We start from the raw sequence: 111,398 nt of genomic DNA on the forward strand, positions 1-111,398 counted from the left end.
CGTTCCACGCGCCCGAATATTCGGGAAAGCCGTGCAGCATCAGTAGCTTGGGCGCGCCTTCATCGCCCCAGTGGCGGATAAAGAAAGAATTGCCGTTGATCTGGCGGGTTTCGGTCCAATGGGCGGTCATGTCGTCTTCCTTTTCGGTTTGTCCGGGGCGGGGCCGGCGGGCAAATGCTCCAGCCGCAGCCCTGCGGCGGTGCCCGGGGCGAAACCGGGCCAGTCAGTCCCGTCCAGCATCCCTGCGGTGTCGTCACCGCGCAGATGCATCCCCATAAAGGCCGCCGCATAATGTTGCGCGATGTTGTTCATGCGCAGCGTGTCCCAGACCGGATCGGCATAGTGCTGGAACGGTGCCCACCCCAGCAGATCCGAATGCGCCCAGCTTTCCAGCGGGGCAGGGATCGGCGCGGCGGCATTATGGCCCGCGTTGATAAAGCTTAACAAATAGCGGTCGCTGGCGCAGCCGGTGAAAAGGCGGCGCATCGCGGCATAGTCTGATACATCATCGACGGTGCCGGCCATCATGAACAGCGGCGTGTCCATCTGCGCCAGCCCATCGGCATCCCACATCGCCTGCCCGTTGCCCCAAGGGCCGATGGGCATGATCGCGCACAGCCGTGGGTCGCGCAGGGCGGCGTGGGTCTTTGACCCCGCAAGATGCCGCGCAAGGCTGCCGCCCTCGGGCGCGCGGGGATGCTGCAACGCCGTCTCGGCCAGACCCGCCCCGCCAAAGATCATCGCCCCGTAGCCGCCCATGGAATAGCCGATCAGCCCGACGCGGCGACACGCCACCAGGTCGCCCAAGGGGCCCGTCAGCGCCTCCATCGCGTCAATCACCGCGCGCTGGTCCAGCGGACGGTTCAACAACGTCACCCCGAACGCCTGCTGATCCTCATAGGTGCTGCCCGCATGATCCGGTGCCGCCACGACAAAGCCTTGTCCCGCAAGGGATTCCGCCAAATGGCTCAGCAAAAAGCGGTTGCCGGGATACCCGTGCGAGATCACGATCAACGGCGCAGAAAAACCCGTGGCGACAAAAGCCTCGCGGCAGGCCGACCCGTGCAGGACAGTCGGCGTCACCCCGTCGCGCAGCAAAGTGGCATAGGACGTCCCCGCAACCGTGCCTTTGGCCGCCGGATACCAGACCTCTACCGTCAACTGGCGCGTGTCGGAAACAGCGGCGGTCAGGGTGGTCACGCCCACGGGATGGGGGCCGCGCTGCGCCAGCGCAGGCGCGTCGGGGCGCAGCAGATCGATGCGGTTGTGCAAGGCGGTGTCCTCCCAACTTCGGTGTCGCGACTGTGGCGCGGCCAGCCGCAGGGTGCAAGCCCGCCCGACCACGCAAACCGCCGCGCTGCCTTCCCCTAGGTCATCGGCTCTTTCCCTTGCGGGCGGGGCGGCGTAGGAAAGGCGCATGACACAGCAAATGACATATCCGGGCCACGCCCGAGCCATCACCGTGATGGGGCTTCCGCTTGTAGGCGGGCATCTGGGGCAGATCGCGATCGGGGTCTCCGACACGGTCATGGCGGGCTGGTACAGCGTAGAGGCGCTGGCCGCTGTCACCCTCGCCAGTACCTATTTCTTCGTGCTGCTGATCTTTGGATCGGGCTTTGCATGGGGCGTGATGCCATTGGTCGCGGCCTTTGACGCCGAGGGCGACGAGGTCGGCCTGCGTCGCGCCACCCGCATGGGCATGTGGCTGTCGATGGGCTTTGCCGTGCTGGCGCTGCCGCTGATGATCTGGTCGCGGCCGATCATGGCGCTGATGGGGCAGGACCAGGCGCTGGCCGATATGGTCGATGGGTATCTGTTTATTGCCGCTTGGGGCATCTTCCCCGCGCTGATGGTGATGGTGCTCAAAAGCTACCTCGCAGCGCTGGAACGCACACAGGTCGTGCTCTGGATCACGCTGCTGGCGGGCGTCGCGAATGTGCTGGCCAACTATGCGTTCATTTTCGGCAACTGGGGTGCGCCCGAACTGGGCGTGCGCGGTGCGGCCATTGCCTCTGTCACGTCGCACAGCGTGTCGCTGGTCGCCGTGGTGATTTATGTGCTGTGGAAAATGCCGCAACACCAGATGTTTGTCCGCCTCTGGCGCCCCGATTGGGAGATGTTGGCCCGCGTGTTCCGCCTTGGTCTGCCCATCGGGTTCACGGGGCTAAGCGAGGTCGGGCTGTTCGCGGCCAGCGCCGTCATGATGGGCTGGCTGGGCACCGTGGCACTGGCTGCCCACGGCATCGCGCTGCAACTGGCATCAATCACCTTTATGGTGCACCTTGGTATCAGCAACGTGGCTACGATCCGCGCAGGCAATGCCTATGGCCGCCGCGATCCGGCGCATCTGGCGCGTGGCGCGATCACCGCGACGGTGATGTCGGCGCTGGTCGCAGTGTTGACGATCTTTGTCTTCGTGATGTGGCCCGAACCGCTGATCAACCTGTTCATGCAGCGCGACGAACCCGCGCGCGACCAGATCCTTGTGATCGGGGTGGGGCTGCTGGCGATGGCGTCACTGTTCCAGCTTGTCGATGGCGCGCAGGCCGTGGCCCTGGGCATTCTGCGCGGGGTGCAAGACACCACAGTGCCGATGATCCTTGCGGGCTTCAGCTACTGGATCGTGGGCATGCCCGTGTCGTATCTTCTGGGCTTTTTCTTTGACCTAGAAGGCGTGGGGGTCTGGCTCGGGCTGGTCTTTGGCCTTGGCGTGGCGGCGATCCTGCTGAACGCGCGCTTCTGGGGCAGCGTGCTGAAACGTCTGGGGCCAACAGACCCCGCGGCCGCGTAACAACACCTGTTGACCGGCAGCCGCCTAGGGCAGCCGGTCGGCCTTCTTGCGCACCAACGTGCTGCGCAGATCATGCATCGCCAACAGCAGCGCATCCGTGACGGCATCAAGCTGGTCGTCCGTGGCCTTTGACTGCACCCACTGCGTGGTCAGGTTCAGATAATCCACCGCACGGTGGATATCATCGATGTCGCGCTGCGCCAGTACCTGTGCGCGCTCGGTCATCCACTGGCGGATACGCTCCAGATCGCCGTCCGACAGCACGCGATCGCCTTGGGGTTTGATCTCGCCGTTGCGGATGTTCACAACGGCGATCTGGTCCATCTCGATCCGCCGCTGGCGGTTCTCTGCATCCACGCGAAACACCGCCGCGCCATTCTCGCGCACGCGAAAGTAATACTCAGGCAAATCGCTCGACATGGCGGCTCCTTTTGCGTCCGGCTTAGCTTAACGCGGCGCAGAACTTCTGCAAACGCGTGCAGGCTTCTTTCAGTGCTTCATCCGAGGTCGCATAACTGATGCGGAAGTTCGGGCTAAGCCCGAAAGCCGCGCCAAAGACGACAGCAACGCCAGTGTCTTCCAGCAACGCGGTGGCGAAAACCTCGTCATCGGTGATGGTGATGCCCGACGGGGTGGTCTTGCCGATCAACCCTGCGATGGACGGGTAGACATAAAACGCGCCCTCGGGTTTGGGGCAGATCACGCCGTCGATCTCGCTCAGCATATCCACTACCAGATTGCGGCGGCGGGTGAACATCTTGTTGTTCTCTGCAATGTAGTCCTGCGTGCCGTTCAGCGCCTCGACCGCCGCCCACTGGCTGACGGTGCAGGGGTTCGACGTGGATTGCGACTGTACCTTGCGCATCGCGCCGATCAGCTTTTCCGGCCCCGCGGCATAGCCGATGCGCCAGCCGGTCATGGCATAGGCTTTGGACACACCGTTGACCGTCAGCGTACGGTCATAAAGGGCAGGCTCCACCTGCGCGGGGGTGCAGAATTTGAAATCATCATAGGCAAGATGTTCATACATATCATCGGTCATCACCCAGACATGGGGGTGCCGCATCAACACATCCGTCAGCGCCTTCAGCTCATCCCAGCTATAGCCCGCGCCCGTAGGGTTCGACGGGGAGTTGAAGATGAACCATTTGGTATTGGGCGTGATCGCCTCTTCCAGCGCCTCAGGCGTCAGCTTGAAATCATTCTCCAACGTCGCAGGCGCGATCACCGGTGTGCCACCGGCCAGCAGCACCATATCGGGGTAGCTGACCCAATAGGGCGCAGGGATCACGACCTCTTCACCGGGGTTCATCGTCGCCATCAGCGCGTTGTACAGGATTTGCTTGCCACCCGTGCCGACGCTGACCTGAGACGGCGTATAGTCCAGCCCGTTGTCGCGCTTGAACTTGGCGCAAATCGCCTGCTTCAGCTCGGGGATGCCGTCAACGGCGGTGTATTTGGTCTTGCCCGCGGTGATCGCGGCGATACCGGCGTCCTTGATGTTCTGCGGCGTATCGAAATCCGGCTCTCCGGCCCCCAATCCGATCACATCCTTGCCTGCGGCCTTCAGCTCGGCAGCTTTTTGGGTCACGGCGATGGTGGGCGACGGTTTTACGCGCGCAAGGGTCTTGGACAGCAGTTCCATTTCGGCCTCAGTTTGATATGTGTGCAGCACCCTCATAGGGCGCAGCCCCGCACCGATCAAGCCAGATCGGTCCAAACAGGAGAGACGCAATGGCCGAGAACGAAGACTGGTACGCATCCGACGTGGCAACCTTTGGCGACCGGGTCGCCGCCGCGCGCGAGAACGCGGATATGACGCAAGCCGCGCTCGCCAAGCGGTTGGGGATCAAGCAATCCACCCTGCGCGGCTGGGAAGACGACCTGTCCGAACCCCGCGCCAACCGCCTGTCCACGCTCGCCGGGGTTCTGGGCGTGTCGATGATGTGGCTGATCAACGGCGAGGGCGAAGGTATCGACGCCCCCGATGACACAGCCGCCACCGACGCCAATATCAAAGAAGCATTGATCGAACTGCGCGACATGCGCGCCGATCTGTTGAAACGGGCCGAACAAATGGGCCGTCTCGAAAAGAAACTACGCCGGATTTTCAAAGGGAACACCCATGGCTGAGCTGCACGAACACAAGGTCAAACGTCTGCATATGCGCTCCATGCGGCGAGGTATTAAGGAAATGGATCTCATTTTACCTTCTTATGCTGCAACCCGTCTCGCGACGATGGATGACGCGGCATTGTCGCTCTATGACGACATGCTAAGCGAGAATGATCACGATCTTTATCAATGGGTTACGGGGCAAACACCTGCACCCGAACCCTTTGCCGCGCTGATCGCGGACATCCAGACTCATCTGGCTGCAAACCCGCTTTAGGCGCGGTTTCCCCTGCGGATGTCGGCCCCCGCGCGCCGACATCCGTCCGGTTTAACGATATATTTTATTTTTATCTTCAGCTTCCGCCCCAATCGCAATGTCGGAGTTGAATATGAGTATCCAAAACCCCATCCCCATCCCCCCGTCAGAGGCGGGATTCATGCAAAGCTACCTCGATGCGCTCGGGCTGGTGGAACGGTTGCACCGCCTGCTGCTGGACGTGATCAAGGATGAATTCGAACGCGTCGGCGTGCTGGACATCAACGCCGTGCAGGCGCTGCTGCTGTTCAACATCGGCGACAATGAAGTCACCGCCGGAGAGTTGAAAAGCCGTGGCTACTATCAGGGCAGCAACGTCAGCTACAACCTGAAAAAACTGGTGGATATGGGCTATATGCACCACCAGCGCTGCCAGATCGACCGCCGCTCGGTGCGGGTGCGGCTGACCGGCAAGGGGCGTCACATCAGCGGCGTTGTGTCAGACCTGTTTGGTCGCCACGCCAGCGGGCTGATGCACAAGGGCGCGCTGGGCGCATCGGGCATGGATGACATCACCCGCGCGCTCAAACGGATGGAACGCTACTGGACGGACCAGATCCGCTATATCTACTGACCGCGCGCGGCGGGCGGGGCTGCGTCACCCAGTTGCGCCAGCGACAGCACCGCCAGCTCGCGCAGCAGCTTGGTGGTCATGGCGGATTGATAGGCATCAAACCCCGCGGCGGGCAGGGCAAAGGCACCGGGGCCGGTGATCACCTCTGCCGTGAAATACCCCGTCAGCGTGCTGTCCTCCTCCGTCGCTTCGACCACCAGCGCGTTCACCGTCAGATCACGCCCCGCAAGCTGTCGTTTCACGTCACGGGGGCGGGGTCCAAGGTTGGATATCCCGTCGCCCGAGATATCAAGCGTGTGCTTCAAACATGCGGGCCGCTGCGCCAGATAGGCCGCCCCCGCTGCCACCGCCACGCCAAGCGCGGTGCCGGGCGACGCCGCCGCGCGCTCAACCTGTCGCAGCCCGTCAATCAGCTCTTGCAGGGCGGCGGCATCACTGATCGACCGCCACGGGGCAATAACGCGCTGGTCTGTCGGGCCGCTCCACTCATAGACCAACAGGGACACCGGTGCCTCCGGTGCCGACAGGATCGCCGCGCGCACCGCCGGATCGTCCAAGGCCCCGGCAACCCCGTCCAATTGCAAGCGGTACTCCCGCGCATCGACGGACCCCGACACATCCAGCCCCAAGGCCAGGGCCTGCCGACACTCCGCCACGCCAGCCGACGCCCAAAGCGTTGCGCCGACAAGGGCCGCGACCCCGGCGCGGATCATCCCGCGTCCTCGACCACGGGCAGGCTGCCAATCGCAGGGGGCGTCAGCTCGCGTTCCAGCTTGATCCGCATGGCGCGTTCAAAATCCTCGAACCCGTTGGCGATCACCAGAAACGCACCGGGGCCGTGCAAGACTTCGCGTTTGTAAAAGGCGATCAGCCCCGTCTCGGCCTCGAAATCGGCGGCATTCACCACCAACCCGTTGACCGTCACATCGTCAAAATCAAACGACCGATAGGCCAGCGGCGGGCCAAAGCCTTCGTTGTTCTGACCGTCCCCCGCCAGATCAATTGTCTTGTATAAACAACGCGGTGCCCGCGCCATGACCGCCGCACCAAACCCCAGCGCATAGCCCATGGCCGTGGGGAAATCATTATGACTGCGCTGGCTGCCCGCCACCACGCCCGCCGCGCGCGTCAGATCGTCGGGCGAGTCTATCATCTGCCAGTCCAGCACCATCTGCTGGTTATAGCGCCCCGACCATTCATAGACGGCCAGCGCCACCGGCAGATCGCTGGCAAAAAACGCCCGCCGCACCGGGTCTGACAGCAACGCGGCGGCGGTGCCGCCACGCTGCAAACGGTCCTCGACCGCATCAACCGAACTGGACACATCCATCGCCAGCAGCAGCGCCAACCGACACTCCGCCGCCGCAAGGGCCGCGGGTGCGACGCCCAGCGCTGTGGCAAGGAAGGCCGCCCGGATCATCGGCTTACCAATGGCCGGTGTTTTCCATGCTGGCCCAAGGTTCCTGCGGCTCCAGCCGGTCCCCTTCTTGCAGCAATTCGACCGACACATTGTCGGGGGACCGGATGAACGCCATATACCCGTCGCGCGGAGGACGGTTGATCGTGATCCCGTTCTCTTGCAGCATCTTGCAGGTTTCATAAATGTTTTCAACGGTGTAGGCGAGGTGCCCGAAATGACGGCTGTCATCGGGCAGCGCGTCATCGCCGTCCCAGTTATAGGTCAGCTCCACATCCGCATGGCCGTCGTCCTGCCCGGGAGGGCACATGAAAATCAGCGAAAACCGCCCATCCTCATTGTCGATCCGGCGGCGCTCTTTCAGGCCCAGCAGCTCGTAGAAGGCTTGCGATTTCTCCAGATCCTTGACGCGCACCATCGTGTGCAAATATTTGATCGGCATGGGTTGGCTCCTTTGCTTTCGTCTTCGACCTGCAGGGTAGCACGGCTGGCGGCGGTTGCCAGCGGATGTCAGAATTTTGACTGAAATCCCAACGAGACGGAAAACTCGCTCGTTTCGAACCGGCTGACATTGGATCGCGTCCGTCCGGCGCGTAAAGTCACACTGGGCGCAAACCCCGCATAGTCCACATCGGGTAACATGATGTTAACGTCAGCATAGGTTGCGTAGTCTTGCTTGCCACCGGGGACATCGAAAACCGCAAAATAGGTGTCGTAGTCGGTTTTTCCCAAGGTTAAGCCTGCGTTCACAACCGCCGGACCGATTTGATCGGCGAAGCTATAGCTTAACCGTAGGGACGCGGCTTGCGAGGCATAGTTGACGAAGTCGCTGTCGGTCTCGCGTAGATTGACGGAAACGCCGATACCATCACCCCAAGCGAGCCTGTGTTGGGACCCTACAATCAGGGACACGGTGTTACTGTCAAAGTAACTAATTCGGTCACTAAACCGTTTCTCAAGCGTCGCGCCCATGGAAACCGAAGTCGAAGCAGACAGCTGCCAGCGGCGACCGACGCCAACACGCATGAATGAATAGCTGCGGTCGCCTCCCGACCAGTATTCGCCAAGCGATCCGGTTACATCGGCGCTTCCGCCCGCAGCGCCGACCGCGAAGGACTGCCGAAGTGAAACATCTGCATAGGTCGCTCCGAAATCACTGTTACGTGCTTCAGGAGCCAAATCATGCGACCCGCTATCAAGCGCCACACGTTGTACAAACAGGCGACCCGAAAGATCCGTCCGCATCTTTTGCGTGCTCCGCAAACGGTAGCCGACGACCGCGTCGACGGTACCGACGATACCCGATAGGGCCTGCGCCGATCCGCTAAGCCGCCCGGTAAACGGCAAGCCGTCGATCACCTGCTGTGCGGTGTCAGCACCATTGTTGACATTGCTAGAGGGCTTCACCCCGCCTGTAATGGAGAAGCGAAACGGATTTTCACGCCGCACACGGGCATAGTCACGCGCAAGCTGCTCTTCTATCTCCGGGGTCGGGGCGTTTTGAACGGCACGTCTAAGCCAAAGCTGAGTGAGGGTCGGGTGCCCTTCTGCAAAGGTCAGCCGTGCTGCCAGTTCCGCGGCCTGAAACTTCTGTACCCTGTTGTCTGCATAGCGGTAGGCGCGGGCCGCAGACTTTCGCCCATCCGTTCCGTGCCCCATATCTGCATGCGCTGTGGCCAGAACATAGTGCGCATACGCCGAATGCGGGTCCGCGATCAGCAACCCTCGCGCGATTTGCGACGCCAGAGCAGGGCGTTCACCCTTCAGCGCATGGACCGCCAATGATCGGGCCTCTGGCAGGGACAACGCGACCGACTGCTCTGCCGCGACAGGATCACTGTTCAGCAGGCAGAGCCCGGCCACTGCACAGCCGATGGCGCATTTGGCGAAAGACACGATACAGCCGCTCTATCGCTCGGGCTGATCGCAGATCGCGTCTTCACCGGGTTGGCCGCATTGGGTCAGGACAAACGCGCCATACTCGATCGGTGTGCCCGATCCGCCCAGCGCAATGTGGTTCTCGGCATGGATCACACCAGCAACTTCCGTGGCACCCGTGCCCCCGAAAATACCGCCGTATTTGCCGACCGCGTTGTTAGACTGTGACGCGGTCCCGAAGAAAGTGCCGTCTTCCGCGATGCCAGTGCTGTCCAGCGCGATGTTCTGCGCCTCGAAAGGGGTGGCGGAGTTGGGATCGTAGGCACCGTCTGTATCAAAGTCGGTCACCTTGCGATCATAGATGATCCCTGCAACCGCCGCGTCGGTGAAGTCGCCGGTCAGAACCACTTTGCCCGTCACTTCGGCGGCCTGACGCGACAGGGTGTCGGGGTTAGTCCCGTCTGCAACCGGTGCCAGATCTTCCCCGGACCCGGCGCCGTTCAGCAACCCGATGTAATTCCCCGCATAGGTCACCAGCCCGCCCTCGGATTGCGTGCCCGGTGCGACCGGCGCTGAATACGAGGTGTTGGAATATCCAGCGCCCGAAAATACCTGTTCGAATTGCCCGCCCGTCATCACCACAGCGGCGCGGGTGCCATCGATGTCCTTCACATACGCGGTGACGTGGCGGTCCAGCGACCCGTCCTGCGCGGTGTAGGCTTCATATCCGTTGCGGTCCAAGCCGGGGCGGCGGCGATAATTGGCGGTGAACTCGCTATCATCTGCGGTGATACCCGTGATCGACAGCGTCTGGGACGCCGGATCATAGCTAAAGCTCTTGAGGTCGTTCGCCAGTTCTTCGGGAATGGCACTGGCACCCGTGCTCCCGTCGGTACCCGTGCCCGTATCTGCCTCCGTCTCGCCGTTAAACGGCGTGCCACTGCCACATGCTGCCAAAAATACGCACAGCGCCAGCGCTGATGTCCCAAATTTCATAACTGTCTGCCTCGAAAATTTCTTGTTGATTGCCGCGACAGTCGCCAATCGCGCGCCCTGCTGTCAACGCTCCACCTTGCCTCACACGCATTTGCCGCCAAAGTGCTACCCAAAAACAATACCGCATATGGCGGTTCCGGTGGCCTGCTGCCGCAGATATAGTAGACCCCGAATCCACGCCCATATGACAGGACGCCCCCCATGCCGATCAGCCCCGACCAACAAGCCGAAATCGACGCTCTGCGGGCAGAGCCGAAACAGACCCTGCGCGCCGTCTCCGAAGGGATGGAGACCCATCTCTACAAGGCCATTCCCGTGCTCGACCACGGCTTTGTGCGCGTCATCGACTATATGGGCGACGATGCGGCGATCTGTCAGGCGGCCCGCGTCAGCTATGGGCGCGGTACGAAATCGGTGCAGAACGACGAAGGGCTGATCCGCTACCTGATGCGCCACTGGCACTCCACCCCCTTCGAGATGTGCGAGATCAAGCTCCACGTCAAACTGCCCGTCTTCGTCGCGCGCCAGTGGATCCGCCACCGCACCGCCAACGTCAACGAATACTCCGCCCGCTATTCGATCCTGGACCGCGAATTCTACATCCCCGAGCCGTCCCATGTGAACGCCCAAAGCGTGGTGAACAATCAGGGCCGCGGCGGCGTTCTGGAAGGGGCAGAGGCCGCCCGTGTGCTCGAGATCCTCAAGTCCGACAGCAACCGCGCCTATGACAATTACGAGGCGATGATCGCCGAAACCGGCCCCGACGGCGAACCGCAAGACGGTCTGGCACGAGAGCTGGCGCGGATGAACCTGCCGTCGAACATCTACACGCAATGGTACTGGAAGGTGGACCTGCACAACCTGTTCCACTTCCTGCGTCTGCGCGCCGATGCCCACGCCCAATACGAGATCCGCGTTTATGCCGATGCCATCTGCAACGTCGTCGCCGACTGGGTCCCCGCCGCCTACCGCGCCTTCGAGGATTACCGTCTAGGTGGTGCGACTATGTCCAATACAGCTCTTGAGTGTATCCGCCGGATGGTGAAGGGTGAGGAGGTCACGCAGGAGGATAGCGGTATGTCTAAAGGGGAATGGCGGGAGTTTATTGGAGTGATTGATGGGTGAGTGAACGAAATTATACAGGTAAGCCCTACCTAATACAGATGAGTTATACAGGTGGACTTTCTGACGATCATATAATCAGCCTGTATGACTTGTCCCGCGCCATGCTCGGTTTTGAACGAAGCCTTGCCTTAACTACACATTTTGCTCTGAATAGTAGCGAAGTAATTACGCAAGTTCCTTCACTACGCGGCGCACAAATTCTTTGCGCCCCTCCAGAAGCCGGCAGTTACAAGGTAGCGGCAATCATTGCTGCTACCGGCGCAGCAACTTTTTCTCTGGGATCTTTAAAGTCAGACAATCCTTTGGGGCATTTAGTCTATTCACTTTACGAAATTGCAGTTCATGAGGCTACAGGCCAAACTGTCGACTATGATAAGAGCCTTCGGGAGATCTATGAAAAAGGGGTGCGAGAGGGTTCTGAGGGAATCATCATGCCGAAAAAATCGCAAATTGAGTCTCTTGTTGAAAAAATTGAACCTTCAATTTCAGAGCTACATCGACCAATGGTTGGTTCCGAAACCGCAAGCCAGCTGAAAATCTCCCCAGTCAACGGCGAATATCTAGAAGAAGCTGGTTCGGAAATTGTCTTGAACTCTGCTAGCTACGATAGGCTGCGATATAGGGAGTTGGACAACAGAATTACTAGTATTCAAGGTAAAGTTTCAAGTTTCAATATGAATACTTTTAACGGTCGAATTGTTACAAGTAATGATGCGAGACCAATACCATTCTTCTTAACTCCGGCGGGTAGAACCGTTGAAGGTGTGAAACTAATTGCAGAAAGTCTAGCCGCAAATATCACTGATCGGAAATCGAACTCTTCAATCATTGTATTCGACGTACGCAGAGCCTCGACCAGAACTGGTCGTACAGTAAAGTTATCAGTCGTAAAAGTTCGAAAAATTCGATACGATGAGAACGAAATTCTTAGGAACTTTAGCCTATAGATGGGCCTCTTATTTGAGCTGCATTGCCCAATCTCCGATTGGGCAGCGCCCGAACCGCCCCCACGGGGCGGGCGCTTCGCTTCCACCCCTCGGTTCGGGCGCGGCACTTTCAATCTAAGTCACCGCACCCATTCAAAAGCTGCTTTACGGCTTTCCTCCCAACCAAGCCGAACCACGCCTCACACCAGCGAACGCACGCCACCGCACGCCTGTCTAACCAAAAATAAACAAACAATAACAATTACTTAAGTTACCCATGGGTAACCCGAGCCCCGCTCCGCAGCCCGCGCCTCCGCCGCCACACCGCGCCTACAACACACCCCTAGGGGGCAAAAAGGCTAGACTTGGCCGCTGACACTGGGCAAATTAAGGGAAATTGAAAATAACGAGGGATATTATGCGTCTAACAACAGGAATGATGGCCGGATTGGGTCTGATGGGCGCGGTTCTGCTGCCCGCGCAGGTCTCGGCAGAGCCCAAGATCTATGCCTACCCGTCCTCGGCCAACTATTGCCCCGCAGGGCTCCAGCCGATCACCATTTCCGGTGTCATCTGCTGCGGCACGCCGAACACCAGCACCAGCTACCAGCAGATGATGGCGCACCCCGCGCCGAAAAAGCACAAGGTGCGGCACTATACGCCGCGTCCCGTCACCTATTCCTGCGTGCCGGGGGAAAAGGGCTGCCGCTAAGCCGCAGCCCCGCGTGCCTCTGCCCGCAAGACGACCAGAAAACCCGGTGTCCCTTGGGCATCGGGCTTTTTTACAGCAGTTCCAGATCCGTCGCCATCTGACGGCCATCGCGGCCCTCGGACATCTCGAAAGACACTTTCTGCTCGTCCGCCAGCCCGGTCAGCCCCGACCGTTCCACCGCAGAGATATGGACAAACACATCCGATCCGCCGCCCTCCGGCGCGATGAACCCGTATCCTTTGGTGGTGTTAAACCATTTGACTGTACCCGTTGGCATTTCTCAACGCTCCTCATTAATCGCTGTCACAGCGTCGAAAAATTGCTTTCGCCGCCTTACGCGATAAAAGGTTGTTCACCCGCGCCAGAAATCAAGAAATTTTGCGCTGCCCGATTATCTTAGGACATATGAAACCCCAAAAAAGTGAGGTGAGAATGCTGATCTACGGTCTGAAAAACTGCGATACCTGCCGCAAGGCGATCAAGGCGCTGCCCGACGCGCAGCTCGTCGATGTGCGCAAGGACGGTGTCCCCGCCGACGTGCTGGCCCGCGCCCACGCGCAATTCGGCGCAGCACTGGTCAACACCCGGTCGACCACATGGCGCGGTCTGGACGAGGCGGAACGCGGTGCTGATCCGCTGGAATTGCTCGCGGCCCATCCCGCCTTGATGAAACGCCCCCTGATCGCGGTGGGGGAGGATCTGTTCCTCGGCTGGAACGACGCCACAGAGGCAAAGGTCAAAGCCGCGCAGTAACCCTCAGCGGCGGCGCGCCAGCAAGACGCGATCCAGCGCAACCGGCCCGCCGCCCTTGACCACCAGCACCACCAGCAGCAGCACCCAAAGCCCGCGTTGGTCCAGAATGGTCCCGTCCGGCAGGCGGTCAAACCACTGGCCAAGCGCGCTCCACTGCCCGTGGCCGTATAGATCGGTGAGCGATTGCAGCACCACAAAGCCGATCATCCCCAAGGCCGCAAACCGTGTGAACAGCCCCAGCACAATCAACGCGGGCAGCACGAACTCCGCCAGCGTCCCCGCATAGGCCACCAGCCCGTGCCACGCCGACAGCGCGGTCGCGTCATAGCCCGCCGCCTCGAACGCGCGGGGGAAGATCTGGACATAGGCACCGGTGCTCAGCGTAAACAGACCGTCAAGCTTGGTCACGCCAGAGGTAAAGAAATACTGCGTCAGTACCGCGGCGAACAGGAACCGCGCCAATGTGGGCAGCAGCCAGTCTTGCGCGGTGATCCAGCCGGTCGCGCGATCGTAAAGGGTGAGGGTCATCAGCATCTTATCCGCCGTTCTTTGCGCAAAACGCGCCGGTTGCAAAGCACAGGCCCAAAGCCGCGCCAAGGTCGAAATCGGGGTGCGCGGCCAGCGCGGTGTCATGGGCCTGATCAAGCGTGGCACCCCCAGCCAAGGCGGCGAACCATGCGCCGCCGCCGGCGGGCAACAGATGCGGGGCGGGGTCGAAGTCGGGACGGGTGATTAACACGTCCTGCGCCTGCATCTGCGGCTTGGGGGCATCCGCCTGCATGTTGAACCGCCAGATGTCATACAGCGGCCAGTCAGAGCGGAGCAGCACCGTCGAGGGGGCGGGGGGCAGCTGCGCCTGCATCATCGCGTCGGGCGCAATCTGCTGGAAGGCGGCAAGGTCGAAGGGCGCGCTGTCGGCGGCGTGATAGGACCGGCGGAGTGCGAGGTCGAGACGGGCGCAATCGGGCAGGTAACCCATCTTTGACAAAGGCGGTTGCGCGGCAAGAAACTGCGGAAAATCAGCGCCATAGTGCATCATTAACGGAGAGCTCGGCGGATGCGCACGCACAAAGGCGGGGGCGATCTGGTCGAAGTTCTGCGTGCCCAGAATCTTGACCACCAAGGGAAAGGCGCTGTGCAGCGCGCCGATCAGCGAATGGGTGACGTTGTTGCGGTAAACGTCATAGCGCGTGTCAGCGGGCGCGCCAGCGGCACCGCGCAACCCTTCGGGGCGGTCCTGCGTTGGGTCCAGCAGGGGTGTCCGAAACCGGTGCAGCGTGGTCATCGGGCCAGCACATCCGCCGCACGCTCTGCCTCGGCGCGCAGGGTCGGCCAATCGGGCACGTCATTGTCCCATTCCACCAGCACGGGCTTGGGGCCGGTACGGTCCAGCGTATAGGCCAGCAGATCCCAAACGGGGTCGACCACGGGGCGGCTGTGGCTGTCGATCAGCAGCGGCTGGTTGAAACCGACGCTGTCTTCCTCGTGACCGCCGACGTGAAGCTCGCCCACGGCGTCTACCGGATAGGCGTCGATATAGTCGCGCGGGGAGAGGGCGAGGTTTTTCGCCGAAATGAACACATTGTTGACATCCAGCAATAAACCACAGGAGGTCCGGTGGGTTAGCTCGGCCAAAAAGTCAGTTTCAGACAAGGTGGATTCATCAAAGGCGAGATAGCTGGAGGGGTTTTCCAGCAGCATTTGGCGCCCGATCGTGTCTTGCACCTGACTGATGTGATCCGCCACGCGGGACAGGGTGGCTTCGGTATAGGGGAGGGGCAGCAGGTCGTTCAGAAACTCGCTGTCATGGGTAGACCATGCAAGATGTTCAGAGAAACTGGCAGGGTTTGCCCAGTCACACAGCTTTTTCAAACGGGCGAGGTGATCGCGGTCCAGTGGCATTTCGCCACCGATGCTTAGCCCGACGCCATGCACAGACAGGGCGAATTTTTCGGACAGGGCGCGCAGCTGCGCCAGTGGGCGGCCGCCATCGCCCATGTAATTCTCTGCATGGATTTCGATCCATTGAACTGGACCAGGATCGTCCTGCAGGTCTTTGAAATGCTGGGGTTTATAGCCGACGCCCGGGCTTGCGGGCAATGTGTCGAAACGGGTGGCACCGTCTGGCATAAGAGGCTCCCTATCCGAGGGGTCGTGTAAAGGGGCCTGCGCGGCGGCATGGGGCGTGCCGCGCAGGCGAAGGGTTTAGGCCGCTAAGGGCTTAGGCTGGCAGGTCACGGTCCAGCGCTTCGAGGGAGCCCATACGCTCTGACCCGTCTGCCATTGCGGGCAGTTCCATGTCGGCGCAGGTGCCTGCGTCAACCAGTTTCCAGGCGTTGCCCTGGTAGTCGGTGACGGATGTGCCAGCGCATGTGGTGCCCGGGCCTGCGGCGCAGTCATTCTGACCGGCAAGCGCCACGCCGTAGCATTTTTCTTTCGACGCGGCGTTTGCTGCGGTCGAATGTGCGGACATTGCAGCGGCAACTGCGCCTGCAACGGCGAGTGTTTTCATTGTGTTGGACATTGGTGTTTCCTCCTGAGGTTGGTTGCTTGTCGATAAGGACATTAAGCCGCGTGGGGTGCGACAAAGCTACTCACATCGGAGTGTGTCACGGAGGCGTCAGAAAATCGCCGGTTTTTTTGTAACAATTCGCGAGATTCCAGCGTTGGGAGGCGCAATTTTGAAACATAGTGACATGTTCGGGGCGCAAGATCGTTGCGCCCCGAGAGGTTTGTTACAGTTTTCAGCCGCGTAAATCGGGCGGTGTGGCTTCGATGCCCAAGGCGTTCGCCACATCCGACAGCGCCTGAACCGAGGTCTGCTTTTCCCCCAGACGGCGGACGGACACGGTTTTCTCTTCGACTTCGCGCGCGCCGACTGCAAGGATCACCGGCACTTTGCCGACCGAATGTTCACGGACCTTGTAGTTGATCTTTTCGTTGCGGATGTCGGCCTCGGCGCGGACGCCTTGCGCCTTGAGCGTGGCCACGACCTCGTGCACGTAATCATCCGCCTCGGAGGTGATGGAGGCGACGACGACCTGACGCGGGGCGAGCCAGAAGGGCAGCTTGCCCGCGTGTTCTTCGATCAGGATGCCGATAAAGCGTTCGAACGACCCCAAGGTGGCGCGGTGCAGCATGACGGGGCGGTGTTTCGCGCCGTCCGATCCGATATAGGTCGCGTCCAGCCGTTCGGGCAGCACGAAGTCCACCTGATGGGTGCCGCATTGCCAGTCACGGCCGATGGCGTCGGTCAGCACAAATTCCAGTTTCGGGCCGTAGAACGCGCCTTCGCCGGGGTTGAGCGTGGGTTCGATGCCTGCCTTGCGGGTGGCCGAGAGCAACGCCGCCTCGGCCTTGTCCCAGACCTCGTCCGAGCCGGAGCGTTTTTCGGGGCGGTCAGAGAATTTGACGCTGAAGTTTTCGAAGCCGAGGTCTTTGTAGATGCCCGACAGGAATTCGATGAACTTGGCGGTTTCGGCTTCGATCTGGTCTTCGGCGCAGAAAATGTGGCCGTCGTCTTGTGTAAAGCCGCGCACGCGCATGATCCCGTGCAGCGCGCCCGAGGGTTCATAGCGGTTGCACGACCCGAATTCGGCCATGCGCAGGGGCAGGTCGCGGTAGGATTTCAGACCCTGGTTAAAGATCTGCACGTGGCAGGGGCAGTTCATCGGTTTCAGCGCGTTGACCGATTTCTCGCGGGCGTGTTCCTCGTCCACTTCGACGATGAACATGTGGTCTTGGTATTTCTCCCAGTGGCCGGAGGCCTCCCAGAGTTTACGGTCCACGACCTGCGGTGTGTTCACCTCGACATAGCCGCCGGCGCGTTGCTTGCGGCGCATGTAGTCTTGCAGCTGGGTGTAGATCAGCCAGCCGTTGGCGTGCCAGAAGACCTGACCGGGGGCCTCTTCCTGCATGTGATAAAGGTCCATCTCGCGGCCCAGCTTGCGGTGGTCGCGTTTGGCGGCCTCTTCCAGCATGTTCAGGTGGGCTTTCAGCTTTTCCTTGCCGGTGAAGGCCACGCCGTAGATGCGTTGCAGCATCGCGCGGTCGCTGTCGCCGCGCCAGTAGGCCCCCGCGATGGACATCAGTTTGAACGCGTCGCCCGGCACCTGTCCGGTGTGTTGCAGGTGCGGCCCACGGCACAGGTCTTGCCAGTCGCCGTGCCAATACATGCGCAGCGGTTCGTCGCCGGGGATGCTGTTGATCAGCTCGACCTTATAGGGTTCGCCGTTGTCCTCGTAATGCTTGATCGCGCGCTCGCGGTCCCAGACCTCGGTCCGGACGGGGTCACGCTTGTTGATGATTTCCTTCATCTTCTTTTCGATCAGGCCAAGGTCTTCGGGAGTGAAGGATTCCTTGCGGTCGAAGTCATAGTACCAGCCGTCCTTGATGACGGGGCCGATGGTGACTTTTGTGTCGGGCCAAAGCTCTTGCACGGCGCGGGCCATGATGTGGGCGAGGTCGTGGCGCACCAGCTCGTTCGCCTGCGCTTCGTCGGCCATGGTGTGGATCGCGATGCTGGCGTCCGCGTTGATCGGCCATGCCAGATCGTAATGGGCGCCGTCCACGGTGGCGCTGATCGCTTTCTTGCCAAGCGATTTGGAGATGTCGTTCGCCACGTCGCCCGCAGTGATACCTGCGTCGTACTGACGTGCGTTGCCATCGGGAAGGGTGAGGGTGATCTGGGCCATCTGGGCCTCCTCGTCGGTTTGGCGCCTACGAGACGCCCGGTTGCGGGTTATATGCGTCCGGCCTGTTTGGCGTCGGCGGTCTGGCTTGTCAATATCGCGGTGGGGCGCGCGGGCGCGGCGTGTGAAATGGGGCGCTGTCCTTTCCTTGGGGGCGCGGTGCCATAGATAACATCAGATTAACGGGTAGCGACGGGACGCGAAGACATGCAGGATGATGTGGCGCAGCGGGCGTTTGAGACGCTTTCAGGGGCAGAGGGCGACGCGCAGGATCTGTCGCCCCATGCGCAAGAGGCCGAGGCCCCGAACGCCCTGCGCCATATCGCCAGCCTGACTATGACCAAAGTGGCTGACGGGCTGATTGACCCCAAGCTCATGTTGTCGTGGCTGCTGACGGCACTTGGCGCGCCTGCGGTCTATGCCGGGGCGCTGGTGCCGATCCGCGAGGCGGGGGCGCTGTTGCCGCAGATCGTGATGGCGGGCTGGGTGCAGGCGATGGGGCGGCGCAAATGGGCGTGGGTCGCGGGATCTGCGGGGCAGGGCATTTTCGCGGCGCTGATCGTGGGGGCCGCGCTGCTGCTGGACGGATCAGCGGCGGGGCTGGCGATTTGCGCGGCGCTGGCGGGGTTGGCGGTCAGCCGCGCGGCCTGTTCGGTGTCGTATAAGGATATCCTTGGCAAGACCGTGGGCAAGTCGCGGCGCGGGTCGATCACGGGCACGGCGGGGTCTGTCGCCTCTGCCGGGGTGCTGGTGCTGGCGCTTTTGCTGATGTCGGGGCTGGTACAGGATCGCGGCGTGGTGATCGCGGCCATCGCGCTGGCGGCCGCACTATGGGGCGGCGCGGCGCTGTTGTTTTCCACGCTGGACGAGGCCCCAAGCGAGGGCGGCAAGGCGACGCCTGCCAGTTTCTCTATCCTGAAGGAGGACGCGAACCTGCGGCGGTTCATTCTGGTGCGCGGGCTGCTGGTCGCCACATCGCTTGCGCCGCCGTATTTCGTGGTGCTGGCGGGGGGCGAGGATCAATCCGCCCTTGGCCAGCTTGGCGCGCTGGTGCTCGCCTCGGCCTTGGCGTCGCTGTTAAGCTCCTACGTCTGGGGTCGGCTGTCGGACCAGTCGAGCCGCCGTGTGCTGATGTTGACCGGCATTGTCGGGGCCTTGGCGATGGTGGGTGCGGTGGCGCTGGCACTGCTGGGGATGGCGACGCAGATCTGGGCTATGCCGCTGGTGCTGTTCATCCTGATGATCGCCTATCACGGGGTGCGGCAGGGGCGGTCTACCTATCTGGTGGATATGTCGCCCAAGGACCAGCGGTCGGCCTATGCCGCCGTGTCCAACACGGTGATTGGCGGGCTGCTGTTGGTCGCGGGCGTGGCGGGGGGCGGTGCCGCGCTGATCGGGCCGGTGGCAACGCTGGTTCTATTCGCAGTCATGTCCGCAGGGGCCGCGATTGCGGCGCTTGGGCTGCACGAAGTCGAAGCGGCGGATTGATCGTCGGGGCGGCGGGGCGTATGACTGGGGCGCGCATTTGATCCAAAGGGGTTCGCCCATGTCCAAACACAACCGCAACTTCGAGCTGACGATCAGCGATATCGACCTGATCGAGGCAGCGCTACATGTGACCAAACGCGATCTGTCGATGGATGCGCTGAATGACACCGCATCGATGCTGCCCGCCGATGCCGCCAAAGACAGCCTGCGCCGGATCGACGATCTGCTGGGCCGTCTGCACAACCAGAAAATCTTTTATCGCCCCGCCAAGGGCACCTATCTGGGGGGCTGAGGATGACGGCTCCGATGTATCTGGAAACGCCTCAAGGGCGGCGGCTGGCCTATCACAAGACCGAAGGCACAGGCCCCTGCGTGGTGTTTCTGGGCGGTCTGAAATCCGACATGATGGGGACCAAGGCGGTGTTCCTTGAGGACTGGGCCAAACGCGAGGGGCGGGCGTTCTTGCGGTTCGATTATTCGGGTCACGGGGAATCTTCTGGCGCGTTCACGGAGGGCTGCATTGGCGATTGGGCCGAAGACACATTGGCCGCGGTAGAAGCGTTGACCGAGGGGCCGATCCTGCCGGTGGGGTCGTCTATGGGCGGCTGGCAATCGCTGCTGCTGGTGCGCGCGCTGCCCGCGCGGATCGCGGGGCTGGTGACCATCGCCGCGGCCCCTGATTTTACCGAAGACGGCTATTGGGCCAGTTTCACCGAGGCGCAGAAAAAGACTCTGGCCGAGACGGGGCAGGTCGAACTGCCGTCCGATTATATGGAGCCTTACATCATCACGCGCCGGATGATCGAGGACGGGCGCAAGCAGCTGGTGCTGCGCGATCCGCTGCATCTGCCGTTCCCGACGCGCTTTCTGCAAGGCACCGCAGATACCGCCGTCAGCGTCGCCACAGCCGTGCGTCTGCTGGAACATGCGCAGGGGCCGGACATGCAGTTGCAACTGGTCAAGGATGCGGACCACCGCTTTTCCGACGACCGCTGTCTGGAGCTGCTGATCCAAGCGGTAGAAAAGGTCTCTGCCACGGCCTGAGGATAAGGGGCTTTGCCATGCGTAAACCGGCCAGCATGTGGAGCCTTGAAACCTTTGGGCGGGTCCGGCTGTCGCGGCATTTCTTTATGCGCGATTTTATGTACTCCGAGATTTCGGGGTTTCACGGGCAGCCCAATATCCCCGACAATCCCGATCTTGCCATCGAAAACGGACGGGCCTTCTGCACGACCCTGCTGGACCCGCTAGAGGAAACCTTTGGCCGGATCGCCGTGCGGTCGGGGTATCGGTCGGCGGCGCTGAATGCCTATGGCAACCGGCACAAGCTGAATTGCGCGGCCAATGACAACCCGATCGAATGTCACATCTGGGACCGTGGCGCGGGGGCGATTGCGGGGGCGCAGGCGATTGCGGGGGCGACCATCGTGATCCCGTGGTTTGCCGACCAGTATGATCAGGGGCGCGACTGGCGTGATCTGGCGTGGTGGGTGCATGACCATCTGCCCTATTCCGAGATGTGGTTCTTTCCCAAGCTCGCCGCCTTCAACCTGACGTGGAGACCGCAGCCGCTGCGCAGCATCTCCAGCTATATTGCGCCGCGCGGGATGCTGTTGCGCGGCGGGAAGTCGCCGTCGGAGCCCTTGGCGCAGCGCCGTGCGCGTTATGGCGATTTTCCGCCCTTGCGTGGCATCGCCTATCCGTGATGAGGTGCGGCGCAGCAGCAGTGTCCCGAAGTGACGCGAATTTATGACTAGTGACAGGGACATACATGGCTGACCCTCTTGTTCTTCTGCCGGGCCTCATGTCTGACGCGCGGGTGTTCTGGCCGCAGATCGCCGAGCTGTCGGCGAAAACCGCCGTGACTGTCGCCCCGATTACCCAAGGCGAGCGGATCGAGGAAATCGCCTCTGGCCTGCTGGACCAGTTGCCCAAGCGTTTCGCGCTGGCGGGGTTGGGGTTGGGCGGTGCTGTCGCGCTTGAGATTTTGCGCCGTGCGCCGGATCGGTTGACGCGGTTGGCGTTGATCGATGCCAGCCCGCTGGCCGAAACGCCGCAGAGTGCCGCCGCGCGCGAGATGTTGATCGTCAAGGTCAAGTCGGGGCGGCTGGCCGATGCCATGCGCGAAGAGCTGAACCCCATCTGGCTGGCCCCCGGTCCGGACCGCGCGGCGATTTTGGAGATTGCGCTGGATATGGCCGACACGCTGGGGCCGGAAGTCTATGTGCGCCAAGCCCGCGCCTTGCAACGGGCCCGTGACCAGCAGGCGGTATTGCGCAAGTGCAAGGTGCCGACGCTGGTGATGTGTGGCGAGGTGGGCAGGCTCAATCCCGTCAAACGCCATGGTTTCATGGCCGAACTGCTGCCTTATGCGATTTTGCGCGTGATCGAGGGGGCAGGGCATCTGCCTACGCTGGAACAGCCCGAAGCCACGACTGCCGCGATCAAGGAATGGTTGAAGATGCCCCTGACCCCTGCGTGATCTGGGCGGGTCAAGTGCGGGTTAGCGCAGCGCCTCGGTGATCGCCTTGCGCTGGTCACGCGGGACGATGTGCACGGGGCGTTTGGGCGTTGCTGTGTCAGGATCGATAAAGGGGTTCGCCTTCCAGCGGCCTGTCACCTTGGCCCCGGCCGCCCGCGACAGCGCCCCCCAGATCAACCGTGGCAGCCCTTCGTTCCGCAGCTTGCCCGAGGGCGTCGGGATATAGCCGGTGCCGACGATCGGCCCAAGCGGGGCAGGGTCGGACAGGGTGCGGGTCATGATGCTGGCAAAGGCGAGCTTGGGCTTGCGCAGCGTGTTGAACATCGGCGTGCCACAGCAAGAGGCATACCAGCGCAGCAGATTTGTCTCCCCGAAGGAAAACACCGACAACTTGTCGAAACCCTGATCGAAGTGGAATCTGTCGGGGGTGGTCTGGAACAGCTGGATCGCCCGTGGCGCGGGGTCGGGCTGGTCGAGGTAGACCTCGGCCGCGCGGCAATCGATGCAGTGGCATTGGGCGTGGCTGCCGCGCGCGGGTGTCACGCCGCGCAGGGTCCCTTTGACCGTGCCGCAGGCACAGGCAAAGGGCAGGTCACGCGGCGCGGCGGGCATTATGCCGTCGACTTCTGTGCGGGGATCGAGGTTTTACCCGCGCTGGCCGGGGCCGCAGGGGCCTTGGGGGCTGTCGCCTTGGCCGTGCGCTGGTTGTCGTCGATGAACTTCAGCACCAGCGGGCGGATATTCTCGCGCCAGCTTTTGCCCGCAAAGATCCCGTAGTGCCCTGCGCCGTCTTCAAGGTGGCTTGCTTTTTTGTCGTCGGGCAGGCCGGTGCAGAGATTCAGCGCCGCGATACATTGACCGGGGGCCGAGATATCATCCTTTGTGCCCTCGACCGTCTTGACGGCGACGTCGGTGATCTTGCCGATGTCTACGGGCTGGCCCATGATCGAGAAGCTGTTGGTGCCGATTTCGTTGTCTTTGAAGATCCGCTGCACGGTGGAGAGGTAGAATTCAGCGGGCATGTCCATCACGGCGAGGTATTCGTCGTAGAACTTGTTGTGTTTATCGTGGTCGCCCGCCACCCCTTGTGCGACGCGCATGATCTGGTCGCGGAAGGCCTTGGCATGGGTTTCGGCGTTCATCGTGATAAAGGAATTCAACTGCAGCAGACCGGGATAGACCTTGCGGCCCACGCCTTGGTGCTGGAAGCCGACCTGCTGGATCATCATCTCTTGCAGTTGGTTCATGTTCACGCGGTGGCCGAAATCCGTCACCTCTGTCGGGCTGGCGGCGGTGTCAATGGGGCCGCCGATCAATGTGAGCGAGCTTGGCTGCGCTTTGGGATCCTGTTCCGCCAGATAGGCCGTCGCGGCAAGGGTCAGCGGTGCGGGTTGGCACACGGCGATGACATGCACGTCGGGGCCCAGATGGCGCATATAGTCGACGAGCCGCAGGGTATAATCCTCTACGTCGAATTTGCCGGCGCTGACGGGGATGTCGCGGGCGTTGTGCCAGTCGGTGATATAAAGGTCCGCGTCAGGAATCAGGCTGATGACGGTCGACCGCAGCAGCGTCGCATAGTGACCCGACATGGGCGCGATCAGCAGGATCTTGCGCTTGGGCGCATCGCGGCCCTGTACGACGAAATGCACCAGATCGCCAAAGGGACCTTCCAGCTCTTTCTCGATCAGGACGGGATGGTCCGCACCATCGACGCCCACGGCGGGGGGGATATCCCAATCAGGTTTGACCACCATGCGCGAAAAGCTGCGTTCGGTCACTTCGCCCCATGCGGCCATCCAGTTCAGCGCAGGGTTCGGGATGGCTGCAAAAGCGGGATACGATGCCATCGCCAACGCCGTGGCACCCAGCCACTGGTTGGTGTTTCTCACCGTTTCCATTAAATCGTAAGATGCCATATACTTCATGTAAGGGGTCTCCTGTTGGGGGCCTTGTGCCCGGCATCTTGTCAGACCCTCCCCCAAAGGTCGGCGCGATGCTGCAGGTGCAAACATAGGGAGGAACGGTTACTATGACAATAAAAACAACCAAGACCGACGCAGAGAGCTCCAAGGCACAGGAACGTATGGAGGAAAACCTGCGAAAGGTCGAAGCGCTTGGCGCGCGGCTGTCGCAGATCATGGTCGGGCGGGACACGCATCAGGCGAGTTTGGACGGCCCGAATCAAGAGCTGTTTGCAAAGGCCGCCGCGTCCTATTGGACCGAAGCCGTACAGAACCCCGCCAAGATGATCGAACAGCAGGTGTCCTACTGGAGCAAATCCGTCGGCCACTTTATGGAGGCGCAGCAGGCGCTGGCCGAAGGCAAGCTGGCCGCGCCGGAAGATACCTCGCCCGAGGATCGCCGCTTTGCCAACCCGCTGTGGAAATCGCACCCCTATTTCAACTTTGTCAAACAGCAGTACCAGATCAACGCAGAGGCCTTGGGCCAAGCGGTTGATCACGTAGCCGATCTCGCCCCGCATGAAAAGAAACGGCTGCAATACTTTAGCCGCCAGATCATCGACATGATGAGCCCGACCAACTTTCTGGCCACCAACCCCGATGCGCTGGAACGCGCTGTCGCGACCGAGGGCGAAAGCCTGATCCGCGGGCTGGAGAACCTGATTGCCGACCTAGAGGCGAATAACGGCGAGCTGATCGTGCGGCTGGCCGATGAAAGCGCGTTTGAACTGGGCCGCAACATCGCCACATCCCCCGGCAAGGTCGTCTATCGCAACAAGCTGTTCGAGCTGATCCAATACAGTCCCAGCACCGAAGAGGTCGACGCCACGCCGATCGTGATCTTCCCACCCTGGATCAATAAATTCTATATCCTTGATCTCAAGGCTCAGAACAGTCTGGTGAAATGGATCGTGGATCAGGGCTATACGCTGTTCATGGTGTCATGGGTCAATCCGGACCAAAGTCATCGTGACATCGGCATGGGCGACTATATCGAGGACGGGTTCCTGACCGCGATCCGCGAAATCAAAGAGATCACCGCGCAGGAACAGGTGCACGCCGTGGGCTATTGCATCGCGGGGACCACGCTGTCGCTGACGCTGTCTTTGATGAAGCAGCGCGGCGATACATCCGTTAAATCCGCAACCTTTTTTACCGCGCTCACCGATTTCTCCGATCAGGGGGAGTTCCAGCCCTTCTTGACCGATGACTTTATCGACGGGATCGAGGCAGAGACCAAGGATAAGGGGATCCTGCCCTCGGTCATCATGGCGCGGACGTTCTCTTTCTTGCGGTCGAATGATCTGGTCTATGGGCCCGCGATCAAAAGCTACATGCTGGGCGACACGCCTCCGGCTTTTGATCTGCTGTATTGGAACGGCGATGGGGCGAACCTGCCGCAGCGCATGGCGATGGAGTATCTGCGCGGGCTATGCCAGCAGAACAAGCTGGTCGAGGGCGGCTTTGAGCTGTTGGGTCATCGTCTGAAGCTGGAGGATATAGACGTGCCGCTGATCGCCATCGGCTGCGAGACCGACCACATCGCGCCGTGGAAAGACAGCTATCGCGGCGTGCGCATGATGGGCAGCGAGGACAAGACCTTTGTGATGACCCAATCGGGCCATATCGCGGGGATCGTGAACCCGCCGAGCAAAGGCAAATATGGCCACTACACAAACGACAACCTGTCGTTGGATCACGAGGACTGGCTGGAGGGGGCAAAGTTCCACGAAGGGTCGTGGTGGCCCCGCTGGGGCGCGTGGCTGGAGAAGCGCTCTGACGGGAAAGTCGATGCCCGTATTCCGGGTGAAAAGGGCCGTGATACCTTGGGCGACGCGCCGGGGACCTATGTGGTGCGCAAGGCAAGGGGCTGATCTGATTAGTCAATTTTTTATGGGGAGGCGGGCCGGAATGGTCTGATGCTGCATCGCAGAAAAAACTTGCAATGCCGCACCGCAGCATCTATCTATGGGGTAGTCATAACGTAGCGGTAGACGCCGCTTGACCCCAGAAGGAGAGTTTACCATGACGAAGACACCAGATTTCGCCGCGATGATGAAAGACATGATGGGTGCATTCCCAGTTGACACATCCGCAATGAACGACGCGTTCAAAACAACCGCGACACTGAACGAAAAGCTGTCCGGCGTAGCGCTGAACGCTGCCGAGAAATCCGCCGAGATTTCCAGCAAATGGACAAAAGACACTCTGGCAAAAATGTCCGAGATGTCGAAAGCCAAGCAAGAGCCAGCAGATTACGCCAAAGCAATGACCGAGTTCACCTCGGCTTCTGCTGAAGTCGCGTCCGAGCATATGGCCGCTTTCGCTGAAATCGCGAAAAAAGTTCAGATGGACACGGTTGAGCTGATGATGGCTGCGGGCAAAGACATGTCCGAAGAAGCAACAGCTGCTGTGAAAAAAACGACATCCGACGCGACAGCCGCCACAAAGAAAGCTGCTGCGAAGTAATCGCACCGGCCTTTGGTTCAGGTAAAGATTGATGAGGGCAGACTTTGCGGTCTGCCCTTTTTTGTGGCACCTATCTTTTTCATTTAAGCTGCCCTAAGCTGCAATGCAGCATGCTATTTGGGAAGGATCTACCGTGACCGAAACAGTCAAGCCCCTGCTTATCAAACGATATGCCAGCCGCCGCCTGTATAATACCGAAACCAGTGACTATGTGACGCTGGATGATATCTCGGGGTTTATCCGCGACGGGCGCGAGGTGCAGATTGTGGACCTGAAATCAGGCGACGATCTGACCCGCCAATATCTGCTGCAAATCATCGCCGAACACGAAAGCCGTGGTGAATCCGTGCTGCCGGTGGATGTGCTGAACGATCTTGTGCGCAGCTATATGTCCCCCGATGCGAGCGTTGTGCCGCAGTTCCTTAAGACATCGTTTGACATGCTGCGCGACGGTCAGGCGCGGGTGCTTGAGAACATGAACACGATCAACCCGATGGCGAAGATGCCCGGTTTCGAGGTCATGCAGGCCCAGCAAGAGGCGTTCATGAAGGCGATGACCGGCAATATGCCGACACCTTGGAACGGCATGGGCAAGACCGATCAGCGCCCCGCCAGCGCCAAGGGCGATGACGCCGAAAGTCTGGATGCGATCAAACAACAACTCGCCGAGCTGCAGGAAAAACTCTCCAAGCTGAAGTGACGGCGCTTGGTCCCCGTTTGAACGGTTAAGGCCCACCCGCTGACGGGTGGGCTTTGGTGTGTCTGCCGGATGCCTCCGGCGGGAGTTTGTCTGGCAAAATGAAGCCTTAGGCCGCGGCGGATTTCGTCACCGTCGCCAGCGCCCCGAGCAGCACATTCACAATCGCGTCGAGCTCGGCTGGTTGCAGTTGCACGGGCAGGCGCACGTCGCAGGCGGTCATCAACATGGCGCGGGTCCGGGGCAGGTCGGGCATGTCTTTGATGAACTGCCAGTTCCAGAAGGCGCGCGCGTTGTCGGTGCTTTGGCCGAAGACCTGAACCTTGACGCCGGCCTTGGCGCTGGCTTCGGCAAAGGCGCGGATGGCGGCATCGTCCAGCCCGACCAGATTGAACTGGATGGAATCCGGCGCGCGGGTTTCGGGGGGCAGCGGGGCGGGGACGTCGATCTGGGGGGCGGCGTTCAGCTTGGCCGCGACATAGTCATGATTGCGCAGCCCGTCGGCCACACGGCGGGGCAGTTCGGCCAGTTGGGCCCGCACCAGCACCGCTGAAAGGTTGTTAAGACGCAGGTTATAAAGCGGCAGTTTATTCTGCCAGCGCGCGCAGGCGTCCGCGATGCCGGGGTGTTTCTTCCAGTTGTGTTCATAGGCACCGGACATGATGATCGCACGGGCCACCAGATCGGCGTCGTCGGTGATCAGGATGCCGCCTTCGCCCGCGTTGACCATCTTGTAGGACTGGAAGGAAAAGCAGCCGATCTTGCCGATGGTGCCGATCTTGCGGTCGTGCCAGAGGGTGCCGAGCGAATGGGCCGCATCCTCGATCACCGGCACGTTTGCGGCATCGCACAGCTGCATGATCGCATCCATATCCGAGGTATGCCCCCGCATGTGGCTGATGATCACGGCGTCGACACCCGGCAGCTTGGCGGCGAAATCCGCCATATCGATCCGGTAGTTTTCCCCGACCTCGCAGAGCACCGGCGTATAATTGGCGTGGATCACGGCAGAGGGCACGGCCGCGAAGGTAAAGCCGGGGATCAGCACCTTGGCGTTCTGCGGCAGGTCCAGCGCCAGCAGCGACAGAAACAGCGCGGCAGAGCAGGACGACACCGCCAGTGCATAGCGGCTGCCCATCATCTGCGCGAACTCGACCTCCAGCAAGGACACCGGCGCATCGGCGGCAGCGGTGTAGCGAAACAGATCGCCGCTTTGCAACAGCAGCTCTATCTCGGCGCGGGCTGTGTCGGGAATGGCTTCGGCGCTGTGCATGTCGGGCAGGGTCATATTTCAATATCCTGAATGTTTGTTTTCAGAATGGTAAAACAATGCGCCTATGGGACCAAGCCTTTTCCCCGTTCCGCTTCATGAATGTTTTGTGACTATATCCCCAGACGGTCGCGCAGGCTGAACCAGCTCATGGCGAGCGCGAGCAGCGGGCTGCGCAGTGCGCCGCCGCCGGGGAAGGTCGGCGTGGGCAGGGCGCTCATCGTGTCAAAGCCGTCGCCATCGCCCTGGATCGCACGGGCCATCAACTGCCCTGCGTGGATCGCGGTGCCGACGCCGTGGCCGGAATAGCCCGAAGCCGACAGGATGTTCGGGGCCACGCGGGCCAGAAAGGGCAGCCGCTTCATGGTGATCGCCAGCGTGCCGCCCCAGGCGTAGTCGATCTTGACGTCGCGCAGCGCGGGGAAAACCTGGCCCATGGGTTTGCGCGCCTTGGCGGCGAGGTCGCTGGGGAAGCGGTAGCCATAGCTTTCGCCGCCGCCGAACAGCAGCCGCCCATCATGGCTGAGCCGGAAATAGTTCACCACGAATTTGCTATCGGCCACGGCGACATCCCGGGGCAGCACGTCTTTCACGCGGTCGCCCAAGGGTTCGGTGGCGACGATAAAGTTGTTGATCGGCATGACCTTGGCCGCGACCTTGCGGTTCAGCCCGCCCAGATAGCCGTTGCAGGCCAGGATCACATGGTCCGCCGTCACCCGTCCGCCATCGGTCTGCACAGTGGCGGGGCTGCCTTCGGTGACGTGATGCACGGCGCTGCGTTCAAAGATCTCGACCCCTGCCGCCTGCGCCGCCCGTGCCAGCCCAAGGGCGAGGTTGAGAGGATGCAGATGCGCGGCCCCCATATCCAGAATACCGCCGCGATAGGCGGGCGAGGCACAGACAGTGCGCAGCGCGTCGCGGTCCAACACCTCTATCAGCTCGTAGCCATAGCGGTCCTGCAAGAAGCTGGCATAGGCGTGCAGATGCTCCACGTCACCGGCAGAACTGGCGGTCCAGGCGACGCCGGGCTTGAGGTGGCAATCGATGTCATGGGTCTTGATCAGGCTTTTAACAAGCGCTTTGGCGTCCTCGCCCAGATCCCATAGTCGCGTTGCGCCATCGCGTCCGACCATCTTTTCCAGGGCGTCCTGTTCGACGCGCTGACCACTCCCCAATTGCCCGCCATTGCGCCCCGAGGCCCCAAAGCCCACGCGCTGCGCCTCGACCAGCACGACGCGGCGACCGGCCTGTGCCAGATGCAACGCAGCCGACAGGCCAGTATAGCCGCCCCCGACAACGCAGACATCCGCGCGTTGATCGCCCTTGAGCGTGGGGTAGGCATCGGTCGGGGTTGCGGTCGCGGCGTACCAGCTGTCTGGATAGCGCCCCGGCGCGTCGTTTGCGTAAAGCAGGTTCATTGCAGATCGGCCCCCTTGGCCGCTTCCAAATGGTCTTAAATCCTCGCCGAAGGCTCCCGCGGGTGCGGCGGGCCTAGACGTTCATCAACAGGTGCTCGCGTTCCCACGGGGAAATCACATGCAGGAACTCTTCGTATTCCGCGCGTTTGACGATGGCGTAGACGCGGGCGAACTCGGGGCCCAACACCTCGTGCAGGGTCGTGGCTTCTTCAAACAGATCCAGCGCGGATCCCAGCACCTGCGGGATATCCCCGTCGCCGTCATAGGCGTCGCCCTTGAATTCGGCTTTGGGCTTTTTCTGTTCCATCAGGCCCAGATAGCCGCAGGCGAGCGAGGCGGCGATGCCGAGGTAGGGGTTGCAGTCCATCCCGGCGAGGCGGTTCTCGACCCGGCGTGACGCGGGGCCGGACAGGGGCACGCGGATGCCGGTGGTGCGGTTGTCGCGGCCCCATTCCAGATTGATCGGCGCGGCATGGTCTTTGACGTAGCGCCGGTAGCTGTTCACATAGGGCGCAATGACGGCCAGCGCGTCGGGCATGTGGTTCTGCATGCCGGCGATAAAGTGGTAAAACGCGTCCGTCTCGCCGCCTTGCGGGCCGGAGAAGATGTTCTTGCCCGTCGTAGCATCCAGCACCGAATGGTGGATATGCATGGCGCTGCCGGGTTCGTTGGCGATGGGTTTCGCCATGAAGGTGGCATAGCAATCGTGGCGCAGGGCGGCTTCGCGGATCAGACGTTTGAAATAGAACACCTCGTCGGCCAGCCGCACGGGGTCACCGTGGATCAGGTTGATCTCAAGCTGGCCCGCGCCGCCTTCCTGGGTGATACCGTCAATCTCGAATCCCTGTGCCTCGGCAAAGTCGTAGATGTCGTCGATCACGGGGCCGAATTCATCGACGGCGGTCATGGAATAGGCCTGACGCGCGGCAGCAGGGCGGCCGGAGCGACCCATCATCGGCTTGATCTCATGCGCGGGGTCAAGGTTGCGCGCGACCAGAAAGAATTCCATTTCGGGGGCGACAACCGGCTCCCAGCCTTGTACGCGATAAAGATCGACAACGCGTTTCAGCACATTGCGCGGCGAATATTCAACCGGATTGCCGTCGCGGTCAAAGGCGTCGTGGATCACTTGCAATGTCCAGTCGCCGGTCCAGGGGGCGGCGGTCGCGGTCGAGATATCGGGCCGCAGGATCATGTCTTTTTCGATGAACCCGTCGGCACCGGCGGCGTCGCCCCATTCACCGGTGATGGTCTGGTAGAAGATGCTGTCGGGCAGGTGGAAATATTCCTGCCGTGCGAATTTTGTGGCGGGCACCGCTTTGCCGCGTGCGATGCCGGGGAGGTCGGGGATGATACATTCAACTTCGTCGAGCCGCTTGCCCTCCAGATATTCGCGTGCTGCGGGGGGAAGCTCTTCAAGCCAGTCGGACATCATAATCTCTCTTTCTTGAGGAAATCTGCAATATGGTCGGCGATTTTTGCATTGTCGGTGGGGGCGTCCAGCAGGGCGGAAGCCGCCTGAAGCTGGTGATCGGGCACGACGCCCTTGCCGCGGGTGCGGATCAGCCCGTCGATAAAGTCTTGGGTAAATTCGGGGTGGGGCTGGATGGTCCAGATGTGATCATCATACAGCAGGGCCGCGTTGGCGCAGAAGTCGGAAGCGCCGACCACCTTGGCCCCTTCGGGCAGTTGGGTGACCTGATCCTGATGCCAGGCATTCAGGGCCAGGGTCTCTCCGTCGATGGTGTATTCGGTGCGGCCGACGGACCAGCCGCCGGCGAATTTCTCGACCTTGCCGCCAAGGGCCTGTGCAATGATCTGGTGGCCAAAGCAGATGCCGACCAGCGGGCGGCCTGCCTCGCGGATGGCGCGGATCAGCTGCTCCAGCGGGGGGATCCAGTCATGATCCTCGTAGGCACCGTGTTTCGATCCGGTGATCAGCCAGCCGTCCGCATCCACCGCCGAGGCCGGGAAGTCGCCATCGACCACGGACCAGATCTGGAAGTCGAACCCGTGGCCGCCCAGCAGTTTGACAAACATATCGCCATAATCGCCAAGCGCGTCTTTCATATTGTCGGGGGAGTGGCCGGTTTGAAGGATACCGATTTTCATGGGGGGCATCTGATTACACCGTGTCCAGATAGATTTCGACCTGCTCTTGCGGGGTCAGTTCTTGCATATAATGCAGCTCTTGCCGTTTGGTGAGGATAAAGTTGCGCACCATTTCAGGGGCAAAGATACGCTTTACCTCGGCGGAGTTTTCAAAGGCGTCGATCGCGGATTTCCAGTCGCCGGGGATTTGCGGCAGGTCGGCGGCATAGGCGTTGCCGGTGATCGGGGCGGGGGGCTCTGCCCCGTCCTCGATGCCGTTCATCGCAGCACCCAGCACGGCGGCCAGCATCAGATAGGGGTTCACGTCGCCGCCCGACACACGGTGTTCGATCCGCCGCGCCTTGTGGCTGCCGGACGGGATACGGATGGAGGAGGTGCGGTTCTCGTAGGCCCAAGAGATCCCCGTGGGCGCGTGGGCACCGGGCACCATACGGTCGAAGCTGTTGGCGTGGGGCGCAAAGACCAGCGCGCAGCCGGCCATGGCATTCATACAACCCGCCACAGCGTGACGCATGATCGCCGTGCCTTGGGGGCCGCCGTCGTCAAAGACATTGTTACCGTTCTTGTCGAGCACCGAGAAATGCGTGTGCAGGCCCGACCCGGGGTAATCCTCGTAGGGTTTCGCCATGAAGCTTGCGGCAAAGCCGTGGCGGCGGGCGAGGCCCTTGACCAGCATCTTGAAAAGCCAGGCATCATCGGCGGCGCGCAGGGCGTCGTCGCAATGCATGAGGTTGATCTCGAACTGGCCCAGACCCGCTTCGGAAATGGCGGTGTCGGCGGGGATGTCCATCTCTTCGCAGGCGTCATAAAGATCGGTGAAGAATTCATCGAACTGGTCCAGCGCGCGGATCGACAGGGTTTCGGCGGCCTTGCGGCGTTTGCCCGACCGGGGCGACAGCGGCACCTGCAGTTTGCGGCCCGAATCGTCGATCAGGAAGAATTCAAGCTCGACCGCGCAGACCGGCGTCAGCCCGCGATCCTTGTAGCGTTCGACCACCGCGCGCAGGGCATGGCGCGGGTCGCCGCCATAGGGGCGCCCGTCTTCGTGGAACATCCAGATCGGCAGCAGCGCAGAGGGCGCATCAAGCCAGGGCATCGGCAGAAAGCCGCGTTCGGTCGGGTGCAGGATGCCATCGGCATCGCCGCTTTCAAACACCAGCGGGCTGTCGTCGATGTCTTCGCCCCAGATATCGAGGTTCAGCACGGACATGGGAAAGCGCGTGCCGTCCTCTACCACCTTGTCGGCAAAGCGCGTGGGGATACGCTTGCCGCGGGCCTGACCATTCAAGTCGGCGGCGGCCACACGGATTGTGCGGACCTGAGGATGTTTGCGGAGCCAGTTTTTCATATCACACCTTGCAAGCGGCGGGCATGAACGGCGTTCTTACAACGTGAAAACCGGGGGTAGCGCCCACGCGCTAAATAATTTGATCAAAAAACAGATACTACCGGATCAGATTTAGACGCAAGCGAATTTTCCGCACCGCAGCCTGAGGCACATGGCGGTTCAAACGGCGGTTGATCAGCCCGAAGATGGCAATGATCACCAGCGTCAGCAAAATGAAGTAGCCCGCCAGAATGGGGTAGGGGATAAACGGGTTAAACGTCTTATCCGCGAAATAGCTGGCGTAATACAGCGCGTCCCCGCGTTGTTGCAGCGCCGGAAAACCGGTGAAAAACACCAGCGTTGTCGCATGAAACAGGAAGATCGCCTCGTTTGTATAGGCGGGCCATGCCAGCCGCAGCATGGTGGGCCAGATGATGCGCTTGAACCGCGGCCAGCCGGAAATGCCGTAGGCATCGGCGGCTTCGGTGTCGCCCTTGGGGATGGATTGCAGCGCGCCATAGAAAATCTCGGCCGAGTAGGCAGAGGTGTTGAAGAACAGAACAATCAGCGCCCCAAGCCACGCAGAGGTGAACATATCAAAGAACGGGTGCACAGATTTTAGGCTAAGGAACAGGAAGTAGCCAAAGAAGAACTGGATGAACAAGGGCGAGCCGCGGAACAGGAAGATAAACCATTCGGCCGGTTTGCGCAGCCAAGGGCTGGGGTGGGCCTTGGCCACGGCCAGCGCCGTCGCCAGCAGGAAGCCGCTGACCAGCGCGAAAAACCCGTAGTAGACGTTCCAGATCATGCCCGACCCGATCAGGGTGAACTGGTCACACAGCGTAAAGTCGCTGCGCGGCAGCAGCCGTTCGCCATAGCCAAGCGAGCGCAGCCCATAGGATTGGATGGTTTCCCAACAGGTCATGCCGCTGCCTTTCGCTGTGCTTCGCCGCCGGCGGTGGCCTGACCCTTGGTCAGACGGCGCATCAGCCGGTCGAGCACGATTTCAGACACACGGGTAAAGCAGAGGTAGAACACCAGCAGCGCCAGAAAATACCACATGCGCCAGTCGGGGTGGGGGTAATCGGTAAAGCGCGGGGTCTTGGCTCCACCCAGATCACGCGCCCAATAAACGATGTCCTCGACGCCCAGCAGGAACAACAGTGGGGTGGCCTTGATCAGCACCATCCACAGGTTCCCCAGACCGGGCAGCGCATAGACCCACATCTGCGGCACAAGGATACGCCAGAAGGTCTGGCGCGGGGTCATGCCATACGCCTCGCCGGTCTCGATCTGGGCGCGGGGCACAGCGCGCATCGCGCCATAAAGCACATTGGCGGCAAAGGCCCCGAAAACGATGGCAAAGGTCAGTACCGCAAGCGAAAAGCCATAGGCCTCGTGGACCCATTGGGCAGAGTTGCCAAGCGGCATCTTGGCGGCCTGACAGACGATAAAGTCGCTGCCCTGACGGATCGGCTGATCCCAGTCGGGGCATTTCACCTTGTGGCGCAGGTATTCGATGCCCTGATCCAGCGCGATGACGAAGAACAGGAAGAAGGCGATGTCGGGCACGCCCCGTACAATGGCGATATAGGCGCGGCCCAGCCATGACAGCGGCGCTAAGGGCGACCGTGCGGCCATCGCGCCGCCAAAGCCAAAGGCAAGTGCTGCGGGGGCGGTGATGGCGAGCAGCAGCAAGACGGTGCCGAAGGCACCATAAAAGGCCAAATGCTTGCCCGTGGTCAGGTAGCACGTCAGCCACGACAGGCCGGAAAGCGTTTCTGGGTCGGTGCAGGCAAAAATGGCGGAATGTCCCGGTGGTATGCGCCCTTTGGCGGGCGTCTGGATTTGGGTCTTTACTCAGATCGGCAGGCAGAGAAAAGGGGCGGCATCTGCGCCGCCCCGATCAAGATCAGAATGTTTTAGCGTCTTCGCCGAACCATTTGATGATCAGCTTGTTCAGGCTGCCGTCATCCTTCATCGACTGGATCGCGGCGTCGAATTTCGCTTTCAGCTCTGTGTCGCTTTCGCGCAGGCCAAGGCCGATGCCGCCGCCCAGTGGCACGTCGTCACCGACAAAGACCATCTCGCCGCCGGATTCCTCGACCGTGGGGACCAGCGCGTCCTTGTCGGCGAAAACCGCATCCGCTTCGCCATTGTTCACGGCTGCGACGGTTTCATCATAGGTGGCGAATTCCAGCAGGGTGGCACCGGATTCAGCCACGTGACCGGCCTGGATCGTGCTGGTCTGTGCTGCAACAACACCGCCCATCACATCGGCATCCGCCGATTTCGCCGCATAGGCGGAAGCCGCGGGCGGGAAGTAGTTCTGTGTGAAATCAATCACTTCTTCGCGCTCGTCGGTGATGCTCATACCGGCGATGATGGTGTCGTAGTTGCCCGACGTGAGGTTCGGGATGATGCTGTCCCATTCGTTGGTGACCCATTCGCAGGTCAGCTCGGCACGGGCGCAAAGCTCGTCACCGACTTCGCGCTCAAAGCCGTCTACTTCGCCCGCGTCATTCAGGAAGTTATAGGGAGGGTAGGCCCCTTCGGTCCCCATGCGGATGGTCTTGCCGTGGGCGTCTGCCATGGCGAAACCGGTGCTGAGCGCCAGTGCGGCGGTTGCAAGAACGAGTGTTTTCATTTTTGAAGTCTCCCAGTTTATTGTTTTTAGGTGGTTTTACTCTGCGTGAGTGGCCGAGAGGAACCCGCGCAGACGTTCTGATTTAGGGGCACCGAACAGGTCTTCGGGGGCCCCTTGTTCTTCGATCAAACCCTGATGCAGGAACACGACGTGATCCGAGACATCGGCCGCAAGTTTCATATCATGGGTTACGATCATCATGGTCCGCCCTTCGGCGGCCAGATCCTTGATGACTTTGACGACCTCTTGCTCAAGCTCGGGGTCCAGCGCCGAGGTCGGTTCGTCGAATAGCAATGCTTCGGGCTCCATACACAGCCCGCGTGCGATGGCGGCGCGTTGTTGCTGGCCACCCGACAGTTGCGCCGGAAAGACATCGCATTTGTCGCCGATGCCCACCTTGTCGAGATAGGCCCGCGCGGCGGCCTCAACCTCGGCACGGTCGCGGCGCAGGACGGTCAGCGGGGCCTCCATCACGTTTTGCAGGATCGTCATATGGGACCACAGGTTGAACTGTTGGAACACCATCGACAGGTTCGTGCGGATGCGCAGCACCTGTTTTGGATCGGCAGGGCGGCGGTGGTGGCCGGTGCCTTTCCAGGTGACTGCCTCGCCGTTGAAGCGCAGATCGCCCTCTTGGCTGTCTTCCAGCAGGTTACAGCAGCGCAGCAGCGTCGATTTACCGGAGCCGGACGACCCGATCAGCGAGATGACGTGCCCGCGCGGGGCCTTGACCGACACCCCCTTGAGCACCTCCAGAGGGCCATAAGCCTTGTGAAGATTGTTGATCTCAATAACGGGGGGCTGATCTGTCACTGTGCTGCCTTATTGTGCATTCCGCAGCAAGTTAAGGTGATTTTAAGGGGGATTTGCAATCCAGAACTTGGGTTTTGCCCAATAATTCAACGGTTGACCCCGCGTAAATTCACCGCCTGCGCGTAAACTAGTCTTTGTCTTCAATCTGCTTGCGCACGATGGCGCTGTCGGTGTCTGTGACCCCCAGCAAGTTGGCCACCAAACGCAGCAATGCGTTTTCCTCGTCAGAGCGGCTCCCATCGGCCAGCACGACTTCCCACAGGGCTTTGATCACGGCAAGGCGGTCGTCATAGGGGACGGCATCCTTGATCGCGCGGGTAAAGCGGACGGTATCGGGGGCTTCGGCTTCCAGCGCTTCGGCGTCTGCCCGCAGAGAGGCGGTGCCGTCAGCGTCCAGCGCATAGCGTTTCGCGATGATCTGGTCGATGCGCGCGCGCTCGGACGGGGCGTATTCATTATCCGACTTGGCAATGCGCACCAAAAGCGCGGTCAGCGCAAGGCGGGCATCCCCATCGGGAAGCTGGGCGGGATCAGGCTGGGTCAGCCGTTTGATGAATTCTGCAAACATGGGCGTGATATAGAGCGGTTGCGGCGCAAGGCCAAGGTCACAAAGCGTTCAGCGCTTTTTCGCGGGCGGCGGTCATGTCGGCGTCGCTGAGGCCAAGCGCGGTTTCAATCGCCAGCAGCTGGATCTCTTCGTCGTCGTCGCGGGCCCCATCGGCCAGCGCCACAGACCACATCGCATCCCCAAGCGCCTTGCGGTCGTCATAGGCGACTTCCTCGCGCAGGATCTGGGCGAATTCGGGCGTACCGGGGGCGTGGCGTTCCAGCGCTTCGCAGGTGGCGCGCAGTTTCGCGGCCTCGATCGGTTTCAGGCCAAAGGTCTGGGCGAGGATGCGGTCGATCTGCCCCACTTCGGCGGCGCGGTAGGTGCGGTCGGCCAGCGCCACACGCACCAGCAACGCGCCAAGGGCAAGCTGGGGGGTCGGCTGTGGCAGCGGCTTGGGGTCCGGCTTGCGGCGGGGGAATAGACGTTCAAACATGGCAACTCTTTATCCTTGCGGGCACATGAGGCTAACCCGATTCCGCGCGCAGCGTTCCGTTTTTCCCATATTCGCAAAGGGGTGATGTATAAAAAGCGCAATGCCGCAGGGGCAGGCGGAGCGGGGGCGTCGGGGGGGCTGTCGCGGCCTTAGGCGTCATACCCTTCGACGATGACCAGATTTCCATCAGAGACGGAGGACCGGATATCCTTGGCCGCCTGATACCCCTCGCTTTCATAGCAGGCCACCGCATCGGCCAGCGAGGCAAACTCGATCACCACGATGCGCGGGTGCGACGTGCCTTCGCGGATGTCGGGCGCGGCCCCACGCACCAGAAACTTCGCCCCGAAATCGGCAAAGGGCTTGGCGTTGGCGGCGCGGTATTTATCGTAGACTTCGGCATCATGCACGTCGACGTTAGCGATCCAGTAACCTTTGGGCATCGGGGGCTCCTTATCGGGGTAGGGTTTTGAACTTGGCCGCCAGACGGGCCGTTTCTTCTTTCAGCCCAAAGGGCGGGTTCAGCACGAACATGCCAGAACCGACCATCCCGTGACCGGGGCGGGCCGGGGCAAAGCTGACCTCGTGACGCAGGGCCTCGGGGTGGGCCCCCATCAGCGCGCTGAGCATCGGTTGATGCGCTTTACTGGTCAGGATCGGGTACCACAGCGCGATGATGCCGACGTTCCACGCGCGCGCCAGCTTGCCAATGTGGCGCGGGATATCGGCGTAGTCTGTCTTGATCTCGAAGCTGGGGTCAATCAGCATCAGGCCACGGCGCGGCGTGGGCGGGGTCAGGGCAAAGGCCATGTCGAACCCGTCGCGGTGGTGGCATTTGACGTCATAGGGCGACATCGCCAGATCAAGTGCCGCATGTTCGCCGGGGTGCAGTTCGGCCAGATGGATGCTGTCGCTGTCGCGCAGCAGCTTGGCCGCCAGCAGGGGCGAACCGGGGTAGGCGTCTGCGCCATGTTCAGCGGTGATCTGGTCAAGCACCTGTGCGTAAGGATGCGCATCGTCGAACCAGCCGCGCACGCGGCCAATGCCCTGCGCCGCCTCGCCTGTTTTCAGCGCGGGTGTGTCGGACAGGTCATACAGCGCGCGCCCCGCATGGGTTTCCATATAGGACAGCGGTTTGTCCTTGCGGGTCAGATACCCCAACATCCACGCCAGCAGGCTGTGTTTGTGAACATCGGCCAGATTGCCGGCGTGGTAGATATGTTGGTAGCTGAGCATGCCGTTGGCCGCCTTTCGCGAGGGTCAGACCAGCCGCGACATTTCTTTGGCGGCGCGGATGAAATCCTTGAACAAGGGGTGCGGATCAAAGGGCTTGGATTTGAGTTCGGGGTGGAACTGCACGCCGATGAACCACGGGTGATCGGACCATTCCACGATCTCGGGCAGCATGCCGTCGGGCGACATCCCCGAGAAGGTAAGACCCGCTTTTTCAAGCTGCTCGCGGTAGGCGGTATCGACCTCGTAGCGGTGGCGGTGACGTTCGTCGATGGACGTGGTGCCATAGACTTTGGCCACGTTCGACCCTTCTTTCAGCGTCGCGTCATAGGCACCAAGCCGCATGGTGCCGCCTTTGTCGTCGTCGACCTTGCGTTCAACCTTGTGATTGCCCTGCACCCATTCCTTGAGGTGGTAGACCACGGGCTCGAACCGTTTCTTGCCGGTGGATTCGTGGTCGAATTCTTCCGAGCCTGCGGTCGTCAGACCGGCCACGTTGCGCGCGGCTTCGATCACGGCCATCTGCATGCCCAGACAGATCCCCAGATAGGGGACTTTCTGCTCGCGGGCATATTGCGCCGCCTTGATCTTGCCCTCGGTGCCGCGTTCGCCAAAGCCGCCGGGCACGAGGATCGCGTGGAACCCTTCGAGGTGGGCCGATACATCATCGCTTTGATCAAAGACCTCGGCATCGACCCAGTCGATCTTGACCTTGACGCGGTTGGCCATGCCCCCGTGGGTCAGCGCCTCTGCAATCGACTTATAGGCGTCTTCCAGCTGGGTATATTTGCCGACGATGGCGACGTTCACTTCGCCTTCGGGGTTGTGCACGCGGTCAGAGACATCGCGCCAGACCGACAGTTCGGGCTTGGGTGCGGGGGAAATATCGAAAGCATCCAGCACGGCCTGATCCAGACCCTGCGCATGATAGGCCAGCGGCGCGTCATAGATGGTTTTCAGGTCATAGGCCGCGACCACGGCCTCTTTGCGGACGTTACAGAACAGGGCGATTTTCTCGCGCTCTTTCTCGGGGATGGGGTGTTCGGAGCGGCAGACCAGAATATCGGGCGCGATCCCGATGCTTTGCAGTTCCTTGACGGAGTGTTGCGTCGGCTTGGTCTTCAGCTCGCCGCTGGCCGCGAGATAGGGCAGCAGGGTGAGGTGCATGAAGATACACTGGCCGCGCGGCTTGTCGTGGCTGAACTGGCGGATCGCTTCGAAGAAGGGTAGGCCTTCGATATCGCCGACGGTGCCGCCGATTTCGCACAGCATAAAGTCGACCTCGTCATCGCCGACATGCAGGAAATCCTTGATCTCGTTGGTGACGTGGGGAATCACCTGAATGGTCTTGCCCAGATAGTCGCCGCGCCGCTCTTTCTCGAGCACGGTGGAATAGACCCGACCCGAGCTGATCGAATCCGTCTTGCGCGCGGCCACGCCGGTAAAGCGTTCGTAGTGGCCCAGATCCAGATCGGTTTCGGCGCCATCGTCGGTGACGAAAACCTCGCCATGTTCAAAGGGCGACATCGTGCCGGGATCGACGTTCAGATAGGGGTCCAGTTTGCGCAGACGGACGGAGTATCCGCGCGCTTGCAACAAGGCCCCCAAGGCCGCAGAGGCAAGGCCTTTGCCAAGGCTGGAAACCACACCACCGGTGATGAAAATATAGCGTGCCATGTGATGAAGGCCCCCGTGAGTTCAGATTTGATGCGGCAAAAGCCAAGCAATTGAGCTGCGGAAAACCGCAGCATCACGGGACTTAAGCCTAACAGGATTCGGATGGAAAAAGCAAGGCCAAGCCGCAACATCCTGTTGCGTATCTTGGCCCAACCTCAAGCTGTTGTAGTGTCTGGATTAATCCGCAGTCGGCACTTGCGGTGTATTTTCCGCAGGTGTCGGTGGCAGCAGCGCGTCGGCATCGGGCAGCGCTGGTGCGTCACCCTGGTTCAGCGCGGGTGGCGTGCCGCCCAGACGATCGATAACCGAAGACCCGGCGGATTTTTCAGCCGCGATGATGGTCAGCGTGATCGAGGTCACGATAAAGGCCGCGGCCAGAACCCAGGTCAGTTTGCCCATGGCTGTGGCTGCCGAGCGACCGGAAACGGCCCCGCCGCCACCGCCGCCGCCCATGCCAAGGCCGCCCCCTTCGGACCGTTGCAGCAACACGACTGCAATCAGGCCAAGGGCCAGAATGAGATGGACAATCAGGACTACATTTTCCATGGGTACCTACGGCTCTGCGTTTTGGACTTTGGGCGTGTCTAGGCAAGTTTGCCTATGGGGGCAAGGGAGGATTGGCACCCGCGGTGCCGCTTGGGCGGAAAGCCCGTGTGAAAGCCCGTGTCAGGTTTCCACATCGTCCACGTCGGCCTGACCGGATACCGCCCTGCGAAAGATGCTCCAGCTGAGGCCGATGCCCAGCACAAAGCTCAGCGCGACAAGGCCGAGCCAGAGGTTAAAGCTGCGGTTGTCCAGCCTTAGGATGCCCAGATCATAAAGCACCCAAAGGCTTGACCCCACCAGCGCCAGCACCAGCAGCATCCCCAGCCCGCCGATAGAGCGTAGCGTCGCGCGGAGATAGATCACGTAGCCGATGAACAGCAAAAGCCCTAGCAGCACCGCGATGGACAGGTTCATATGCCCGTATCGCTGCGCCCAGGTGACATAGTTATAGGGCGTCGGGTTAAAGGTCGCGGCCAGCAAGACAAAGGCGCAGGCCCAACGTATGATGAATCCCATCTGCGGTACTTCCTTCTTTGATCCGGCATGGAATATCGGGGCAGCCCAGGCAAAGTCTATGGCCCGTTGCGAAGTTTCACGGCCCCAAGCTGATAAATGCCCAGAAAAATGACGCGGCGGCGTTTTGGCTGCATTTTACAGTTTCGGTCCCCGACGGTCGTCGCTATACCTCCACGGGTTTGCACGGTTATTTGAACTGTTAAAGGAATATCTTCATGGCCAACGTCGTAGTCGTAGGCGCCCAATGGGGCGACGAAGGAAAAGGCAAAATCGTGGACTGGCTCAGCGAACGGGCCGATGTCATCGCGCGTTTTCAGGGCGGCCATAACGCGGGCCACACATTGGTCATCGACGGCAAGGTCTACAAGCTGCACGCGCTGCCTTCGGGCGTTGTCCGCGGCGGCAAGCTTTCGGTGATCGGTAACGGTGTTGTGCTTGACCCGTGGCACCTGCTGAAAGAGATCGAGACGATCCGCGCCCAAGGCGTAGAGATCACGCCGGAAACGCTGATGATCGCGGAAAACACACCGCTGATCATGCCCTACCACGGCGAGCTGGACCGCGCCCGTGAAGAGGCCGCATCAAAGGGCACCAAAATCGGCACCACCGGCCGCGGCATCGGCCCGTGCTACGAGGATAAAGTCGGCCGCCGCGCCATCCGCGTCGCCGATCTGGCCGATACAGCCACGCTTGAAGCCCGCGTCGACCGCGCGTTGCAGCACCATGATCCGCTGCGCAAGGGTCTGGGCGTCGAAGCCATCGACCGCGACGGGCTGGTTGAACTGCTGAAAGAGATCGCACCGAAGATCCTTGAATACGCAGCACCTGTCTGGAAGGTGATGAACGAAAAGCGCAAGGCCGGTAAGCGTATCCTGTTCGAAGGGGCGCAAGGCGCGCTGCTGGACATCGACTTTGGCACCTATCCTTTCGTCACCTCGTCGAACGTGATTGCAGGGCAGGCGGCGACCGGCGTCGGCATCGGGCCGGGCGCGATCAACTATGTGCTGGGCATCGTCAAAGCCTATACCACCCGCGTGGGCGAAGGCCCGTTCCCGACCGAACTGCATGATGCGGACGGTCAGCGTTTGGGCGAGCGGGGCCATGAATTCGGCACCACCACCGGGCGTAAGCGTCGCTGTGGCTGGTTCGATGCGGCTTTGGTGCGCCAGACTTGTGCGACCAGCGGCGTCACCGGCATCTCGCTGACCAAGCTTGACGTGCTGGACGGGTTTGAAACGCTCAAGATCTGCACCGGCTACGAGCTGGACGGGGAGCACTTGGATTATCTGCCCACAGCGGCCGACCAGCAAGCCCGCTGCACCCCCATCTACGAGGAAATGCCCGGTTGGTCCGAAAGCACCGAAGGCGCGCGTAGCTGGGCCGATCTGCCCGCGAACGCGATCAAATATGTGCGCCGCGTCGAAGAGCTGATCCAGTGCCCCGTGGCGCTGCTGTCCACCTCGCCAGAGCGGGAAGACACGATTCTGGTCACCGACCCCTTCGCCGATTGATCTGACACGCCGGGGCCCTTCGGGGCTCTTGGCACGTGATGAAAGGACGACATGATGGCCCTTGGATATAAAGCACGTCGCCGGTGGGCGCTGGTCATTCTGCTGATTGGGCTGCCGCTCTATATCATTGCGGCGGTGGTCACCGTGTCGCTGTTTGACCGGCCACCCTTCTGGATCGAACTGGTGATCTATATCGCGCTTGGCGTGGTCTGGGCGATCCCGTTCAAATTTGTGTTCAAGGGGATCGGTCAGGCTGACCCGAACGCGGATCACGACGCAGAATAACCCGTTTCGCCTGCACGTCGTATAGGCTTGCACACCATCATTATCGCATAAAAAAACGGCCCCCTCAGGGGCCGTTTTTCGTTTCGGTTATCCTGTCTTGCCCGCTTAGCCAGCGGCGCGTGCATCCGGCTGGAACCCGATCTGTTCGGAGGCCTTGAAGCGGCCACCTTCCAGCTTTTGCAGCTTGCCGGTGCGCAGCAGCTGACCGAAGGAGCGTAGACCTTCCTCGCGGCTGAAGTCCTCGGCACCGCCTTGGCGTACGGTGTTCATCAACTGCGGACGCGAGAAATCGTCCATGCCTTCGACAAAGGCCATATAGGCCGCGGCCGCCTCCAGCAGGTCGGGAAGCTGGGTCGCGCCCATTTCCTCGGCGAATTCGGCAAAGCCACCGGCTTGCGGCACCGGCGCGGGGGCCACTGCGGCCACGCGGCGGGGGCGTACGGGGGCCACATTGCGCGGCTGGTCCGTGTCGATCCGCTGTGCCGCTACCAGTTTCAGCGGGGCAGGGCGCGGTTCGGCGGGGCGTTCGGTGCGGGCCGTGGTCGACGCGGGGCGGCGTGGTTTGACCACCTCGGCCAGATCGCTGCGGTAGGCGTTGTTTTCGCGTTCAGCGGCATCGGGCGCACCAAGGGCCATATCGGCCTTTTTCGCGGCCACGGCGGCGCGCAGATGGGTGATCGCGTCGCGGCGTGTGGCGGCTTCGGGTTCGTCCATCTGGTTGTCGGTTTCCGCCAGCAGACGGTTCATATCCGGGCCGCTGTCCGCGTCGAGCGTTGGCAGGCTGCGGCGTTGCGGGGCGGCTTTGGGGGCTTCGGCTTCGGGCTCTGCCGCGGTCTCGGCTTGGACCTCGGCTTGTACCTCTTCGGCGTCATCCTCGGAAACATCAGTGTCGACGGTTTCTTCTTGGGCCGTGTCTTCCTGCGAGGCTTCCTCGGCGGTCTCTTCTTCGGGCGCGTCGTCCTCAACGGCGACAGCTTCTTCGGCGTCCTCAGGCGCGTCGGTCAGCGTGTCGGCAGCGGCGGTGGATAATGTTGCCTCAAGCTCGGCCAGCTCGCGGGCCAGATCTTCTTCATCCTCGTCAGAGAGCGTCGATTCGGGGTCGCGCTGGATACGGAGGGCGGGTTTTTCAGGCTGTTCCAGAACCGCAGGCGCGTCTTCTTCGACCTCTTCCAGCTCGCCTTCGGCGATGGCACGGTCGATGTCGGCGCGTTTGACCTTGAGCACACGACCACGGGGCGCTGTGTCTTCTTCGGCTTCACCGGTTTCGTCAGCGTCAACCTGCGCGGCGTCAGCTTCTTCCACTTCATCAGCCGCAACGTCTTCGTGTTGTTCTTCACTCTCTTGTGCAGCGGTAACGTCTTCTTCAGCTTCGAGGTCGGAGGATTGTGCGATGTCTTCGACCGTATCGTCGGCGTCCAGCGCGCCTTGGATGTCGTTGATCGCGTCCGCGATGACATCGTCGGTGCTGTCTTCGGCGTCGATTGTGTCCTCGTCGTCAAAGACCTGAGGCTGCGGTGCGGCGGGGGCGTCCTGATTGGCGACCACGGCGCGGATGCGCTGCAGTTTGGCCGCGATGCTATCAACGACAGGGGCCGCAACGGGCTGGATTTCGGCGTCTTGGTCGTCGACGGTCACCTCGTTGCGCGGGCTATCGGCGAAAAACGCTTCGACATCTTCGTCGGGTTGGCCAGGGACGATATCCACCTCGGGGGCGGGGGCCGCAGAAGCAGGGGCCGCAGAAGCAGGGGCCGCTTCGGCTTGCGTGGCTTCGGGCTTTGGCGCGGCAACATCACGGCTGACCACCTCGTCGCGCGGTGCGGCGGCTTCGGCCTGAGGCGCGGGTGCGGCCTCTGGCGCTGTCACTGGCTCGGCAGATTTCAGCGCGTTGATGCGGTAGGCGTCATAATAGGCAGAGATTTCCTTGGGCCGGCGCGGCGCGAAGGAGGTCGACACCACCGACGGACCGGCAGCGGTGCTGCTGACCTGCGGCTGCGGCGCGGCAGGGGCCTTGGGTGTTTCGGCTGCTTCGGGCGCAGGGGCGGGCTGCGCTGGCGCTGCGGGTTCTTCCGGGGTCTGCGCGCTCAGGACGATCTGACCGTCCTGCTGGCGCGCCTCGACGCGGCGCGAGATTTCTTTCTGGGCGATATGGGCCAGCATCTCCGCATCGGGCTGTGCGGGTTCTGCACCGAAATACCGATCCTCCGACGACAGGTCGCGGAAATACTCTGCGATGGCCTTCATGGTGCCGAATGAATCGTCAAAGCCTTCCAACGTGCACGAGAAAGTGCCGTATGAGACCGTCAGAATTTTGTTGTTATTCATCATCGGATGGTCGTCCTCTGCCTATTTGCAGCTTACAGTTTACCATAAGGTTCAAGACCAATTCGGCTCGAATCTGTGCCCTGCAACGTATCATTTAATGTCAAAATTGCGGCATTGTTTCCAATTTGAGGTAAAACCGCGTGAAAACAACCATTGTGGCAAGCCGCAGCCCTGTCACCGTCATCGGGGGCGGGCAGCCCGGCCCGAACGACCTGAACGAGGCGTTGCAGCTTGCCCCGATGTGTGTGGCGGTCGATGGCGGGGCAAATCTGGCCCGCGACGCAGGCGTAGAGATCGCGGCGCTGGTGGGGGATTTCGATTCCGTCACGCCCGAGACCCTGTCGCAAATCCCGCCCGCGCGGCAGTTCAAACTGGCAGAGCAGGAAACCACCGATTTCGACAAGGCGCTGCGGTCGGTGGCCGCGCCGTTGATCGTGGCGGTGGGGTTTTCGGGCGGGCGCGTGGACCATCAGCTTGCTGCCCTGAGCTCTCTGGCGCGGCATCCGCACCAGCGTTGCCTGCTCATCGCCGGAGAGCAGGTGATTTTCCTCGCGCCGCCCCGGCTTGATCTGCCGACGCGGGCGGGGGATGTGGTGTCGATATACCCGCTGGCGGCGGTCCACGGGGAAAGCAGCGGGCTTGAGTGGCCGCTTGACGGGCTAGAGCTTTCGCCGCTGGGGCGGTTGGGGACATCGAACCGTGCGACGGGGCCCGCGACCCTTAGGGTGGATCGTCCCGCTGCGTTGGTGATGGTGCCCAGGGTGCTCATTCCGCAGGTTGCACAATCGCTGCTGCAGCCAGACGCCGCTGCGTGGCCCGCTCCCTCAGGATAATATAAAGACCGGCGGCCATGGTGATCCCCATCCCGAGCGCCGCCAGCGCATTGGGCAGATCGCCAAAGACGATCAACCCGACCAGCGTCGCCACGGGAATTTCGAGATATTGCATCGGTGCCAGCGTGGCCGAGGGGGCGTAGCGCAAGGACCATGTCATCAGCAGATGGGCCACACTGCCAAGGACGCCGATTGCGATCAGCAGCATCCAGGCGTTCGCGTCAGGGGCCCGCCACCCCAAGGCGGGCAGCGCAAGGGTTTGACCCAGACCCAGCAAGGGCAGCAGTATCACCACGGCGATAAACCCGCTGACCGTTTGCAGGCTGATCGGGTCGGTGTGTTTGGCGATCTGCCGTGTCACCAGCATGAACAGCGCAAAGTTCAGCGCTACGCCAACGGGCAGCAATGCGGGCCAGCCCACCTCGGCAAAGCTGGGTTGCACCACCAGCAGTGTGCCGCAAAAGCCGACGATACAGGCGAGAAGCCGGCGGGTGCCGACCTCTTCCCCCAGCACGTATTTGCCGAGCAGAAGCATAAAGAAGGGCATGACAAAGATAATCGCCACAGCATCGGCCAGCGGCAGGTATTTCAGCGCGGTGAACATCATCGCGATCCCGATGACATGCAGCACTGTGCGCACAAACGCGAGCCACAGCGTGCGGCCCCGCATCGCCAGCGGCCTGCCCGTCAGCAGCACCAGCGGCAGCAAGATCAGCAACTGCACCGCAAAGCGGATAAACACGACCTGACCCAGCGGCACGGAGGACCCCAGCAGTTTCGCAATTGCATCACCCACAGGGGCAACGATGCAAAAGCCAAGCATCATGGCAATACCGGTCATCGGTTTATCGGGCAGCATGGCAAAGCCTTTGTCGAGGATCAGGGGGATACGCCCCGGATGTGCAAGCGTATCGCGGCGAGAGTGGCGGCATTTTTCCGGCTTTGCAACCGTGGGGAGAGGGTGATTTCACGCCGCCGACCGGATCAGACCGACGCGATCGCGCCCGCGGTGTTTCGCACTGTATAAAGCTTGATCCGCGCGGTCGATCAGCTCTGCCGCAATGGCCGAGGCATCAAGTGGGGCGGGGAAGGCGTCGCCGGTTTCAGGCTGTGCGGTACATAGCCCGATGCTGATCGTGGCATGGATAGGCTGCGCGCTGGCGGGGATGGTAAATGGCGTCGTGCGGTAGGCTTCGCACATGCGTTTGGCCATCCGGGTGGCCTCTGCCTCTGTGATGCCCGGGAGGATGAGTAAAAATTCCTCCCCTCCGATGCGGGCGGCAACGTCGAGCGGGCGCAGACATGATTTCAACCGGCGTGCGGTTTCGACCAACACGGCGTCCCCCGAGGCGTGGCCGAAAGCGTCATTCACCCGTTTGAAGTGGTCTATGTCTGCCAGCATCACGGCCAGCGGTATCCCTTTGCGGCGGGTGCGCACGGCCAGCCGCGCGACCTCTGACAGGGCGTGCCGGCGGTTGTAGATCCCCGTCAGCGGATCAAACACCGCTTCGCGCAGGCGCGTATCGACATCACGCCGGATCGTGTCGCCCTGCTGTTTGCGCGCCAGAAGCCCGGTCAACCGCAGCGAAAGTTCATCGATATCAAAGCCATGCTGCATCAGATCGTCGGCCCCGAGATCCAGCGCATGGGCGGCACCGGCGGGGTGGGGGCGCGATTGGAGCACCAGAATACCGCAGTGCCGCGTCGTCGTATTCGCCCGCAGGGTCGAGATCAGGCGCAGTTGCGCCTCGTCGCGCGTTTCGACACCGGTCAGGGTCAGGATAAAGACATCGGGCAGCGCGTTCTGCCGGATACCGGTCAACGCGTCGCGGATGGTCGTCTGGCTGACAGCCCCCCGCAGACGTTTGCGTAGCTGGGTGACATGCACCTGTGTCTCTGCCTTGTCATGGCTGACGATCTGGAACGTGCCCGGGCGGGCGAAGGTGGCGGCGGTTTCTTCCAGCCCGAGCGTGGGGCACATCGCGTCCCGCATGGCCGTGTGGCTGGCCCCGTGGCCCGCGCGTATCATGCTGCGCACCCGTCCCAGAAACAGCTTGTCGCAGACAGGTTTGACCATCGCTTCCTGTGCGCCATTCGCCAGCAGGTGCAAACACAGTGCCGCGCCACCGCCATCGGCCAAGGCAAAGACAGGTATCCGTGATGTGCGCGGCGACCCCGCGAGCATCGTGCATAGGGCCGTCGCATCCTGCCCGTCCAGTTGATGCGCCGTGATGACCAGATCAGGCCCCGACCGGCGCGAGATGTCGACCGCCTGGGCCACGGTGGACGCCTGCCATACCTCGTAGGAGGCGGACGTGAGTTTGGTTTTCAAAGCGATGCGGTTGGTCGCAACCGTATCCACAATCAGGACTTTACCGGGCACTTGTCTTCATTCTCCACTCACGTGTAACTGGCTTAAGCGCCCTTTGTTGCCGTGATTGGTTAACAAAGGGTTTCGTTTGGGAAACCGTGATGGAAATTAATATGATGAAGCAAGATGCCGCCGAGACGGTCGCCCTGCAGGCCTTGGCCTGGCTGGCCGCGAACGAAGACCTGATGCCCACCTTTATGGGATCAACGGGTGCATCTGCCGAAGACCTTCGCACCCAGGCTGGCGATCCGGTGTTTCTCGGCGCGGTTCTGGATTTCATCATGATGGATGACGCCTGGGTCACGGAGTTTTGCGATACCGTGAACATCCCTTACGACCGTATCATGCAAGCCCGTCAGTCGCTTCCGGGTGGCGCGCAGATGAATTGGACCTGAAAATGATCAAAGCGCTACTGTTCGATAAAGACGGAACCCTGTTCGACTTCGCCGCTACATGGGAGGCATGGGCCAATGCCTTCCTGACCCGGATCAGCAGGGGCGACGGAGAGAGAGCGGCTTTGCTGGGGCAGCAGATCGGCTTTGATTACGGGACGCAGAGCTTCTCGCCCGACAGTATCGTTATTGCGGGCACACCGGGGGAGGTCGTAGATGCGCTGGCCCCCCATGTGGCCGAGATGGCGAAGACGGATCTCTTAGATCTGCTGAACCACGAGGCCGAAAACGCCCCTCAGGCAGAGGCGGTGCCGCTGGTTGCATTGCTAGAGGCGTTCAAGGCACGCGGGCTGGTGCTTGGCGTCGCCACCAATGACGCCGAGGCGCCCGCCCGTGCGCATTTGGGCGGCGCGGGGGTGACCGGATATTTTGACTTTATCGCCGGTTTCGATAGCGGCCACGGTGCAAAGCCCACGCCCGGGCAGCTCTTGGCGTTTGCCAAAGCCGTGGGGGTGGACCCGTCTGAAGTCGCGATGATCGGGGATAGCCTGCACGATATGGCGGCGGGCCGTGCGGCGGGTATGGCCTGCGTTGCGGTGCTGACGGGGCTGGCCAAACGTCAGGATCTAGAAGGGGCCGCCGATGTGGTGCTGCCCGACATCGGCCATCTGCCCGCGTGGCTGGACGGGCAGAGACATAACCCGCAGGGCTGACAGCTAAATTGCATTTGAGACAAAACCAAAGCGCATTCCGCCGCGGCGGTGGTTTAGCCTTCGGTCTTTGTTAACTCTCAGCCGCGATCTTCCCCGTGAAACGGCGGAAAGGGGCGCGATGCACGGGCTGATCAACCATACGATCCAACGGTTCGTGCTGGATAGCTTTGGCCACCGTGTCTGGGCGCAGGTCGCCCTGCGCGCCGATCTTTGTGCCGTTATGGGCACGGCGGATTTCGAACCGATGCTCACCTATGATGATGCCATCACGCCGCGGGTTATCAACCGCCTGTCTGCCGTGATGAAACGCGCGATCCCCGATCTTCTGGAAGATCTGGGTGCCTGGCTTGTGTCCAACCCCGACCGCGAAGGCGTGCGGCGCTTGCTCCGCTTTGGCGGCGACGATTTTGAAGAGTTCTTGCATTCTCTCAACGACTTGCCCGAACGTGCCACCCTCGCCGTGGAAGACCTGCAACTGCCCCAGATGGAGGTCGCGCAGCTTGATGACTGGCGCTTTACGCTCACCTGTCGCGGGAAAGTGCAAGGCTTTGGCTATGTGATGATGGGCGTGATGCGGGTGATTGCGGATGATTATGGCACATTGGCCCTGCTCGATTGCAGAACCGCCCCACCGGAGGGGGAGGTGATTACCGTCACGATTATTGACCGGCACTACGCGCAGGGGCGCAGCTTTGATCTGGGTGCACGCGGGTGACAGTAGGGGCAGCCTATGAGGCGGCATTGAATGTGCTATGCCCGATGCATGTGATCGTGCAGCCCTGCGGACGTATCCGGCATGTGGGCCCCACCATCCACAAACTGCGCCATCGTGGCACTTGGATCGGGAGCAATTTTTTCGACCAGTTTGTCATGCGCCGACCCAATATGGCCGACAGTATTGCGCAAATTCGCCCAATGGCGGGGCGCAAGCTGCATCTGGCGTTGCACGACCGGCCCGAGCAGATTTTTAAAGGGGTTCTGGTTCCGCTACCTTGTGGCACCGAACAGATGGAAGGCTCGGAAACCGACTGTCTGATAAACCTGTCCTTCGGGATATCGATCCTGAACGGCGTCCGCACCCATCGTCTGAGCAATGCCGATTTCGCGCCGACCGACCTCGCGGTCGAGATGCTTTATCTGATGGAGGCGAAATCGGCGGCGATGGCGGCGTCGCGTGCGCTGAACCAGAAGCTTGAGGTCGCAAAGATCGCGGCGGAGGAGCAAGCGTTTACCGATACGTTGACCGGCTTGAAAAACCGGCGCGCGATGGATCACGTGCTGTCGCGGCTTATCGCGGGGGACAAGGGGTTTGCCGTGATGCAGATCGATCTGGATTACTTCAAGGCGGTGAACGATAGCCTGGGCCATGCGGCGGGGGATCACGTGTTGCAAACCGCGGCCCGGATCATGGTGGAAGCAACAAGGGACATCGACACCGTCGCCCGCGTCGGCGGTGACGAATTTACCCTGCTGCTGCCTGGGGTTACCGGCAACGCGCATCTGGCACAGGTCGCCGAACGGATCATCACGCGACTGGAACAGCCGATCAGATTTGATGGCGCGGCGTGCCGGATCTCTGCCAGCATCGGCAGCATAGGGGTCAAAGCGGGGCAGGACGCCGTGGCCGAAGATATCCTGTCGGACGCCGATGCGGCGCTTTACCGCTCTAAGCAAGCCGGGCGTGCGCGGCACACGGTGCACGGTGAAACTGTGCCAGACGCCATGCAGAAGGGGATGGAGAAACCACACGCGCTGCAATAGATGTCGGCGTGCGCTGGGCGTGCTGGCTTTGGTACGCGTCCCAAAATCGGGGCCTGTAGAACTGCGGGCGTTCAATCTGCGCAATGCTTCAAGATTGTGCAGCTTGCCTCAAAACGCGCCGCAGGGGGCTGTGGCGACAGGATTATGGGGGCACCGCTTTTGGCTGCTCGTCACACGCGCGCGCCTGCGTTAGGGTTTTGGGAAAGGATATTCAGGCAAGGCAGGACATCATGACGGACAGTGCCCGTTCTCTCGGCTCTCGGCTCAGCGCGGTGTTGGCAGAGGTCTATCCCGATCTGGATGCCGACATCCTTTCCAGCAAGGTCCTTGATGCCTTCTGGCCCGAGGGGACGACGCGCCGCAAAAGAGGCCGGATTGCCGGCAATACGCTTTGGTCGGAACGGGATGCGCTGCTGATCACCTATGGCAACTCTATCGTGGACGGGGCGCATAAGCCGCTGGATTTGTTGAACGACTTTCTGCATCGCTACCTGCGCGGCACGTTGAACAGCGTGCATATCCTGCCGTTCTTCCCCTATACCTCTGACGACGGGTTTGCGGTGTCCGATTTTCGCGCGGTGAACCCGCAGCTTGGGGATTGGCCTGATATCAACCGCATCGCCGCCGATTTCACGCTGATGTCCGATCTGGTGCTGAACCATGTGTCGAGCCAGGGGAACTGGTTCAACGCCTACCGTCAGGGGCAGGCCCCCTATGACAAGTTCTTTTTCGAAGCCTCGCCGCAGGATGATCTGCGCGAGGTGGTGCGCCCGCGGACGACGCCGCTGTTGCAAGAGGTAGAAACCTCAAGCGGCCCGCGCCACGTCTGGTGCACTTTCAGCCATGACCAGATCGACCTTGATTTCCGCAACCCCGAGGTGCTGCTTGAGTTTTTGCGGATCATTCGCCTGCATGTGGATAATGGCGTGCAGATCATCCGGCTGGATGCGGTGGCGTTCTTGTGGAAGCAGATCGGCACCCCGTCGATCCACCTGCCGCAAACCCATGCGATTATCCGGCTGATGCGGTTGCTGTGCGACTATGCGCCGGAAAAGATCATCCTGCTGACCGAAACCAATGTGCCCAAGGCCGAAAACCTCAGCTATTTCGGGGCAGGGGACGAGGCTCATGCGATCTATAATTTCCCGCTGCCGCCGCTGATCTTGCATGCGATGATGTCGGGCAATGGGGCGCATCTACGGCGCTGGCAACGCACGATGCCGCCGGCCCCCATGGGCTGCGCCTATCTGAACTTTACCGCCAGTCACGACGGAATCGGCATGCGCCCCGCCGAAGGGTTGCTGCCCGAGGATGAAAAACAACAGGTCATTGATACGGTGCTACAGGTCGGCGGGTTGGTATCGATGCGCAGCCTGCCCGACGGCGGGCAAAGCCCGTACGAGCTGAACACGACCTTTTACGATGCGCTGTCGCGGACGTTTAAGGGCGAGGATGACCATCATCATGCACGGTTCATCTGTTCGCAGACCATCGTCATGTCGCTGGAGGGGATACCCGCCTTCTACATCCACGCCATGCTGGCGACACCCAATGATCACGCGCAGGTCGAACATCGCGGGATGAGCCGCGCGATCAACCGACACCGATGGGATTATCCGAGCTTGCGCGACCAGCTGGCCGATGCGTCCAGCGCGCCGGCGCGCGTTTTGGGCGATCTGTCAGCGCGGCTAAAGGTGCGGCAGAAGCAAAAGGCGTTTCACCCCAATGCGACGCAATTCACCGTGAACCTGCAAGATGACCGCGTGTTCGGCGTGTGGCGCCAAAGTCTGGACCGCAAACAGTCGATCTTTGCGCTGCACAACGTCAGCGACGCCTCTGTCGCGATTTCGGCGGCGGCGCTGAACCTGATCGAGGATCAACCCTGGCAGGACCTGATCAGCGGTGATTTGATTGACGCCAGCGCGGATCACATCACGCTGGCCCCCTATCAATGCATGTGGATCACCAACCGGTTCTGACCCTGCTGCCCGCGCGGCCCCTAGCTAGTTGTATTCTGCGTCATCCGCTGCGGCGGCCTCGCGCAGATTGGCAAGGAACTCGGGCGCGGCGGCGTGGACGCGGTTCCATGTGGGGATAAAGGGGGTCTCGTGCGGGTTATCGAGAAAGAAGTGTCCCGCCCGCATGATATTCTCGGTAAAAAGCTCGATCGCGCGTTCTTCCTTGTGGCGGTCGATGCTCAGCCCGTTCATTTTGGCGTCGTTGTAATAGGCATCCAGCAGGTCTAGCGCACATCGATAATAGGTCGCCTTGAGCGTGCGAAAGACATTGGGCGTGAACACCGTGCCGTCTGCCGCCAGCTTGCGGAAAATCGCCTTGCAGATGTCGGTGGACATGCGGTTCAACCCCGCATCGGCGTCGGCCTCGCTCAGATCTTGGTGCTTGTGGTCATAGTCGTCGGCGATTTCGACCTGACAGACCGATTTCGGCGCGAGGTTGCGCCATGCCTCTGACAGCACGCCGATCTCCAGCCCCCAGTCGGAGGGAATGCGCAGATCGGGCAAGATATTGGTGCGCATGGCAAATTCACCCGAGAGCGGATAGCGGAAGGCGCGCAGGTAATCGATATAGTCACGGTCGCCCACGACCTTTTTCAGCGCGATCAGCAACGGGCTGACCAGCAGCCTCGTGACCCGCCCGTTCAGCTTGTCGCTGCCCACCCGCGCGTAATAGCCTTTGGCGACCTGATAGGGGAAATTCGCATTGGCGACGGGATAGATCAGCCGCGCCAGCAGGTCGTTGGTATAGGTCACGATATCGCAATCATGGATCGCCATCACCGCGCTGTCCTGACAGGCGATCAGATAGCCGAGCGAGGACCAGACATTCTTGCCCTTGCCTTGTTCCGCGGGGGCGAGGCCCATGTCTTTCAGCTGCGCGCCAAGCGCCAGCATCCGCGGGCTGTCGTTCCAGATCACGATGTGGTTCTGGTTGAGGCCCTTGAAGAACTCTTTCGCATGGCGGAACTGTGCCTCGTCGGCGCGGTCCAGACCGATGATGATGCGGTGCAGATAGCTGACCTTGGACAGCTCTGCCAGAATGCGGGGCATCGCCTCGGTCTCTAGCTCGGAGTAGAGACAAGGCAGGATCAGCGCCATTTTGCGGGTCTGGGCGAACGTCTCGAGCTCGTAGGTCATTTCGTCCAGCGAGCGGGTGCGCAGATTGTGCAGGGTCGCGATATTTCCGTTTTGATGAAAATCAGCCATGCTTTGTCATTCCTTAGTTCAGGTTAAGCCGCGTGATCAGGTCCAGCACGGCACCGTTCCATCCGGCAGGACCGGGGAGCGTGGTGCGGATGATCCGGCCGGTGTCCTCACCGGGCAGCGGGGGCAGGGGGTCGCGGTGCGGGTTGGCGACAATGACGCCAAAGTCGGCCGCTTGCAGCATCTCTATGTCATTGGGGGCATCGCCAAGCGCCAGCGTATGGCGCGGCGCAAAGGCGTCGGTCAGCGCGGCCATCTGGTCGGCTTTGGTGCGCCCGTAGGAAAGGGTCAGAAACCGTCCCCCTTCACGGGCATGGATACCGTGATCGTGCAGGGCGTCGATAAATGCGCCGCGCAACTCGGCGCTGCCCGACCAGATGCCGGGTTCTGAAAAGGCCCGCTCTGCCGCGTTGGCGGCGTCATTATGCGACAGGCCGGTGATCTGTGCGATCTGCGCCACCGTCATATCGCCGAACCCGCAAAACGGGTCGCGCAGCTCCGCAGGCAGGCTGTCGAGCGTTTGGCGCAGGCGCACGTAACTGTCCGTTTTGGGCATGTCGGTGCTGTCGGGCGGTAAAATACCGGCACCGTTTTCGATGATCGCGGGGCAGTGATCCCATGCCAGTTCGGCGCGAATCTCTGCGATCTCGGGCGCGGTTTTCGAGCTCGCCAACACCACTGCGGCCCCGATATTGCGCAACGCGTCCAAGGCGGGGGTGGCCGCATCCCAGCGATAGGAACTATGTGACAGCAACGTGCCATCAAGGTCGGTAAACACCAGCAGGGGTAAAGACATAGCCATAGATCAAGCGTGTGGTGCGGGATCGATTGTTGCAACTGGGCACAGGTGTTCATCGCGCAGTTTGCATTGTTTTTCTAGCTTTTGCCTAAAAAATGTGCAGAAACTGGACTGCGTGGATGCGCACGTATAAATAGAATCACATGGGCGATTTCAGGGGGGGGTGCGGTGTAAGAGAGGTCAGGTGACGTCGCGACCAAGGGCTCTGTTTTCACTCTGACAATAATTTTTATTGTTGACGTAAACAAAGTTGCGCGACAGTCTGAGCGCCAAGATACGCCAAAGCGTGCTTCGGGGGATTATTTGTCAAAAACTGCGATACAGGCGGCGGCGCTTTCGCCGCCAGAGGGATTAGGCGACCGCATGCGGATGCAGCGTCACCGGATGGCGATGACATTGCAGCAGCTGTCGGCGGCCTCCGGTGTATCGGTGGGCTATCTGAGCCAGGTGGAACGCGGCAACGCGACACCGACGCTTGGCACGCTCAGCCAGATCGCTGCCGCGCTTGACGTTGATGCGGATTTTTTCGTGCGGACCCCGCGCACGGTCGACAGCCTGACCCGCGGTGCCGCACGGCCCCGTTTTGCGGTGGCAGGATCGTCGATTGAATATGAACAGATCGGTGCCGAACGCGCGGGCCACGAGATGACATCCTATGTGATGAACGTCCCGCCCGGCTATGAATCCGAAACGGTGACCCATGTTGGCGAAGAGATCATCTATATCCTTGAGGGTGAGATCTCGCAGATGGTTGGCGAACGGGAGTATCTGATGACGGCGGGCGACAGCCTGCATTATCTGGGTACCACGCCCCATTGCTGGGCCAACAGAACAGACCGGCAGGCCCGCATCTTATGGGTCGGTCGCATGAAATACGATAAGTCCGGGGAAATCGGACAGAGTGAGGCCGCGCCGGCAGAGAGCTCGCGCGAAATGTTACCCCTCAGGCGTTAACCCTATCGCCCTCATCGGCCCAGAGAGGCCGTGGGGAGATAACACTTTACCAACTAGGAGAGTAAATCGAATGTCTTTCAAGAATATCATGGCCACGGGCCTGCTGCTGAGCACGCTTGGCGTCGCGGCGCAGGCGCAGTCGCTGGTCTATTGCTCGGAAGGGTCGCCAGAAGGCTTTGACCCGGCCCTGTACACCGCAGGCACGACCTTTGATGCGTCCAGCCACCCGATCTACAACCGCTTGGCGGAATTCAAGGTCGGCACCACCGAAACCATTCCCGCGCTGGCCGAAAGCTGGGACGTGTCCGAAGACGGCAAGACCGTAACGTTCAAGCTGCGCAAAGGCGTCAAGTTTCACAGCAACGCCCAGTTCACGCCCACACGCGATTTTAACGCCGATGACGTGATCTTTAGCTTTGACCGTCAGGGCAACGCCGACAACCCCTACAACCAAGTATCGGGTGGCACCTGGGAATACTACGGTGCGATGTCGATGCCTGATCTGATCGAAAGCATCGAAAAGGTTGATGATTACACCGTTCAGTTCAACCTGACCCGCGCCGAAGCGCCGATCATTGCCAACATGGCGATGGACTTTGCCTCGATCGTGTCCAAGGAATATGCCGACGCGATGCTGGAAGCCGGCACGCCGGAAATGCTGAACCAGGCACCTATCGGTACCGGCCCGTTCACCTTCCAAGCCTACCAGAAAGACGCCGTGATCCGTTACGTGCGCAACGACGAATACTGGGGTGACCCGGCGAAAGTCGAAGCGTTGATCTTTGCGATCACACCGGACGCCTCCGTGCGCTACCAGAAGGTACAAGCGGGCGAATGCCACGTCATGGCCTATCCGAACCCTGCGGACGTGCAGGCGATGAAAGACGCCGAAGATGTCGTCGTGATGGAGCAAGAGGGCCTGAACGTGGGCTATCTGGCGTACAACACGCAGATGCCTCCGTTCGACAACGCCAATGTGCGTAAAGCCTTGAACATGGCGATCGACAAGCAAGCGATCATCGACGTGGTGTTCCAGGGCTCCGGCGAAATCGCGAAGAACCCGCTGCCGCCGACAATGTGGTCCTATAACGACGCGATCGAGGACGACAAATACGATCCGGAAGCCGCGAAAGCCGCGCTGGAAGCCGAAGGCGTATCCGACCTGACGCTGAAAATCTGGGCGATGCCGGTACAGCGCCCCTATAACCCCAATGCCCGCCGTATGGCCGAGCTGATGCAGGAAGACTTCTCGAAGGTCGGTGTCGACGTAGAGATCGTGTCCTACGAATGGGGTGAATACCTTGAGCGTTCCAAAGCGAAAGACCGCGATGGTGCCGTTCTGCTGGGGTGGACAGGTGACAACGGTGACCCCGACAACTTCCTTGCGGTTCTGCTGGGCTGTGACGGCGTAGAGAAATCCAACCGCGCACAATGGTGCAACGAAGAATTCGACGCGCTGGTTCAGGAAGCCAAGGTTCTGCCAACACAAGAAGAGCGTGCGCCGCTGTATGAAAAAGCGCAGAAAATCTTCAAGGACCAAGCCCCTTGGGCCACCATCGCGCATTCGGTTGTTTACATGCCAATGCGCCCCGAAGTTGAAAACTATGTTGTGCACCCGCTGGGTGGCCACATCTTCAACCAGGTTGGCCTGTCGCAATAACAGCGATGACAAAGCAATGGGGACGGTGCATGTCGCGCCGTCCCTTCCTCTATTCTAGGCCCCGGCCACGTTAACGAAAGGCGCAAGCCCCCGTGTCAAAGAACCTCTCTCAACGTCTTGCCGACTATGCCGCTGTGGCCGCCGATCTGGGCGTCGATGCCGTGGCGCTGGTGCCCGGGCCCAATTTTTCGCGCGCTGTCGGCCAAAGCTTCATGAGCCACGAACGCCCCTTTGTTCTGGTGATCCCTGCGGATAAACCTGCGGCGGTGCTCTTGCCGAACCTTGAACTGGGGAGCTGGGACATGGTCGGATTTGACGGCGCGGTGTTTGATTGGCGCGACCAGACCGGCTATGCCGATGCATTTGCCGCGCTGACGCAGCATTTGGGCATCACGTCGCTGGCGGTCGAAGGGCAGGTGATGCGCGTCTTCGTGCACCATGCGTTCAAAGACGCACAGCCCGATCTTACCATCACCGATGCCGAGCGCGAAATCTCGGCCCTGCGGATGATCAAAACCCCCGAGGATATCGCCGCCCTGCGCGCGGCGATCGGCATTTCCGAACGCGCCCTCCAGCGCACGCTGGACAGCGTCAAGCTGGGCCAGAGCGAGAAGCAGATCGAACAGACGCTGGTGCAGGCGCTTTTCGCGGAAGGGGCGGATGACCTGTCCTTTGGTCCCATCGTGGCCGCCGCCGATGGCTCGGCCCGGCCCCATGCCCATGCGCGCGAGGATTACGCAGTCAAAGCGGGCGATGCGCTGCTGCTGGACTTTGGCGCGCGCAAGAACGGCTTTGCCGCCGACATTACCCGCACCGTTTTTCTGGATCACGTCACCGACGAGGGGCGCGATGTCTATGATACCGTGCTGCGCGCCAATATGGCAGGGCTTGCCGTGACCCGCGCGGGGGTGACCGCGCATGACATCGACGATGCCGTGATCTCTGTGCTGGAAGCCTCGCCCTATGGGGACCGCATCCGCACCAAGACCGGCCACGGTCTGGGCCGCGAGGTCCACGAGGCCCCTTATATCATGCGGGGCAACCACATGACTTTACCCGCCGGAACGGTTTACACCAATGAACCCGGCCTCTACGAGATCGGAAATTTCGGCGTGCGCATCGAGGATGACGTGCTGATTACCGACGACGGCTATGAAACGCTGACCAACTTCCCCAAAGAGCTGATGGTGATAAAATGCTGAACTATGTTCTGGGACGACTGCTGACGTTCATCCCGACTTTCATCGGGGTGACGCTGATCTCCTTCGGGTTCATCCGCGCGCTGCCGGGCGACCCCATCCAGGTGATGGCGGGCGAGCGCGGCATCTCTGATGAACGCTATGCCCAACTGGCCAAACAATTCGGCTATGACCAGCCGATCTATGTCCAATTCTGGGACTATCTGACCGGCGTGCTCCAGGGCGATCTGGGCAATAGCTTTGTCACCAAGCGCCCGGTGTTCGACGAATTCTTTACGCTCTTCCCAGCCACGCTTGAGCTGGCGGTCTGCGCGATGATCTTTGCCATCGCCCTTGGCCTTCCGGCGGGGGTGATTGCGGCGGTGAACCGGGGCAAGTTCTTTGACCGGGCGCTGATGTCCACGGCGCTGGTGGGCTATTCGATGCCGATCTTCTGGTGGGCGCTGCTGCTGATCATCGTCTTTTCGGGCCACCTGCAATGGACGCCTGTGTCGGGGCGGATTGATCTGCTGTATTACTTCCCCAACCCCACCGGCTTTATGCTGATCGACAGTCTGGCGTCGGGGCAGAAGGGGGCGTTCCTGTCAGCGGTGCGCCATCTGGTTCTGCCAACGATCGTGCTGGGGACAATCCCGCTGGCCGTGATCGCACGCCAGACGCGGTCGGCCATGTTGGAGGTTCTGGGCGAGGATTACATCCGCACCGCCCGCGCCAAGGGCATGTCTCCGGGGCGGATCAACGGCATCCACGCCCTGCGTAACGCGCTGATCCCCGTGATCACCGTGATTGGTCTGTCGGTCGGCACATTGCTGGCCGGTGCGATCCTGACCGAAACCATCTTTAGCTGGCCGGGCATCGGCAAGTGGATGGTCGATAGTATTTTCCGCCGCGATTACCCCGTGGTTCAGGGCGGGCTGCTGCTGATTGCTGTGATGGTGATGGTCGTGAACCTGACCGTCGACATGCTTTACGGCGTCATCAACCCCAAAATCAGAAAGCGATAACATGGACGACGCACTCTCTGCCGAAGCCGCAATGGTCCAGGAACGTCCGGGCCGCTTGCGCGAATTCTGGTTCTACTTCCGCGAAAACCGCGGCGCTGTCATCGGGCTGTGGATCTTTGCGGTCTTTGCCTTTCTGGCCCTGTTCGGCCCGTGGGTCGCCCCCCATGACGCAACCGAGCAATTCCGCGCCGCCACCCTACAGCCCCCCGCGTGGCAAGAGGGCGGCACCTGGACCCATATCCTGGGCACCGATCCGCTTGGGCGCGATATGCTGTCGCGTCTGATTGTGGGCGCGCGTTATTCCTTCTTTGTGGGGGTCGTCGTTGTCTCTATCGCGGCGACCGGCGGGATCATCATCGGGCTGATCGCGGGCTTTGCGCCCAAATGGGTCGATAGCATCATCATGCGTGTCATGGATATCGTGCTGGCGTTCCCGTCCCTGCTGCTGGCGTTGGTGCTGGTGGCGATCCTTGGGCCGTCGCTGACCAACGCGATGATCGCCATCGCGATTGTGTTGCAGCCCCACTATGTGCGCCTGACCCGCGCCAGCGTGCTGTCGGAACGTCAAAAGGATTACGTGACTTCGGCCCGCGTGGCGGGGGCAGGGATCTTGCGGCTGATGTTTGTCACCGTGCTGCCCAACTGCCTTGCGCCGATCATCGTGCAGGCCGCGCTGTCATTCTCGACCGCGATCCTTGATGCCGCGGCCTTGGGCTTTCTGGGGATGGGGGCGCAGCCGCCCACGCCTGAATGGGGCACGATGCTGGCCGAAGCACGCGAGTTCATCCTGCGCGCCTGGTGGGTCGTGACCTTCCCCGGCGTGGCGATCCTTGTGACCGTGCTGGCGATCAATCTCATGGGTGACGGCCTGCGCGACGCGCTTGATCCGAAACTGAAACGGAGCTGAGCCATGACACTTTTGCGTATCAGAAACCTAAGCGTTGATTTCGCCACGGCCTCGGGCAAGTTCCGGGCGGTGGACGGCGTCGACCAGGACGTGAACGAAAGCGAGATCCTCGCGATTGTGGGGGAAAGCGGGTCGGGTAAATCCGTGTCGATGCTGGCGCTGATGGGGCTGCTGCCCTGGACCGCTACCGTCACCGCGGACGAGCTGACCTTTGACGGGCACAACCTGCTGACGATGGACGCCAAGGCGCGCCGCAAGATCGTCGGCAATGATCTGGCGATGATCTTTCAGGAGCCGATGTCATCGCTTAACCCCTGTTTCACCGTGGGCTGGCAAATCCGCGAGGCCCTGCGGGTGCATCTTGGCATGGGCCGCCGCGAGCGTCAGAAACGCGCGATCGAGCTGTTTGAACAGGTCGGCATCCCCGATCCCGAAAAGCGCCTGTCGGCCTTCCCGCACCAGATGTCGGGCGGGATGAACCAGCGGGTGATGATCGCCATGGCGATCGCCTGCAAGCCCAAGCTGCTGATCGCCGATGAACCTACCACGGCGCTCGACGTGACCATTCAGGCACAGATCCTTGATCTGCTCGCGTCCCTGCGCGAGGAAACGGGCATGGGGTTGGTGTTGATCACGCATGACATGGGCGTGGTTGCGGAAACCGCCGAACGGGTCAGCGTGCAATATGCCGGCCAGAAGATCGAAGAGCAGCCGGTGATCCCGCTATTTGACGCGCCGCACCACCCCTATACCTCGGCGCTGCTGGATGCGCTGCCAGAACGGGCGACGGAAAAGCGGCTGCCGACCATTCCGGGCGTGGTGCCGGGACAATTCGACCGCCCCGCAGGATGCCTGTTTTCGCCACGCTGCAAATTTGCCAACGCCAAATGCAAGTCCGAAGCGCCGCCCGCCTTGGGCCCTGATCTGGGCTATGCGCGTTGTTTCTACCCCTTGAACACAGACGAAAGGGTCGCATCATGACCGCACCTGTGATGACTGCAACGGCGCTAGAGCGTCACTATGAAGTCGGCGGCGGGCTGTTTCGCAAGCCGCGTACGCTCAAGGCCGTGGGCGGGCTTGATTTCGCGCTCTATCCCGGCAAGACGCTGGCCGTCGTCGGCGAAAGCGGCTGCGGAAAATCGACCTTGGCGCGGATGGTCACGATGATCGAAGACCCGACCGCCGGATCGCTGACACTGGATGGCAAACCCGTGGTCCGCGAAGACTGGGCATCGCTGCGTAAATCGGTGCAGATCGTGTTCCAAGACCCCTATGGCTCGCTCAACCCGCGCCAGCGGATCGGCGCGATCCTCGAAGAACCTCTCAAGATTAACCGCCCCGACATGAGCAGCAAGGAGCGTACCGCCAAAGCGCGCGAGATGCTCGGGCTGGTGGGCTTGCGGCCTGAACATTTTGACCGCTATCCGCATATGTTTTCCGGCGGGCAACGCCAGCGGATCGCGATTGCGCGGGCGTTGATGCTGGATCCCAAAGTGCTGGTGCTGGACGAGCCTGTGTCCGCGCTGGACTTGTCGATCCAAAGCTCGGTGCTGAACCTGCTGGTCGATCTGCAGGAACGTCTGCAACTGGCCTATCTGTTCATCTCCCATGACCTGAGCGTCGTGCGTCACGTGGCGGATGAGGTGATTGTGATGTATCTGGGGCGCGCGGTCGAACGCGGTAGCCGCGATGATGTGTTCGGTGCGCCGTTCCACCCCTATGCCAAGGCGCTGCTGTCGGCCACGCCCCAAGCGGACCCACGCGGCGCGAAAGAGCGGATCAAGCTGCAAGGCGAACTGCCATCGCCACTGGCGATCCCCGATGGCTGCCCCTTTGCGCCACGGTGCTGGAAAGTGCGCGACAAATGCCGCGCCATGCGGCCCGAACTGCCGCAGGGGCATCATGCCGCGGCGTGTTTCTTCCCTGAAAACGGTGGCACCCCGGCCTAGGGCCGGGGGCGTCGTCGCTTATCGCGCGCGGGTCAGATCAACTGGCGCTTGCGTCGGCGCAAAGCCGTAGCCCGGCGCGCACATGGTCGCGGCGCGAGACGTGGCTGGCCGTCAGACCCTGGGCGGCAAGCCCGCGTGCATAGAGCAGGGCGAGCGGGCTGTCGGACAGGATGACCACCTCGCGGCCCAGCCAATAGGCGCGGGCACCGGCCAGCTCTAGCCCGATCAGCAAACCCATCAACCGTGACCAGCCTGCGTCCGTCGTGGGGCCGTCTATGGTGGCTTGCGCCGAAATCTCGGCCAGCGCGGTGGCAAAGATTTGCGGGCGAGCCATGACATCATTCACGGCGGCGTCGAAAGTATCCTCATCCAAGGCACCACCGACAACCGCCTTTGACAGCGGGGCTGTCGCGGACAACTGCGCGGCCATCATGGGGGTGAGAAAACTTTGAAAACTGACGACCTCGCGGGCGCTGATGTGGGCCCATGTGGACTGCGCATCAAGGCAACAGATCACCCCGTCAAACTCGGGCGCTGCCTGAAGGTAGCCCGCAATCGCCGTCTCGGCCCCTTGCATGATCTGGGGCGGGCTGGCCTGTTTCAGGCCGGGCACCGCGCGTAGTTCCAGCCGCGGGTCATCAACCTCCAGGGCAAGCACCCCGCCCAAGGGCTCTGCCGGAACGGGGCGCAGGCTGCTGGCGGGCAGGGCGGGCAGCCCCGCGACGATCACCGGCAAACGCTGTTGGTCCGACAAATAGGGCGACAGCAAATCCGTCAGGGCCGCGACAAAGCCGTCTTCGGCAGGCAAAGCAGCGACCGGCCCGTCGGCCTGCGCCAGCACATCGCCGCGTGGATCATGCACCCACAGATGCATATGCCCATCCGCGACATCGACCCCGATCCACGCGGGGCTTGCACCGCTCACGCGTGGGGGCCTGTGAAGAGGGGAATGGGAAAATAGGGGGTGCCGATCATGGGGTGTCTCCTTGCCTGAGCCGCGTCTTGCCGCGCGGTCGTGTATAAATCGGGTTGCATCAAAGCGCGCAATCGCGCTCTATTACGCGATCAACAATAAACATAACGGGAGTTCCTCTGCCATGAAAGTTCTTGCAGCAACCACCGCGCTTACCCTGTCCCTTGCCAGCAGCCTTGCTGCCGCAAGCTGTGACGAGATCACCTTTTCCGACGTAGGTTGGACCGACATCACCGCGACCACTGCCGCGACCACCGTCGTGCTGGACGCTTTGGGCTATGAGACAGACGTGAAAATCCTTTCCGTTCCAGTGACCTACACGTCGATGGCCGCAGGCGATGTGGATGTGTTTCTTGGCAACTGGATGCCCACGATGGAGGCGGACATCGCCCCGTACCGCGAGGATGGCAGCGTTGACACAGTGCGCGCGAACCTGACTGGCGCGAAGTACACGCTGGCCGTGAACAAAGCCGCCGCTGACATGGGGATCAAGAATTTCGCCGATATCGCTGCCAATGCAGACGCGCTGGACGGTCAGATCTATGGCATCGAGCCGGGCAATGACGGCAACCGCCTGATCCAGTCGATGATCGACGACAACGCCTTTGATCTGGCCGAGTTCGAGGTCAAGGAATCGTCGGAGCAGGGGATGCTGGCACAGGTCAAACGCCTGTCCGCCAAGGGCGAGCCTATCGTCTTCCTTGGTTGGGAACCGCACCCGATGAACGCGAACTTTGATCTGACCTATCTTGAAGGCGGAGATGATTTCTTTGGCCCCGATCTGGGCGGTGCGACCGTGCACACAAACACCCGCGCCGGTTTTGTCGAGGAATGCCCCAACGTGGGCAAGCTGCTGACCAATCTGGAATTCACCCTCGCTATGGAGAACGAGATCATGGGGGCCATTCTGGATGACGGCGAAGAGCCCCGCGATGCGGCGACAGCTTGGATCAAGGCGAACCCTGATGTGCTCGACACATGGCTGGACGGCGTGACCACCGTGGACGGTGGCGACGCGATGGCGGCCGCCAAGGCCATCGTCGAATAATCCACCCTTAGGATGTGAAAAGGGCCTGCCATCGGGCGGGCCCTTTTTGCCATCATCGCATGATACCAGCCTCCGGAGGTTCCCATGAACTGGCTCACCGATAACAAGATCCCGATTGATGACGCCGCAGAGGCGGTTTTTGATTGGCTGCTGATCAACGCCGGTTGGCTGTTCGACGGGCTGGCCATCGCGATGGAGTGGTTGATTGACGCGATCCTCTGGGTGCTGCAAACGCCACATCCGCTGATCGTTATCGCTGTCTTTGGCGCGCTGACCTGGGCGATCCAGCGCAACTGGAAAACCCCGCTGCTGATCGTGTTGGGGTTCCTGTTCATCCTCAATCAGGATTACTGGGAAGAAACCACCGAAAGCCTGACGCTGGTGCTGTCGGCCTGTGTGGTCTGCATGGGCGTTGGTGTTCCCATCGGCATCGCCGCGGCGCATCGACCGCGCATGTACCGCTATATGGCACCGGTGCTGGACCTGATGCAGACGCTGCCCACCTTCGTTTATCTTATTCCAGCGATTGTCTTTTTCGGCATCGGCATGGTGCCGGGGCTGATCGCGACGGTGATCTTTGTCCTGCCCGCGCCGATCCGGTTGACGCAGCTTGGTATCGCCTCCACCCCCAAGGCGCTGCTTGAGGCCGCGCAGGCCTTTGGCGCGAAGCCCAGCCAGACCCTGTGGAAGATCGAACTGCCCTATGCGCTGCCGCAGATCATGACCGGTCTGAACCAGACGATCATGCTGTCGCTGTCGATGGTGGTGATCGCGGCCCTCGTGGGGGCGGATGGCCTTGGCGTGCCGGTGGTGCGCGCGCTTAATCAGGTGAACACGGGGCTTGGCTTTGAATCGGGGCTGATCATCGTCGTGGTCGCCATCATGCTGGACCGGATGCTACGGGTGACACGGAAATGAGCGATCAAATGACCAACCCCGCAAACGCCGTCGAATTCGACAATGTGTCCATCGTCTTTGGCCCGAAACCGGCCAAGGCGCTGCCCTTGATGGATGCCGGACAAGACCGCGCCGAAATCGAGGCCGAGACAGGCCAGATCCTTGGGGTGCATAACTGCACGCTAGACGTCAAACAGGGCGAGATCCTTGTGCTGATGGGCTTGTCCGGCTCTGGCAAATCCACCTTGCTGCGCGCGGTCAACGGGTTGAACCCGTTGGTGCGTGGATCGGTGCGGGTGCATGATGGCGACTGGAGCTGTGACGTCACTGCCAGCTCTGCCGCTGATCTGCGCCGCGTGCGCCGCGAATGTGTGTCGATGGTGTTCCAGCAGTTCGGATTGCTGCCGTGGCGCACGGTGCGCGACAACGTGGCGCTTGGGCTGGAACTGGCCGATGTCCCCAAACGCGAACGGCTTGAACGGGCAGAGGCGCAGCTCAAGCTCGTTGGTCTGGCAGATTGGGCTGACCGCAAGGTCAGCGAACTGTCGGGCGGGATGCAGCAACGCGTGGGGCTGGCCCGCGCCTTTGCCACCGAAGCCCCGATCCTGCTGATGGACGAGCCTTTCTCGGCTCTTGATCCGCTGATTCGCACCCGTCTGCAGGACGAGCTGCTTGATCTGCAACGCGAGTTGAAACGCACGATCATCTTCGTCAGCCACGATCTGGACGAAGCCTTCAAACTGGGCGGGCGCATCGCGATTATGGAAGGCGGGCGCATCGTGCAATGCGGCACCCCGCGCGAGATTTTCTCGAACCCCGCGTCGGACTATGTGGCGGAATTCGTGGCCAATATGAACCCGCTTGGCGTGCTGACGGCCCGCGATGTGATGGGCCCGCCCGCCGCGACATCGGACGGGGCCGTCGCCGCCGAGACGCCGGTGGCCGAGCTGATTGGCAAGATCGGCGATGATGCGCAGGCGATCCCCGTGGTCGAGGACGGAGAGACGATCGGCACCGTCACCGCAGGCAGTATCGTATCGCGCTTGCAGTCCGAATGATGCTTTGACCTCAGGCGCTTGGCGGGTCATCACTACGCCACGAGACCGCGTAGCGCAGGGGATTACAGAATGACGGATCAGGAAAGCTCGGGCCGCCAAAGCAATGCGCTTGGCGTGGCGGGTGTGCTTTTTGCGGGCATTGTCTGGGGCACCACCGGCACCGCCGCGACCTTTGCCCCTGACGTGAGTGCTGCGGCGATCGGTGCCGCGGCGATGGGGATCGGCGGCATCGCGCAGGCGCTGCTGGCGCTGCGGGGCATCGCCCATGCGCGTGCGCAACTTTGGCAGCAGCGTGGGTTGCTGCTGCTGGGGGCCTTGGCGGTGATGATCTATCCGCTGGCGTTCTATGGCTCCATGCGGTTGGCGGGGGTGACCATCGGGACCGTCGTCACCATCGGCACCGCGCCCCTGTTTGCCGCGCTGATCGAATATGTGATGGAGCGATCTTTGCTGACCCTTCGGTGGAGCCTTGGCGCGCTGGCGGGCGTGGCGGGCATGGTGCTGATCTGTCTGGCCGAGGGCGGGCATGGGGCCGTGGGGGGCACCAATGTGCCGCTTGGGGTCGTGCTGGGGCTGCTTGGCGGGTTTACCTATGCGCTGTACAGCTGGACGGCGCGCGCGATGATGCTGCGCGGCCTGCGGTCTTCGGTGGCCATGGGTGCCACCTTTGGACTGGGCGGGCTGATGTTGATGCCTGTGCTGTTGGCGACCGGCGGCCCGCTGCTGGCCTCGTGGGGGAATGCGGCGGTCGGGCTTTATATGGCCTTTGTGCCGATGTTTCTGGGCTATATCTGTTTCGGCTACGGGCTGTCGCGGGTGCGGGCGAGTACCGCCACGACCCTGACGCTGATCGAGCCGGTGGTCGCGGCACTGCTGGCCGTTGTCGTGGTGGGCGAACGCTTACCCCCCCTTGGCTGGGCCGGCGTGGGGCTGGTTGTGCTTTGCCTGCTGGTGCTGACCGTGCCCACGGGGCGGGGCGCGCAGCCAGTGGCCCCGATCCCGCCCAAGTAGTATCGGATTCGACTGACGCAGCGACATGGGTAAAATTCTTGCTCTTTTGCTACCTACATCGCGACGTTTTGGTCTAGAAGCATCGCCAAGCCGCCCCATGCCCCGCCATGGCCCCGATAGATTGCAGACGACCTTACCAAAAAGGACCGCCACAGATGAGCGCCACAGCCCGTAAGACCGCCCCCATGCCGACGGATATTCTGGCCCGCAAAGGGGGGGCTCCGCTGGTGAGCCTGACCGCCTATACCACGCCGATGGCGCAAGTGATGGATGGCATCTGCGATTTCGTGCTTGTGGGCGATTCAGTGGGGATGGTGCTGCACGGGCTGCCCTCGACGCTGGACGTCACGATGGAGATGATGATCCTGCACGGTCAAGCGGTGCGGCGCGGGCTGACACAGTCGATGTTGGTGATCGATATGCCCTTTGGCAGCTACGAGCAAAGCCCGGCCCAAGCCTTTGAGAACGCGGCACGCTTGATGCGTGAAACCGGTGCCGGTGCGGTCAAGCTTGAAGGGGGGGAGGTGATGGAAGACACCATCGCCTTCCTGACCAAACGCGGCATTCCGGTGATGGCGCATATCGGCCTGACGCCGCAGTCGATCCACACGCTTGGCGGGTACAAGGTGCAGGGGCGCGGTGCGGCCGCCACGCAGCTGATGGCCGATGCGCAGGCGGTGACGCGGGCAGGGGCCTTTGCCGTGGTGCTTGAGAAAGTGCCGCAAGCTTTGGCGGACCAGATCACCAAGACCGTTGCCATTCCCACCATCGGCATCGGTGCGTCAGCGCAATGCGACGGGCAAATTCTGGTGGTCGATGACATGCTGGGGCTGTTCACTGCCTTCAAGGCTAAATTCGTAAAACGCTATGCCCATCTGGGCGATGACGCAAAGGCGGCGGTGCAGGCCTATGCCGACGAGGTCACGGCGCGCTCCTTCCCCGGACCCGAGCATGTATTTTCTGACGAGGTTTCCAAAACATGACACCCGAAATTATCCGCACGCTGGTTGAACTGCGCAGCAAGGTCGGCGGATGGAAAGCCGCGGGCGAAAGCGTCGCCGTGGTGCCGACGATGGGCGCGCTGCATCAGGGACATCTGAGCCTCGTCCGGGCCGCAAAAGAGGCGTGCGACCGTGTGATCGTAACGATCTTTATCAACCCCAAGCAATTCAACAACCCTGAGGACTACAAGAACTACCCCCGCACCGAGGAAGAGGACGCGCGCAAGCTGATCGCGCTAAAGGCGGATGTCGTCTATGTGCCCGATGGGGAACAGATGTACCCCAATGGTTTCGCGACAACTGTGTCGGTCGAAGGCATCACCCAAGGGCTGTGCGGGGCGCATCGGGCAGGGCATTTTGACGGCGTGGCCACCATCGTGACCAAGCTCTTTACCCAGACCCAGGCGGACAAGGCATTCTTTGGCGAAAAGGATTATCAGCAGCTTCAGGTGGTGACCCGTCTGGCGCTTGATCTGGACCTGCCGATAGAGGTGATCGGTTGCCCCACCATCCGCGAGGAGGACGGTCTGGCCATGTCCTCGCGCAACCTGCTGCTGTCGGATCGCGCCCGCACCTGGGCCCCCGAACTTCACCGCGCGATGGAGGAGATGGCAGAGGGGCTGCTTGCTGGTGGCGATCTCGAAACACTCCGCGCTGCGGCAGTGTCGCGGGTGGAACGTGCGGGCTTTACGCAGGTGGAATACCTTGACCTGCGCTCTGCTGACCGGTTGGAGCTGATGACCACGCCCGACCGCCCCGCACGTCTGTTGGCCGCCGCGTGGCTGGCCGGTGTGCGGCTGATCGACAATATCGCCGTCGGTTAAATCGCTCTGGAACATGCAAAAAAGCGGGGCCCGCGAAGGCCCCGCTGATTGTCTGGCTCGGAATGGGGCGGCGTTACTTGCCGCCGATGCTGAGGGCAGAAGCCATACCGGGGGCTTTGGATTCCCCGCCCAGCTTCTCGCGCACACCGGCCTCGATCTTGTCGCCGGTGTCTTTGTCGATATTGCGCCAGTATTCAAAGGCACGGACGAGTACCTTTTCGCTGACACCGTCGCACAGGTGCCCCACCACGTTCGATACCAAACGTTCGCGGGCATCGGCGTCCATCACCTCGCGGACGAGCTTGCCGGCCTGGCTCCAATCATCGTCATCGGGGCGCAGGGTATAGGCCTGACGCACCATGTCGCCATCGGAATACCATAGGCCCGCTTCATGCTGATGCGGCTGCGCAGAGGGCCCACCATATGAGTTGGGCGCGTATACCGGATCAGACACTTTTTCAGTCCGGCCCGCACCATCTTTTGAATAGCTATGGGTCGGCGATACGGGTTTGTTGACCGGGATCTGCTTGTAGTTGACACCCAGCCGCGCGCGGTGCGCGTCCGCGTAGGAAAAACCCCGTGCCAACAGCATCTTGTCTGGCGACAGACCCACGCCCGGCACCATATTGTTCGGCTCGAATGCGGCCTGTTCGATCTCTGTATGGAAATCGGTGGGGTTGCGGTTCAGGGTCAGCTTGCCGACCTCGATCAGCGGGTAGTCCTCGTGCGGCCAGACCTTGGTCAGATCAAACGGGTTGATGCGATAGGTCTTGGCATCCTCGTAAGGCATGATCTGCCACTTGAGCGTCCAGCTGGGGTAGTTCCCGTCGCGGATGTTGTTGAACAGATCGGCGCGGTGGTAATCGCCGTTGGTCCCCGCCAGCTTGTCGGCTTCATCCTGGCTAAGGTAGGCATTGCCGTCGCCCTGATCGGTGTGGAAGTGGAACTTGACCCAGAACTTTTCACCCTCGGCATTGACCAGCGAATAGGTGTGGCTGGAATACCCGTTCATCTCGCGCCAGTTTTTCGGAATGCCGCGGTCGCCCATGAGATAGGTCACCTGATGTGCGCTTTCGGGCGAGAGAGTCCAGAAATCCCACTGCATATCGTGGTCGCGCATGTTGTTATCCGCACGGCGCTTCTGGCTGCGGATGAACTGCTGGAACTTGATCGGATCGCGGACAAAGAAGATCGGGGTGTTGTTGCCGACCATGTCAAAGATGCCTTCGTCGGTGTACATCTTGACCGAGAACCCGCGCGGGTCGCGCCATGTATCGGGGCTGCCGCGTTCGCCTGCCACGGTTGAAAACCGCATCACCACATCGCATTTCGCGCCGGGCTGGAAGATATTCGCCATCGTGTATTTCGACACGTCTTGCGTCGTCTCGAAGGTGCCAAATGCGCCCGAACCTTTGGCGTGGGGCTGGCGCTCTGGAATACGTTCACGGTTAAAATTCGCCATCTGTTCAAGCAGATAGTGGTCATTCAGCACGATCGGGCCATCGGGGCCGACGGTCAGCGAATGTTCATCGCTTTGAACGCGAATTCCGGCGTCTGTGGTTGTGGGAGGGGTTTGCTTCTTGTCGGTCATCTGTAGCTACTCCTTCAGGGTCCACAGGCAAAACCTGTAGCGTGACGGATGGTTCCCGACCAAATGTGTAAGGAGTTGGATAGAGCCGTGGCCGGTTGGCGCGCTTAATGGGTCGCCGTGTGAAAGCGGATCACCTGCGCGTTATCCGTCGGATCGACAAGGAAATGCCCGCAGACGCCAAAGACCTCGCGCAGGAGGGGTTCGGTCATGATCTCGGAGGGGGTGCCAATGGCGCGCAGCTTGCCCTCTTGCAAGACGCAGATCCGGTCGCAGAGCGTGGCTTGGTTCAGGTCGTGCAGGGCAATGATCGCCGTTGTCGGCAAGCGCTGGATCAGTTCAAGGATCGACAGCTGGTGGCGGATATCCAGATGGTTCGTCGGCTCGTCCAGCAGCAGTACTTGCGGCCTTTGGGCCAGTGCACGGGCGATATGCACGCGCTGTTGTTCACCGCCCGACAGCGTGTGCCAGTGGCGGTCGCCAAAACCCGACAGATCCACATCCGCCAGCGCCTGCGTGACGATGGCGTCGTCCCCTGCGCTCCACCCGCGCAGGGCGGACAGCCACGGGGTGCGGCCCAGTTCAACGGCGTGGCGCACGGTGATGCGATCTGCGGTATCGGCGTGTTGTTCGATCAGGGCCAGCCGCTGCGCAATGTCGCGCTGGCGCATCTTTGCCAGCGGTGCGCCGTCCAGTTCGACCCGCCCGCGCGAGGGTTTCTGAATGCCGGCAAGCATATGCAGCAAGGTGGATTTGCCCGACCCGTTGGGCCCGATCAGCCCCAGCTTTTCGCCCGGCCGCAAGGACAGGGACACGTCGTTGACGATGGCGCGGTTGCGCACCCGCCAGCCCAGTTCGTGACAGGACAGAATCATGGCGACGTCCTTTTGCCAATCAGGATCAGCGCGAAAACCGGCGCGCCGACCAAAGCGGTCACCACTCCGATGGGCAGCACTTGGCCCGGTACAATCACCCGTGAAATCACATCGGCAAAGACCAGAAACACCGCCCCCGCCAGTGCAGATGCCGGCACAAGGATCGCATGACGGTGACCCACGACGATGCGCATGGCATGGGGGATCACCAGCCCGACAAAGCCTATCGCCCCGACCACCGAGACCATTACCGCCGTGACCAACGCCGCCGTGCCGATCAGCAGCAACTGCACGCGGCGCACCGGAATGCCCAAGGACGCTGCGCTGTCGCTGCCGAAGGTAAAGGCATCCAGCGCGCGGGCGTGCCACAGGCAGGCCAGCAGCCCGATCATCGCCGCGGGCAGGGCGCTTAGTACATCGGGCCAGCGCACGCCCGACATATTCCCCAAAAGCCAGAACATGATGGCACGGGCCTGTTCGGCATTGGCCGATTTCGTGATCATCAGCGCGGTCAGAGCGTTGAACATCTGGCTGCCCGCAATACCGGCCAGCACGATCACGCCCGCGGCCCGCAGGCCCACACCGCCCCCTGCCGCCTGCGCCAGCAAGGCCACAAAAGCGAAAGCCACCAGCGCCCCGCTGAACGCACCGATAGACAGCGAGATAGCACCACCCCCCAGCCCGAGGATGGTCACCGCAACAGCGCCGGTGGACGCCCCCGCAGAGATGCCCAGCAGATAGGGATCCGCCAGCGCATTGCGCAGCAGTGCTTGCAGCACGACGCCCGACAGCGCCAGACCGGCGCCGCAGCACATTGCCACCACGGCCCGCGCCATGCGGTAGTTCCACACGATGCCCTCGTCGATCTTGTCCACCGCATAGCCCGCGTTCAGCGCCTTGTTGGCCAGCACCTTCAGCACCACCAGCGGCGGGATAGAGACCTCGCCGATGGCCGCACCAAACAGCAGTGCGGCCAGCAGCACCGGCGGGATGATCACCCACCAGTGCCACTGCGGCCTGCGCATCACAGAGCGGTCGATTGCGGTCATTCGGCCAGATCAAAACCGGACAGCGCGTCAGCCATCGTTTCCAACGCATAGATCGCACGCACGGTCGGGTCCATCGCATGGGCGTCCATGGTGATGATGCGGCCCTCTTTCACCGCGGTCATCTCGCGGGCGACGGGATCGTTCATCAGGAAGGCGCGCTTTTTCTCGATGTCATCCGCAGGGAAGCGGCGGCGGTCCATTTTGGCGAGCACGATGAAAGTCGGGTCGGATTTTGCCAGAGTCTCCCATCCGACCAGCGGCCATTCCTCGGCCGAGGTCACGACGTTTTCAACGCCAAGCTTGTCCATCATATAGGCGGGCACACCCTGTTGACCTGCGACATAAGGGTCCGCCGCCATCTCGGACGACGAGAACCAGAACAGCGCCGAGGTGCCTTGGGGCAGGTTCAGCGATTTGGCTTTCTCGACCGCCTTTGCCTCGCGCGATTGCAGGTCTGCCAGCAGCGTGGCACCGGCGTCTTGCGCGTTGTAGATGAGGGCGAGCTCTTCGATGCTGGTATACAGCTGCTGGGTCGTGAACAGTTCAGATCGCGTGCCGTCCGCGCCGACAGAATTATCCTTGGCCGCGCAATCGGTGGGCATCACATAGGTCGGCACGCCCACCTCGTGAAAGCTGTCGCGGGTGCCGACCATACCTTCGGGGCCGACGTGCCATTCATACATCACGGTGACCAGATCGGGGCGTTTGCCCAACACGCTTTCAAAGCTGGGATCGTTGTCCGCCAGCCGTTCAATCGCATCGTTGGTGTCTTTGAACTCTGGCAAAACGGGGCTGAACCAGACAGAGGTTCCCGCGATCCGGTCCTGTTGACCCAGCAGATACAGGATCTCTGTCGTGGATTGCCCGATGGTCACGGTGGTCTGGGGCGCCGCATCAAAGCTGAGCGTATGGCCGCAGTTGTCGATGGTCAGCGGATAGTCTGTCTCTGCGCCAAGCGCGGTGCTGCCTGCGAGGCTCGCAATCAGGGTCAGGATGGAAAAAAATGTTTTCATATCAAGGGCTCCGGTTGGTCCGATGCCGGGGTCTTTGAATAGAAAGAGAAGGGGCCAGCCAAACGGCGCGCGGGCGCATTTTGGTCTGCGCGTGTGGTAAGATCCGGTCCCATCATCATCCTCTCCCGAGCAACCCCGCCCGGTGTTTCAGGTTCAGTGTCGGCAGGTCTCCTGACTGACGGATCGCGGCTGTCCCCGCCTTCCCGGACCTTTAGGCCCAGTGGCATGATGGAGGTAGCTCACCGTCTACAGTTGCGGGGGCAGTTCCGGTTCATCCACAGCAAAGCGCGGATGGCGAATTCCCTATTATTTCCCGAAGGAAACCGACCCGGTTTCGATGACAGTTGTCCGCCGACCCGTCAAGTTGCGTTTTGCGGTCATCATCGCGTGACAAAGGCAAATAACGCGGGCCACGGTTCCGCAGAACGGGCGAGAGGCACATAACAAACGGAAGGAAAACCAAGTGGCAGCCCGTAGGGGAGTCGAACCCCTCTTTTCAGGTTGAAAACCTGACGTCCTAACCGATAGACGAACGGGCCACTTAACTTGTGAGCGCTTCTTTAGGCAAAGCCATCGGCGGGCGCAAGTGCAAGCCGCATGAGAAAGCGGGGAAGTACGGCAAAAAAATCACAGATTTTGATGCCGTATTCTAAGGGGCGTATGGCGAGGGGGAATCGTCGCGTGAAACGCGCGCCGCGCGCGGGATGAGGGCGCGCGTTTCCCTTAGATTTCCCAGTGAAAACCCGTCGCTTTTTCGGAGACGGCCCAGAGTTTCTCCATCACGGGTTTGTCGTAGGCATGAGGGTTCAGCGTGCCTTTGCCAACGGGCCCTCCGGTTTGCATCCATCCGGTCGGGCCATAAAGCGCGCGCTGCGCCAACCCGTCTTCGGTCGCGCACATGACCTCGGGATACGCGCCTTTTTCGGCGGATTGCACCAGTGGCGTCTTGCTCATCATCCACCAGGTGACCCGTGTGAACAGCCCGCCGCTTGTGCTGATCAGCGAGGTCGCCGACGCGCCGGGGTGGCAGACGTATACCTCAACGCGGCTATCGGTGGCTTTCAGCCGGTCCTGAAGCTTATAGGCAAACATCATCTGCGCCAGCTTGCTTTGGCTGTAGACCGCGTTGGCGCTATAGTTCTTGTCCCAGTTCATGTCGTCGAACTGGATCGTCTTGATCCCCATGTTGTACCCGAGGCTGGACACCACGACGATGCGGCCCGCGCTTTCCTGAATGCGATCAAACAGCATTCCGCACAGCAGGAAGTGCCCATAGTGGTTGGTGCCAAGCTGGCTTTCGAACCCGTCAACGGTCAGTTGCTGTGTTGGCACCTGCGCGATGGCAGCGTTGCAGATCAGCGCGTCAATCCGGGGAACGGTGCGTTTCACCTCCTCCGCCGCGGCGCGCACGCTGGCCAGATCAGACAGATCCATCCGCACAAAGCTCACCTCGGCGTTGGCACCGAACGTGTCCTTGAGCGTTTTTACCGCGGCGATGGACTTATCGGCGTTGCGGTTCAGCATGACGACTTTTGCCCCCTTGGACAGCAGGATGCGCGTGGCCTGAAAGCCCGCACCGGCCGTCGTGCCGGTGATGAGATATGTTTTCCCCTTGAGCGATCCAAGGCGATCAGGTGTCCAGCCTTTGGGTCCGAAAGTCGTGTCCTTCATCGTCATGTTCCTTTTCGATGTCAGCGCGGCAGCGATGCGCGCTGTGTTTGATGTTGAAGAGTAAATAGCTCTCGGCTGTCTCTCAAAACAGGCGAGATCGTCGCGAATACTTGCCTGATTGTATCACGCGCTTGCGAAAGGCGGATGTGACGCAGTAGATTGCCCTCATGAGCAAAGACCAGATCAAACAGCTAATCAGGAACAACGCGACCCAAGAGGGGCTGACGGGAACCGGCATTGACGGGGTGCGCCTGTTTCGGGCCACGCAGTCGATTCCTTGCGTGCCGGCGGTCTATGAACCCAGCGTTATTGCGATCGTCAGCGGGGCGAAAGAGGCCGTGCTGGACGGGCACAGGTACATCTATGACGACAGCCGATATATGTGCTGCCCGATGTCGATGCCGGTGAAGGCCGGCACGCCGACCGCCTCTGCCGAAAGCCCGCTCTACGGGGTTATCATTTCGCTCGATAAGCGGGTGATGACAGAACTGTCGATGGAGATGGAAAATACCGGCAATGTGATTCCCGAGGTCAAAGGCGGTTTACGCGCGCAGGGGATCAGGCTGGCCGCTTGGGATGATGCCTTTGCCGACGCGCTGCTGCGTTTGCTGCAATTGGGTGGCAATCCGGCGGATACGGCGATCCTTGGCGAGGCACGGCTGCGCGAGCTTTACTACGCGATCCTGAAGGGCGAGGCAGGGCGTTTTGCCAGACAGGCCTTCGGCGCGGGCAATGCGATCGCACGGTCGATCGCGCATGTATCCTCTCACCTGGACGCGCCGATCTCTATTGATGATATGGCGTCCCGCGCCGGGATGAGCCGCGCCGCCTTTCACCGCAAGTTCAAGCAGGTGACGACGATGGCCCCGATCCAGTTTGTCAAATCCATGCGGCTCAACAATGCGGCGATGAAGATCGCAGGCGGCATGTCCGTGAACGAGGCGGCGGTTGATGTAGGATATGTCAGCCCGTCGCAATTCAGCCGCGAATTCAGGCGGATGTACGGGCAATCCCCGCGCCAATGGGGGGAAGCCCAGCAGTTTCCGGTTGAAATGGGCCAATAAGGGGCTGCCATCGCCCGTGCGTTGGCAGCCCCTTTTCACGCGTCTGGTGGTATGATCAGACGTCTACAACCACCTTGCCGATGGCCTGCCCGCTGGTCAGGCGGTCATAGGCCCCGCCCACCGTATCGAGGTCGACCCTCTGGTCATCAAGCAAGGGCTCCAGCGCCCCTGCGTCCACAATCTCTGCCAGTTTGGTCAGCTCGGCAGCTTCGAACGAAGCGTCGTCACCGTAGGCGGTAAGGGTCTTGGCTTTCATGCTGGTCATCCTCGCGTGATGCCTACCTGAAGATTGCCGTGATTTATCTAATTGGCCTGATTGTGAGCCCGGTTTTCTGATTATGGATATAATTGGTTAGGCGCAAACTGTGTTCGAAGACATCAAGGCTCAGCCGACCAGCCCGCCGCGCGAGATCAAACAGCGCAGAAACAACGGCAAACACATCTCGCCCCGGCTCATGGGGTATTGTCTTCATAATGTCGGGTAAGGGTACAAGTGGCAGCCCGTAGGGGAGTCGAACCCCTCTTTTCAGGTTGAAAACCTGACGTCCTAACCGATAGACGAACGGGCCACTTAGCTTGTGAGCGCTTCTCTAAGGAATGCCGCGCAGGCGCGCAAGCAGAAATCGAAAGAAAATGAAAAATTTTTACGCAGGTGCCGCATCTTCCAGACGCAGCTGCACGGACTGTCGGCCGCGCCAGGTATTGATGTCCAGACGTCCGGCCAGATGGAACCGTGCACCACCGTGGTTTTCTAGTGCCGGACCAAGCGGCCCGTCAAATGCGCCAAAGGCGATGGCGTCCATTTTGGTGTTGTTGCCGTCGCCAAAGCTGATCTTGAGGTGGCTTTCACCCACCCGCTTGGCAAAGCGGATCTGCATGTCGGCAAAGGCATATCGCGGGGCAGGGGCACCGGCCCCGAAGGGGCCTGCCTGTTCCACCTGCTGCGCCAGTTCCACCGTCGCGGCGGCGGGCATCAACATGCCGTCCAGCTTCAGGTCTGCGGCGCCAGCCAGATGTGCGCCCTGCTTGGCCAGTAGCTCTGACAACCGCGCCATGGCGGCGTCCAGCTTGTCTTCGGCCACGGTCAGACCGGCGGCCATTTTATGCCCGCCGCCCTTGATCAGTAGCCCCTCGGCCGCCAACCGCTGGATCGGCGCGCCCAGATCGATCCCCGAGACAGAGCGGCCAGAGCCTTTGCCGATGCCATCCTCGAACCCGATCACGATCGACGGCCGGTTGGACGCCTCTTTCAAACGCGAGGCGACGATGCCCACCACGCCCGGGTGCCAGCCCGCGCCCGAGGCCCAGACCAAAGGCGCGTCAAAGCCGCGGGCCTCTGCCTGATCCAGCGCGGCGGCGCGGACGGCGGTTTCGACATCGCGGCGCTCGGTGTTCAGCAGATCCAGCTTTTCGGCAAGCGACTGCGCCTCATGGGGATCATCGCAGGCCAGCAGCCTTGCCCCCAGATCCGCTTGCCCGATGCGCCCGCCCGCATTGATCCGCGGGCCAAGCAGAAACCCAAGATGATAGGCCGCTGGGGCCGTATCCATCCGCGCCACATCGGCCAAGGCGGCAAGCCCCAACCTGTCGCGCCGCGCCATGACGCGTAGCCCCTGACGCACAAAGGCGCGATTCACGCCGATCAACGGGGCGACATCGGCCACCGTGGCGAGCCCCACCAGATCCAAGAGCGCCATCAGGTCAGGCCCGCGTGCGCCCGCTTCGCGCAGTTGGCGCCCTGCCTCGACCAGCATCAAGAACACCACTGCCGCGGCACAAAGATGGGCCAAGGCACCGTCTTCATCCTGCCGGTTGGGGTTCACCACGGCCAAGGCGTCGGGCAGGGTCTCTCCGCCCAGGTGGTGGTCCAGAATAACGACATCCGCGCCTACCGCCGCGGCCACCGGCCCATGAGACAAGGTCCCGCAGTCAACGCAGACGATCAGGTCATGGGCCGCGGCCAGCTCGGCCATTGCGGCGTCATTGGGACCATAGCCTTCGTCTATCCGATCCGGCACATACAGCGTCGCGGCGCAGCCCATCTCGCGCAGCCAGACCAGCAGCAGCGCGGCAGAGCTGCCACCATCCACATCATAATCCGCAAATACGGCAATCCGCTGACGCGCTTTGACCGCTGCAAGAAAACGCGTCGCGGCTTTCTCCATGTCGCGCAGGGATCGCGGGTCAGGCAGCAGATCGCGCAACGACGGCGCAAGAAACGCTTCGGCCTCTTCCGCCGCCACACCGCGCCGCGCCAGCACCTGACACAGGGCCAGCGGCAGGCTGGTCTGCTGCACCAGAACTTCGGTCGCGCGTTCCACCTCGACACCGGGGCCAACCCAGCGACGCCCCGTCAAAGACGCATCAACACCTAGAAAGCTCATGCATCTCCCCCTTCCAAATGGTCAAAAATCCTCGCCGAAGGCATCCGTCCCATCCTCCCCACAATGGGCAGGGCAGGGGGGCGGCCGCGCCCCTCGGGGTTATAGATCCTCGATCCGCAGCGCCACGGGATCGCTTGCCAGCACACCGGTTTTCGCCATCGCGGCCAGAGCCTCGTCCAGCGCGGTGCGGCTGCATTTATGGGTGACGATCAAGACGGGTGCCTGATCGCTGCGGTGCTCGGTCTGGCGCATGCGGTCGATGCTGATCCCGGCCTCGCCCAGAACGGTGGCGACTTTGGCCAGGGCACCGGGTTTGTCCAGCAGGCCCATGCGCAGATAGAAGGCGGCGGGGCGCTGCGACAGGGCCGCGGTGGCCGAGGCGAGCGTTGCCGCCTTCTGGCCAAAGACCGGGCCATGCCAGCCACGCGCGATATCGCAGATATCCGACAATACGGCGCTGGCGGTGGGGCCTTCACCCGCACCGGGGCCGCGCAGGACGATCTGCCCGATGGCATCGCCTTCCAGCACGATCATATTGGTCCCGCCCGCGAGTTGTCCCAGCGGAGAGCTGTCGGGCACAAGGCAGGGCTGCATGCGCTGTTCCAGCCCGCGGCCGGTCATTTGCGCGACGCCGAGAAGCTTGATCTTGTATCCCATATTCGCGGCAGCCTGAATGTCGTCGATGCTGACGCGCTGGATGCCTTCGATCTCGATCCCGTCGAAATCCACCTGTGTGCCAAAGGCGATCGAGGACAGGATCGCCAGCTTATGCGCCGCGTCAATCCCGCCGACGTCAAGGTTCGGGTCCGCTTCAAGATAGCCAAGCGCCTCGGCCTCCTCGAACAGGGAGTTATAGCCGTTGCCGGTCTCTTCCATGCGGGTCAGGATATAGTTGCAGGTGCCGTTCATCACGCCCATGACGCGGGTGATCTCGTTCCCGGCAAGGCTTTCCGTCAGCGCCTTGATCACGGGGATGCCCCCGGCCACGGCGGCTTCATAGCGGATCAGGCAGCCCGCGGCTTCGGCTTGTTCGGCCAGCGCCTGACCGTGGATCGCCAGCAGCGCCTTGTTGGCAGTGACCACATCTTTGCCCGAGGCAAGCGCGGCTTCGGTCGCGTCCTTGGCGGGGCCTTCGTCGCCGCCCATCAGTTCGACAAAGACATCCACATCGTCCCGTTTTGCCAGTGCGACGGGATCATCTTCCCACGCGTAGCCCGACAATGTGACACCACGGTCCTTGTCACGGCTGCGGGCAGAGACGGCGGTGATGGTGACGGGGCGACCGGTGCGGGCCTCGATCAAGGCAGCCTGCTTGCGGATGATCCGCACCACGCCAACCCCAACGGTGCCCAATCCGGCAATCCCAAGACGAAGCGGTTGTGACATGGTGCAATCCTTTTGGTGGTGCGCGGCAGCGGGCTGCGGCGTTTCGGGGGTTTAGCCGCGATGTAGCCCTTTCCCACCGCGCACGCAACGCGACATTGCATGCGGCTTATTGCAAACCTTGGGACAAACGCTGCTTTTCCGACCCCGACAGAACCGATCCGCGCAAGCGCGCCGCGCGCGCCTGCAACCGTTCGACCCGCGATGTCAGCCCGTTTTCGGTTTGCGGGATGTCCACCTGTCCGGCCTCGGCCTTGGCAAGCAGCGGATCGACCGGCACAAGTGCCGGATAGTCCGAGGCGAGAAGCTCGGGCGTGGCACGGCTGTCAAGCGCGGGAAACTGCGTGCAGGCCGCGGGCAGGGTCAGCGCGGCAAGGCAGAGCGGAAGAAGGATACGGTGCGTCATAGATCAGTCATGCACCAGCGACGGAATTCGCGCAAGCAGGGGTTTGCCTTTGAACATGCGTTCAATTAACCTTTGCCGCATGGCGCGTACAACCGGATCACATTCTGACATCACTCGGCCCAAAATCCGCGCGGCAGCGTTGCGGCTTTTCGCCCGTCACGGCTTTGCTGCCGTATCCATGCGGGCACTGGCGACGGAAGTCGGGGTGCAGGCGGGCGCATTGTATAACTACACGCCGGACAAGCAGACTTTGTTGTTCAGCCTGTTGCAGGACCATATGAACGACCTGCTTGCGGCCTGCGACAGTGACGCCAGTCAAACCGCAGTGGATCGCTTGCGCCAATTCGTCGACTTTCACATCCGCTTTCACGCCGACCGCCCGGACGAGGTTTTCATCTCCTACATGGAGCTGCGCAACCTCACGCCCGAGAATTTCACCGAGGTCGAAGCGCTGCGCCGCCAATACGAAGACCGGCTAGAGATGATCTTGCGCGACGGGGCGGCAGCGGGGGATTTCGCCATCGCCGATACCAAGATCGCGACTTTGGCGGTGATTGCGATGCTGACAGGGGTGAATACGTGGTTTCGCGCCGGCGGACGGCTGTCGCTGGACGAGGTGATCGCGCAATATTGGGATATGGTGCGCAAGTCCGTCACTGCGGGGTAGGCCCCCGCACGTAACGCTGGTTTTCAAGGCGCTTAGGGCCGCAGGGCGTTAATCGTCAAAGCCGACGAACCGCGTGACCTCTTCGACGGGGCGGCGGGTAGAGACGACGGCATTGGCCGAAAAATCCTCGTCCGGCCAGCCCATGGCGACGCAGGTCATGATCACCTGATCCTCGGGGATTTGCGCATGTTCACGCACCACAGGCGATTGCATGATGCCCTGACCGTTGATCACGCAGCCCAGACCTTTGCTCCACGCGGCGAGGACAAGGCCGTAGGTCACCGCGCCCAGATCGAAATGCGCGATGGTGCCGTTGTCATCCAGCGACTTGTCAAAGCAGACGACGATGGACACCGGCGCGTCAAACTGGCGGAAGCCGCGCATCACCCAATCTTGGCGGCGCTCCTTGTCGTCGCGTTCGATCCCCATGGCAGCAAAGAGCTGTTTCGCGATGCCGACCTGCCGGTCGCGGTGGACACCGGCATAGGCCCCGTGATCGCTGATTTCACGCACCGGCGGCACGCCTTGCAGCATACGGGTCGAATTCCCCTCGCGGACTTTCTCAAGCGGTTCGCCGGTCAGCACATGCAGATGCCACGGCTGGGTGTTCATCGACGACGGCGCGCGATTGGCCAGTGCGATGACCTCTTCCAGCAAGGCGCGCGGCACGGGGTCTTTCTTGAAGCCCCGAATGCTACGCCGTTCCTGCATTGCCTGTTTCAGTTCCATCTTGCCCTCCCGCAAATTTCCTGACGGCTGTCAGACTGTTGCAGTTCCGCAGTGGGGTCAAGCGCGGGTGGGGCCGCGTGCCGCTGCGTCAGATCAGCAGTTAGGGACGTTGACCGCCAGCCCCCCAAGCGAGGTTTCTTTGTACTTTTCAGACATATCCGCACCGGTCTGGCGCATGGTTTCGATGCAGGCGTCCAGCGGCACCAGATGCGTGCCGTCGCCGCGCAGCGCAAGCGACGCGGCGGAGACCGCCTTGATCGCGCCAAGCCCGTTGCGTTCGATGCAAGGCACCTGCACCAGACCGCGCACGGGATCGCAGGTCATGCCCAGATGATGTTCCAGCGCGATTTCGGCGGCGTTCTCGATCTGCTGCGGCGTGCCGCCCATGACGGCACAAAGCCCGGCGGCGGACATGGCGGCGGCGCTGCCCACTTCGGCCTGACAGCCCGCTTCCGCCCCCGAAATCGACGCGTTGAATTTGACCAGCCCGCCGATCGCCGCAGCGGTGAGCAGGAAATCCTCGATATGCGCCTCCGACGCGCCGGGGACGTGATCCAGATAATAGCGCAAGGTAGCGGGCATCACACCCGCCGCGCCGTTGGTGGGGGCGGTGACGACTTGCCCACCGGCGGCATTTTCCTCGTTCACCGCCATAGCGTAAACGCTCATCCAGTCGTTGATCGTGTGAGGCGCGCGCTGGTTCTGGCCGCGTTCGGAAACCAGCGCATCATGGATCGCCTTGGCACGGCGTTTGACGTTCAACCCGCCGGGTAGGATGCCATCGGTTTCGAGCCCGCGGTTGATGCAGTCGTTCATCACCTGCCACAGCCGCTTGGTGCCGTCGCGCAGCTGCGCCGCCCCGCCGCGCGATTCCTCGTTGGCGCGTTTCATCTGGGCGATGCTCTTGCCGGACTCAGTCGCCATCTGCAGCATCTCGGTTGCGGATTTGAACGGGAAGGGCACCGGCGCGCCTTCGTCCGTGTCCTTGCCCGCCGCCAGTTCGGCTTCGGTCATCACGAAACCGCCGCCGATGGAATAATACGTCTCGCGCAAGCTGACGTCGCCTTGGGCGTCGGTGGCCATCAGCATCATCCCGTTGGCGTGGCCGTCGAGCTTGGTGTCATAGTCAAAGATCATATCGGACTTGGGCGCGAAACTCAGCGTGCCAAACCCGGGCAGGGTGATGGTCTGCGTGCGGTTGATCTCGGCCAGTACCTCTTCGGCGCGGTCATTGTCGTAGTCTTGCGGCGTGAACCCCGCGAGGCCAAGGATCGTGGCGCGGTCCGTGGCGTGCCCCACACCGGTAAAGGCCAGACTGCCATGCAGGGACGCACGCAGGCCCGCGAATTTGAACGGTGAGGCGCGCATCAGGTCCAGAAACCGTGCCGCCGCCACCATCGGCCCCATCGTGTGCGAGGAGGACGGGCCGATGCCCACTTTGAACATATCGAAGACAGAGAGAAACATCAGGTGGCACTTCCTATGGGTGGGGTGGCAAGGCGGGGCGCGGTGAACGGCGTGGGCTCCAGCCCTTCGGCGGTTTGCGCGGCCGCCGTGCAGGGGAGCGTTTCGACCCTTGCGCAAAGCGCGTGCAGATGCGGGGTGGCGCGCAGATCGAACCAGCCGCGATCACGGTTGCGCGGATACAGCGCACACCAGCGCAACAGCGGGGCGAGGTAAAGCGCAAGCGCGAGGGGCAGCGTATCCGCCGCGGCCCGGTCCTCCAGCCTGCGCAGGTGGGTCTGCAAGGCTTGGGTTACGGTTGTGTGCAGCGCGTCTTGGGCGGTCTTGTCAACGCCCACGTATTTATCAGGGTAAAACAGCATACGCAGGGCAGGGTGCACCGTATTGGCAACGAAAAACAACCACTTGAGGAAATCCGCCCGTGTGGCATCCATCGCGGCAGGGGCTAGCCCCCCGTGCCGGTCCGCCAGCCACAACAGGATCGCGCCGGTTTCAAACATCGGCCCGTCCGGCGTCTGCAACGCGGGGATCAGCCCGTGCGGGTTCAGCGCCCGATAGGCGGGGGCGGACTGCCCCTGCGCCGCGCGATCGACCAGACAGGTGCCATAGGCCACGCCCTGCGCCTCGAGCGCGAGGCGGATGATCAGGGAGGCATTGTCGGGGGCGTAGTGCAGCGTGTAATCGGTCATAGGCCGGTGGTATCCCATTGCGCCGGAGGCGGGCGATTGAAAACGACCGATCTGCGCGGTTTGCGGTACTCTATCCAGATTATCGGCGCATAACACCCCCGTGGGGTCGTGGCGCAGAGCATGTGTCACCGCCCGCAGGCCACGCGACGCGACGACAATGCGGTTTTGAGGGTCGCGCGCCGGCGCGGCTGCGTCTATAAGGGCGTCGATTAACGAGGAGTCGCTGCCATGACCGGAGAATTGTCACCCATCGATAAGGCCAAATTTGTCGCCGCCAAACGCGCTGCACAATTTGTAGAAGACGGAATGCGCGTCGGATTGGGCACCGGCTCTACCGCCGCGTGGCTGGTGCGCTGTTTGGGCGAGATGGTGCGCGACGACGGCTTGCGGATCAAGGGCGTGCCCACGTCGACCCGTACCGCGCAGCTGGCGCGCGAAGTGGGGATCGAGGTGATCAGCCTTGATGAAGCCAAGTGGCTGGACCTGACCATCGACGGTGCGGACGAGTTCGATGGAGAGCTGAACCTGATCAAGGGCGGCGGCGGTGCCTTGCTGCAGGAAAAGATCGTGGCCACCGCGTCTGATCAAATGGTCGTGATTGCCGACATCGGTAAAGAGGTCGAAACACTGGGCGCATTTCCCCTTCCGGTAGAGGTTATCCCCTTCGGCTGGCAGACCACACAAGCGCTTGTCGAAGAGACTTTGGTGTCGATGGACGTGCTGGGGCGCAATTCCACGCTGCGTATGAACGGCGACATCCCCTTCGTGACGGACGAGGGGAACTACATCCTTGATCTGCATCTCAAGCGGATCGGCAACACGCGTCAGATGGCATTGGTCATGAACCAGATGCCGGGCGTAGTTGAAAACGGGCTATTCATTGATATCTGTGATGCCGTGGTGATCGGCTATGGCGATGGCCGCGTCGAAGTGCGCGACATCAACGAAGGCACTGTTGATCGCGATAAGATGGAGTTTGTCGAGACGGATAACCTGTTCTCCGACCTGAGCGATTAACAAAGAAAGGCCCCGGCCCAGATGAGCGATTTTGATTACGACCTTTTTGTCATTGGTGGCGGTTCCGGCGGTGTGCGCGCCGCGCGTGTTGCGGCGGGCGAATACGGGGCCAAAGTCGCCCTCGCCGAAGAGGACCGCTATGGCGGGACATGCGTGATCCGGGGCTGCGTGCCGAAAAAGCTGATGGTTTTTGCCTCGGGTTATGCCGAGCTGGTGGACGAGGCGCAGTGCTTTGGCTGGGACATCAAGCCGGGCACCTTCGACTGGCACGCGTTCAAGACCCGTTTGAACACTGAACTGGACCGGCTGGAAGGCGTCTATCGCAAGCTCTTGGCCAATTCGGACGTCGATACCTTTGACCAGCGCGCCACGATCAAGGATGCGCATACGGTGCAGTTAGCGAACGGCGAAACCCGCACGGCCAAACACATCTTGCTAGCCACCGGCGGCCGTCCGGTACGCCCTGATGTGCCGAACGCCCAGCTTGGGATTGTGTCGGACGATATCTTCCATCTCGAAAGTCTGCCCAAGTCGATCCTTATTGTGGGTGGCGGCTATATCGGCTGTGAATTCGCCTGTATCCTGAATGGCTTGGGCGTCGAGGTGACGATGTACAACCGCGCGGCGCAGATCCTGCGCGGGTTTGATGACGAGGCCCGCGGACTGATCGCTGAATCGATGACAAATGCAGGCGTCGATATCCACTGCGGCACCAGCATCGTCGAAATGGCGCTGGAATCCGAACACGAGGCGGGCACCATGCCCAGCAACTCTGACGCGGCGATGGGGGCCACGGCTGAACAATCGAACGAGCTGAACAATTGCGACGCGCGCGCAGGCACGCAGGGGCCGATTTGGGTCAAAGCCTCCAACGGGGCCGAGAAGGTCTTTGACATGGTGCTGTTCGCCACAGGGCGCGCACCGAATACCGATGACATGGGGCTGGAAGAGGTCGGCGTATCGCTGGGCCGTCGCCAAGAAGTCGAAGTCGACGACTACAGCCAGTCGGGCGTCCCGTCGATCTATGCCATCGGCGATGTCACCGACCGCGTGAACCTGACACCTGTTGCGATCCGCGAAGGCATGGCCTTTGTGCAAACCGTCTTTGGTGGCAACCCGACACCCGTGGATCACGACCTGATCCCGTCGGCCGTGTTCACACAGCCCGAATTCGGCACCGTCGGCCTGACAGAAGAGCAAGCGGCAGAGCAGGAACCGGTCGAGATTTATTCAGCGTCGTTCCGGCCCATGCAAACGGCCTTTGCCGAAAAGAACAAACGTGTGATGATGAAGCTGATCGTCAGCAAGGAAACACGCGTCGTTCTGGGGTGCCACATCGTCGCACCGAACGCGGGCGAGCTGATCCAGCTGGTGGGCATTGCCGTGAAAGCGGGGCTGACAAAAGAGCAATTCGATGCGACCTGCGCCGTGCACCCGACCATGTCCGAAGAGCTGGTCACCATGCGCAGTCCGACACGCACTGCTTGAAGTTCGGGCGAATATGCCCAACTCTGCACAAGATAAAACCGCGTAGGCGGTTGGGATAGGGCCGCTGTAGCGGCCATACATAGGGAAGAATTAATGGCTGGAAATACAGGCGGTCCTTGGGGCGGCGGAGGAAACTCAGGCGGTGGGAACAATGGTGGCGACCGCAACCGGCCCGGAGGGCAGCGGCCCACCGGTGGTGGCGGGCGCGGTCCGGGTGGCGACAAAGGTCAGATGCCCGAAATCGACGATCTGGTGAAAAAGGGTCAGGAACAGCTGCGCGTCCTCATGGGCGGCAAAGGCGGCAGCCGAAACTCCGGCGGCTCTGGCGGGAATATGGGCGGCGCAGGCCCCAAGTTCACCCGCGGCACAGTGGGGCTGGGTCTGGTGGCGGCCGCTGTCGTCTGGGGGATGGCAAGCTTTTATACCGTGCGCCCTGAACAACAGTCGATCGAACTCTTCCTTGGCGAATTTTCTGGTATCGGGACAGAGGGTCTGAACTTTGCCCCTTGGCCCTTTGTCACTGCCGAAGTCTTTGACGTAACCACCAACCGCGCCGAAACCATCGGCGCAGGACGCAGTGGCGACGACAACGAAGGGCTGATGCTGACCACGGATGAAAACATCGTCGACATCGACTTTCAGGTCGTCTGGAACGTGAAGAACGCCGAGAACTTCAAGTTCTCGCTGCGGGATCCGCAGATGGCCGTGCGTGCGATTTCTGAATCCGCCATGCGCGAGATCATCGCCCAGTCCGAGCTGGCACCGATCCTTAACCGTGACCGTGCCACCATCGAAGCCTCCGCGCGCGAGCTGATCCAGACCACGCTTGATAACCGCGAGACCGGGATCAACATCATCCGAGTCAACTTCAACAAGGTGGATCCGCCCAGCCAGACGGTCACCGTGACGGATGCAAATGGCAACACGACGCAGGAATCCGTCATCGACGCCTTCCGTGACGTGCAAGCTGCCGAACAGGAACGCGATCGGGTCGAACGTCAAGCTGACGCTTATGCCAACCGCCGCACCGCCGAAGCCCGTGGTGAATCCGCCCGTCTGCTGGAAGCCGCCGAAGGTTACCGCGCACGTGTGGTCAACGACGCCGTGGGTGAGGCAAGCCGCTTTGAAGCGGTATTGCAGGAATATGCAGCAGCACCCGATGTGACCCGTCGTCGTCTGTACATTGAAACCATGGAGAAAGTACTGGGAGACGTGGACAAGATCATCCTCGAAAACGGCTCTGACGGAACCGGGCAGGGGGTCGTGCCTTACCTGCCGCTCAATGAACTCCGCAACTCCAACCGAGGATCGAACTGATGCGTAAACTCAATATCCTCATCCCCGTGGTTGTGATCGCAGCCGTTGTCGCCCTGTCGTCGATCTTTATCGTGGACGAACGTGAACGCGCGCTGGTGCTGCGTTTCGGCCAGATCAAACAGGTGCGTGAAGACGCGGGCATCGGGTTCAAAATCCCGCTGCTGGATGAAGTCGTCCGCTACGACGACCGTATCCTGTCGCTTGAAACGCCGATGATCGAGGTCACCCCCGCCGATGACCGTCGTCTCGAAGTGGATGCCTTTGTGCTGTACCGCATCAACAGCGTGCGCCAGTTCCGTCAGGCCCTTGGCACCGACGGTGGCCGTCAGGCTGAAATCCAGTTGAACGGTATTCTTGACGGTCAGATCCGTGCGGTTCTGGGCTCGCAGGGGGTGACATCCAACACCATCCTGTCGCCCGAACGCTCTGCACTGATGGACCAGATCCGCGAACGTTCTGATGCGCGTGCGCAGGCGCTTGGTCTGGATGTGGTCGATGTGCGTTTGCGCCAGACCAACCTGCCAGAGCAGAACTTTGACGCGACCCTGCAGCGGATGATCGCTGAACGTGACCGCGAAGCGACCGATGAACGCGCCCGTGGCCGCGAGGCGGCGCAACGTGTCACCGCTCTTGCGGATCGTACCTACGAGGAAATCCTGTCGGAAGCCCGTCGTGATGCCCGTATCACCGAAGGTGAGGCCGACGCCGAGCGGAATAAGATCTTTGCGCAAGCCTATTCCAAGGATGCGGAGTTCTTTGAATTCTACCGCTCGCTCAGCGCTTACGAGCAAGCGTTGAAGGGCGAGAATTCTACCATGGTGATGTCGCCCGACAGCGAGTTCTTTAACTATCTCAAGTCGGACGAAGGCAGCCGCAGCCAACGCGCGACCACCACCGGGACTGGCAACTGATCCTATCCACGGTGCACTTTCAAACAGGGGCTGGCAGAAATGCCGGCCCCTGTTTCGTTTGGGGGCATGACCCCGGGATCAACGGGATGATGGGCGGCGATTTCGCATAGAAACCGAGGGTCGCGTTGACATGCGCGTGAGGATGACCATCTTTCACCTTGCAGCAGTGGGTTTGCAGATGCACTCTGCCAAGGACACACAAACGGGGTGTATCGCCCCTTATAAAACCGGAGTTGACGAATGCAGCCAAAGGCCGTTTCCCTGTCGCGTACCGACGCAATATCGCCCCAGATCAAATGGTTGATGATGGGTATGCTGGCGCTGGCTTTTGTCCTGATGCAGGCCGTGGTCGCACTGGCCAAACCCGAAAGCCTTGCGCCGCTTGCGGAAAAGATCAGCCCGTCGGTCGTGAATATCACCACCTCCACCACCGTTGAAGGGCGCACGGGCCCCCGTGGCATCGTACCCGAAGGCTCCCCCTTCGAGGATTTCTTCAAGGAATTCCGTGACCGCAACAATGGTGGCGAAGCCCCCGCGCCACGCAAATCTTCGGCGCTTGGGTCGGGGTTTGTCATCTCTGAAGACGGGTTCGTCGTGACCAACAACCACGTGATCGAAGGCGCGGACGAGATTACCATCGAGTTTTTCACCGGTCTTGAACTGAAGGCCGAAGTCATCGGCACCGACCCCAACACCGATATCGCCCTGCTTAAGGTTGAAGCCCCAAGTGCGCTGCCGTTCGTCAGCTTTGGCGACAGCAATGCCGCCCGCGTTGGTGACTGGGTGCTGGCCATGGGGAACCCGCTGGGGCAGGGGTTTTCCGTCTCGGCCGGAATCGTCTCGGCGCGCAACCGTGCTTTGTCGGGCACCTACGATGACTATATCCAGACGGATGCTGCCATTAACCGCGGCAACTCCGGCGGGCCGTTGTTCAATATGGACGGCGAAGTTATCGGCGTGAACACCGCGATCCTGTCGCCCAACGGCGGCTCCATCGGGATCGGTTTCTCGATGGCGTCGAATGTCGTGACGCGTGTTGTGAACCAGCTTAAGGAATTCGGCGAAACCCGTCGCGGCTGGTTGGGTGTGCGTATTCAGGACGTTACCCAGGATGTGGCCGACGCGATGGGGCTTGCCAAAGCGTCCGGCGCGTTGATCACCGATGTACCGGACGGCCCTGCCAAGGATGCGGGCCTGAAAACCGGTGATGTGATCCTCAGCTTTGCAGGGGTCGAGGTTGAAGACACCCGCGGTCTGGTCCGTCAGGTGGGCAATAGCACCGTCGGGGCCTCGGTCCGCGTGACTGTCCTGCGCGAGGGGAAATCCCAGACGCTCAAGGTCAAGCTGGGCCGCCGCGAAGATGCCGAGGGGGCAGGGGCGTCTGCGTCTGAGCCAGAGGATGAGGCAGAGCCCGAAGCGCCTGCGTCAAAGTCGGTGCTTGGTCTGACAATCACGCCGCTGACGGATGATCTGCGTACCGAACTTGGGGCGGATGATTCAGTCGAGGGTCTGGCCGTGACCGAGGTGGACGAGATGTCGGAAGCCTTCGAGAAAGGCCTGCGTGTCGGGGACATCATCACAGAGGCGGGCCAACAGCCGATCCTGTCCATCACCGATCTGGAGGACCGGATCACCGAGGCCAAAGACGGCGGCCGCAAGTCGCTGTTGCTGTTGGTGCGCCGCGCAGGTGACCCGCGCTTTGTGGCCCTGGGTCTGGGCGACTAAACCCGCCCTTCATCGCTGGAAAAGCACTGCCCCCGTCGGTCCCCGTACCGGCGGGGGTTTTGCGTGGGGCGCGTCTGCACGCTGCCGGTTGTTTCGCATATCGAAAGCCGATAGGATTTACGTCAAATGAAGGACAGCCCCATGCACGACACATCCACGACGGCCATTCGCAGCGATCGGCTGTCTGCGCTGCGCACCCAAATGCTGGCAGAGGCGGAGATTACCAGCGTGCAGAACCAGTCGCTGATCCAAAGCCGCCGCGAACAGATTTGCGAGGCGGCCTTGTCGCTGTTTCTTGAGAAAGGCTTTGCCGCCACCACGATCCGCGACATCTGTGCGCGCTCGGGCGTCAATCAAGCCAGCATCTATGATTATATCGCGAATAAGAACGACATCCTGCGCCGCCTGCTGAACCAACTGTGGTTCCGCGAGGACGTGTCGACGCTGCCGATCATTCTGCTGGATGAAAACCTGTCACTCGAGGATGCGTTCGAGAAATACTTCCGCGAAAGCTGGTCGATGAAACGGGATGGCACGCTGCTGGCCTATCGGTGCGTGCCGCATATGCAGGCCGAAGACCGCCGTGCCTTGCACGCGCGCGAGTTTGCGGTGATGAAGGATCTGGCCGACCAGCTTGCCCCGCGTCTGGGAATGCATAGCGACGATCAACGGCTTGATATCGTTGCCAATCTGATGGTGTTCCTGTCAGCCTTTGGCCCGATGCGCGACTGGCTGATCCGTGACATCCCGGACGAGGTGATCCTGCGCACGATCTCGGCCGGTGCGGCGGCGATGGTCAGATCGCTTGCGGATCAGACGCAGACCTAAAGTTTGCGGGCGCGAATGACCGTGTGGTGGCTGACCAGCTCATAGCCCATCTCGGCCGCGACACGATCCAGCAGCGTCGCGATCTCGGTCCCTGGAATTTCCACCAGATCCCCACTGTCGACATCGACCAGATGGTCGTGGTCCGTGTGGGGCATCATCTCGTAGCGGGCAGGGGCATCATCCAGCACCAGTTTGCGCACCAGCCCTGCGTTTTCAAGCACTGACATCGTGCGATAGACCGTGGCGACAGACACGGTGTCGTCCAGTCTGCGCGCCTTTTCATACAAGTCTTCGACATTGGGGTGATCGTCGGTTTCCGACAGCAGCGACACGATGGTTGTACGCTGTGGCGTGACCCGCAGGCCCGCTTCACGCAGCAATTGCTTGTAATCAGCGCTGTGGGTCAAACCGATGTCCTTTCTCGTCTGCCTTCTTGTTACGCAAGATTCTCCTTGCCCGCAAGTTTATGCGACCTATTCTTATTTGCATGTTTGACATATGCGACTAATTCGCATTTACATCTAGCGAACGCATTGGTTCTTGGAGGAACAGAATGAGAAAGAATGTGCTGGCGTCGGTTTTTGCCCCGGTTCTTGGTGTTGCAGCGATGGCGGGCGTGCCTGCGGTTGCCGCTGATTTCAAAGTCGTCACGACCTTTACGGTTCTTGCCGATATGGCGCAGCAGGTGGGCGGCGATGCGGCAGAGGTGGTATCGATCACTAAGCCGGGTGCGGAAATCCACGGCTATGAGCCCACCCCGCGCGATATCGTGGGCGCGGTGGATGCCGATCTGATCCTGTGGAACGGCATGAACCTAGAGCTGTGGTTCGAGCAGTTCATCTCGAACCTCGGGGATATTCCGTCGGCGACGCTGACCGACGGGGTGGAGCCGATTTCGATCGGGGAGGGGGAGTATGAGGGCAAGCCGAACCCCCACGCCTGGATGGGGCTGGATAACGCGCTGATCTACGTCGACAACATCGCGGCAGCTTTTGCCGAACACGACCCTGACAATGCGGCGACCTATGCCGCCAATGCAGAAAGCTACAAACAGGAAATCCGCGATACGATCACGCCCCTGCGGGACCGCATTGCGCAGATCCCCGAAGACCAGCGTTGGCTGGTGACCTGTGAAGGGGCGTTCAGCTACCTCGCGCGGGATTTCGGGATGAAAGAGCTCTACCTCTGGCCGATGAACGCCGATCAGACCGGCACACCGCAGCAGGTGCGCAAAGTCATCGATTCCGTGCGCGACAATGATATTCCGGTCGTTTTCTGTGAAAGCACGGTGAATACCTCGCCTGCAAAGCAGGTCGCGCGGGAAACCGGCGCGGCCTATGGTGGTGTGCTTTATGTCGATAGCCTCAGCACCGCCGAGGGGCCCGTGCCAAGCTATCTGGACTTGCTGCGCGTCACCTCGCAGACTGTCGCGGACGGGCTGGATGCAGGCCTGAAGTAAATGGATACCCCTATGCACCCCGCCCCCACGACGACCCCAGATGCCAGCCTTGCGCCCGACGCGATCGGCATCAAGGCCACCGATGTGACCGTGACCTATCGCAACGGCCACACCGCGCTTTATGATGCCAGCTTCGAGATCCCGCGCGGTACGATCACGGCGCTGGTCGGGGTGAACGGGGCGGGGAAATCCACGCTGTTCAAGGCGATCATGGGCTTTGTGCCCGCGGCGCAGGGGCAGATCACCCTGCTGGGCAAGACCGTCAAACAGGCGTTGCGAGAAAACCTTGTGGCCTATGTCCCGCAGTCAGAAGAGGTCGATTGGGCCTTTCCGGTGCTGGTGCAGGATGTGGTAATGATGGGGCGCTATGGGCATATGGGGTTTCTGCGCCGTCCCAAAGCCGCCGATCATGCGGCGGTGGACGATGCTCTGCGCCGCGTCAACATGACCGATTTCCGCCATCGCCAGATCGGAGAGTTGTCTGGCGGGCAGCGCAAACGCGTTTTTCTGGCGCGCGCCTTGGCGCAGAACGGGCAGGTGATCCTGCTGGACGAACCCTTTACCGGCGTAGACGTGAAGACCGAGGACCAGATCATCGACCTGCTGCGCGAGTTGCGCGACGAAGGGCGGGTGATGCTGGTGTCGACGCATAACCTGGGCTCTGTCCCGGAATTCTGTGACCGGACCGTCTTGGTCAAGGGCACGGTGCTGGCCTATGGGCCGACGGAAACGGTCTTTACCCATGACAATCTGGAAACGGCTTTTGGCGGGGTGCTGCGGCACTTTACCCTTGGGGGGCAAGACCTGCACGATGATGACGACGGGCGCGAGCTGCGGATCATCACCGACGACGAACGCCCCTTCGTGCATTACGGCGAACGCATCGACACCTCCGAGGACGACACATGATCGACCTGCTGCTAGAGCCGTTCAGCTATGATTATATGTTCAACGCCATGTGGGTGTCAGCGATGGTGGGGGCGGTTTGCGCCTTTCTGTCGTGCTATCTGATGCTCAAGGGCTGGTCGCTGATCGGCGACGCGCTGAGCCATTCTGTCGTGCCCGGTGTGGCCGGGGCCTATATGCTGGGGCTACCCTTCGCGCTTGGCGCGTTTCTGGCGGGCGGCATGGCGGCGGGGGCGATGCTGTTTCTGTCGGGGCGGTCGGGGCTGAAGATCGACGTGATCATCGGCATCATCTTTACCGCATTTTTCGGCCTGGGCCTTTTCATGGTGTCGCTATCGCCCATGTCGGTCAGCATCCAGACCATCATCATGGGCAATATCCTTGCCATCGCGCCGCAGGATATCGTGCAGTTGGCGATCATCGGGGTTGTCTGTCTGACCGTGCTGCTGCTGAAGTGGAAAGACCTGATGGTCACCTTCTTTGACGAAAACCACGCACGCTCCATCGGGTTGCGTCCCGAGCTGTTGAAGGCGGTGTTCTTCATGCTGCTGTCGGCGGCGGTGGTGGCGGCGATGATGACCGTCGGGGCCTTTCTGGTGATCGCCATGGTCGTGACGCCGGGGGCGACGGCCTATCTGCTGTGTGACCGTTTCCCGCGGCTGATCATCGTATCGGTGCTGATCGGCACGATCACCAGCTTTCTGGGGGCCTATGCCAGCTATTTTCTGGACGGGGCGACAGGCGGGGTGATCGTCACGCTGCAAACCGCGATCTTCCTGCTGGCCTTTGTCTTTGCGCCCAAACACGGTGTGCTGGCCGCGCGGCGAAAGGCTGCGGCGGCGCTCAAATCCTTGCGAGACGGGGTGGCCCCATGATCGAGACGTTGCTGTTCCCCTTCCAGTTTCCCTTCATGCAGAACGCTTTCTGGATCGTGCTGCTGGTCGCCCCACCCACGGCGCTGCTGTCGTGTTTTCTCGTGCTCAAAGGGTGGGCGCTGATGGGCGATGCGGTCAGTCACGCTGTGTTGCCTGGGGTGGTGCTGGCATGGATCACGGGGTTGCCGCTGATTGTAGGGGCCTTTGCCGCGGGCATGTCCTGCGCGATGCTGACCGGATACCTGAGCTATAACAGCCGGATCAAACAGGACACCGTGATGGGGGTCGTCTTTTCGGGCATGTTCGGGATCGGCATCATCATGTACACCTCGATCACCACGAACCAGCATCTGGATCACGTGTTGTTCGGCAATATGCTGGGCGTCGGCGCGCAGGATCTTTGGACGGCGGGGCTGATCTCGGCCTTTGTGACGGCGTTTCTGGTGCTCAAGTGGAAAGATCTGCTGCTGCACGCCTTTGACCCCGCACAGGCGCAGGCCAGCGGGCTGCACACGGGGGTCTTGCACTATGGGTTGCTGGCGGTGTTGTCGCTGACCATCGTGGCGACGCTGACGGCGACGGGGCTGATCCTTGCCGTGGCGTTGCTGGTCACACCGGGGGCGATTGCCTTTCTGGTGGTGCGCAGCTTTGGCCCGATGCTGATCGTATCTGTGCTGGTCTGCCTGTTGTCGATGTTCGCGGGCGTCTACGCCAGCTTCTTTCTGGATAGCGCACCGGCACCGACAATCGTGTTGATCCTGACGGTGATCTTTGTCCTCGCCTTCATCAACCGTTTGCTGGTGACGCGCCGCACCTCGCGTCAGGCGGCACGGGGGTAGCCTTGAAGGGGAGGGCGGCCTCTAGACCCGCCCGACCTTGAACCCGCGGGACAGATGGTTGCGCATGGCAAACAGCAGCAATGCGCCGGGCAACATAGATGTCAGCGTGAAGGCCATGACCATCCCGATATCCGTCTGAAAGCCGAACATCGCGCTGAGCGCCATAGAGATCGGCTTGCCGTTGGTGGTGGTCAGGATGCGGGCAAAGACGACTTCTACCCAGCTGAACATAAAGCAGAAAAACGCAGTCACCGCGATGCCGGGCGCGATCTGCGGTAGCAGGATTTTCCAGATGTAGCGGGGGCGCGAATAGCCATCAAGGAAGGCCGTCTCGTCCATCTCGCGCGGGACGGCGGCGATGAAGCCCTGCAGAATCCAGATCGATACCGGCAGGTTGAACAGACAATGGGCCAGCGCGATGCCGGTGACCGAGTTGACGATGCCAAGCACCGAGAAAAGCTGGAAAATCGGCAGGGTCAGCACTACGGGCGGGGTGATGCGAAAGGCGATGAAGCTGAAGAACAGGTGTTTGTCCCCCAGAAACGACAGCCGCGCAAAGGCAAAGGCTGCGGGCAGGGCGACGGGGATGGTGATCGCGATATTGATCAGCACATAGGCGACTGAATTGCCAAAGGCCGCGCGCAAGCTCGGGTCGGCCCAGATGGCGCGATAGTTGCGCAGCGTCGTCTCGCCCAAGCTCAGCCCGTCCTGCGCCAGCGTCGCGGTAAAGCTTAACACCGTCATCTGCACCAGCGGCAGGATGGTAAAGAGGATGAACGCCCCCAGCAGCGCCAGTTTGATCACGGGCCATGCCCGACGCGGTATCATCACGGCACCCCCGGTTTGGGATCGTCAAGCTTCGCCTGCACCTTGGTAAAGACCCATGCAACCGACAGCACGATCAGGAAATATAGCACCGACCGCGCGGCCGAGGGGCCGTAGTTGAACGCCTTGATCTCTTCGCCCAGATCCACGGCGAGGAACAGGCTGGCCTCGGCCGGGCCGCCGGCATTGATCGGAAAGGCCTCCGTGTAGATCATGAAACTGTCCATGAACCGCAGCAGCACCGCCATGAGCAGCACATGCTGCAACCGCGGCAACTGGATGTGGCGAAACACCTGCCACGGGCGCGCCCCATCGATGGCGGCCGCCTGATAAAGCGGATCGGGGATCGTGGTCAGCGCGCTATAGGCGAGGATGACGACAAGGCTGGTCCAGTGCCACGTGTCCATTGCCAAGATCACCAGCCAGGTCAGCACGGCGCTGTCCTTCCACGCGGCAGGCCAGCCGTAGCCCGCCAGCCACTGCCCCAAAATACCTGTGTCGCCATCCATCAGGCTCAACCAGAGCGCAGGGATCATATTCCACGGTACGAGCAGCGGCAGCGACAGCACAGCCAAGGCCGCCCCCGCCCAGATCCGTCCGCGCGGGATGCACAGGGCCAGCGCGACCCCCAGCGGGATCTGGATGCACAGCACGAAGGTCGAGAACAGCGCGCTGCGCCCGAAGCTCGCCCAGAAACGCGGTGCGGTGATCAGGTCGCGAAACCATTCGGTGCCGATCCAGAAGCGCGATTGCAGGGTGAAAATCTCGAAAAACGAATAGTTGATGACGGTGACCAGCGGGATCAGCCCGACCACCCCCAGCAAGAGGCAGGCGGGGGCGACAAAAAGCCAGCCGCGCGAGTCATGGTGCTTCATGGGGTTAAGTCCATACTCGGGTCAGGCCGTCACAACCGAGGTGCCCCAGCCCGCGCATTCCGCCTTCAGCGCATCGGGCAGGTGGTGGTCGGTGAACAACGTGTTCACATCGCGCAGCGAACAGATCGTCAGCGGGGCCTTGCGCTGGAACTTCAGGTGGTCGGCCACGACCATCACCGTGCGTGACCGCCCGATGGCGGACCGGCTGACCAGCACCTCTTGCCCGTCGAAATCCAGCAGATCGCCATCCGCATCAATGGCAGAACAGCCCAGAACCGAGAAATCGAACTTGAACTGTTTGACCATCTCGGCGGTCAGCCCGCCGACCATGCCGCCATCCGCACGGCGCAAGACGCCGCCCGTCAGGATGATCTCGCAGCTTTGGTTGGCGGCGAGGATATTGGCGATGTTGAGGTTGTTCGTCACGACTAGCAGGTTTTCGTGATGCAGCATCTCCTGCGCGACCGCTTCGGTACTGGTGCCGATGTTCATGAACACCGACGCCCCATGCGGGATCGCCTGCGCACAATGTTCGGCGATGGCGCGTTTGCCTTCCTCGTTCAGGCGGCGGCGTTCGTCATAGACGATATTCACCACCCCCGACGGGATCACCGCGCCGCCATGCACCCGTTCCAGCTTGCCGCTTTCAGCAAGCTCGGACAGGTCGCGGCGGATGGTCTGCACGGTGACATTATACGCCTCTGCCAGCCCGTCGACGGTGACTTTGCCGTCCTTGCGCGCCAGCTCCAAAATCTCGCGCTGTCTGAAATTTGACATAGATCCCCCCGTCTTTGGCTGAGGATGCCCAAGGTTTCTGCACGCCCGACCAAAACTTACAATCTACGGAAAGCGAAGCACGTCAAGGCCGCGAATCGTGGTATATCGTCTGTAAGGCGCAGAAATGCGCGTCAGACGAAGGATTAATGCGCCTAAAATCAAGGCTATAGTCGAAAACGAAAAGAAACGAACGTTCGATCTTGAAAAACGAAGGGGCTTGGTGTCTTTTGTCACGACGTCCCGCAAACCTAGCTGCGAGACGCGAAAATGATGCGGGGAGGCTTCATTGAGCCAGCTTGAAACAGAACACAGCGTCGATCTCTTTGTGATCGGCGGAGGGATCAACGGCTGCGGCATTGCACGCGACGCCGTGGGCCGTGGGTTTACCGTCGAGCTGGCAGAGATGAACGATCTGGCCTCGGCAACCTCCTCGGCCTCGACCAAGCTGTTTCACGGCGGGTTGCGCTATCTGGAATACTGGGAGGTCCGCCTTGTCCGCGAGGCGTTGATCGAACGCGAAACCCTGCTGAAAGCGATGCCGCATATCTCTTGGCCGATGCGGTTTGTGCTGCCTTATCATAAGGATATGCGGTTCGAGGGGGATACGCCCACCTCAAAGCTGCTCAACGTGTTCATGCCGTGGATGAAGGGGCGTCGCCCTGCGTGGCTGATCCGCTTGGGTCTGTTCATGTATGACAATCTGGGCGGGCGGCAGATCCTCAAGGGGACGACCGCGGTCGATCTGACGCAGGCCCCCGAGGGGGCACCGCTGCAGGACAAGTTCGAAAAGGCCTATGAGTATTCCGACTGCTGGATCGAAGACAGCCGTCTGGTGGTGCTGAACGCCCGCGACGCCCAAGCCCGTGGTGCGCGGATCAACACCCGCACCAAGGTCGTCTCGGCCGAGCAGGTCGACGGCATGTGGCAGGTCACGCTGGAACCGAAAGACGGCGGCCGCCAACGCGTGGTACAGGCCAAGATGTTGGTCAACGCCGGTGGCCCGTGGGTGGAAAACGTGATCCGCAACACCGTGCGCATCAATTCCTCGGAAGGGGTGCGGCTGGTGCGGGGCAGCCATATCGTGACGCCCAAGCTGTATGACCACGACAAATGCTACTTCTTCCAAGGCGAAGACGGGCGCATCATCTTTACCATTCCTTACGAGACGGATTTTACCCTGATCGGCACCACAGATGCCGACCACACGGATGTGTCCGAAAAGCCGGTCTGCACCCCCGAGGAGCAGGACTACCTCGTGCGTTTTGCGTCCAAATACCTGAAAAAGCAGATCACCACCGACGATATCGTCTGGACCTACTCCGGCGTGCGCCCGCTGTATAACGACGGGGCGAGCTCTGCCACGGCGGCGACGCGGGACTATGTGTTGAAGGTCGACACATCCGCCGGTGCGCCGGTGCTGAACGTCTTTGGCGGCAAGATTACCACCTACCGCCGTCTGGCCGAAAGCGCGCTAGAGAAGATCCAGCCCTATTTCGCCAATGACGCCAAACCCTGGACGGCGGGTGTCGCCTTGCCTGGCGGCGATTTTCCGGTAGACGGCGTGGCGGCGTTGAAACAAGAGTTGCAGGACCGCTACGGCTTTTTGACCCAACGTTGGGCCGATCGTCTGGTCAAAGCCTACGGGCGCGAGGCATTTGATGTCTTGGGCGACGCGCAAACCGCGGCAGATCTGGGGCGCGATTTCGGCGCGACCCTGACCGAGCGAGAGGCCAAGTGGCTGATCGACAAGGAATTTGCCCGCACCGCTGACGACATCATCTGGCGCCGGTCCAAACTGGGCCTGCGGCTTGACGCGGATGAATTGAACACGTTGGAAGCTTGGATGGTGGAAACCACCGCCACGCCCGCCGACAACACTACAGCCGCCACTGGCGCGTGAAGGGGAGAGGAACATGTCGCTCGTTTTGCAAGGCGTGTCCAAGGTCGTAAACGGCCAGACGCATATTCATCCGACAGATCTTGAGCTGCAATCCGGCACCATGAACGTGCTGCTGGGGCCGACATCTGCGGGCAAGACTTCCCTGATGCGGTTGATGGCGGGGCTGGATGTGCCCAACACCGGCAAGGTGATCTGGAACGGCGAGGATGTCACCGGCATGCGCGTTCAGGATCGCGGTGTGGCGATGGTGTATCAGCAGTTCATCAACTACCCGTCGATGACCGTCTACAACAACATCGCCAGCCCCATGCGGTTGCTGGGCAAATCCAAGGACGAGATCGACAGCGCCGTGCGCAAGGCCGCCGATCTGATGCAGTTGACGCCGATGCTGGACCGCAAGCCGCTGGAACTGTCGGGCGGGCAACAGCAACGCTGCGCGCTGGCCCGCGCTTTGGTCAAGGACGCGGGGCTGGTGTTGCTGGACGAACCACTGGCGAACCTTGATTACAAACTGCGCGAAGAGCTGCGGGCCGAGATTCCGAAAATCTTTGAGGAAGCAGGCTCGATCTTTGTCTATGCCACGACCGAACCCGAAGAGGCGCTTTTGCTGGGCGGGCACACCGCCACATTGTGGGAAGGGCGCATCACGCAGTTCGGCCTGACCCCCGTGGTCTACCGCCAGCCCGTCGATGCCACGACTGCGCGCGTCTTCTCTGACCCGCCGATGAACTTCCTCAACATCACCAAGGCCGGCGACACGCTGACCTTTGGCGACGGCAACACGGTCTCGACCTTCGGGAACTTCAAGACCGTGGCCGATGGCAGCTATGTTGCGGGCTTCCGCCCCAATCACCTTGAACTGTCCAAGCAGTCTGACGACGCGCTGGAGTTTGCGGGCAAGCTGAACGTGACCGAGATTACGGGGTCGGAAACCTTTATCCACCTTGATCACCACGGTGAAAACTGGGTCGGTCTGGTGCACGGGGTCAAAGACCTCAAGATCGGGGCTCCGCTGAACGTCTATCTTGACCCGACACATGTTTACATCTTTGCCGAAGACGGCACATCCGTGGCCCCCGCATCCTATGCGGCAGCGGCCTGAGGGAGGACCGGACCAATGGCAAAAATCACCCTTGATAACCTGGCGCATTCCTATTTGCCCAACCCCACCAGCGAAGATGATTTCGCGCTGAAAGAGCTGAACCACGATTGGGTGGACGGCGAGGCCTATGCGCTTTTGGGCGCGTCGGGCTGCGGGAAATCCACGTTGCTGAACATCATCTCGGGCCTGCTGCACCCCAGTCAGGGCCGCATCCTGTTCAACGACCGTGACGTGACCAACGACCCCACGACCAAGCGCAACATCGCGCAGGTTTTCCAGTTTCCGGTGGTCTATGACACGATGACCGTGCGCGACAATCTGGCGTTCCCGCTGCGCAACCGGGGCGCGGATGCGGCCTATGTCGCGCAGCGCGTGCAGCAGATCGCGGGGATGATCGGCATGGAAGACATGCTGAACCGCAAGGCGCGCGGGTTGACGGCGGATGCGAAGCAGAAAATCTCGCTCGGGCGGGGGATGGTGCGCGAGGACGTGAACGCGCTGCTGTTTGACGAACCGCTGACCGTGATCGACCCCCATATGAAGTGGGAACTGCGCACGCAGCTAAAGTCGCTGCACCATGAATTCGGCCACACAATGATCTATGTGACACATGACCAGACAGAGGCGCTGACTTTTGCGGATAAGGTCGTCGTCATGTATGACGGCCGCGTTGTGCAGATGGGCACCCCGCAAGAGCTGTTCGAGACGCCACAGCACACCTTCGTTGGCTATTTCATCGGCTCGCCCGGTATGAATGTGCTGGACGCGACGGTGACCGGCGACAAGGCCGTCATTGGCGGCCACGAGATCGACTTGGGCCACGGCTTTGCGCCGCTTGACGGCAAGGTCGAACTGGGCGTGCGGCCTGAATTCACACGGCTTGCCACGGGCGCGGCGGGGCTGCCTGTCACGATCAAGCGGATCGAGGATGTGGGCCGCCACAAGATCGTGCGTGCTGACTTTAATGGCAGTGAAATCAACGTGATCGCCGAAGAAGGTGCCGAGATTTCTCCGGATATGAACCGCATTGTTTTCGACCCTGCCGGGGTGAATGTCTATGCCAACAGCTGGCGCGTTGCGCCGCAGGGGGCCTAAGATGATCCAATCCGCCGCTTTCCCGCTGACCCTCGCTGAAAGGACCGCGTCATGAACAAGACCGTCAATCAAAAGGCCTGGTTCCTTGTACTGCCCGTGCTGCTGCTGGTGGCTTTCTCTGCCGTGATCCCGCTGATGACCGTGGTGAACTATTCCGTGCAGGATACCTTCGGGAACAACCAGTTCTTCTGGGCTGGCCTCGACTGGTTCCGCGAGATGATTGAATCCGAGCGGATGTGGAACGCCTTGGGCCGCCAGATCGCGTTTTCGGTGATCATTCTGGCGATTGAAATCCCGCTGGGGATCTTCGTCGCGCTGAACATGCCCAAGAAAGGGTTCTGGGCCTCGCTGTGTCTGGTCCTGATGTCGCTGCCGCTGTTGATCCCGTGGAACGTTGTGGGCACCATCTGGCAAATCTTTGGCCGCGTGGACATTGGCCTGTTGGGCTACACGCTGTCGGCCTTGGGCATCGACTATAACTACACTCAGGATTTCTATGCCGCATGGATCACTGTGATCGTGATGGATGTCTGGCACTGGACGTCACTGGTGGCGCTGCTGGCCTATGCCGGTCTACAATCCATCCCCGATGCTTACTATCAGGCGGCCAAGATCGACCAGGCGAGCCGCTGGAAAGTCTTCCGCTATATCGAGCTGCCCAAGATGATGGGCGTTCTGATGATCGCGATCCTGCTGCGGTTTATGGACAGCTTCATGATCTACACCGAACCGTTCGTCGTGACGGGCGGGGGGCCTGGTAACTCTACCACCTTCCTGTCGATCGATCTGGTCAAGATGGCCCTCGGACAGTTCGACCTTGGTCCTGCGGCGGCGTTCTCGATCATGTATTATCTGGTGATCCTGCTGATCTCCTATGTGTTCTACACCGTGATGACGAACCTTGATAAAAGGGATGGCCACTGATGTCCGATCTTGCACAAAAAAGAGGGTTTGCCCTGCCCAAGATCAAGGGCAATGCGATTGTCATGGCGCTCTATCTGCTGTTCTTGCTGCTGCCGATCTACTGGCTGCTGAACATGAGCCTCAAGACCAACACAGAGATCCTCAACAGCTTTACCCTGTGGCCGCGTGATCTGACGTTCGACAACTATATGACGATCCTGACGGATGCGTCATGGTACACGGGCTATCTGAACTCGATGGCTTATGTGGTGATGAACATGGTGATCTCGCTCGCGGTGGCGCTGCCGGCGGCCTACGCCTTCTCGCGCTACAGCTTCATGGGCGACAAGCACCTGTTCTTCTGGCTGCTGACCAACCGGATGGCCCCGCCCGCGGTTTTCGCGCTGCCGTTCTTCCAGCTTTATAGCTCCGTCGGGTTGTTCGACACGCATATCGCTGTGGCGCTGGCACATTGTCTGTTCAACGTGCCGCTGGCGGTGTGGATCCTCGAAGGGTTCATGCGCGGCGTCCCGAAAGAGATCGACGAGACGGCCTATATCGACGGCTACAGCTTCCCGCGCTTTTTCATCCGTATCTTCACGCCGCTGGTCGCCTCGGGGATCGGGGTCACGGCCTTCTTCCTGTTCATGTTCAGCTGGGTTGAGCTGCTACTGAGCCGGACGTTGACCAGCGTGGACGCCAAGCCAATTGCCGCCACCATGACCCGTACTGTCGGGGCCGCCGGGATCGACTGGGGCGTGCTGGCCGCGGCAGGGGTGCTGACCATCGTACCCGGTGCCCTGGTGATCTATTTCGTGCGCAACTACATCGCCAAAGGCTTTGCCTTGGGCCGCGTTTAACAAAGAAAGACCGGAGGAAACATTATGGACTGGATGGCTTGGACTTGGCCCACCGCCGCTTTCTTTGGGATCATCGCGGTGACGCTGATCACCTTTACGATCCTTGCAATCAAATTCCCCGAAGTGCCGCGCGCCGGTATACTGGGGATGGAAACGACGCGCGGTGACCGGTTGTTCATCACGCTTCTGGGCTCGGCCTTTATCAATCTGGCTTGGCTCGGGCTGCTCAGTGCGCCCCAATGGGGGGCATTGGTTGTCTGCCTTTTCTATGCCATCGCGGTTTTCCGCTGGGTCTAGGAAAGGAAAATAAGGGGGGCCGGCCTGCAAGAACCGGACCTCTCAAATGTTCAATTCTAGGGAGGAACATCATGAACTTGCGCTTAAAGGGAACGACTGCGATCGGGCTTGCGGCTTGCATGTTTGCCGCACCTGCGTTCGCCGACATGGAGGCCGCAAAGGCTTTCCTTGATAAGGAAATCGGCGATCTCTCCGCGCTGTCGCGGGAAGACCAGGAAGCCGAACTGCAGTTCTTTATCGACGCTGCAAAACCGTTTGAAGGCATGTCGATCAACGTCGTGTCCGAGACAATCGGCACGCACACCTACGAATCCACCGTTCTGGCCCCCGCTTTCGAAGCGATCACCGGCATCAAGGTCACCCATGACCTGATCGGCGAAGGTGACGTTGTCGAAAAGCTGCAAACGCAAATGCAGTCGGGCGAGAACATCTATGACGCCTATATCAACGATTCCGACCTGATCGGGACGCACTGGCGCTATCAGCAAGCCCGCAACCTGTCCGACTGGATGGAAGGCGAAGGCAAGGCCGTGACCAACCCCGGTCTCGACCTCGAAGACTTCATCGGCCTGTCGTTCACGACCGGCCCCGATGGCAAGATCTACCAGCTGCCCGACCAGCAGTTTGCGAACCTGTACTGGTTCCGCTACGATTGGTTCAACGACGAACAGAACAAGGCTGATTTCAAAGAGAAATATGGCTACGATCTTGGTGTTCCGGTCAACTGGTCCGCATATGAGGACATCGCGGAATTCTTCACCGGTCGCGACCTGTCGCGTCTTGGCGTCGAAGGCGAAGTCTTTGGCAACATGGACTACGGCAAGAAAGACCCGTCGCTTGGCTGGCGCTACACCGATGCGTGGCTGTCGATGGCCGGTGCCGGTGACGTGGGCGAGCCAAACGGTCTGCCCGTCGATGAATGGGGTATCCGCGTCAACGAAAACTCGCAGCCTGTGGGGTCTTGCGTTGCACGTGGCGGTGCCACAAACGGGCCAGCAGCGGTCTATGCTGTGACCAAAGCGATCGAATGGCTGCAGAAGTATTCGCCTCCGGCGGCTGCGGGCATGACCTTCTCTGAAGCGGGCCCAATTCCGGCGCAGGGCAACGTGGCCCAGCAGATGTTCTGGTACACCGCCTTTACCGCCGCGTCGGTAGAGCCTGACCTGCCCGTGATGAACGAAGATGGCACGCCGAAATGGCGCATGGCACCTTCGCCCCACGGTGCCTATTGGACCGAAGGCACCAAGATCGGGTATCAGGATGCCGGGTCGTGGACGCTGATGAAATCCACGCCGGTGGACCGTGCACAGGCCGCTTGGCTCTATGCGCAGTTCGTCACCTCCAAGACTGTGGACGTCAAGAAAAGCCACGTTGGCCTGACCTTCATCCGTGAATCGTCGATCCAGCACGAAAGCTTTACAGAGCGTGCACCGAAACTGGGTGGTCTGGTTGAATTCTACCGTTCGCCAGCGCGCGTTCAGTGGTCCCCAACCGGTACCAACGTGCCTGACTATCCAAAGCTGGCGCAGCTGTGGTGGCAGAACATCGGCGACGCCATGTCCGGTGCGAAGACCCCTCAGGAAGCGCTTGATGCCCTGTGCGCCGATCAGGAAAAAGTCCTGATCCGTCTGGAGCGTGCCGGCGTTCAAGGGGACATTGGCCCCAAGATGAACGAAGAGCGTGACCCAGAGTACTGGCTGTCCCAGCCCGGTTCGCCCAAAGCGAAACTGGAAAGCGAAGACGAAGAGCCACAGACCATCGCCTATGATGAGCTGATCAAATCCTGGCAGTAAGCCACTCTTTCCGGGGCCGGTTCGCTGGCCCCGGAACCTTTGATTTTCCAACAACGCCGACATCCGTCATTGCCCTGACATCTGGTCGGGCCTGCCGACCCTTGCTAGGATACGGCACCATCTGACGGTTGCTACACTTCCAAAGGGACGCGCATGACGTATATCCTTGCCATTGACCAAGGCACCACCTCCACACGGGCCATCGTTTACGATGACACGATGACGTCGATTGCCAGCGCCCAGGAAGAATTTCCCCAGCATTTCCCCCAGTCCGGCTGGGTTGAACATGATCCCGATGATCTGTGGCGCACCACGCAGGCGACCTGCCGCGGGGCGATCGACAAGGCAGGGATCACGGCAGGCGATATCGCCGCCATCGGCATCACCAACCAGCGCGAGACGGTTGTGGTCTGGGACAAGGAAACCGGCCGCCCGATCTATAACGCCATCGTCTGGCAGGACCGCCGCACCGCCAGCCAGTGCCGCACCCTGCGCGACGCGGGCCACGAAGAGATGTTCACCGACCGCACCGGCTTGCTGCTGGACCCGTATTTCTCGGGCACCAAGCTGGCGTGGATGCTGGACAATGTCGAAGGCGCGCGCGACCGTGCCGCCAAGGGCGAGCTGCTGTTCGGCACCGTCGATTGCTTTTTGATCTGGAAGCTGACCGGTGGGGCGTCCCATGCGACGGACGCCACCAACGCCGCGCGCACCATGCTGTATGACATCCGCAAAGGCCGGTGGAGCCGTTCGATCTGTGATCTGCTCGACATCCCGATGGAGATGTTGCCAGAGGTCAAGAATTGCGCCGATGATTTCGGCAGCACCGATCCCGATATTCTGGGCGCTGCCGTGCCGATCCACGGGGTTGCTGGCGACCAGCAGGCGGCCACGGTGGGGCAGGCGTGTTTCGAGCCGGGGATGCTGAAATCCACCTACGGCACGGGCTGTTTCGCGCTGATGAACACAGGCGACACGCCGGTGCGGTCGGAAAACCGGCTGCTCACCACCATTGCCTATCAATTCGACGGCAAGCCGACCTATGCGCTGGAAGGTTCGATCTTTGTCGCGGGGGCTGTGGTGCAATGGCTGCGCGACGGTTTGCAGATCATTCAGGATTCGGCCGAGACGCAAGGGCTGGCCGAACAGGCGGACCCGCATCAGAACGTGGTGCTTGTCCCTGCCTTTGTCGGGCTGGGTGCGCCCTATTGGAACCCCGATTGTCGCGGCGCGGTCTTCGGGCTGACCCGTGGCACGGGGCCCGCCGAAATGGCCCGCGCGGCGCTGGAAAGCGTCGGCTACCAGACACGCGACCTGCTTGAAGCGATGTCCGCCGACTGGAAAGCCGATGGCGTGCAGCCCACATTGCGCGTCGATGGCGGCATGTCTGCCAGCGATTGGACCATGCAATTCCTGTCCGACATCATCGCCGCCCCCGTTGACCGGCCCACCGTGCATGAAACCACCGCCCTCGGGGTCGCGTGGCTTGCGGGGATGCACGCGGGCGTTTATCCTGATCAGGAACAGTTCGCGAAATCGTGGACACAGGAAACCCAATTCACGCCGAAAATGGACGATGACCAGCGCGACGCGAAATATGCGCTCTGGAAAAAGGCCGTTGACGCGACCCTGAATTTTTAAGGAACTCCCCATGACAGCCCCAACGCTTCGCCGGTATCTGACCCAAAACAGCTTTGACCCCGATCTGGTGTTTCTGCTGGAAGACATCGCATCGGCGTCGCGACTGATCGCCGGTCTCGTGCGTCGTGGTGCCTTCGAGGGCAACCTTGGTGCCGCCGGAGAGATCAACGTGCAGGGCGAGGCGCAAAAGACGCTGGATATCATGGCCAATGACGTGTTCGAGCGAGAGTGTGCCAACAGCCCGCGTGTGGCGGCACTTGTATCGGAAGAGGTGGAAGAGGTCACTTGGCTGAAAGAGCCGCAAAAGGGCGACTACTTGCTGTATTTCGATCCGCTGGACGGGTCGTCGAACCTTGATGTGAACCTGTCGGTGGGGTCGATCTTTTCGGTCATGCAGGTGCAGGCCGATGGTGACCGCAACGTGCTGTACAACGGCCGCAACCAGATTTGCGCGGGCTATGCGATCTACGGCCCCTCGACCATGTTTGTGGTGACCAAAGGCGACGAGGTGGCAGGCTTCAGCAGCGATCCCGACACGGGCGAATTCAGCCTGACGCACCCCAAGATGACCGTGCCCGCCGAGACCTCGGAATATGCGATCAACACCTCGCGCGCACGCTATTGGTATGCCCCCGTCAGCCGCTATGTGGACGAGGCCGTCGCGGGCAAGGAAGGCCCCCGTGGCCGGTCGTTCAACATGCGCTGGACCGCGTCCATGGTCGCGGATGTGCACCGTATCCTCACGCGTGGCGGCGTCTTTCTGTACCCCGCTGACAGCAACAACCAGAAGACCGGCGGCAAGCTGCGTCTGATGTACGAGGCGAACCCGATGGCGATGGTGATCGAAGCGGCAGGCGGTGCTGCGTCGACGGGGCAGGGCGCGATCATGGACGTCGCCCCCACGGCACCGCACCAGCGCGTTCCGGTGATCCTTGGCTCGCGCGACGAGGTTGCCGTGCTTGATAGCTACCACAAAGACACCGCTGACAGCTAAGCCGATGTTCTCGTTCTTCTCTCCGCAAGCGCTGCATTTCGGACGTGGACAGGCCGCGCAGACGGCCACGCTGGCCGCTGGCTTTGGGACGCATGTGCTGATCGTACACGGCTCCAATGCAGCGCGGGCGGCTTGGTTGGTCGAGGATTGCCGCGCGGCGGGTCTGTCGGTCACCACACAAAGCTGCGGGTCCGAGCCGAGCCTGCCTGCGTTGGAGGCCGCACTCGCCGGTGTGTCCGCAGATCGGCCGGATGTGGTTGTCGCACTTGGCGGCGGATCGGTGATCGACTTTGCCAAGGCGCTCGCGGCGCTGATCCCCTGTGCGGGGGCACCGCTGGACTACCTCGAAGGGGTGGGGGGCGGCAAACCGCTCGACCGCGTACCCTTGCCTATGATCGCGCTGCCGACCACGGCGGGCACGGGGGCAGAGGTGACCAAGAACGCGGTGATTGCCGTGCCGGAACACGGGGTCAAGGTCAGCCTGCGCGACGCGCGGATGATCCCCGATATCGCCATCGTGGATGCCGGGCTGATGCAGGGCGCACCGCGCCGCGTCACCCTTGCGGCGGGGCTGGATGCGGTCACGCAGGTGATCGAACCTTATCTGTCCATCAAAGCGACGCCGATGACGGATGCGCTGTGTCAGGCGGCGATCCCCAAGGGCCTGGCCGCCCTGCGTGCCGTGGTTGAACAAGACGCAGCGGAAGCGTGGGACGATATGGCTTGGGTCAGCACCTGCGGCGGCTTGGCCTTGGCGAATGCGGGGCTGGGGGCGGTGCATGGTTTTGCGGGTGTGATCGGCGGCCAGACCGGTGCCCCCCACGGAGAGATTTGCGGCGCGCTTCTGCCCGCGGTGCTGGCGTCTCACTTGGACAAGGCAGAGGCAGGCACGCTGATCCACACGCGCCTGATGTGGGTGCTTGAGCTGATCGATGCGACATTCGACGTTCAAGACGGGGCAGGGATCACCGCCCTGCGCGATTGGTCCCGTCAGATGGGGCTGCGGACATTGACCGAGATGGGGCTGAACCCCGAGGATCACGCAGAGGTGGCACGCTTGTCCGCCGGTGCATCCTCGATGAAGGGCACGCCCTTCGCGCTGACGCAGGACGAGCTGATCGCCATCCTGCGCGCCTGACGCTTATCGTGGCGGGTTACAGCCCCAGCGATTTGCGCAGCATGTTCAGCGCCACGAGGATCAGGAAGACCGCGAACACCCGTTTCAACGGTTTGGGGTCCATCGCATGGGCCAGTCTAACCCCCAGCGGCGCGGTGATGAGCGTCATGGCGATGACAATGG

General features: G+C 61.4%; 115 protein-coding genes, 2 tRNA genes and 1 riboswitch (2 of these 118 cut by a window edge). Of the genes, 59 read left to right on the top strand and 58 right to left on the bottom strand.

Going from position 1 to position 111,398, the window contains the following annotated elements:
* A protein-coding gene (locus AB1495_RS10910) for an alpha/beta fold hydrolase (protein ID WP_074635572.1) crosses the window boundary here: on the bottom strand, window positions 1–130 show its start. The gene continues 743 nt to the left of window position 1, outside the view; 130 of the gene's 873 nt are visible here — the first part of the coding sequence; its start codon is at window positions 128–130; the stop codon falls past the left edge of the window.
* Window positions 127–1,272: a dienelactone hydrolase family protein gene (locus AB1495_RS10915; RefSeq protein ID WP_083350883.1), complete on the bottom strand. Its 1,146-nt coding sequence runs from the start codon at window positions 1,270–1,272 to the stop codon at window positions 127–129. The genes AB1495_RS10910 and AB1495_RS10915 overlap by 4 nt, the downstream gene beginning before the upstream one ends.
* Window positions 1,273–1,417: 145 nt before the next feature.
* Here AB1495_RS10915 and AB1495_RS10920 point away from each other — a divergent pair, with 145 nt between their 5' ends.
* Window positions 1,418–2,791 carry an MATE family efflux transporter gene (locus AB1495_RS10920; protein WP_074635574.1) on the top strand — a complete coding sequence of 458 codons (1,374 nt, stop codon included), beginning with the start codon at window positions 1,418–1,420 and terminating at the stop codon, window positions 2,789–2,791.
* A 24-nt stretch (window positions 2,792–2,815) separates the two neighbouring features.
* Here AB1495_RS10920 and AB1495_RS10925 read toward each other — a convergent pair whose 3' ends face one another.
* Window positions 2,816–3,211, bottom strand: a complete 396-nt coding sequence (locus AB1495_RS10925) for a hypothetical protein (protein WP_074635576.1) — start codon at window positions 3,209–3,211, stop codon at window positions 2,816–2,818.
* A 22-nt stretch (window positions 3,212–3,233) separates the two neighbouring features.
* Complete coding sequence (locus AB1495_RS10930) at window positions 3,234–4,436, bottom strand: pyridoxal phosphate-dependent aminotransferase (protein ID WP_074635577.1); 1,203 nt, start codon at window positions 4,434–4,436, stop codon at window positions 3,234–3,236.
* Between the two features lie 89 nt (window positions 4,437–4,525).
* On the opposite strand from AB1495_RS10930, the gene AB1495_RS10935 reads away from it, so the two are divergent.
* From AB1495_RS10935 to AB1495_RS10945, 3 genes are all read left to right on the top strand, one after another.
* The gene (locus AB1495_RS10935; protein WP_005852388.1) at window positions 4,526–4,924 is read left to right on the top strand and encodes a helix-turn-helix domain-containing protein; all 399 of its coding nucleotides are present in this window, start codon (window positions 4,526–4,528) and stop codon (window positions 4,922–4,924) included.
* Window positions 4,917–5,183: a succinate dehydrogenase assembly factor 2 gene (locus AB1495_RS10940; protein ID WP_074635579.1), complete on the top strand. Its 267-nt coding sequence runs from the start codon at window positions 4,917–4,919 to the stop codon at window positions 5,181–5,183. Before AB1495_RS10935 ends, AB1495_RS10940 begins: the two co-directional genes overlap by 8 nt.
* Window positions 5,184–5,295: 112 nt before the next feature.
* A complete protein-coding gene (locus tag AB1495_RS10945) occupies window positions 5,296–5,796 on the top strand; it encodes a MarR family winged helix-turn-helix transcriptional regulator (RefSeq protein WP_037943810.1) in 501 nt (166 codons plus the stop codon).
* Here the strand turns inward: AB1495_RS10945 and AB1495_RS10950 are convergent.
* From AB1495_RS10950 to AB1495_RS10970, 5 genes are all read right to left on the bottom strand, one after another.
* Window positions 5,790–6,509 (bottom strand): DUF1194 domain-containing protein, encoded by a 720-nt coding sequence (locus AB1495_RS10950; RefSeq protein WP_074635581.1) that lies wholly within the window; start codon window positions 6,507–6,509, stop codon window positions 5,790–5,792. The genes AB1495_RS10945 and AB1495_RS10950 overlap by 7 nt on opposite strands.
* Window positions 6,506–7,216, bottom strand: a complete 711-nt coding sequence (locus AB1495_RS10955) for a DUF1194 domain-containing protein (protein ID WP_005852398.1) — start codon at window positions 7,214–7,216, stop codon at window positions 6,506–6,508. Before AB1495_RS10955 ends, AB1495_RS10950 begins: the two co-directional genes overlap by 4 nt.
* 4 nt (window positions 7,217–7,220) lie before the next feature.
* Window positions 7,221–7,655: a VOC family protein gene (locus tag AB1495_RS10960; protein WP_005852400.1), complete on the bottom strand. Its 435-nt coding sequence runs from the start codon at window positions 7,653–7,655 to the stop codon at window positions 7,221–7,223.
* Between the two features lie 68 nt (window positions 7,656–7,723).
* Window positions 7,724–9,109, bottom strand: a complete 1,386-nt coding sequence (locus tag AB1495_RS10965) for a lipopolysaccharide assembly protein LapB (protein WP_074635583.1) — start codon at window positions 9,107–9,109, stop codon at window positions 7,724–7,726.
* Window positions 9,110–9,121: 12 nt separating this feature from the next.
* The gene (locus AB1495_RS10970) at window positions 9,122–10,087 is read right to left on the bottom strand and encodes a thymidylate synthase (RefSeq protein WP_074635584.1); all 966 of its coding nucleotides are present in this window, start codon (window positions 10,085–10,087) and stop codon (window positions 9,122–9,124) included.
* Window positions 10,088–10,288: 201 nt separating this feature from the next.
* Here AB1495_RS10970 and thyX point away from each other — a divergent pair, with 201 nt between their 5' ends.
* The 3 genes from thyX to AB1495_RS10985 all read left to right on the top strand — a co-directional run bounded on the left by thyX (window position 10,289) and on the right by AB1495_RS10985 (window position 12,850).
* A complete protein-coding gene (thyX, locus tag AB1495_RS10975; protein ID WP_074635586.1) occupies window positions 10,289–11,212 on the top strand; it encodes an FAD-dependent thymidylate synthase in 924 nt (307 codons plus the stop codon).
* Entirely contained in the window at window positions 11,209–12,159 is a 951-nt protein-coding gene (locus tag AB1495_RS10980) for a hypothetical protein (protein ID WP_139283803.1), read from the top strand. The genes thyX and AB1495_RS10980 overlap by 4 nt, the downstream gene beginning before the upstream one ends.
* 397 nt (window positions 12,160–12,556) lie before the next feature.
* The gene (locus AB1495_RS10985; protein WP_235183766.1) at window positions 12,557–12,850 is read left to right on the top strand and encodes a hypothetical protein; all 294 of its coding nucleotides are present in this window, start codon (window positions 12,557–12,559) and stop codon (window positions 12,848–12,850) included.
* Between the two features lie 70 nt (window positions 12,851–12,920).
* Here AB1495_RS10985 and AB1495_RS10990 read toward each other — a convergent pair whose 3' ends face one another.
* Window positions 12,921–13,127, bottom strand: coding sequence for a cold-shock protein (locus AB1495_RS10990; RefSeq protein WP_005852411.1), 207 nt, complete (start codon window positions 13,125–13,127; stop codon window positions 12,921–12,923).
* A 155-nt stretch (window positions 13,128–13,282) separates the two neighbouring features.
* Between AB1495_RS10990 and AB1495_RS10995 the strand changes: the two genes are divergently transcribed.
* A complete protein-coding gene (locus tag AB1495_RS10995; RefSeq protein WP_074635588.1) occupies window positions 13,283–13,603 on the top strand; it encodes an arsenate reductase family protein in 321 nt (106 codons plus the stop codon).
* 3 nt (window positions 13,604–13,606) lie between these two features.
* Here the strand turns inward: AB1495_RS10995 and AB1495_RS11000 are convergent, their stop codons facing one another.
* The 5 genes from AB1495_RS11000 to thrS form a co-directional block, all read right to left on the bottom strand.
* Complete coding sequence (locus AB1495_RS11000) at window positions 13,607–14,137, bottom strand: DoxX family protein (protein WP_074635590.1); 531 nt, start codon at window positions 14,135–14,137, stop codon at window positions 13,607–13,609.
* Window position 14,138: 1 nt separating this feature from the next.
* The gene (locus AB1495_RS11005) at window positions 14,139–14,888 is read right to left on the bottom strand and encodes a DNA-binding domain-containing protein (RefSeq protein WP_074635591.1); all 750 of its coding nucleotides are present in this window, start codon (window positions 14,886–14,888) and stop codon (window positions 14,139–14,141) included.
* On the bottom strand, window positions 14,885–15,733 hold the full coding sequence (locus tag AB1495_RS11010) for a DUF692 family multinuclear iron-containing protein (RefSeq protein WP_074635593.1): 849 nt from the start codon (window positions 15,731–15,733) through the stop codon (window positions 14,885–14,887). Before AB1495_RS11010 ends, AB1495_RS11005 begins: the two co-directional genes overlap by 4 nt.
* Before the next feature lie 91 nt (window positions 15,734–15,824).
* The gene (locus AB1495_RS11015; protein WP_074635595.1) at window positions 15,825–16,127 is read right to left on the bottom strand and encodes a DUF2282 domain-containing protein; all 303 of its coding nucleotides are present in this window, start codon (window positions 16,125–16,127) and stop codon (window positions 15,825–15,827) included.
* 220 nt (window positions 16,128–16,347) lie between these two features.
* Complete coding sequence (gene thrS / locus AB1495_RS11020) at window positions 16,348–18,297, bottom strand: threonine--tRNA ligase (RefSeq protein WP_009826554.1); 1,950 nt, start codon at window positions 18,295–18,297, stop codon at window positions 16,348–16,350.
* A 204-nt stretch (window positions 18,298–18,501) separates the two neighbouring features.
* Between thrS and AB1495_RS11025 the strand changes: the two genes are divergently transcribed.
* The 5 genes from AB1495_RS11025 to AB1495_RS11045 all read left to right on the top strand — a co-directional run bounded on the left by AB1495_RS11025 (window position 18,502) and on the right by AB1495_RS11045 (window position 22,264).
* The gene (locus tag AB1495_RS11025) at window positions 18,502–19,782 is read left to right on the top strand and encodes an MFS transporter (protein ID WP_074635597.1); all 1,281 of its coding nucleotides are present in this window, start codon (window positions 18,502–18,504) and stop codon (window positions 19,780–19,782) included.
* Window positions 19,783–19,840: 58 nt separating this feature from the next.
* Entirely contained in the window at window positions 19,841–20,074 is a 234-nt protein-coding gene (locus AB1495_RS11030; protein WP_005852428.1) for a hypothetical protein, read from the top strand.
* A 2-nt stretch (window positions 20,075–20,076) separates the two neighbouring features.
* Complete coding sequence (locus tag AB1495_RS11035; RefSeq protein WP_074635598.1) at window positions 20,077–20,826, top strand: carboxylesterase; 750 nt, start codon at window positions 20,077–20,079, stop codon at window positions 20,824–20,826.
* A gap of 35 nt (window positions 20,827–20,861) precedes the next feature.
* Window positions 20,862–21,488 carry a hypothetical protein gene (locus AB1495_RS11040; RefSeq protein WP_074635734.1) on the top strand — a complete coding sequence of 209 codons (627 nt, stop codon included), beginning with the start codon at window positions 20,862–20,864 and terminating at the stop codon, window positions 21,486–21,488.
* Between the two features lie 65 nt (window positions 21,489–21,553).
* Window positions 21,554–22,264, top strand: a complete 711-nt coding sequence (locus tag AB1495_RS11045) for an alpha/beta fold hydrolase (protein WP_074635600.1) — start codon at window positions 21,554–21,556, stop codon at window positions 22,262–22,264.
* Window positions 22,265–22,285: 21 nt separating this feature from the next.
* Here the strand turns inward: AB1495_RS11045 and AB1495_RS11050 are convergent, their stop codons facing one another.
* Entirely contained in the window at window positions 22,286–22,876 is a 591-nt protein-coding gene (locus AB1495_RS11050) for a DUF6151 family protein (RefSeq protein ID WP_074635602.1), read from the bottom strand.
* The gene (phaZ, locus tag AB1495_RS11055; RefSeq protein WP_074635603.1) at window positions 22,876–24,192 is read right to left on the bottom strand and encodes a polyhydroxyalkanoate depolymerase; all 1,317 of its coding nucleotides are present in this window, start codon (window positions 24,190–24,192) and stop codon (window positions 22,876–22,878) included. Before phaZ ends, AB1495_RS11050 begins: the two co-directional genes overlap by 1 nt.
* 104 nt (window positions 24,193–24,296) lie before the next feature.
* Between phaZ and AB1495_RS11060 the strand changes: the two genes are divergently transcribed.
* The 3 genes from AB1495_RS11060 to phaR all read left to right on the top strand — a co-directional run bounded on the left by AB1495_RS11060 (window position 24,297) and on the right by phaR (window position 27,397).
* Window positions 24,297–26,102 carry an alpha/beta hydrolase gene (locus tag AB1495_RS11060; protein ID WP_074635605.1) on the top strand — a complete coding sequence of 602 codons (1,806 nt, stop codon included), beginning with the start codon at window positions 24,297–24,299 and terminating at the stop codon, window positions 26,100–26,102.
* 151 nt (window positions 26,103–26,253) lie between these two features.
* Window positions 26,254–26,697, top strand: a complete 444-nt coding sequence (locus tag AB1495_RS11065) for a phasin family protein (protein WP_074635607.1) — start codon at window positions 26,254–26,256, stop codon at window positions 26,695–26,697.
* Between the two features lie 133 nt (window positions 26,698–26,830).
* On the top strand, window positions 26,831–27,397 hold the full coding sequence (phaR, locus tag AB1495_RS11070) for a polyhydroxyalkanoate synthesis repressor PhaR (RefSeq protein ID WP_005852439.1): 567 nt from the start codon (window positions 26,831–26,833) through the stop codon (window positions 27,395–27,397).
* A 106-nt stretch (window positions 27,398–27,503) separates the two neighbouring features.
* Here the strand turns inward: phaR and AB1495_RS11075 are convergent, their stop codons facing one another.
* The 16 genes from AB1495_RS11075 to AB1495_RS11150 form a co-directional block, all read right to left on the bottom strand.
* Entirely contained in the window at window positions 27,504–28,682 is a 1,179-nt protein-coding gene (locus AB1495_RS11075; protein WP_074635608.1) for a DegT/DnrJ/EryC1/StrS aminotransferase family protein, read from the bottom strand.
* Between the two features lie 95 nt (window positions 28,683–28,777).
* Window positions 28,778–30,082, bottom strand: a complete 1,305-nt coding sequence (locus tag AB1495_RS11080) for an FAD-binding oxidoreductase (protein WP_074635610.1) — start codon at window positions 30,080–30,082, stop codon at window positions 28,778–28,780.
* A gap of 73 nt (window positions 30,083–30,155) precedes the next feature.
* Complete coding sequence (locus AB1495_RS11085; protein WP_074635736.1) at window positions 30,156–31,514, bottom strand: glutamine synthetase family protein; 1,359 nt, start codon at window positions 31,512–31,514, stop codon at window positions 30,156–30,158.
* Window positions 31,514–32,194 (bottom strand): type 1 glutamine amidotransferase, encoded by a 681-nt coding sequence (locus tag AB1495_RS11090; RefSeq protein ID WP_074635612.1) that lies wholly within the window; start codon window positions 32,192–32,194, stop codon window positions 31,514–31,516. Before AB1495_RS11090 ends, AB1495_RS11085 begins: the two co-directional genes overlap by 1 nt.
* Window positions 32,195–32,207: 13 nt before the next feature.
* On the bottom strand, window positions 32,208–33,542 hold the full coding sequence (locus tag AB1495_RS11095) for a glutamine synthetase family protein (protein WP_005852447.1): 1,335 nt from the start codon (window positions 33,540–33,542) through the stop codon (window positions 32,208–32,210).
* Window positions 33,543–33,639: 97 nt separating this feature from the next.
* Window positions 33,640–34,446: an ABC transporter permease gene (locus tag AB1495_RS11100; RefSeq protein ID WP_005852449.1), complete on the bottom strand. Its 807-nt coding sequence runs from the start codon at window positions 34,444–34,446 to the stop codon at window positions 33,640–33,642.
* Window positions 34,443–35,324 carry an ABC transporter permease gene (locus tag AB1495_RS11105; protein ID WP_074635613.1) on the bottom strand — a complete coding sequence of 294 codons (882 nt, stop codon included), beginning with the start codon at window positions 35,322–35,324 and terminating at the stop codon, window positions 34,443–34,445. Before AB1495_RS11105 ends, AB1495_RS11100 begins: the two co-directional genes overlap by 4 nt.
* Before the next feature lie 109 nt (window positions 35,325–35,433).
* The gene (locus AB1495_RS11110; protein WP_009826569.1) at window positions 35,434–36,168 is read right to left on the bottom strand and encodes a transporter substrate-binding domain-containing protein; all 735 of its coding nucleotides are present in this window, start codon (window positions 36,166–36,168) and stop codon (window positions 35,434–35,436) included.
* 36 nt (window positions 36,169–36,204) lie between these two features.
* Complete coding sequence (locus AB1495_RS11115) at window positions 36,205–36,981, bottom strand: ABC transporter ATP-binding protein (RefSeq protein WP_005852455.1); 777 nt, start codon at window positions 36,979–36,981, stop codon at window positions 36,205–36,207.
* Between the two features lie 127 nt (window positions 36,982–37,108).
* A complete protein-coding gene (locus tag AB1495_RS11120) occupies window positions 37,109–37,549 on the bottom strand; it encodes a TerB family tellurite resistance protein (protein ID WP_005852457.1) in 441 nt (146 codons plus the stop codon).
* Window positions 37,550–37,586: 37 nt separating this feature from the next.
* A complete protein-coding gene (locus AB1495_RS11125; protein ID WP_074635615.1) occupies window positions 37,587–38,024 on the bottom strand; it encodes a TerB family tellurite resistance protein in 438 nt (145 codons plus the stop codon).
* Window positions 38,025–38,173: 149 nt separating this feature from the next.
* Complete coding sequence (locus tag AB1495_RS11130; protein ID WP_005852461.1) at window positions 38,174–38,467, bottom strand: DUF1330 domain-containing protein; 294 nt, start codon at window positions 38,465–38,467, stop codon at window positions 38,174–38,176.
* Between the two features lie 10 nt (window positions 38,468–38,477).
* Window positions 38,478–39,260: a 23S rRNA (adenine(2030)-N(6))-methyltransferase RlmJ gene (rlmJ, locus tag AB1495_RS11135; RefSeq protein WP_074635616.1), complete on the bottom strand. Its 783-nt coding sequence runs from the start codon at window positions 39,258–39,260 to the stop codon at window positions 38,478–38,480.
* A 24-nt stretch (window positions 39,261–39,284) separates the two neighbouring features.
* Window positions 39,285–40,934 carry a CTP synthase gene (locus tag AB1495_RS11140; protein ID WP_005852465.1) on the bottom strand — a complete coding sequence of 550 codons (1,650 nt, stop codon included), beginning with the start codon at window positions 40,932–40,934 and terminating at the stop codon, window positions 39,285–39,287.
* Between the two features lie 177 nt (window positions 40,935–41,111).
* Window positions 41,112–41,480 carry a preprotein translocase subunit SecG gene (secG, locus tag AB1495_RS11145; RefSeq protein WP_037943847.1) on the bottom strand — a complete coding sequence of 123 codons (369 nt, stop codon included), beginning with the start codon at window positions 41,478–41,480 and terminating at the stop codon, window positions 41,112–41,114.
* 120 nt (window positions 41,481–41,600) lie between these two features.
* Entirely contained in the window at window positions 41,601–41,996 is a 396-nt protein-coding gene (locus AB1495_RS11150; protein WP_005852469.1) for a DUF6524 family protein, read from the bottom strand.
* Between the two features lie 215 nt (window positions 41,997–42,211).
* On the opposite strand from AB1495_RS11150, the gene AB1495_RS11155 reads away from it, so the two are divergent.
* Together AB1495_RS11155 and AB1495_RS11160 are read left to right on the top strand one after the other, a co-directional pair.
* Window positions 42,212–43,507 (top strand): adenylosuccinate synthase, encoded by a 1,296-nt coding sequence (locus tag AB1495_RS11155; protein ID WP_074635618.1) that lies wholly within the window; start codon window positions 42,212–42,214, stop codon window positions 43,505–43,507.
* A gap of 54 nt (window positions 43,508–43,561) precedes the next feature.
* Window positions 43,562–43,792: a DUF2842 domain-containing protein gene (locus tag AB1495_RS11160; RefSeq protein WP_005852473.1), complete on the top strand. Its 231-nt coding sequence runs from the start codon at window positions 43,562–43,564 to the stop codon at window positions 43,790–43,792.
* 105 nt (window positions 43,793–43,897) lie between these two features.
* Here the strand turns inward: AB1495_RS11160 and AB1495_RS11165 are convergent, their stop codons facing one another.
* Window positions 43,898–46,117, bottom strand: coding sequence for a hypothetical protein (locus tag AB1495_RS11165; protein WP_074635620.1), 2,220 nt, complete (start codon window positions 46,115–46,117; stop codon window positions 43,898–43,900).
* Window positions 46,118–46,254: 137 nt separating this feature from the next.
* Here AB1495_RS11165 and AB1495_RS11170 point away from each other — a divergent pair, with 137 nt between their 5' ends.
* The gene (locus AB1495_RS11170; protein ID WP_074635622.1) at window positions 46,255–46,947 is read left to right on the top strand and encodes a thiamine diphosphokinase; all 693 of its coding nucleotides are present in this window, start codon (window positions 46,255–46,257) and stop codon (window positions 46,945–46,947) included.
* Here the strand turns inward: AB1495_RS11170 and AB1495_RS11175 are convergent.
* Window positions 46,880–47,806, bottom strand: coding sequence for a DMT family transporter (locus tag AB1495_RS11175; protein ID WP_074635623.1), 927 nt, complete (start codon window positions 47,804–47,806; stop codon window positions 46,880–46,882). The two genes, AB1495_RS11170 and AB1495_RS11175, sit on opposite strands and share 68 nt — an antisense overlap.
* A gap of 108 nt (window positions 47,807–47,914) precedes the next feature.
* Window positions 47,915–49,330 carry a diguanylate cyclase domain-containing protein gene (locus AB1495_RS11180; protein WP_074635625.1) on the bottom strand — a complete coding sequence of 472 codons (1,416 nt, stop codon included), beginning with the start codon at window positions 49,328–49,330 and terminating at the stop codon, window positions 47,915–47,917.
* Window positions 49,331–49,419: 89 nt separating this feature from the next.
* Here AB1495_RS11180 and AB1495_RS11185 point away from each other — a divergent pair, with 89 nt between their 5' ends.
* The 5 genes from AB1495_RS11185 to AB1495_RS11205 all read left to right on the top strand — a co-directional run bounded on the left by AB1495_RS11185 (window position 49,420) and on the right by AB1495_RS11205 (window position 54,163).
* Window positions 49,420–49,713 carry a DUF3572 domain-containing protein gene (locus AB1495_RS11185; protein WP_074635627.1) on the top strand — a complete coding sequence of 98 codons (294 nt, stop codon included), beginning with the start codon at window positions 49,420–49,422 and terminating at the stop codon, window positions 49,711–49,713.
* A gap of 2 nt (window positions 49,714–49,715) precedes the next feature.
* Window positions 49,716–50,423 carry an HAD family hydrolase gene (locus AB1495_RS11190; protein WP_244268906.1) on the top strand — a complete coding sequence of 236 codons (708 nt, stop codon included), beginning with the start codon at window positions 49,716–49,718 and terminating at the stop codon, window positions 50,421–50,423.
* 118 nt (window positions 50,424–50,541) lie between these two features.
* Window positions 50,542–51,138 (top strand): heme NO-binding domain-containing protein, encoded by a 597-nt coding sequence (locus AB1495_RS11195; RefSeq protein WP_074635630.1) that lies wholly within the window; start codon window positions 50,542–50,544, stop codon window positions 51,136–51,138.
* Window positions 51,139–51,182: 44 nt separating this feature from the next.
* Window positions 51,183–52,184, top strand: a complete 1,002-nt coding sequence (locus AB1495_RS11200) for a GGDEF domain-containing protein (RefSeq protein ID WP_074635631.1) — start codon at window positions 51,183–51,185, stop codon at window positions 52,182–52,184.
* Between the two features lie 230 nt (window positions 52,185–52,414).
* Window positions 52,415–54,163 (top strand): sugar phosphorylase, encoded by a 1,749-nt coding sequence (locus AB1495_RS11205; protein ID WP_074635633.1) that lies wholly within the window; start codon window positions 52,415–52,417, stop codon window positions 54,161–54,163.
* Window positions 54,164–54,187: 24 nt separating this feature from the next.
* Here the strand turns inward: AB1495_RS11205 and AB1495_RS11210 are convergent, their stop codons facing one another.
* Together AB1495_RS11210 and AB1495_RS11215 are read right to left on the bottom strand one after the other, a co-directional pair.
* Window positions 54,188–55,408 carry a glycosyl transferase gene (locus AB1495_RS11210; protein ID WP_074635635.1) on the bottom strand — a complete coding sequence of 407 codons (1,221 nt, stop codon included), beginning with the start codon at window positions 55,406–55,408 and terminating at the stop codon, window positions 54,188–54,190.
* A 13-nt stretch (window positions 55,409–55,421) separates the two neighbouring features.
* Window positions 55,422–56,207 carry a mannosyl-3-phosphoglycerate phosphatase gene (locus AB1495_RS11215; RefSeq protein ID WP_074635636.1) on the bottom strand — a complete coding sequence of 262 codons (786 nt, stop codon included), beginning with the start codon at window positions 56,205–56,207 and terminating at the stop codon, window positions 55,422–55,424.
* 360 nt (window positions 56,208–56,567) lie between these two features.
* Here AB1495_RS11215 and AB1495_RS11220 point away from each other — a divergent pair, with 360 nt between their 5' ends.
* From AB1495_RS11220 to AB1495_RS11250, 7 genes are all read left to right on the top strand, one after another.
* A complete protein-coding gene (locus AB1495_RS11220) occupies window positions 56,568–57,158 on the top strand; it encodes a helix-turn-helix domain-containing protein (protein WP_050766225.1) in 591 nt (196 codons plus the stop codon).
* 70 nt (window positions 57,159–57,228) lie between these two features.
* Window positions 57,229–58,818, top strand: a complete 1,590-nt coding sequence (locus tag AB1495_RS11225) for an ABC transporter substrate-binding protein (protein ID WP_074635638.1) — start codon at window positions 57,229–57,231, stop codon at window positions 58,816–58,818.
* A 92-nt stretch (window positions 58,819–58,910) separates the two neighbouring features.
* Window positions 58,911–60,020, top strand: coding sequence for a Xaa-Pro peptidase family protein (locus tag AB1495_RS11230; RefSeq protein ID WP_074635640.1), 1,110 nt, complete (start codon window positions 58,911–58,913; stop codon window positions 60,018–60,020).
* Window positions 60,014–61,021 carry an ABC transporter permease subunit gene (locus tag AB1495_RS11235; RefSeq protein WP_074635642.1) on the top strand — a complete coding sequence of 336 codons (1,008 nt, stop codon included), beginning with the start codon at window positions 60,014–60,016 and terminating at the stop codon, window positions 61,019–61,021. Before AB1495_RS11230 ends, AB1495_RS11235 begins: the two co-directional genes overlap by 7 nt.
* Before the next feature lies 1 nt (window position 61,022).
* Window positions 61,023–61,928, top strand: a complete 906-nt coding sequence (locus AB1495_RS11240; protein WP_074635644.1) for an ABC transporter permease subunit — start codon at window positions 61,023–61,025, stop codon at window positions 61,926–61,928.
* Between the two features lie 3 nt (window positions 61,929–61,931).
* Complete coding sequence (locus AB1495_RS11245; RefSeq protein WP_064216034.1) at window positions 61,932–62,909, top strand: ABC transporter ATP-binding protein; 978 nt, start codon at window positions 61,932–61,934, stop codon at window positions 62,907–62,909.
* Window positions 62,906–63,877: an ABC transporter ATP-binding protein gene (locus AB1495_RS11250; RefSeq protein ID WP_005852507.1), complete on the top strand. Its 972-nt coding sequence runs from the start codon at window positions 62,906–62,908 to the stop codon at window positions 63,875–63,877. Before AB1495_RS11245 ends, AB1495_RS11250 begins: the two co-directional genes overlap by 4 nt.
* A 37-nt stretch (window positions 63,878–63,914) precedes the next feature.
* Here the strand turns inward: AB1495_RS11250 and AB1495_RS11255 are convergent, their stop codons facing one another.
* On the bottom strand, window positions 63,915–64,802 hold the full coding sequence (locus AB1495_RS11255) for a 2-dehydro-3-deoxygalactonokinase (protein WP_074635645.1): 888 nt from the start codon (window positions 64,800–64,802) through the stop codon (window positions 63,915–63,917).
* A 172-nt stretch (window positions 64,803–64,974) separates the two neighbouring features.
* Here AB1495_RS11255 and AB1495_RS11260 point away from each other — a divergent pair, with 172 nt between their 5' ends.
* The 6 genes from AB1495_RS11260 to panC all read left to right on the top strand — a co-directional run bounded on the left by AB1495_RS11260 (window position 64,975) and on the right by panC (window position 70,689).
* Entirely contained in the window at window positions 64,975–65,898 is a 924-nt protein-coding gene (locus tag AB1495_RS11260) for a choline ABC transporter substrate-binding protein (RefSeq protein WP_074635647.1), read from the top strand.
* 84 nt (window positions 65,899–65,982) lie between these two features.
* Window positions 65,983–66,816, top strand: coding sequence for a choline ABC transporter permease subunit (choW, locus tag AB1495_RS11265; protein ID WP_074635648.1), 834 nt, complete (start codon window positions 65,983–65,985; stop codon window positions 66,814–66,816).
* Window positions 66,817–66,824: 8 nt separating this feature from the next.
* Window positions 66,825–67,853, top strand: coding sequence for a choline ABC transporter ATP-binding protein (gene choV, locus AB1495_RS11270; RefSeq protein ID WP_235208498.1), 1,029 nt, complete (start codon window positions 66,825–66,827; stop codon window positions 67,851–67,853).
* A 69-nt stretch (window positions 67,854–67,922) separates the two neighbouring features.
* Window positions 67,923–68,864 (top strand): DMT family transporter, encoded by a 942-nt coding sequence (locus tag AB1495_RS11275; RefSeq protein WP_074635650.1) that lies wholly within the window; start codon window positions 67,923–67,925, stop codon window positions 68,862–68,864.
* A 155-nt stretch (window positions 68,865–69,019) separates the two neighbouring features.
* Window positions 69,020–69,847, top strand: coding sequence for a 3-methyl-2-oxobutanoate hydroxymethyltransferase (panB, locus tag AB1495_RS11280; protein WP_074635652.1), 828 nt, complete (start codon window positions 69,020–69,022; stop codon window positions 69,845–69,847).
* Window positions 69,844–70,689, top strand: a complete 846-nt coding sequence (gene panC, locus AB1495_RS11285; protein ID WP_074635653.1) for a pantoate--beta-alanine ligase — start codon at window positions 69,844–69,846, stop codon at window positions 70,687–70,689. Before panB ends, panC begins: the two co-directional genes overlap by 4 nt.
* 73 nt (window positions 70,690–70,762) lie before the next feature.
* On the opposite strand, the gene AB1495_RS11290 is transcribed toward panC, so the two are convergent.
* The 6 genes from AB1495_RS11290 to AB1495_RS11315 form a co-directional block, all read right to left on the bottom strand.
* Entirely contained in the window at window positions 70,763–72,280 is a 1,518-nt protein-coding gene (locus AB1495_RS11290; protein ID WP_037943874.1) for a catalase, read from the bottom strand.
* A gap of 104 nt (window positions 72,281–72,384) precedes the next feature.
* On the bottom strand, window positions 72,385–73,152 hold the full coding sequence (locus AB1495_RS11295) for an ABC transporter ATP-binding protein (protein WP_074635655.1): 768 nt from the start codon (window positions 73,150–73,152) through the stop codon (window positions 72,385–72,387).
* Entirely contained in the window at window positions 73,149–74,177 is a 1,029-nt protein-coding gene (locus AB1495_RS11300; RefSeq protein WP_237279937.1) for an iron ABC transporter permease, read from the bottom strand. Before AB1495_RS11300 ends, AB1495_RS11295 begins: the two co-directional genes overlap by 4 nt.
* A gap of 20 nt (window positions 74,178–74,197) precedes the next feature.
* Entirely contained in the window at window positions 74,198–75,214 is a 1,017-nt protein-coding gene (locus tag AB1495_RS11305) for an ABC transporter substrate-binding protein (protein WP_074635657.1), read from the bottom strand.
* Between the two features lie 143 nt (window positions 75,215–75,357).
* Window positions 75,358–75,557: riboswitch (cobalamin riboswitch) on the bottom strand.
* Window positions 75,558–75,678: 121 nt separating this feature from the next.
* A tRNA-Glu gene (locus tag AB1495_RS11310) sits at window positions 75,679–75,753 on the bottom strand.
* Window positions 75,754–75,937: 184 nt separating this feature from the next.
* Window positions 75,938–76,885, bottom strand: a complete 948-nt coding sequence (locus AB1495_RS11315; RefSeq protein WP_074635658.1) for an SDR family oxidoreductase — start codon at window positions 76,883–76,885, stop codon at window positions 75,938–75,940.
* 167 nt (window positions 76,886–77,052) lie between these two features.
* Between AB1495_RS11315 and AB1495_RS11320 the strand changes: the two genes are divergently transcribed.
* Window positions 77,053–77,949, top strand: a complete 897-nt coding sequence (locus tag AB1495_RS11320; protein WP_074635660.1) for an AraC family transcriptional regulator — start codon at window positions 77,053–77,055, stop codon at window positions 77,947–77,949.
* Between the two features lie 55 nt (window positions 77,950–78,004).
* Here AB1495_RS11320 and AB1495_RS11325 read toward each other — a convergent pair whose 3' ends face one another.
* The 5 genes from AB1495_RS11325 to AB1495_RS11345 all read right to left on the bottom strand — a co-directional run bounded on the left by AB1495_RS11325 (window position 78,005) and on the right by AB1495_RS11345 (window position 82,122).
* On the bottom strand, window positions 78,005–78,298 hold the full coding sequence (locus AB1495_RS11325) for a zinc-binding dehydrogenase (RefSeq protein ID WP_342005658.1): 294 nt from the start codon (window positions 78,296–78,298) through the stop codon (window positions 78,005–78,007).
* Window positions 78,299–78,443: 145 nt separating this feature from the next.
* Window positions 78,444–78,518, bottom strand: a tRNA-Glu gene (locus AB1495_RS11330).
* Window positions 78,519–78,593: 75 nt separating this feature from the next.
* Window positions 78,594–80,333, bottom strand: coding sequence for a single-stranded-DNA-specific exonuclease RecJ (recJ, locus tag AB1495_RS11335; protein ID WP_009826604.1), 1,740 nt, complete (start codon window positions 80,331–80,333; stop codon window positions 78,594–78,596).
* A gap of 99 nt (window positions 80,334–80,432) precedes the next feature.
* Entirely contained in the window at window positions 80,433–81,719 is a 1,287-nt protein-coding gene (locus tag AB1495_RS11340; protein WP_074635663.1) for a homoserine dehydrogenase, read from the bottom strand.
* 106 nt (window positions 81,720–81,825) lie between these two features.
* Window positions 81,826–82,122 carry a hypothetical protein gene (locus AB1495_RS11345; protein ID WP_074635665.1) on the bottom strand — a complete coding sequence of 99 codons (297 nt, stop codon included), beginning with the start codon at window positions 82,120–82,122 and terminating at the stop codon, window positions 81,826–81,828.
* Window positions 82,123–82,201: 79 nt separating this feature from the next.
* Between AB1495_RS11345 and AB1495_RS11350 the strand changes: the two genes are divergently transcribed.
* Window positions 82,202–82,789, top strand: coding sequence for a TetR/AcrR family transcriptional regulator (locus AB1495_RS11350; RefSeq protein WP_074635667.1), 588 nt, complete (start codon window positions 82,202–82,204; stop codon window positions 82,787–82,789).
* Window positions 82,790–82,837: 48 nt separating this feature from the next.
* Here the strand turns inward: AB1495_RS11350 and AB1495_RS11355 are convergent, their stop codons facing one another.
* From AB1495_RS11355 to AB1495_RS11365, 3 genes are all read right to left on the bottom strand, one after another.
* Window positions 82,838–83,518: a nitroreductase gene (locus tag AB1495_RS11355; protein ID WP_005852543.1), complete on the bottom strand. Its 681-nt coding sequence runs from the start codon at window positions 83,516–83,518 to the stop codon at window positions 82,838–82,840.
* Between the two features lie 93 nt (window positions 83,519–83,611).
* Window positions 83,612–84,985, bottom strand: coding sequence for an L-serine ammonia-lyase (locus AB1495_RS11360; RefSeq protein ID WP_074635668.1), 1,374 nt, complete (start codon window positions 84,983–84,985; stop codon window positions 83,612–83,614).
* A complete protein-coding gene (locus AB1495_RS11365) occupies window positions 84,985–85,671 on the bottom strand; it encodes a glutathione S-transferase family protein (protein ID WP_074635670.1) in 687 nt (228 codons plus the stop codon). The genes AB1495_RS11360 and AB1495_RS11365 overlap by 1 nt, the downstream gene beginning before the upstream one ends.
* A gap of 228 nt (window positions 85,672–85,899) precedes the next feature.
* Here AB1495_RS11365 and rpiA point away from each other — a divergent pair, with 228 nt between their 5' ends.
* From rpiA to AB1495_RS11395, 6 genes are all read left to right on the top strand, one after another.
* Window positions 85,900–86,688, top strand: a complete 789-nt coding sequence (rpiA, locus tag AB1495_RS11370; RefSeq protein ID WP_005852551.1) for a ribose-5-phosphate isomerase RpiA — start codon at window positions 85,900–85,902, stop codon at window positions 86,686–86,688.
* Window positions 86,689–86,709: 21 nt separating this feature from the next.
* Window positions 86,710–88,176, top strand: a complete 1,467-nt coding sequence (locus AB1495_RS11375; protein ID WP_074635672.1) for an FAD-dependent oxidoreductase — start codon at window positions 86,710–86,712, stop codon at window positions 88,174–88,176.
* Window positions 88,177–88,269: 93 nt separating this feature from the next.
* Window positions 88,270–89,493, top strand: a complete 1,224-nt coding sequence (gene hflK / locus AB1495_RS11380) for an FtsH protease activity modulator HflK (RefSeq protein ID WP_197145963.1) — start codon at window positions 88,270–88,272, stop codon at window positions 89,491–89,493.
* Window positions 89,493–90,404 (top strand): protease modulator HflC, encoded by a 912-nt coding sequence (gene hflC / locus AB1495_RS11385; protein ID WP_009826613.1) that lies wholly within the window; start codon window positions 89,493–89,495, stop codon window positions 90,402–90,404. Before hflK ends, hflC begins: the two co-directional genes overlap by 1 nt.
* Before the next feature lie 240 nt (window positions 90,405–90,644).
* Window positions 90,645–92,129, top strand: a complete 1,485-nt coding sequence (locus AB1495_RS11390) for a DegQ family serine endoprotease (protein WP_037943900.1) — start codon at window positions 90,645–90,647, stop codon at window positions 92,127–92,129.
* A 141-nt stretch (window positions 92,130–92,270) separates the two neighbouring features.
* On the top strand, window positions 92,271–92,957 hold the full coding sequence (locus AB1495_RS11395) for a TetR/AcrR family transcriptional regulator (protein WP_235183770.1): 687 nt from the start codon (window positions 92,271–92,273) through the stop codon (window positions 92,955–92,957).
* Here AB1495_RS11395 and AB1495_RS11400 read toward each other — a convergent pair.
* A complete protein-coding gene (locus AB1495_RS11400) occupies window positions 92,954–93,364 on the bottom strand; it encodes a Fur family transcriptional regulator (protein ID WP_005852561.1) in 411 nt (136 codons plus the stop codon). The two genes, AB1495_RS11395 and AB1495_RS11400, sit on opposite strands and share 4 nt — an antisense overlap.
* Window positions 93,365–93,564: 200 nt before the next feature.
* Between AB1495_RS11400 and AB1495_RS11405 the strand changes: the two genes are divergently transcribed.
* Genes AB1495_RS11405 through AB1495_RS11420 form a run of 4 tightly spaced genes read left to right on the top strand, consistent with a single transcriptional unit; the run spans window position 93,565 to window position 97,036 of the window.
* Window positions 93,565–94,416 carry a metal ABC transporter substrate-binding protein gene (locus tag AB1495_RS11405; protein ID WP_005852563.1) on the top strand — a complete coding sequence of 284 codons (852 nt, stop codon included), beginning with the start codon at window positions 93,565–93,567 and terminating at the stop codon, window positions 94,414–94,416.
* A 12-nt stretch (window positions 94,417–94,428) separates the two neighbouring features.
* Window positions 94,429–95,325, top strand: coding sequence for a manganese/iron ABC transporter ATP-binding protein (locus AB1495_RS11410; protein WP_005852564.1), 897 nt, complete (start codon window positions 94,429–94,431; stop codon window positions 95,323–95,325).
* Window positions 95,322–96,197 carry a metal ABC transporter permease gene (locus AB1495_RS11415; protein ID WP_005852566.1) on the top strand — a complete coding sequence of 292 codons (876 nt, stop codon included), beginning with the start codon at window positions 95,322–95,324 and terminating at the stop codon, window positions 96,195–96,197. Before AB1495_RS11410 ends, AB1495_RS11415 begins: the two co-directional genes overlap by 4 nt.
* A complete protein-coding gene (locus AB1495_RS11420; protein ID WP_074635675.1) occupies window positions 96,194–97,036 on the top strand; it encodes a metal ABC transporter permease in 843 nt (280 codons plus the stop codon). Before AB1495_RS11415 ends, AB1495_RS11420 begins: the two co-directional genes overlap by 4 nt.
* A 21-nt stretch (window positions 97,037–97,057) precedes the next feature.
* Here AB1495_RS11420 and AB1495_RS11425 read toward each other — a convergent pair whose 3' ends face one another.
* From AB1495_RS11425 to AB1495_RS11435, 3 genes are read right to left on the bottom strand one after another with little or no spacing between them, the layout of a single operon-like run.
* A complete protein-coding gene (locus AB1495_RS11425) occupies window positions 97,058–97,864 on the bottom strand; it encodes a carbohydrate ABC transporter permease (protein ID WP_050752214.1) in 807 nt (268 codons plus the stop codon).
* Complete coding sequence (locus AB1495_RS11430) at window positions 97,864–98,736, bottom strand: carbohydrate ABC transporter permease (protein ID WP_074635677.1); 873 nt, start codon at window positions 98,734–98,736, stop codon at window positions 97,864–97,866. Before AB1495_RS11430 ends, AB1495_RS11425 begins: the two co-directional genes overlap by 1 nt.
* 21 nt (window positions 98,737–98,757) lie before the next feature.
* Complete coding sequence (locus AB1495_RS11435) at window positions 98,758–99,513, bottom strand: DeoR/GlpR family DNA-binding transcription regulator (protein ID WP_005852573.1); 756 nt, start codon at window positions 99,511–99,513, stop codon at window positions 98,758–98,760.
* A 286-nt stretch (window positions 99,514–99,799) separates the two neighbouring features.
* On the opposite strand from AB1495_RS11435, the gene glpD reads away from it, so the two are divergent.
* The 10 genes from glpD to AB1495_RS11485 all read left to right on the top strand — a co-directional run bounded on the left by glpD (window position 99,800) and on the right by AB1495_RS11485 (window position 111,236).
* Window positions 99,800–101,413, top strand: coding sequence for a glycerol-3-phosphate dehydrogenase (gene glpD, locus AB1495_RS11440; RefSeq protein ID WP_074635680.1), 1,614 nt, complete (start codon window positions 99,800–99,802; stop codon window positions 101,411–101,413).
* A 13-nt stretch (window positions 101,414–101,426) separates the two neighbouring features.
* Window positions 101,427–102,515 carry an ABC transporter ATP-binding protein gene (locus AB1495_RS11445; RefSeq protein ID WP_074635682.1) on the top strand — a complete coding sequence of 363 codons (1,089 nt, stop codon included), beginning with the start codon at window positions 101,427–101,429 and terminating at the stop codon, window positions 102,513–102,515.
* A gap of 15 nt (window positions 102,516–102,530) precedes the next feature.
* On the top strand, window positions 102,531–103,610 hold the full coding sequence (locus AB1495_RS11450; RefSeq protein WP_005852578.1) for an ABC transporter ATP-binding protein: 1,080 nt from the start codon (window positions 102,531–102,533) through the stop codon (window positions 103,608–103,610).
* 51 nt (window positions 103,611–103,661) lie between these two features.
* The gene (locus tag AB1495_RS11455) at window positions 103,662–104,534 is read left to right on the top strand and encodes a carbohydrate ABC transporter permease (protein ID WP_037943909.1); all 873 of its coding nucleotides are present in this window, start codon (window positions 103,662–103,664) and stop codon (window positions 104,532–104,534) included.
* Window positions 104,534–105,373: a carbohydrate ABC transporter permease gene (locus AB1495_RS11460; protein ID WP_009826627.1), complete on the top strand. Its 840-nt coding sequence runs from the start codon at window positions 104,534–104,536 to the stop codon at window positions 105,371–105,373. The genes AB1495_RS11455 and AB1495_RS11460 overlap by 1 nt, the downstream gene beginning before the upstream one ends.
* Before the next feature lie 24 nt (window positions 105,374–105,397).
* Window positions 105,398–105,670, top strand: a complete 273-nt coding sequence (locus AB1495_RS11465) for a DUF2160 domain-containing protein (RefSeq protein ID WP_005852584.1) — start codon at window positions 105,398–105,400, stop codon at window positions 105,668–105,670.
* Window positions 105,671–105,741: 71 nt separating this feature from the next.
* Window positions 105,742–107,463 (top strand): ABC transporter substrate-binding protein, encoded by a 1,722-nt coding sequence (locus AB1495_RS11470; protein WP_037943910.1) that lies wholly within the window; start codon window positions 105,742–105,744, stop codon window positions 107,461–107,463.
* A 153-nt stretch (window positions 107,464–107,616) separates the two neighbouring features.
* The gene (glpK, locus tag AB1495_RS11475; RefSeq protein ID WP_074635684.1) at window positions 107,617–109,104 is read left to right on the top strand and encodes a glycerol kinase GlpK; all 1,488 of its coding nucleotides are present in this window, start codon (window positions 107,617–107,619) and stop codon (window positions 109,102–109,104) included.
* Window positions 109,105–109,114: 10 nt separating this feature from the next.
* Window positions 109,115–110,098, top strand: a complete 984-nt coding sequence (locus tag AB1495_RS11480; protein WP_074635685.1) for a class 1 fructose-bisphosphatase — start codon at window positions 109,115–109,117, stop codon at window positions 110,096–110,098.
* Between the two features lie 4 nt (window positions 110,099–110,102).
* Window positions 110,103–111,236 carry an iron-containing alcohol dehydrogenase gene (locus AB1495_RS11485; protein WP_074635687.1) on the top strand — a complete coding sequence of 378 codons (1,134 nt, stop codon included), beginning with the start codon at window positions 110,103–110,105 and terminating at the stop codon, window positions 111,234–111,236.
* A gap of 16 nt (window positions 111,237–111,252) precedes the next feature.
* On the opposite strand, the gene AB1495_RS11490 is transcribed toward AB1495_RS11485, so the two are convergent.
* Window positions 111,253–111,398 carry the 3' end of a sulfite exporter TauE/SafE family protein gene (locus AB1495_RS11490; protein WP_074635689.1) on the bottom strand. 676 nt of this gene lie beyond the right edge of the window, so the window shows 146 of its 822 coding nt (coding positions 677–822); its start codon lies off the right edge, out of view — the gene reads right to left on this strand; it ends in the stop codon at window positions 111,253–111,255.

This window comes from Sulfitobacter pontiacus (assembly GCF_040790665.1).
GTDB lineage: Bacteria > Pseudomonadota > Alphaproteobacteria > Rhodobacterales > Rhodobacteraceae > Sulfitobacter > Sulfitobacter pontiacus.

Bases quoted from the DNA above. Each gene is read 5' to 3' on its own strand.
- AB1495_RS10920 (WP_074635574.1), top strand. From the start codon at position 1,418: ATGACACAGCAAATGACATATCCGGGCCACGCCCGAGCCATCACCGTG.
- AB1495_RS10925 (WP_074635576.1), bottom strand. From the start codon at position 3,211: ATGTCGAGCGATTTGCCTGAGTATTACTTTCGCGTGCGCGAGAATGGC.
- AB1495_RS10930 (WP_074635577.1), bottom strand. From the start codon at position 4,436: ATGGAACTGCTGTCCAAGACCCTTGCGCGCGTAAAACCGTCGCCCACC.
- AB1495_RS10935 (WP_005852388.1), top strand. From the start codon at position 4,526: ATGGCCGAGAACGAAGACTGGTACGCATCCGACGTGGCAACCTTTGGC.
- AB1495_RS10940 (WP_074635579.1), top strand. From the start codon at position 4,917: ATGGCTGAGCTGCACGAACACAAGGTCAAACGTCTGCATATGCGCTCC.
- AB1495_RS10945 (WP_037943810.1), top strand. From the start codon at position 5,296: ATGAGTATCCAAAACCCCATCCCCATCCCCCCGTCAGAGGCGGGATTC.
- AB1495_RS10950 (WP_074635581.1), bottom strand. From the start codon at position 6,509: ATGATCCGCGCCGGGGTCGCGGCCCTTGTCGGCGCAACGCTTTGGGCG.
- AB1495_RS10955 (WP_005852398.1), bottom strand. From the start codon at position 7,216: ATGATCCGGGCGGCCTTCCTTGCCACAGCGCTGGGCGTCGCACCCGCG.
- AB1495_RS10960 (WP_005852400.1), bottom strand. From the start codon at position 7,655: ATGCCGATCAAATATTTGCACACGATGGTGCGCGTCAAGGATCTGGAG.
- AB1495_RS10970 (WP_074635584.1), bottom strand. From the start codon at position 10,087: ATGAAATTTGGGACATCAGCGCTGGCGCTGTGCGTATTTTTGGCAGCA.
- thyX (WP_074635586.1), top strand. From the start codon at position 10,289: ATGCCGATCAGCCCCGACCAACAAGCCGAAATCGACGCTCTGCGGGCA.
- AB1495_RS10985 (WP_235183766.1), top strand. From the start codon at position 12,557: ATGCGTCTAACAACAGGAATGATGGCCGGATTGGGTCTGATGGGCGCG.
- AB1495_RS10990 (WP_005852411.1), bottom strand. From the start codon at position 13,127: ATGCCAACGGGTACAGTCAAATGGTTTAACACCACCAAAGGATACGGG.
- AB1495_RS10995 (WP_074635588.1), top strand. From the start codon at position 13,283: ATGCTGATCTACGGTCTGAAAAACTGCGATACCTGCCGCAAGGCGATC.
- AB1495_RS11000 (WP_074635590.1), bottom strand. From the start codon at position 14,137: ATGCTGATGACCCTCACCCTTTACGATCGCGCGACCGGCTGGATCACC.
- AB1495_RS11005 (WP_074635591.1), bottom strand. From the start codon at position 14,888: ATGACCACGCTGCACCGGTTTCGGACACCCCTGCTGGACCCAACGCAG.
- AB1495_RS11010 (WP_074635593.1), bottom strand. From the start codon at position 15,733: ATGCCAGACGGTGCCACCCGTTTCGACACATTGCCCGCAAGCCCGGGC.
- AB1495_RS11015 (WP_074635595.1), bottom strand. From the start codon at position 16,127: ATGTCCAACACAATGAAAACACTCGCCGTTGCAGGCGCAGTTGCCGCT.
- thrS (WP_009826554.1), bottom strand. From the start codon at position 18,297: ATGGCCCAGATCACCCTCACCCTTCCCGATGGCAACGCACGTCAGTAC.
- AB1495_RS11025 (WP_074635597.1), top strand. From the start codon at position 18,502: ATGCAGGATGATGTGGCGCAGCGGGCGTTTGAGACGCTTTCAGGGGCA.
- AB1495_RS11030 (WP_005852428.1), top strand. From the start codon at position 19,841: ATGTCCAAACACAACCGCAACTTCGAGCTGACGATCAGCGATATCGAC.
- AB1495_RS11035 (WP_074635598.1), top strand. From the start codon at position 20,077: ATGACGGCTCCGATGTATCTGGAAACGCCTCAAGGGCGGCGGCTGGCC.
- AB1495_RS11040 (WP_074635734.1), top strand. From the start codon at position 20,862: ATGTGGAGCCTTGAAACCTTTGGGCGGGTCCGGCTGTCGCGGCATTTC.
- AB1495_RS11045 (WP_074635600.1), top strand. From the start codon at position 21,554: ATGGCTGACCCTCTTGTTCTTCTGCCGGGCCTCATGTCTGACGCGCGG.
- AB1495_RS11050 (WP_074635602.1), bottom strand. From the start codon at position 22,876: ATGCCCGCCGCGCCGCGTGACCTGCCCTTTGCCTGTGCCTGCGGCACG.
- phaZ (WP_074635603.1), bottom strand. From the start codon at position 24,192: ATGAAGTATATGGCATCTTACGATTTAATGGAAACGGTGAGAAACACC.
- AB1495_RS11060 (WP_074635605.1), top strand. From the start codon at position 24,297: ATGACAATAAAAACAACCAAGACCGACGCAGAGAGCTCCAAGGCACAG.
- AB1495_RS11065 (WP_074635607.1), top strand. From the start codon at position 26,254: ATGACGAAGACACCAGATTTCGCCGCGATGATGAAAGACATGATGGGT.
- AB1495_RS11075 (WP_074635608.1), bottom strand. From the start codon at position 28,682: ATGACCCTGCCCGACATGCACAGCGCCGAAGCCATTCCCGACACAGCC.
- AB1495_RS11080 (WP_074635610.1), bottom strand. From the start codon at position 30,082: ATGAACCTGCTTTACGCAAACGACGCGCCGGGGCGCTATCCAGACAGC.
- AB1495_RS11085 (WP_074635736.1), bottom strand. From the start codon at position 31,514: ATGTCCGACTGGCTTGAAGAGCTTCCCCCCGCAGCACGCGAATATCTG.
- AB1495_RS11090 (WP_074635612.1), bottom strand. From the start codon at position 32,194: ATGAAAATCGGTATCCTTCAAACCGGCCACTCCCCCGACAATATGAAA.
- AB1495_RS11095 (WP_005852447.1), bottom strand. From the start codon at position 33,542: ATGAAAAACTGGCTCCGCAAACATCCTCAGGTCCGCACAATCCGTGTG.
- AB1495_RS11100 (WP_005852449.1), bottom strand. From the start codon at position 34,446: ATGACCTGTTGGGAAACCATCCAATCCTATGGGCTGCGCTCGCTTGGC.
- AB1495_RS11110 (WP_009826569.1), bottom strand. From the start codon at position 36,168: ATGAAAACACTCGTTCTTGCAACCGCCGCACTGGCGCTCAGCACCGGT.
- AB1495_RS11120 (WP_005852457.1), bottom strand. From the start codon at position 37,549: ATGTTTGCAGAATTCATCAAACGGCTGACCCAGCCTGATCCCGCCCAG.
- AB1495_RS11125 (WP_074635615.1), bottom strand. From the start codon at position 38,024: ATGTTTGAACGTCTATTCCCCCGCCGCAAGCCGGACCCCAAGCCGCTG.
- AB1495_RS11130 (WP_005852461.1), bottom strand. From the start codon at position 38,467: ATGCCCAAAGGTTACTGGATCGCTAACGTCGACGTGCATGATGCCGAA.
- rlmJ (WP_074635616.1), bottom strand. From the start codon at position 39,260: ATGCTCAGCTACCAACATATCTACCACGCCGGCAATCTGGCCGATGTT.
- AB1495_RS11140 (WP_005852465.1), bottom strand. From the start codon at position 40,934: ATGGCACGCTATATTTTCATCACCGGTGGTGTGGTTTCCAGCCTTGGC.
- secG (WP_037943847.1), bottom strand. From the start codon at position 41,480: ATGGAAAATGTAGTCCTGATTGTCCATCTCATTCTGGCCCTTGGCCTG.
- AB1495_RS11150 (WP_005852469.1), bottom strand. From the start codon at position 41,996: ATGGGATTCATCATACGTTGGGCCTGCGCCTTTGTCTTGCTGGCCGCG.
- AB1495_RS11155 (WP_074635618.1), top strand. From the start codon at position 42,212: ATGGCCAACGTCGTAGTCGTAGGCGCCCAATGGGGCGACGAAGGAAAA.
- AB1495_RS11160 (WP_005852473.1), top strand. From the start codon at position 43,562: ATGGCCCTTGGATATAAAGCACGTCGCCGGTGGGCGCTGGTCATTCTG.
- AB1495_RS11165 (WP_074635620.1), bottom strand. From the start codon at position 46,117: ATGATGAATAACAACAAAATTCTGACGGTCTCATACGGCACTTTCTCG.
- AB1495_RS11175 (WP_074635623.1), bottom strand. From the start codon at position 47,806: ATGCTGCCCGATAAACCGATGACCGGTATTGCCATGATGCTTGGCTTT.
- AB1495_RS11185 (WP_074635627.1), top strand. From the start codon at position 49,420: ATGGAAATTAATATGATGAAGCAAGATGCCGCCGAGACGGTCGCCCTG.
- AB1495_RS11190 (WP_244268906.1), top strand. From the start codon at position 49,716: ATGATCAAAGCGCTACTGTTCGATAAAGACGGAACCCTGTTCGACTTC.
- AB1495_RS11195 (WP_074635630.1), top strand. From the start codon at position 50,542: ATGCACGGGCTGATCAACCATACGATCCAACGGTTCGTGCTGGATAGC.
- AB1495_RS11200 (WP_074635631.1), top strand. From the start codon at position 51,183: ATGCATGTGATCGTGCAGCCCTGCGGACGTATCCGGCATGTGGGCCCC.
- AB1495_RS11205 (WP_074635633.1), top strand. From the start codon at position 52,415: ATGACGGACAGTGCCCGTTCTCTCGGCTCTCGGCTCAGCGCGGTGTTG.
- AB1495_RS11210 (WP_074635635.1), bottom strand. From the start codon at position 55,408: ATGGCTGATTTTCATCAAAACGGAAATATCGCGACCCTGCACAATCTG.
- AB1495_RS11215 (WP_074635636.1), bottom strand. From the start codon at position 56,207: ATGGCTATGTCTTTACCCCTGCTGGTGTTTACCGACCTTGATGGCACG.
- AB1495_RS11220 (WP_050766225.1), top strand. From the start codon at position 56,568: ATGCGGATGCAGCGTCACCGGATGGCGATGACATTGCAGCAGCTGTCG.
- AB1495_RS11225 (WP_074635638.1), top strand. From the start codon at position 57,229: ATGTCTTTCAAGAATATCATGGCCACGGGCCTGCTGCTGAGCACGCTT.
- AB1495_RS11235 (WP_074635642.1), top strand. From the start codon at position 60,014: ATGCTGAACTATGTTCTGGGACGACTGCTGACGTTCATCCCGACTTTC.
- AB1495_RS11240 (WP_074635644.1), top strand. From the start codon at position 61,023: ATGGACGACGCACTCTCTGCCGAAGCCGCAATGGTCCAGGAACGTCCG.
- AB1495_RS11245 (WP_064216034.1), top strand. From the start codon at position 61,932: ATGACACTTTTGCGTATCAGAAACCTAAGCGTTGATTTCGCCACGGCC.
- AB1495_RS11250 (WP_005852507.1), top strand. From the start codon at position 62,906: ATGACCGCACCTGTGATGACTGCAACGGCGCTAGAGCGTCACTATGAA.
- AB1495_RS11260 (WP_074635647.1), top strand. From the start codon at position 64,975: ATGAAAGTTCTTGCAGCAACCACCGCGCTTACCCTGTCCCTTGCCAGC.
- choW (WP_074635648.1), top strand. From the start codon at position 65,983: ATGAACTGGCTCACCGATAACAAGATCCCGATTGATGACGCCGCAGAG.
- choV (WP_235208498.1), top strand. From the start codon at position 66,825: ATGACCAACCCCGCAAACGCCGTCGAATTCGACAATGTGTCCATCGTC.
- AB1495_RS11275 (WP_074635650.1), top strand. From the start codon at position 67,923: ATGACGGATCAGGAAAGCTCGGGCCGCCAAAGCAATGCGCTTGGCGTG.
- panB (WP_074635652.1), top strand. From the start codon at position 69,020: ATGAGCGCCACAGCCCGTAAGACCGCCCCCATGCCGACGGATATTCTG.
- panC (WP_074635653.1), top strand. From the start codon at position 69,844: ATGACACCCGAAATTATCCGCACGCTGGTTGAACTGCGCAGCAAGGTC.
- AB1495_RS11290 (WP_037943874.1), bottom strand. From the start codon at position 72,280: ATGACCGACAAGAAGCAAACCCCTCCCACAACCACAGACGCCGGAATT.
- AB1495_RS11295 (WP_074635655.1), bottom strand. From the start codon at position 73,152: ATGATTCTGTCCTGTCACGAACTGGGCTGGCGGGTGCGCAACCGCGCC.
- AB1495_RS11300 (WP_237279937.1), bottom strand. From the start codon at position 74,177: ATGCGCAGGCCGCAGTGGCACTGGTGGGTGATCATCCCGCCGGTGCTG.
- AB1495_RS11305 (WP_074635657.1), bottom strand. From the start codon at position 75,214: ATGAAAACATTTTTTTCCATCCTGACCCTGATTGCGAGCCTCGCAGGC.
- AB1495_RS11315 (WP_074635658.1), bottom strand. From the start codon at position 76,885: ATGAAGGACACGACTTTCGGACCCAAAGGCTGGACACCTGATCGCCTT.
- AB1495_RS11320 (WP_074635660.1), top strand. From the start codon at position 77,053: ATGAGCAAAGACCAGATCAAACAGCTAATCAGGAACAACGCGACCCAA.
- recJ (WP_009826604.1), bottom strand. From the start codon at position 80,333: ATGAGCTTTCTAGGTGTTGATGCGTCTTTGACGGGGCGTCGCTGGGTT.
- AB1495_RS11340 (WP_074635663.1), bottom strand. From the start codon at position 81,719: ATGTCACAACCGCTTCGTCTTGGGATTGCCGGATTGGGCACCGTTGGG.
- AB1495_RS11345 (WP_074635665.1), bottom strand. From the start codon at position 82,122: ATGACGCACCGTATCCTTCTTCCGCTCTGCCTTGCCGCGCTGACCCTG.
- AB1495_RS11350 (WP_074635667.1), top strand. From the start codon at position 82,202: ATGGCGCGTACAACCGGATCACATTCTGACATCACTCGGCCCAAAATC.
- AB1495_RS11355 (WP_005852543.1), bottom strand. From the start codon at position 83,518: ATGGAACTGAAACAGGCAATGCAGGAACGGCGTAGCATTCGGGGCTTC.
- AB1495_RS11360 (WP_074635668.1), bottom strand. From the start codon at position 84,985: ATGTTTCTCTCTGTCTTCGATATGTTCAAAGTGGGCATCGGCCCGTCC.
- AB1495_RS11365 (WP_074635670.1), bottom strand. From the start codon at position 85,671: ATGACCGATTACACGCTGCACTACGCCCCCGACAATGCCTCCCTGATC.
- rpiA (WP_005852551.1), top strand. From the start codon at position 85,900: ATGACCGGAGAATTGTCACCCATCGATAAGGCCAAATTTGTCGCCGCC.
- AB1495_RS11375 (WP_074635672.1), top strand. From the start codon at position 86,710: ATGAGCGATTTTGATTACGACCTTTTTGTCATTGGTGGCGGTTCCGGC.
- hflK (WP_197145963.1), top strand. From the start codon at position 88,270: ATGGCTGGAAATACAGGCGGTCCTTGGGGCGGCGGAGGAAACTCAGGC.
- hflC (WP_009826613.1), top strand. From the start codon at position 89,493: ATGCGTAAACTCAATATCCTCATCCCCGTGGTTGTGATCGCAGCCGTT.
- AB1495_RS11390 (WP_037943900.1), top strand. From the start codon at position 90,645: ATGCAGCCAAAGGCCGTTTCCCTGTCGCGTACCGACGCAATATCGCCC.
- AB1495_RS11395 (WP_235183770.1), top strand. From the start codon at position 92,271: ATGCACGACACATCCACGACGGCCATTCGCAGCGATCGGCTGTCTGCG.
- AB1495_RS11405 (WP_005852563.1), top strand. From the start codon at position 93,565: ATGGCGGGCGTGCCTGCGGTTGCCGCTGATTTCAAAGTCGTCACGACC.
- AB1495_RS11410 (WP_005852564.1), top strand. From the start codon at position 94,429: ATGCACCCCGCCCCCACGACGACCCCAGATGCCAGCCTTGCGCCCGAC.
- AB1495_RS11415 (WP_005852566.1), top strand. From the start codon at position 95,322: ATGATCGACCTGCTGCTAGAGCCGTTCAGCTATGATTATATGTTCAAC.
- AB1495_RS11420 (WP_074635675.1), top strand. From the start codon at position 96,194: ATGATCGAGACGTTGCTGTTCCCCTTCCAGTTTCCCTTCATGCAGAAC.
- AB1495_RS11425 (WP_050752214.1), bottom strand. From the start codon at position 97,864: ATGATACCGCGTCGGGCATGGCCCGTGATCAAACTGGCGCTGCTGGGG.
- AB1495_RS11430 (WP_074635677.1), bottom strand. From the start codon at position 98,736: ATGAAGCACCATGACTCGCGCGGCTGGCTTTTTGTCGCCCCCGCCTGC.
- AB1495_RS11435 (WP_005852573.1), bottom strand. From the start codon at position 99,513: ATGTCAAATTTCAGACAGCGCGAGATTTTGGAGCTGGCGCGCAAGGAC.
- AB1495_RS11445 (WP_074635682.1), top strand. From the start codon at position 101,427: ATGTCGCTCGTTTTGCAAGGCGTGTCCAAGGTCGTAAACGGCCAGACG.
- AB1495_RS11450 (WP_005852578.1), top strand. From the start codon at position 102,531: ATGGCAAAAATCACCCTTGATAACCTGGCGCATTCCTATTTGCCCAAC.
- AB1495_RS11455 (WP_037943909.1), top strand. From the start codon at position 103,662: ATGAACAAGACCGTCAATCAAAAGGCCTGGTTCCTTGTACTGCCCGTG.
- AB1495_RS11460 (WP_009826627.1), top strand. From the start codon at position 104,534: ATGTCCGATCTTGCACAAAAAAGAGGGTTTGCCCTGCCCAAGATCAAG.
- AB1495_RS11465 (WP_005852584.1), top strand. From the start codon at position 105,398: ATGGACTGGATGGCTTGGACTTGGCCCACCGCCGCTTTCTTTGGGATC.
- AB1495_RS11470 (WP_037943910.1), top strand. From the start codon at position 105,742: ATGAACTTGCGCTTAAAGGGAACGACTGCGATCGGGCTTGCGGCTTGC.
- glpK (WP_074635684.1), top strand. From the start codon at position 107,617: ATGACGTATATCCTTGCCATTGACCAAGGCACCACCTCCACACGGGCC.
- AB1495_RS11480 (WP_074635685.1), top strand. From the start codon at position 109,115: ATGACAGCCCCAACGCTTCGCCGGTATCTGACCCAAAACAGCTTTGAC.
- AB1495_RS11485 (WP_074635687.1), top strand. From the start codon at position 110,103: ATGTTCTCGTTCTTCTCTCCGCAAGCGCTGCATTTCGGACGTGGACAG.